The sequence below is a fragment of the Paenibacillus sp. GbtcB18 genome (genome assembly GCF_019091125.1).
In the GTDB taxonomy this organism is placed as follows: Bacteria; Bacillota; Bacilli; order Paenibacillales; family NBRC-103111; genus Paenibacillus_F; species Paenibacillus_F chitinolyticus.
Window position 1 is genome coordinate 172482 of the sequence record NZ_JAGXJX010000001.1, and the last position, 115343, is coordinate 287824.

General features: G+C 53.4%; 125 protein-coding genes, 1 tRNA gene, 1 pseudogene, 1 riboswitch and 1 other annotated feature (2 of these 129 cut by a window edge). Of the genes and pseudogenes, 119 read left to right on the forward strand and 8 right to left on the reverse strand.

Translation table 11 applies throughout. The features are described from left to right. The 11 genes from fur to sigF all read left to right on the forward strand — a co-directional run. Nucleotides 1-473, forward strand: the 3' portion of a protein-coding gene (gene fur / locus KVT34_RS00850; RefSeq protein WP_217556206.1) for a ferric iron uptake transcriptional regulator. 49 nt of this gene lie to the left of the window's left edge; only the last 473 of its 522 coding nucleotides appear in the window; the start codon falls outside the window, past its left edge; the stop codon is at nt 471-473. A 236-nt stretch (nt 474-709) separates the two neighbouring features. Continuing rightward, entirely contained in the window at nt 710-1519 is an 810-nt protein-coding gene (locus KVT34_RS00855; protein ID WP_217556207.1) for an SDR family oxidoreductase, read from the forward strand. Nucleotides 1520-1644: 125 nt separating this feature from the next. Continuing rightward, nucleotides 1645-1881, forward strand: coding sequence for a DUF4227 family protein (locus tag KVT34_RS00860; RefSeq protein WP_217556208.1), 237 nt, complete (start codon nt 1645-1647; stop codon nt 1879-1881). A gap of 82 nt (nt 1882-1963) precedes the next feature. Next, the gene (gene xerD / locus KVT34_RS00865; RefSeq protein ID WP_217556209.1) at nt 1964-2863 is read left to right on the forward strand and encodes a site-specific tyrosine recombinase XerD; all 900 of its coding nucleotides are present in this window, start codon (nt 1964-1966) and stop codon (nt 2861-2863) included. Between the two features lie 260 nt (nt 2864-3123). Then, nucleotides 3124-3945, forward strand: coding sequence for a purine-nucleoside phosphorylase (locus KVT34_RS00870; RefSeq protein WP_217556210.1), 822 nt, complete (start codon nt 3124-3126; stop codon nt 3943-3945). A 169-nt stretch (nt 3946-4114) separates the two neighbouring features. Then, nucleotides 4115-4495, forward strand: coding sequence for a cupredoxin domain-containing protein (locus KVT34_RS00875; protein ID WP_009674411.1), 381 nt, complete (start codon nt 4115-4117; stop codon nt 4493-4495). Nucleotides 4496-4764: 269 nt separating this feature from the next. Continuing rightward, nucleotides 4765-7467 carry a CHASE3 domain-containing protein gene (locus tag KVT34_RS00880; RefSeq protein WP_309244051.1) on the forward strand — a complete coding sequence of 901 codons (2703 nt, stop codon included), beginning with the start codon at nt 4765-4767 and terminating at the stop codon, nt 7465-7467. Between the two features lie 194 nt (nt 7468-7661). Then, the gene (locus KVT34_RS00885) at nt 7662-8837 is read left to right on the forward strand and encodes a D-alanyl-D-alanine carboxypeptidase family protein (RefSeq protein ID WP_217556211.1); all 1176 of its coding nucleotides are present in this window, start codon (nt 7662-7664) and stop codon (nt 8835-8837) included. A 120-nt stretch (nt 8838-8957) separates the two neighbouring features. Next, on the forward strand, nt 8958-9311 hold the full coding sequence (gene spoIIAA, locus KVT34_RS00890) for an anti-sigma F factor antagonist (protein ID WP_042228554.1): 354 nt from the start codon (nt 8958-8960) through the stop codon (nt 9309-9311). After that, nucleotides 9308-9754, forward strand: coding sequence for an anti-sigma F factor (gene spoIIAB, locus KVT34_RS00895; protein ID WP_009674418.1), 447 nt, complete (start codon nt 9308-9310; stop codon nt 9752-9754). The genes spoIIAA and spoIIAB overlap by 4 nt, the downstream gene beginning before the upstream one ends. A 12-nt stretch (nt 9755-9766) precedes the next feature. Continuing rightward, nucleotides 9767-10522, forward strand: coding sequence for an RNA polymerase sporulation sigma factor SigF (gene sigF / locus KVT34_RS00900; protein ID WP_217556212.1), 756 nt, complete (start codon nt 9767-9769; stop codon nt 10520-10522). A 132-nt stretch (nt 10523-10654) separates the two neighbouring features. On the opposite strand, the gene KVT34_RS00905 is transcribed toward sigF, so the two are convergent. Continuing rightward, nucleotides 10655-10864: a DUF378 domain-containing protein gene (locus KVT34_RS00905; RefSeq protein ID WP_217556213.1), complete on the reverse strand. Its 210-nt coding sequence runs from the start codon at nt 10862-10864 to the stop codon at nt 10655-10657. Between the two features lie 199 nt (nt 10865-11063). Here KVT34_RS00905 and KVT34_RS00910 point away from each other — a divergent pair, with 199 nt between their 5' ends. The 5 genes from KVT34_RS00910 to KVT34_RS00930 all read left to right on the forward strand — a co-directional run bounded on the left by KVT34_RS00910 (nt 11064) and on the right by KVT34_RS00930 (nt 16472). Further along, on the forward strand, nt 11064-11702 hold the full coding sequence (locus tag KVT34_RS00910) for a stage V sporulation protein AA (RefSeq protein WP_217556214.1): 639 nt from the start codon (nt 11064-11066) through the stop codon (nt 11700-11702). Next, a complete protein-coding gene (locus tag KVT34_RS00915; protein WP_217556215.1) occupies nt 11699-12124 on the forward strand; it encodes a stage V sporulation protein AB in 426 nt (141 codons plus the stop codon). The genes KVT34_RS00910 and KVT34_RS00915 overlap by 4 nt, the downstream gene beginning before the upstream one ends. 606 nt (nt 12125-12730) lie before the next feature. Continuing rightward, a complete protein-coding gene (locus KVT34_RS00920; RefSeq protein ID WP_483311423.1) occupies nt 12731-14395 on the forward strand; it encodes a spore germination protein in 1665 nt (554 codons plus the stop codon). A 142-nt stretch (nt 14396-14537) separates the two neighbouring features. Further along, nucleotides 14538-15869 (forward strand): diaminopimelate decarboxylase, encoded by a 1332-nt coding sequence (gene lysA, locus KVT34_RS00925; protein ID WP_217557209.1) that lies wholly within the window; start codon nt 14538-14540, stop codon nt 15867-15869. Nucleotides 15870-16040: 171 nt separating this feature from the next. Next, the gene (locus KVT34_RS00930) at nt 16041-16472 is read left to right on the forward strand and encodes a peptidylprolyl isomerase (protein WP_009674443.1); all 432 of its coding nucleotides are present in this window, start codon (nt 16041-16043) and stop codon (nt 16470-16472) included. Nucleotides 16473-16520: 48 nt separating this feature from the next. On the opposite strand, the gene KVT34_RS00935 is transcribed toward KVT34_RS00930, so the two are convergent. Next, a complete protein-coding gene (locus tag KVT34_RS00935; protein WP_217556218.1) occupies nt 16521-16784 on the reverse strand; it encodes a hypothetical protein in 264 nt (87 codons plus the stop codon). A 305-nt stretch (nt 16785-17089) separates the two neighbouring features. After that, a riboswitch (FMN riboswitch) is annotated at nt 17090-17270 on the forward strand. A gap of 601 nt (nt 17271-17871) precedes the next feature. On the opposite strand from KVT34_RS00935, the gene ribD reads away from it, so the two are divergent. The 8 genes and pseudogenes from ribD to ytfJ all read left to right on the forward strand — a co-directional run bounded on the left by ribD (nt 17872) and on the right by ytfJ (nt 24623). After that, nucleotides 17872-19011 (forward strand): bifunctional diaminohydroxyphosphoribosylaminopyrimidine deaminase/5-amino-6-(5-phosphoribosylamino)uracil reductase RibD, encoded by a 1140-nt coding sequence (gene ribD, locus KVT34_RS00940; RefSeq protein ID WP_217556219.1) that lies wholly within the window; start codon nt 17872-17874, stop codon nt 19009-19011. Then, nucleotides 18996-19664: a riboflavin synthase gene (gene ribE, locus KVT34_RS00945; RefSeq protein WP_217556220.1), complete on the forward strand. Its 669-nt coding sequence runs from the start codon at nt 18996-18998 to the stop codon at nt 19662-19664. Before ribD ends, ribE begins: the two co-directional genes overlap by 16 nt. Nucleotides 19665-19703: 39 nt before the next feature. Beyond that, entirely contained in the window at nt 19704-20927 is a 1224-nt protein-coding gene (locus KVT34_RS00950) for a bifunctional 3,4-dihydroxy-2-butanone-4-phosphate synthase/GTP cyclohydrolase II (protein WP_217556221.1), read from the forward strand. Nucleotides 20928-20993: 66 nt separating this feature from the next. Further along, nucleotides 20994-21464 (forward strand): 6,7-dimethyl-8-ribityllumazine synthase, encoded by a 471-nt coding sequence (gene ribH, locus KVT34_RS00955; RefSeq protein WP_009674421.1) that lies wholly within the window; start codon nt 20994-20996, stop codon nt 21462-21464. A 97-nt stretch (nt 21465-21561) separates the two neighbouring features. Next, entirely contained in the window at nt 21562-22344 is a 783-nt protein-coding gene (locus tag KVT34_RS00960; RefSeq protein WP_042228538.1) for a segregation and condensation protein A, read from the forward strand. Next, a pseudogene (gene scpB / locus KVT34_RS00965) lies at nt 22313-22915 on the forward strand (SMC-Scp complex subunit ScpB); the annotation flags it as partial. The gene KVT34_RS00960 and the pseudogene scpB, both read left to right, overlap by 32 nt. A gap of 371 nt (nt 22916-23286) precedes the next feature. Beyond that, nucleotides 23287-24021 carry a DUF2953 domain-containing protein gene (locus KVT34_RS00970; RefSeq protein WP_217556223.1) on the forward strand — a complete coding sequence of 245 codons (735 nt, stop codon included), beginning with the start codon at nt 23287-23289 and terminating at the stop codon, nt 24019-24021. 125 nt (nt 24022-24146) lie between these two features. Beyond that, a complete protein-coding gene (gene ytfJ, locus KVT34_RS00975; protein ID WP_217556224.1) occupies nt 24147-24623 on the forward strand; it encodes a GerW family sporulation protein in 477 nt (158 codons plus the stop codon). Between the two features lie 92 nt (nt 24624-24715). Here the strand turns inward: ytfJ and KVT34_RS00980 are convergent, their stop codons facing one another. Beyond that, on the reverse strand, nt 24716-26023 hold the full coding sequence (locus KVT34_RS00980; RefSeq protein ID WP_217556226.1) for an ArsB/NhaD family transporter: 1308 nt from the start codon (nt 26021-26023) through the stop codon (nt 24716-24718). A 368-nt stretch (nt 26024-26391) separates the two neighbouring features. Between KVT34_RS00980 and KVT34_RS00985 the strand changes: the two genes are divergently transcribed. The 9 genes from KVT34_RS00985 to KVT34_RS01025 all read left to right on the forward strand — a co-directional run bounded on the left by KVT34_RS00985 (nt 26392) and on the right by KVT34_RS01025 (nt 35991). Then, a complete protein-coding gene (locus KVT34_RS00985) occupies nt 26392-27567 on the forward strand; it encodes a D-alanyl-D-alanine carboxypeptidase family protein (protein WP_217556227.1) in 1176 nt (391 codons plus the stop codon). A gap of 27 nt (nt 27568-27594) precedes the next feature. After that, nucleotides 27595-28194: a nucleoside recognition domain-containing protein gene (locus tag KVT34_RS00990; RefSeq protein ID WP_009674409.1), complete on the forward strand. Its 600-nt coding sequence runs from the start codon at nt 27595-27597 to the stop codon at nt 28192-28194. Nucleotides 28195-28201: 7 nt separating this feature from the next. Beyond that, on the forward strand, nt 28202-28738 hold the full coding sequence (locus KVT34_RS00995) for a spore maturation protein (RefSeq protein WP_217556228.1): 537 nt from the start codon (nt 28202-28204) through the stop codon (nt 28736-28738). 304 nt (nt 28739-29042) lie between these two features. Continuing rightward, entirely contained in the window at nt 29043-29789 is a 747-nt protein-coding gene (locus tag KVT34_RS01000; RefSeq protein ID WP_217556229.1) for a pseudouridine synthase, read from the forward strand. A 61-nt stretch (nt 29790-29850) separates the two neighbouring features. Beyond that, on the forward strand, nt 29851-30396 hold the full coding sequence (resA, locus tag KVT34_RS01005; RefSeq protein WP_217556230.1) for a thiol-disulfide oxidoreductase ResA: 546 nt from the start codon (nt 29851-29853) through the stop codon (nt 30394-30396). Between the two features lie 36 nt (nt 30397-30432). Continuing rightward, entirely contained in the window at nt 30433-32100 is a 1668-nt protein-coding gene (gene resB / locus KVT34_RS01010; RefSeq protein ID WP_217556231.1) for a cytochrome c biogenesis protein ResB, read from the forward strand. After that, the gene (gene ccsB, locus KVT34_RS01015) at nt 32097-33353 is read left to right on the forward strand and encodes a c-type cytochrome biogenesis protein CcsB (protein WP_217556232.1); all 1257 of its coding nucleotides are present in this window, start codon (nt 32097-32099) and stop codon (nt 33351-33353) included. Before resB ends, ccsB begins: the two co-directional genes overlap by 4 nt. A 54-nt stretch (nt 33354-33407) precedes the next feature. Continuing rightward, on the forward strand, nt 33408-34121 hold the full coding sequence (locus tag KVT34_RS01020; RefSeq protein WP_016423993.1) for a response regulator transcription factor: 714 nt from the start codon (nt 33408-33410) through the stop codon (nt 34119-34121). Nucleotide 34122: 1 nt separating this feature from the next. After that, nucleotides 34123-35991 (forward strand): ATP-binding protein, encoded by a 1869-nt coding sequence (locus KVT34_RS01025; RefSeq protein ID WP_217556233.1) that lies wholly within the window; start codon nt 34123-34125, stop codon nt 35989-35991. A gap of 292 nt (nt 35992-36283) precedes the next feature. Here the strand turns inward: KVT34_RS01025 and serA are convergent, their stop codons facing one another. After that, on the reverse strand, nt 36284-37867 hold the full coding sequence (gene serA, locus KVT34_RS01030) for a phosphoglycerate dehydrogenase (protein WP_217556235.1): 1584 nt from the start codon (nt 37865-37867) through the stop codon (nt 36284-36286). A 57-nt stretch (nt 37868-37924) separates the two neighbouring features. Then, nucleotides 37925-38161, reverse strand: a binding site (T-box leader). Between the two features lie 215 nt (nt 38162-38376). Between serA and KVT34_RS01035 the strand changes: the two genes are divergently transcribed. The 64 genes from KVT34_RS01035 (at nt 38377) to KVT34_RS01350 (ending at nt 90288) form a co-directional block, all read left to right on the forward strand. Beyond that, nucleotides 38377-38703 (forward strand): rhodanese-like domain-containing protein, encoded by a 327-nt coding sequence (locus KVT34_RS01035; RefSeq protein WP_217556237.1) that lies wholly within the window; start codon nt 38377-38379, stop codon nt 38701-38703. A 254-nt stretch (nt 38704-38957) separates the two neighbouring features. Next, nucleotides 38958-39569, forward strand: coding sequence for a CPBP family intramembrane glutamic endopeptidase (locus tag KVT34_RS01040; protein WP_217556238.1), 612 nt, complete (start codon nt 38958-38960; stop codon nt 39567-39569). Nucleotides 39570-39575: 6 nt separating this feature from the next. Then, nucleotides 39576-39806, forward strand: a complete 231-nt coding sequence (locus KVT34_RS01045) for a hypothetical protein (RefSeq protein WP_217556239.1) — start codon at nt 39576-39578, stop codon at nt 39804-39806. A 227-nt stretch (nt 39807-40033) separates the two neighbouring features. Further along, the gene (locus KVT34_RS01050) at nt 40034-40390 is read left to right on the forward strand and encodes a hypothetical protein (RefSeq protein WP_217556240.1); all 357 of its coding nucleotides are present in this window, start codon (nt 40034-40036) and stop codon (nt 40388-40390) included. 250 nt (nt 40391-40640) lie between these two features. Beyond that, a complete protein-coding gene (locus KVT34_RS01055) occupies nt 40641-41246 on the forward strand; it encodes a genetic competence negative regulator (RefSeq protein WP_009674407.1) in 606 nt (201 codons plus the stop codon). Between the two features lie 188 nt (nt 41247-41434). After that, a complete protein-coding gene (locus tag KVT34_RS01060; protein WP_217556241.1) occupies nt 41435-42685 on the forward strand; it encodes a Glu/Leu/Phe/Val family dehydrogenase in 1251 nt (416 codons plus the stop codon). 42 nt (nt 42686-42727) lie between these two features. After that, complete coding sequence (gene prsW, locus KVT34_RS01065; protein ID WP_042228491.1) at nt 42728-43426, forward strand: glutamic-type intramembrane protease PrsW; 699 nt, start codon at nt 42728-42730, stop codon at nt 43424-43426. A 65-nt stretch (nt 43427-43491) separates the two neighbouring features. After that, nucleotides 43492-43647, forward strand: a complete 156-nt coding sequence (locus KVT34_RS01070; RefSeq protein WP_164977120.1) for a hypothetical protein — start codon at nt 43492-43494, stop codon at nt 43645-43647. A gap of 134 nt (nt 43648-43781) precedes the next feature. Continuing rightward, the gene (ypeB, locus tag KVT34_RS01075) at nt 43782-45167 is read left to right on the forward strand and encodes a germination protein YpeB (protein WP_217556242.1); all 1386 of its coding nucleotides are present in this window, start codon (nt 43782-43784) and stop codon (nt 45165-45167) included. Between the two features lie 129 nt (nt 45168-45296). Continuing rightward, complete coding sequence (locus tag KVT34_RS01080) at nt 45297-45956, forward strand: flagellar brake protein (RefSeq protein WP_042228486.1); 660 nt, start codon at nt 45297-45299, stop codon at nt 45954-45956. Between the two features lie 68 nt (nt 45957-46024). Beyond that, nucleotides 46025-46255 (forward strand): hypothetical protein, encoded by a 231-nt coding sequence (locus KVT34_RS01085; protein ID WP_217556243.1) that lies wholly within the window; start codon nt 46025-46027, stop codon nt 46253-46255. A 129-nt stretch (nt 46256-46384) separates the two neighbouring features. Continuing rightward, nucleotides 46385-47068 carry a (d)CMP kinase gene (gene cmk, locus KVT34_RS01090; protein WP_217556244.1) on the forward strand — a complete coding sequence of 228 codons (684 nt, stop codon included), beginning with the start codon at nt 46385-46387 and terminating at the stop codon, nt 47066-47068. Beyond that, nucleotides 47065-47652 (forward strand): lysophospholipid acyltransferase family protein, encoded by a 588-nt coding sequence (locus tag KVT34_RS01095; protein ID WP_217556245.1) that lies wholly within the window; start codon nt 47065-47067, stop codon nt 47650-47652. The genes cmk and KVT34_RS01095 overlap by 4 nt, the downstream gene beginning before the upstream one ends. A gap of 105 nt (nt 47653-47757) precedes the next feature. Then, nucleotides 47758-49014 carry a 30S ribosomal protein S1 gene (gene rpsA / locus KVT34_RS01100; protein ID WP_217556247.1) on the forward strand — a complete coding sequence of 419 codons (1257 nt, stop codon included), beginning with the start codon at nt 47758-47760 and terminating at the stop codon, nt 49012-49014. A 27-nt stretch (nt 49015-49041) separates the two neighbouring features. Then, nucleotides 49042-50097, forward strand: coding sequence for a type 2 isopentenyl-diphosphate Delta-isomerase (gene fni, locus KVT34_RS01105; protein WP_217556248.1), 1056 nt, complete (start codon nt 49042-49044; stop codon nt 50095-50097). 54 nt (nt 50098-50151) lie between these two features. Continuing rightward, nucleotides 50152-50778 carry a YphA family membrane protein gene (locus KVT34_RS01110; RefSeq protein ID WP_217556249.1) on the forward strand — a complete coding sequence of 209 codons (627 nt, stop codon included), beginning with the start codon at nt 50152-50154 and terminating at the stop codon, nt 50776-50778. Then, nucleotides 50775-51683 (forward strand): YIEGIA family protein, encoded by a 909-nt coding sequence (locus KVT34_RS01115; RefSeq protein WP_217557211.1) that lies wholly within the window; start codon nt 50775-50777, stop codon nt 51681-51683. The genes KVT34_RS01110 and KVT34_RS01115 overlap by 4 nt, the downstream gene beginning before the upstream one ends. Nucleotides 51684-51686: 3 nt before the next feature. Then, complete coding sequence (locus KVT34_RS01120; RefSeq protein WP_217556250.1) at nt 51687-51869, forward strand: capping complex subunit for YIEGIA; 183 nt, start codon at nt 51687-51689, stop codon at nt 51867-51869. A gap of 105 nt (nt 51870-51974) precedes the next feature. Next, nucleotides 51975-53297, forward strand: a complete 1323-nt coding sequence (gene der / locus KVT34_RS01125) for a ribosome biogenesis GTPase Der (protein ID WP_042228471.1) — start codon at nt 51975-51977, stop codon at nt 53295-53297. 12 nt (nt 53298-53309) lie between these two features. Beyond that, on the forward strand, nt 53310-53906 hold the full coding sequence (gene plsY, locus KVT34_RS01130) for a glycerol-3-phosphate 1-O-acyltransferase PlsY (protein ID WP_217556251.1): 597 nt from the start codon (nt 53310-53312) through the stop codon (nt 53904-53906). 35 nt (nt 53907-53941) lie between these two features. Next, entirely contained in the window at nt 53942-54982 is a 1041-nt protein-coding gene (locus tag KVT34_RS01135; protein WP_217556252.1) for an NAD(P)H-dependent glycerol-3-phosphate dehydrogenase, read from the forward strand. An 88-nt stretch (nt 54983-55070) separates the two neighbouring features. Continuing rightward, on the forward strand, nt 55071-55343 hold the full coding sequence (locus KVT34_RS01140) for a stage VI sporulation protein F (RefSeq protein WP_217556253.1): 273 nt from the start codon (nt 55071-55073) through the stop codon (nt 55341-55343). 149 nt (nt 55344-55492) lie between these two features. After that, a complete protein-coding gene (locus KVT34_RS01145; RefSeq protein ID WP_217556254.1) occupies nt 55493-55786 on the forward strand; it encodes a 2Fe-2S iron-sulfur cluster-binding protein in 294 nt (97 codons plus the stop codon). Nucleotides 55787-55796: 10 nt separating this feature from the next. Beyond that, a complete protein-coding gene (locus KVT34_RS01150) occupies nt 55797-56432 on the forward strand; it encodes a nucleotidyltransferase family protein (RefSeq protein WP_217556255.1) in 636 nt (211 codons plus the stop codon). 118 nt (nt 56433-56550) lie between these two features. After that, the gene (locus KVT34_RS01155) at nt 56551-56904 is read left to right on the forward strand and encodes a 2Fe-2S iron-sulfur cluster-binding protein (RefSeq protein WP_217556257.1); all 354 of its coding nucleotides are present in this window, start codon (nt 56551-56553) and stop codon (nt 56902-56904) included. A 45-nt stretch (nt 56905-56949) separates the two neighbouring features. After that, a complete protein-coding gene (locus KVT34_RS01160; protein WP_254634496.1) occupies nt 56950-57705 on the forward strand; it encodes a hypothetical protein in 756 nt (251 codons plus the stop codon). A gap of 290 nt (nt 57706-57995) precedes the next feature. After that, a complete protein-coding gene (gene spoIVA, locus KVT34_RS01165) occupies nt 57996-59474 on the forward strand; it encodes a stage IV sporulation protein A (RefSeq protein WP_009672005.1) in 1479 nt (492 codons plus the stop codon). A gap of 282 nt (nt 59475-59756) precedes the next feature. Further along, nucleotides 59757-60029 carry an HU family DNA-binding protein gene (locus KVT34_RS01170; RefSeq protein ID WP_009671985.1) on the forward strand — a complete coding sequence of 91 codons (273 nt, stop codon included), beginning with the start codon at nt 59757-59759 and terminating at the stop codon, nt 60027-60029. 125 nt (nt 60030-60154) lie between these two features. Then, nucleotides 60155-60231 (forward strand) — tRNA-Pro (locus tag KVT34_RS01175). 173 nt (nt 60232-60404) lie between these two features. Continuing rightward, on the forward strand, nt 60405-61703 hold the full coding sequence (locus KVT34_RS01180; protein ID WP_217556259.1) for a PQQ-dependent sugar dehydrogenase: 1299 nt from the start codon (nt 60405-60407) through the stop codon (nt 61701-61703). 86 nt (nt 61704-61789) lie between these two features. Continuing rightward, nucleotides 61790-62011, forward strand: a complete 222-nt coding sequence (gene mtrB / locus KVT34_RS01185) for a trp RNA-binding attenuation protein MtrB (protein WP_009672001.1) — start codon at nt 61790-61792, stop codon at nt 62009-62011. Nucleotides 62012-62082: 71 nt separating this feature from the next. Then, a complete protein-coding gene (locus tag KVT34_RS01190; protein ID WP_217556260.1) occupies nt 62083-62616 on the forward strand; it encodes a hypothetical protein in 534 nt (177 codons plus the stop codon). Between the two features lie 82 nt (nt 62617-62698). Next, a complete protein-coding gene (locus tag KVT34_RS01195; protein ID WP_217556261.1) occupies nt 62699-63562 on the forward strand; it encodes a heptaprenyl diphosphate synthase component 1 in 864 nt (287 codons plus the stop codon). 14 nt (nt 63563-63576) lie between these two features. Then, nucleotides 63577-64326 carry a demethylmenaquinone methyltransferase gene (locus KVT34_RS01200; RefSeq protein WP_217557213.1) on the forward strand — a complete coding sequence of 250 codons (750 nt, stop codon included), beginning with the start codon at nt 63577-63579 and terminating at the stop codon, nt 64324-64326. Continuing rightward, nucleotides 64307-65191 (forward strand): UbiA-like polyprenyltransferase, encoded by an 885-nt coding sequence (locus KVT34_RS01205; protein WP_217556262.1) that lies wholly within the window; start codon nt 64307-64309, stop codon nt 65189-65191. The genes KVT34_RS01200 and KVT34_RS01205 overlap by 20 nt, the downstream gene beginning before the upstream one ends. Next, complete coding sequence (locus KVT34_RS01210) at nt 65188-65823, forward strand: UbiX family flavin prenyltransferase (RefSeq protein WP_217556264.1); 636 nt, start codon at nt 65188-65190, stop codon at nt 65821-65823. Before KVT34_RS01205 ends, KVT34_RS01210 begins: the two co-directional genes overlap by 4 nt. Then, nucleotides 65783-66646, forward strand: coding sequence for a menaquinone biosynthesis protein (locus KVT34_RS01215; RefSeq protein WP_217556266.1), 864 nt, complete (start codon nt 65783-65785; stop codon nt 66644-66646). Before KVT34_RS01210 ends, KVT34_RS01215 begins: the two co-directional genes overlap by 41 nt. After that, on the forward strand, nt 66643-67617 hold the full coding sequence (locus tag KVT34_RS01220; RefSeq protein ID WP_217556267.1) for a polyprenyl synthetase family protein: 975 nt from the start codon (nt 66643-66645) through the stop codon (nt 67615-67617). The genes KVT34_RS01215 and KVT34_RS01220 overlap by 4 nt, the downstream gene beginning before the upstream one ends. A gap of 124 nt (nt 67618-67741) precedes the next feature. Continuing rightward, the gene (gene ndk, locus KVT34_RS01225) at nt 67742-68185 is read left to right on the forward strand and encodes a nucleoside-diphosphate kinase (protein ID WP_009671982.1); all 444 of its coding nucleotides are present in this window, start codon (nt 67742-67744) and stop codon (nt 68183-68185) included. Nucleotides 68186-68304: 119 nt separating this feature from the next. Beyond that, nucleotides 68305-69084 (forward strand): CheR family methyltransferase, encoded by a 780-nt coding sequence (locus tag KVT34_RS01230; protein WP_042228447.1) that lies wholly within the window; start codon nt 68305-68307, stop codon nt 69082-69084. Between the two features lie 62 nt (nt 69085-69146). After that, nucleotides 69147-69311: a hypothetical protein gene (locus KVT34_RS01235; RefSeq protein ID WP_164977121.1), complete on the forward strand. Its 165-nt coding sequence runs from the start codon at nt 69147-69149 to the stop codon at nt 69309-69311. 195 nt (nt 69312-69506) lie between these two features. Continuing rightward, on the forward strand, nt 69507-70670 hold the full coding sequence (aroC, locus tag KVT34_RS01240; protein WP_217556268.1) for a chorismate synthase: 1164 nt from the start codon (nt 69507-69509) through the stop codon (nt 70668-70670). Nucleotide 70671: 1 nt separating this feature from the next. Next, the gene (gene aroB, locus KVT34_RS01245) at nt 70672-71766 is read left to right on the forward strand and encodes a 3-dehydroquinate synthase (RefSeq protein ID WP_217556269.1); all 1095 of its coding nucleotides are present in this window, start codon (nt 70672-70674) and stop codon (nt 71764-71766) included. Nucleotides 71767-71768: 2 nt separating this feature from the next. Beyond that, the gene (aroH, locus tag KVT34_RS01250) at nt 71769-72146 is read left to right on the forward strand and encodes a chorismate mutase (protein ID WP_009672004.1); all 378 of its coding nucleotides are present in this window, start codon (nt 71769-71771) and stop codon (nt 72144-72146) included. Nucleotides 72147-72497: 351 nt separating this feature from the next. Continuing rightward, a complete protein-coding gene (gene trpE, locus KVT34_RS01255) occupies nt 72498-74042 on the forward strand; it encodes an anthranilate synthase component I (RefSeq protein WP_217556270.1) in 1545 nt (514 codons plus the stop codon). Nucleotides 74043-74165: 123 nt separating this feature from the next. Further along, the gene (gene trpD, locus KVT34_RS01260) at nt 74166-75206 is read left to right on the forward strand and encodes an anthranilate phosphoribosyltransferase (RefSeq protein ID WP_217556271.1); all 1041 of its coding nucleotides are present in this window, start codon (nt 74166-74168) and stop codon (nt 75204-75206) included. Beyond that, nucleotides 75196-75999, forward strand: a complete 804-nt coding sequence (gene trpC, locus KVT34_RS01265; protein ID WP_042228439.1) for an indole-3-glycerol phosphate synthase TrpC — start codon at nt 75196-75198, stop codon at nt 75997-75999. Before trpD ends, trpC begins: the two co-directional genes overlap by 11 nt. Nucleotides 76000-76093: 94 nt before the next feature. After that, nucleotides 76094-76819, forward strand: coding sequence for a phosphoribosylanthranilate isomerase (locus KVT34_RS01270; protein WP_217556272.1), 726 nt, complete (start codon nt 76094-76096; stop codon nt 76817-76819). Further along, a complete protein-coding gene (gene trpB / locus KVT34_RS01275) occupies nt 76819-78027 on the forward strand; it encodes a tryptophan synthase subunit beta (protein ID WP_217556273.1) in 1209 nt (402 codons plus the stop codon). The genes KVT34_RS01270 and trpB overlap by 1 nt, the downstream gene beginning before the upstream one ends. After that, nucleotides 78014-78841 carry a tryptophan synthase subunit alpha gene (gene trpA, locus KVT34_RS01280; protein ID WP_217556274.1) on the forward strand — a complete coding sequence of 276 codons (828 nt, stop codon included), beginning with the start codon at nt 78014-78016 and terminating at the stop codon, nt 78839-78841. Before trpB ends, trpA begins: the two co-directional genes overlap by 14 nt. Nucleotides 78842-78891: 50 nt before the next feature. Further along, a complete protein-coding gene (gene hisC / locus KVT34_RS01285) occupies nt 78892-79992 on the forward strand; it encodes a histidinol-phosphate transaminase (RefSeq protein WP_217556276.1) in 1101 nt (366 codons plus the stop codon). A gap of 25 nt (nt 79993-80017) precedes the next feature. After that, nucleotides 80018-81106: a prephenate dehydrogenase gene (locus KVT34_RS01290; protein ID WP_217556278.1), complete on the forward strand. Its 1089-nt coding sequence runs from the start codon at nt 80018-80020 to the stop codon at nt 81104-81106. Between the two features lie 439 nt (nt 81107-81545). Then, the gene (locus KVT34_RS01295) at nt 81546-82142 is read left to right on the forward strand and encodes an RNA polymerase sigma factor (RefSeq protein WP_217556279.1); all 597 of its coding nucleotides are present in this window, start codon (nt 81546-81548) and stop codon (nt 82140-82142) included. Then, nucleotides 82139-82765 (forward strand): anti-sigma factor family protein, encoded by a 627-nt coding sequence (locus KVT34_RS01300; protein WP_217556280.1) that lies wholly within the window; start codon nt 82139-82141, stop codon nt 82763-82765. Before KVT34_RS01295 ends, KVT34_RS01300 begins: the two co-directional genes overlap by 4 nt. Nucleotides 82766-82814: 49 nt before the next feature. Further along, complete coding sequence (locus tag KVT34_RS01305) at nt 82815-83405, forward strand: histidine phosphatase family protein (protein ID WP_217556281.1); 591 nt, start codon at nt 82815-82817, stop codon at nt 83403-83405. A 173-nt stretch (nt 83406-83578) separates the two neighbouring features. Next, complete coding sequence (locus KVT34_RS01310) at nt 83579-84694, forward strand: hypothetical protein (RefSeq protein ID WP_217556282.1); 1116 nt, start codon at nt 83579-83581, stop codon at nt 84692-84694. A gap of 102 nt (nt 84695-84796) precedes the next feature. Then, nucleotides 84797-85312, forward strand: coding sequence for a gamma carbonic anhydrase family protein (locus KVT34_RS01315; protein WP_042228423.1), 516 nt, complete (start codon nt 84797-84799; stop codon nt 85310-85312). A 54-nt stretch (nt 85313-85366) separates the two neighbouring features. Further along, on the forward strand, nt 85367-85555 hold the full coding sequence (locus KVT34_RS01320) for an IDEAL domain-containing protein (protein WP_042228421.1): 189 nt from the start codon (nt 85367-85369) through the stop codon (nt 85553-85555). Between the two features lie 203 nt (nt 85556-85758). Then, complete coding sequence (locus KVT34_RS01325) at nt 85759-86211, forward strand: DUF2487 family protein (protein ID WP_254634497.1); 453 nt, start codon at nt 85759-85761, stop codon at nt 86209-86211. Nucleotides 86212-86465: 254 nt separating this feature from the next. After that, a complete protein-coding gene (locus KVT34_RS01330) occupies nt 86466-87011 on the forward strand; it encodes a QcrA and Rieske domain-containing protein (RefSeq protein ID WP_217556283.1) in 546 nt (181 codons plus the stop codon). Between the two features lie 18 nt (nt 87012-87029). After that, nucleotides 87030-87701, forward strand: a complete 672-nt coding sequence (gene qcrB / locus KVT34_RS01335; protein ID WP_009675629.1) for a menaquinol-cytochrome c reductase cytochrome b subunit — start codon at nt 87030-87032, stop codon at nt 87699-87701. A gap of 20 nt (nt 87702-87721) precedes the next feature. Further along, on the forward strand, nt 87722-88612 hold the full coding sequence (locus KVT34_RS01340) for a menaquinol-cytochrome c reductase cytochrome b/c subunit (protein ID WP_217556284.1): 891 nt from the start codon (nt 87722-87724) through the stop codon (nt 88610-88612). Nucleotides 88613-88715: 103 nt separating this feature from the next. After that, nucleotides 88716-89375, forward strand: a complete 660-nt coding sequence (locus tag KVT34_RS01345) for a DUF1405 domain-containing protein (protein WP_217556285.1) — start codon at nt 88716-88718, stop codon at nt 89373-89375. A gap of 43 nt (nt 89376-89418) precedes the next feature. Further along, a complete protein-coding gene (locus tag KVT34_RS01350; protein ID WP_217556286.1) occupies nt 89419-90288 on the forward strand; it encodes a sporulation protein YpjB in 870 nt (289 codons plus the stop codon). Here the strand turns inward: KVT34_RS01350 and KVT34_RS01355 are convergent. Together KVT34_RS01355 and KVT34_RS01360 are read right to left on the reverse strand one after the other, a co-directional pair. Then, nucleotides 90285-91163 (reverse strand): YitT family protein, encoded by an 879-nt coding sequence (locus KVT34_RS01355; protein WP_217556287.1) that lies wholly within the window; start codon nt 91161-91163, stop codon nt 90285-90287. The genes KVT34_RS01350 and KVT34_RS01355 overlap by 4 nt on opposite strands. A 171-nt stretch (nt 91164-91334) precedes the next feature. Beyond that, nucleotides 91335-91766 carry a WGxxGxxG-CTERM domain-containing protein gene (locus KVT34_RS01360; protein ID WP_217556288.1) on the reverse strand — a complete coding sequence of 144 codons (432 nt, stop codon included), beginning with the start codon at nt 91764-91766 and terminating at the stop codon, nt 91335-91337. Between the two features lie 174 nt (nt 91767-91940). Between KVT34_RS01360 and KVT34_RS01365 the strand changes: the two genes are divergently transcribed. The 14 genes from KVT34_RS01365 (at nt 91941) to KVT34_RS01435 (ending at nt 105580) form a co-directional block, all read left to right on the forward strand. Next, nucleotides 91941-92279 carry a nucleotide pyrophosphohydrolase gene (locus KVT34_RS01365; RefSeq protein WP_042228410.1) on the forward strand — a complete coding sequence of 113 codons (339 nt, stop codon included), beginning with the start codon at nt 91941-91943 and terminating at the stop codon, nt 92277-92279. A 55-nt stretch (nt 92280-92334) separates the two neighbouring features. Next, nucleotides 92335-92856, forward strand: a complete 522-nt coding sequence (locus KVT34_RS01370; protein WP_217556289.1) for a tetratricopeptide repeat protein — start codon at nt 92335-92337, stop codon at nt 92854-92856. A gap of 33 nt (nt 92857-92889) precedes the next feature. Continuing rightward, the gene (gene dapB / locus KVT34_RS01375) at nt 92890-93696 is read left to right on the forward strand and encodes a 4-hydroxy-tetrahydrodipicolinate reductase (RefSeq protein ID WP_217556290.1); all 807 of its coding nucleotides are present in this window, start codon (nt 92890-92892) and stop codon (nt 93694-93696) included. Nucleotides 93697-93812: 116 nt separating this feature from the next. Beyond that, nucleotides 93813-94235: a methylglyoxal synthase gene (locus KVT34_RS01380; protein ID WP_217556291.1), complete on the forward strand. Its 423-nt coding sequence runs from the start codon at nt 93813-93815 to the stop codon at nt 94233-94235. Next, entirely contained in the window at nt 94235-94951 is a 717-nt protein-coding gene (bshB1, locus tag KVT34_RS01385) for a bacillithiol biosynthesis deacetylase BshB1 (RefSeq protein WP_217556293.1), read from the forward strand. Before KVT34_RS01380 ends, bshB1 begins: the two co-directional genes overlap by 1 nt. A 2-nt stretch (nt 94952-94953) precedes the next feature. Then, nucleotides 94954-96132: an N-acetyl-alpha-D-glucosaminyl L-malate synthase BshA gene (gene bshA / locus KVT34_RS01390; protein ID WP_217556294.1), complete on the forward strand. Its 1179-nt coding sequence runs from the start codon at nt 94954-94956 to the stop codon at nt 96130-96132. 34 nt (nt 96133-96166) lie between these two features. Then, nucleotides 96167-97801, forward strand: coding sequence for a CCA tRNA nucleotidyltransferase (locus KVT34_RS01395; RefSeq protein WP_254634498.1), 1635 nt, complete (start codon nt 96167-96169; stop codon nt 97799-97801). A 3-nt stretch (nt 97802-97804) separates the two neighbouring features. Then, nucleotides 97805-98779 (forward strand): biotin--[acetyl-CoA-carboxylase] ligase, encoded by a 975-nt coding sequence (locus tag KVT34_RS01405; protein ID WP_217556295.1) that lies wholly within the window; start codon nt 97805-97807, stop codon nt 98777-98779. Between the two features lie 298 nt (nt 98780-99077). Continuing rightward, nucleotides 99078-99938, forward strand: coding sequence for a 3-methyl-2-oxobutanoate hydroxymethyltransferase (panB, locus tag KVT34_RS01410; RefSeq protein ID WP_217556296.1), 861 nt, complete (start codon nt 99078-99080; stop codon nt 99936-99938). A 39-nt stretch (nt 99939-99977) separates the two neighbouring features. Next, nucleotides 99978-100859: a pantoate--beta-alanine ligase gene (gene panC, locus KVT34_RS01415; protein ID WP_217556297.1), complete on the forward strand. Its 882-nt coding sequence runs from the start codon at nt 99978-99980 to the stop codon at nt 100857-100859. Nucleotides 100860-100863: 4 nt separating this feature from the next. Beyond that, nucleotides 100864-101247, forward strand: a complete 384-nt coding sequence (gene panD / locus KVT34_RS01420) for an aspartate 1-decarboxylase (protein WP_217556298.1) — start codon at nt 100864-100866, stop codon at nt 101245-101247. Nucleotides 101248-101338: 91 nt separating this feature from the next. Continuing rightward, nucleotides 101339-101977: a tetratricopeptide repeat protein gene (locus tag KVT34_RS01425; RefSeq protein WP_217556299.1), complete on the forward strand. Its 639-nt coding sequence runs from the start codon at nt 101339-101341 to the stop codon at nt 101975-101977. Between the two features lie 92 nt (nt 101978-102069). Continuing rightward, a complete protein-coding gene (dinG, locus tag KVT34_RS01430; protein ID WP_302695062.1) occupies nt 102070-104970 on the forward strand; it encodes an ATP-dependent DNA helicase DinG in 2901 nt (966 codons plus the stop codon). Continuing rightward, nucleotides 104957-105580, forward strand: a complete 624-nt coding sequence (locus tag KVT34_RS01435; RefSeq protein ID WP_009675483.1) for a redox-sensing transcriptional repressor Rex — start codon at nt 104957-104959, stop codon at nt 105578-105580. The genes dinG and KVT34_RS01435 overlap by 14 nt, the downstream gene beginning before the upstream one ends. A gap of 100 nt (nt 105581-105680) precedes the next feature. On the opposite strand, the gene KVT34_RS01440 is transcribed toward KVT34_RS01435, so the two are convergent. Next, nucleotides 105681-106694: an inorganic phosphate transporter gene (locus KVT34_RS01440; protein ID WP_217556302.1), complete on the reverse strand. Its 1014-nt coding sequence runs from the start codon at nt 106692-106694 to the stop codon at nt 105681-105683. Between the two features lie 23 nt (nt 106695-106717). Further along, nucleotides 106718-107347 carry a DUF47 domain-containing protein gene (locus KVT34_RS01445; protein ID WP_009675522.1) on the reverse strand — a complete coding sequence of 210 codons (630 nt, stop codon included), beginning with the start codon at nt 107345-107347 and terminating at the stop codon, nt 106718-106720. Between the two features lie 241 nt (nt 107348-107588). Between KVT34_RS01445 and KVT34_RS01450 the strand changes: the two genes are divergently transcribed. The 8 genes from KVT34_RS01450 to KVT34_RS01485 form a co-directional block, all read left to right on the forward strand. Further along, on the forward strand, nt 107589-108887 hold the full coding sequence (locus KVT34_RS01450) for an amidohydrolase (protein ID WP_217556303.1): 1299 nt from the start codon (nt 107589-107591) through the stop codon (nt 108885-108887). A gap of 28 nt (nt 108888-108915) precedes the next feature. Further along, entirely contained in the window at nt 108916-109419 is a 504-nt protein-coding gene (locus KVT34_RS01455) for a cell wall elongation regulator TseB-like domain-containing protein (RefSeq protein ID WP_217556304.1), read from the forward strand. Between the two features lie 130 nt (nt 109420-109549). After that, on the forward strand, nt 109550-110083 hold the full coding sequence (locus tag KVT34_RS01460; protein ID WP_217556305.1) for a hypothetical protein: 534 nt from the start codon (nt 109550-109552) through the stop codon (nt 110081-110083). Next, nucleotides 110080-111600, forward strand: a complete 1521-nt coding sequence (locus tag KVT34_RS01465) for an AAA family ATPase (protein WP_217556306.1) — start codon at nt 110080-110082, stop codon at nt 111598-111600. Before KVT34_RS01460 ends, KVT34_RS01465 begins: the two co-directional genes overlap by 4 nt. A gap of 210 nt (nt 111601-111810) precedes the next feature. Further along, complete coding sequence (locus tag KVT34_RS01470; protein ID WP_217556307.1) at nt 111811-112800, forward strand: FtsX-like permease family protein; 990 nt, start codon at nt 111811-111813, stop codon at nt 112798-112800. Beyond that, nucleotides 112800-114080 (forward strand): ABC transporter permease, encoded by a 1281-nt coding sequence (locus KVT34_RS01475; RefSeq protein ID WP_217556308.1) that lies wholly within the window; start codon nt 112800-112802, stop codon nt 114078-114080. The genes KVT34_RS01470 and KVT34_RS01475 overlap by 1 nt, the downstream gene beginning before the upstream one ends. Next, nucleotides 114080-114736 carry an ABC transporter ATP-binding protein gene (locus KVT34_RS01480; RefSeq protein WP_217556309.1) on the forward strand — a complete coding sequence of 219 codons (657 nt, stop codon included), beginning with the start codon at nt 114080-114082 and terminating at the stop codon, nt 114734-114736. The genes KVT34_RS01475 and KVT34_RS01480 overlap by 1 nt, the downstream gene beginning before the upstream one ends. A gap of 331 nt (nt 114737-115067) precedes the next feature. Then, nucleotides 115068-115343: the 5' portion of a 3-hydroxyacyl-CoA dehydrogenase family protein gene (locus tag KVT34_RS01485; protein WP_217556310.1), read on the forward strand. 597 nt of this gene lie beyond the right edge of the window; the window shows 276 of its 873 coding nt (coding positions 1-276); it begins with the start codon at nt 115068-115070; its stop codon lies beyond the right edge, outside the window.

A 115343-nucleotide genomic window follows, 5' to 3' on the forward strand; every position in this document is an offset into this window, starting at 1 on the left:
ACAAGCTGACTCCCCAGCGGGAAGCGACGGTTCGAGTGCTGCTCGAGAATGAAGAAGATCACCTTAGCGCCGAGGACGTATTTATGCTCGTCAAGGACAAAGCTCCTGAGATCGGACTTGCTACCGTGTACCGGACGCTCGAATTGCTCAGCGATATGCATGTGCTTGAGAAAATGAATTTTGGAGATGGCGTAGCCCGTTACGATCTTCGCAGCGACAGCACACATCACCATCATCATCATTTGATCTGCGTGCAGTGCGGCGCAGTGGACGAAATTATGGAAGATTGGCTGGGACCGCTGGAAGAACGGCTCGCCCGTGAATATAATTTTAAAGTGCTGGATCACCGACTCGACTTTCAAGGTATCTGCCACAGATGTCTGGAGAAAGGCGCCGATCAGCCGAAAAATAAAGACACTAACCATAAGCATCACCATCACCATACAAGCGCAAAACCTTCTACGCTCGTTTAAACAGACGCGGAAGGTTTTGTCTGCTTGATGCGTCCCGCAAGCCCTTGGAAGCCCGCTGCTCGCTCAGCGGGCTTTTTGGCGCGTCTGCAGCCGTTCACAGCCCTTGTCGCGAAGATGAAAATCGGGCGCGTTCTTTCGTTTCTTCGGGCGGTTCACCGGGTAAGGAGGCAGTGGAACATATCCATCGCCAACATGCCGCTGCCTTGCGGGTGTCGGCTTTTAGAGGAGGACGGTCCATGGAGCAAACCAACACCATACATACGGGGGAATACGGCCTGGCCGGGAAAACGGCGCTTATCACGGGAGCAAGTTCGGGGATAGGCAAAGCGGCGGCGCTGAGACTCGCCAAGCTGGGAGTCAAGGTCTGCCTGGTGGACATCCGCAAAGAGTATGCCGAGGATGTTCAGGAAATTATTATGCGCAAGGGCGGAGAAGCGATCGTCGCCGAAGCGGACATTTCCGACCCGGCACAGGTCAAAGAAGCTTACGCGAAGCTGCAGGAAACATGGGGACGGCTTGATATCGTGCTGGCCAATGCGGGCATTAACGGTAAAATAGCGCCGATCGAAGACCTGGAACCCGAGGAGTGGGACGCAACCCTGCAGACCAACCTGAAGGGGACGTTCTTGACCGTAAAATACGCGGTGCCGCTGCTCAAAGAAAATGGTGGCAGCATCGTGATCACCAGTTCCATCAACGGAACGAGGATTTTTAAAAACTTCGGGTTTACGGCCTACAGCTCTTCCAAAGCGGGGCAGGTAGCTTTCGCGAAAATGGCCGCGCTTGAGTTGGCCCGCTATAAAATCCGCGTCAACGTCATCTGTCCGGGTTCGATCGACACGAACATTGAGGACAGCACGGAACGTACGCCGGAGCTGGAGGCAATCCGGATACCGGTGGAATATCCGGAAACGAGCATGCCGCTGGCGGACCGTCCCGGAACGGCGGATCAGGTGGCGGACCTGCTGGTCTTCCTAGGCTCCGATCTTTCCAACCACGTTACGGGGACGGAAGTTTACATCGACGGCGCGGAATCGCTTCTTTAGCGGCCAGGGAGGGCCCCGACGGGGCGCTCCCTCTTTTTATACCCGAAACCCTTACACACGTTCGGCGGAGCCGCATATCCGGCGTTCCCTTCTCATACGCTTGTTATAAAGGGGGGACGGGTTGTATGATCGTATCCGTACATAAATGGCTGGAGAGGACCAAGTTTCTCATTCTGTTCGTCACGCTGACGTATATTCTGTACAGGGTGTTTGGCCTGTTTTCGGTCTGGGTCGAACCGGTTGACAAGTACCGTCATCCCAGCGGCACGTCGGTAAAAGTGTTCCAGCAGCACGCGATTCAGACCGAAGGCAGCGAGAGTATGGCGACGAGGCTCCGTTTGTTTTATTGGTACGGGGAATAAAGAGGAATTATCGGTTTTGTGACGAATGGTATAAAGACTTAAAACCGGCTAGCTTAGAAATGCCATGAAGGAGCAAGGAAACTTGAGAGAAGATCTGGAAGTATTCATGGACTATCTGGAACATGAGAAAGGCTTGTCCCGGAATACGCTCGAATCGTATGCTCGGGATCTGCAGCAGTATATAGAATTTCTGGAGCAGCAGAACATCCGGACGCTGGGAGAGACGAGCAAGGTGCATGTGGTGAGTTACATCGCCCGTCTCAAGCAGCTCGGCAGGGCTACAGCGACCCAGTCCCGGACGCTTGTTTCGATCCGTTCCTTGTACGGTTACATGATCCGCTGCGGCAGGATGGATTTCGACCCTACGCGCGATATCGAGAATCCGAAGCAGGAGAAGAAGCTGCCCCAGGTGCTCACTATGGACGAAATGGAGCGCCTGCTCGCGGCGCCGCAGACGGACACGAGCAACGGCATCCGGGACAAGGCCATGCTCGAGGTGCTGTATGCGACCGGCATCCGCGTATCGGAGCTGATCAGCCTAGATGTCGGCGACGTCAACACGAGCCTCGGATTTGTCCGCTGCGTCGGAAGCGGGGCCAAGGAGCGGATTATTCCGCTCGGAAGCATGGCCGCCAAAGTGGTCGACGAGTATGTGTCCGCCTCGCGGCCGCAGCTGATGAAGGCGCACAAGCCGGAAACGGCCTTGTTCGTGAATCATCTCGGTACGCGCATGACCCGTCAGGGCTTTTGGAAAATGCTGAAGCGTTACGCCGCGGACGCCGAAGTGGACAAGGACATTACGCCGCATACCTTGAGGCACTCCTTCGCCACGCATCTCCTGGAGAACGGCGCGGATCTGAGATCGGTGCAGGAAATGCTGGGCCATGCCGACCTTTCGACTACACAGGTGTATACGCATGTGACGAAGTCGAAGATGAAGGAAGTTTACGACCGGACGCATCCGAGAGCGAAAATGACGTAAACGGTTACCCGGCCCCTTATGGGGCTCTTCCTTTTTGGCGGAATAGGAAAATCCTTTAATGCGGCAATGCGGCAATGCGTCATTGGGTATTTTTGCATCCCGGGGGCAATAATGAGATAATGTCCATGCTGTTTTTGCCTTACATAAACATTTACGGGGCTTTAAACCCGCATTTGACAACCGGAGGGGGTTGTCCAAATGAACAACCTTATTCGAGGAATTCAAATAATCGGACACAATAAGAGAGGAAGTGTTCTTGCATGAGCACAGAAAAACAACGCGTCAATGAAGCGGCGGCCTATATCGAGAAGAAGCTCGGCTTCCGTCCGACCATCGGTCTTATCCTCGGCTCCGGACTCGGCGTCTTGGCCGATCTTATCGAAGAAGCGGTCGTTATCGACTACAGCGATATCCCGCACTTCCCGGTTTCGACCGTGGAAGGTCATGCGAGCGAGCTTGTGGCCGGCACCATAAAAGGCAGACAAGTCGTCATGATGAAAGGCCGCTTCCATCAATATGAAGGCTACGGCGCGGAAACGGTCGCATTCCCGGTGCGCGTCATGAAAGATCTGGGCGTTCAGACGCTCATCGTAACCAACGCGGCGGGCGGCGTGAACACGTCTTACGAAGTCGGCGATCTGATGGTGATCCAGGATCATATCAACTTCATGTTCCGCAATCCGCTCATCGGTCCTAACGACGACGAGCTCGGAGTTCGCTTCCCGGACATGTCGGAAGCTTACAGCAGAAGACTCGGCAAGCTGGCGCACAGCGTTGCCGAGAAACAGAACTTCTCGCTGCGCGAAGGGGTTTACCTCGGGCTTCTCGGCCCCACTTACGAAACGCCGGCGGAAATCCGCATGATCCGTACGCTCGGAGCGGACGCCGTCGGTATGTCGACCGTGCCGGAAGTGATCGTCGCACGTCATGCCGGCATCGAGGTGCTCGGTTTCTCCTGCATCTCGAACATGGCCGCGGGCATCCTGGACCAGCCGCTATCCCATCAGGAAGTGATGGAGACGACGGAGCGGGTCAAGCCGAAGTTTCTGCAGCTGGTTCTCGGCATTATCGAGGAGCTGTAGGCTTTACGCAAACGGCTTTGCTTCGGACGGATGACGGTCCCAAGCGGCTTACGGATCAAAATATCACGGAATTGTCACAAATTATTCGAAGTTTGCCTCAGGAAGGGATTAGGCAATTTCCGTTATTTTAGGTACAATAATTAGGTAATTACGCGATGGGGGGATCTTCATGTACAAGTGGATCATGTTTGTACTATTTATCGGCGCGAGTGCTATGGGAGTGGGTTTCCTCTTTCAAGATATCAATGCCCGACAAGCGGAAAGAGCCGCGGAAGAAACAGCCGGCGCTTCTCTCAAAATTGCAGCATCCAACTGGAAATTCGATCAAGCGGAGTACAAAATTCCGAAAGGCCAGACCAAAGTTTCTCTTATCCTGAAAGAAGGCGTGCATGCCATCGACATTACGGGTGAAGGCGTGGACGTAAAGCTGGACGGAACGAACAAATCCCAGGAAGTGAACTTCGAGAAGCCGGGCAAATACGAAATTAAATGTATCCTGCCTTGCGGCGAAGGCCACAACGATATGAAGTCGGTGCTGGTAGTGGAATAAGAGCAGTCGGTTTGAAAAAGGGGTCCCTGGAGGGCTCCTTTTTATTTGTTCATGCGGAGGAAAGTTTTACAAAAATCTAGTAAACCCGGTTAGCAAATAACAGCGATCAATAGTATACTAGTTAAATTAAGCTGTTTGTTACGAACTGCAAAAGGCCGGGTAATTCAGGCCTCTACGAAGTCGCGTGCCCCTCAGGAAGCATGCGGCCTTTTTCAGCCGTGCCCTTTTTGTTCGTTAAAGAAAAGTATCCGTAACTAGGGGGAGTAAGAGTGGCGCGAGCACGGCGTTTCAGTATCCGGTGGAAAATTATGTCCGGTTATCTGCTTATCTTGATCTGCCTGGCGGCCTCGATTTTTGCCGTAAACGGACGGATTGTCTCTCTGCAGAAAGAGATCGATTTTGTCACGGAACACGATATTCAGGTTCATGATTTGACGTCGGAGGTAGAAAAGCAGCTTCTCGACATGGAAACGGGGCAGCGGGGGTACGTCATTACCGGGGATGACCGTTACCTGGAGCCCTACGAGAAAGCGCAGGCAAACTGGTTGGCGGATTACGATACGCTTCACGGTCTTGTTGCCGACAATCCTTCTCAGCAGAAACGGCTGGAGGAACTGCGGTCCGTTATCGAGAAATGGATCGCGGAAGCGGGACAGCCTGTCATTGCGTGGAAAAAAGCCGGTAATACTCCGCAAATCCAGCAATATTTTCAAGAGGACCCCGGTAAAAAATATATGGATCGGATTCGTGTCCTGGTCGACACCTTCCGCAGTACGGAAACCAAATTGACCCTAGACCGGGTGGCTAATCTGGACGAGCGGAACAAGGACATGCGCAGCGTCCTGTACCTTATGATGCTCGGCGTGGCCGTCGTAGCCGTTGCGGCTGCGATCCTGATCTCCCGGTCGATTCAGGGGACGATCCGCAAGGTAATCCGTGCCATCGACCATCTGGCTTCGTCGGACGGCGATCTTTCCGAACGGATCGAGGTCAAGTCACGCGATGAAATACGCGACCTCGGAGATGCGACGAACCGTCTGCTCGACAATGTGCAGCGGGAAACCGGGGAGAAAACGCAGGTGGCCGAGTTGACGACCGCTCTGCAGGGTTTTACGGACACGGCGGCTTTGTCCGGCATGTTCGTCCGCAAAGTCGCGGAACTGTTCAACGCCCCGTACGGCGTGGTTTACATGCTCCAAACCGTGGAAGGGGAGTACGGCCTTCACCGGATGGCCGCGTACGCGTCCGATGGCGGAAACGGGGAGCGCTCCCGCATGTTTAAACTGGGCGAAGGCCTCGTCGGACAATGCGCGGAGGAAAACCGGATGCTGGCCGTCGATCACCTGCCGGAAAACTACGTGACGGTCCGTTCCGGACTCGGAGAAGCGGCGCCGCGGCATATTCTGATTGCCCCGGCTTCTTTCAAAGGTTCGGTTACGGCTGTGGTGGAATTTGCCTCCTTCGAACCGTTTACGGCTTCACAGCGCCAAGTATTGAGAGAGCTTCTCACTTCGTTCGGCATCATACTCAACAGTGTGGGAAGCCGCATGGAAGTGGAGCGCCTGCTTCAGGAATCCAGAGTCATGGCGGAAGAACTTCAAGTCCAGTCCGAAGAGCTTCGCACCCAGACGGAAGAAATGCAAGTGACGAACGAAGAACTTGAAGCCCAGTACCGGGTATCGGAACAAAAAACGCTGGAGCTTGAGCAGGCGTCGCTGGAACTTCAAGCCAAGGCGGAGCAGGTCCAGCTGGCTTCCCAATACAAATCGGAATTTCTGGCCAACATGTCCCACGAGCTGCGGACACCGCTGAACAGTATGCTGCTGCTTTCGCAGTTCCTCGCCGAAAATCAGAACAATACGCTGAGCGAAGAGGAACTTCAATATGCGGAGCTGATTCATAAGGCGGGCAACGATTTGCTCGCGCTCATCAACGACGTTCTCGATCTTTCCAAAGTCGAAGCGGGCAAGCTCGAAATTAATTACGCACCGTTCAATTTGACGGAGCTGCCCGACAAAATGGAACATCTTTTCGGCAAAATGCTGGAGGACAAAGACGTTGCGTTCAAACGCAGCCTGGAGCCGGGACTGCCGGAGATCATCCAGACCGACGGACAGCGGCTGGAGCAAATCGTCAAGAATCTGCTGTCGAATGCGGTTAAATTTACGCATTACGGGGAGGTAACCTTGTCTCTGCGACGGGCGAAAGAGGACGAAGAGAACCATCTGCTGCCCGGCCTCGATTGGACGACGGCACTGGCGATATCCGTCCGGGATACGGGGATCGGCATCCCGAAGGACAAGCAGGAACATGTCTTCGAGGCGTTCAGACAGGCTGACGGAGCGACGAGCCGGCAGTATGGAGGCACGGGGCTGGGGCTTTCCATTTCCCGCGACCTGGCCGGCCTGCTGAACGGCTGCATCCATCTGGCGAGCGAGGAAGGAGCGGGAAGCACCTTCACGCTGTATATCTGCTGCCTGGATCGGGCGGATACACCCAGTATGGAAGCGGCGTCCGCACTGGAAGCGGAGGCGTCTGCCCTGCCGGCGCCCGCGAAGCCGAAGCGTGAGGCTTCCGGCCGAACCGGAACCGTTATCGCCGGAAAAACCGTGCTTATCGTGGATGACGATCCCCGCAACGTCACGGCGCTCAGCGCAGCGCTGGAAAGCAGGGGAATGCGAGTGCTGACGGCAGGCGACGGGATCGAATGTCTGGCGCTGATGGACCGTACGCCGGATATCGACGTCGTGCTGATGGACATCATGATGCCGGGGATGGACGGGTATGAGGCGATGACCCGCATTCGGGAACGCGCAGAGTGGGCGGATCTTCCGCTCATTGCCGTCACGGCCAAGGCGATGAAGAACGACCGGGATAAATGTATCGAAGCCGGTGCTTCCGACTATATCTCCAAGCCGGTTGATTTGAATCAGCTGATCTCTCTGCTGAATGTATGGTTGAACGAAAACTGAAAATTCGTTACGGATGAAGAGCGCGGCTGAGGAGCCCGCTCTTTTTTTGTTGAAGTCTTTTGTTTGGATAGGGAATCTCTGGAATATTTTTGCCCGGTTCCGTCAAGACTGCTTAATGAAATTCCCGGTTTACAGACTAGCCACCCAGTTTGTGAATCCTATGTCTAATTGTTGAGCAGGAGGGGTAGAAGACGATGTGGAAGAAAATGAGCTGTGCGGTTCTGGCGCTGAGTCTGCTGCTGTCCGCAGCCGGACCGGCCGTATGGGCCAAGGAGGAGAAGCCTCAGCAGGTTGATCTCGCTCCCAATGCGCAATCGGCCGTTCTAATGGATGCGGATTCTGGCGAAATTATTGTGAACAAAAACATGGAGACCAAGCTTCCGCCGGCCAGTATCACGAAAATTATGACCATGCTTCTTATTATGGAAGCCGTAGACAGCGGAAAAATCAAGATGACGGATAAGGTAAGCACCAGTGAATATGCGGCGTCGATGGGCGGCTCGCAGATCTTCCTGGAGCCCGGCGAAGAGATGAGCGTTGAAGAAATGCTCAAAGGTATCGCGATGGCTTCGGGGAACGACGCGTCCGTAGCGATGGCCGAGAAGCTGGCGGGCTCGGAGGAAAACTTCGTCGCGATGATGAATGAGCGCGCCAAGCAGCTCGGAATGAACAACACCCATTTCTCGAACTGCAACGGACTGCCGACAGAAAATCATTATACCTCCGCGCGCGATATCGCGATTATGTCGCGGGAACTTCTCAAACATACCGGCATCACGAAGTTTACCGGCAGCTACCAGGACCATCTGCGGAAAGATTCCGCGAAACCGTTCTGGCTCGTCAATACAAACAAGCTCGTCCGTTTCTATTCGGGAGCCGACGGCTTGAAGACCGGCTATACGAGCGAAGCGAAGTTCTGCTTGTCGGCAACCGCCGCCCGCGACGGGTTTCGCGTGATTGCCGTCGTGCTCGGAGAACCGAACACGAAGACCCGCAATGCGGAAGTGACGAAGCTGTTCGACTACGCGTTTGCCCAATACAGCAATTTCCCGATCTTCAAAGCCGGAGACGCCCTGGGAGAGCTTAAGATCAGCAAAGGCGACGTCGCTTCGGTGCCTCTGACCGCAACGCGTTCTTACAGCATTTTGATGAAAAAAGGTGAAAGCAAAGAAGGAATCCGCCACGAGCTCCAGCTCAATCAGAATCTGTTGCCGCCGATCGCCAAAGGGCAGCCTATCGGCAAAATCGTGGTGTACAAGAACAACGAAGTGCTGACGGAGTACCCGATCGAGTCTCCCGCCGATGTCAAAAAAGCCGGCTGGTGGACGCTGATGAAGCGGTCGGCGCGCAGTCTGTTCGGCGGAGAATAAAGTCGCATTTTCCCGCTTCCGAAGAGCTTTTGGCGCTTTTCTTCTAGTTTTGTCAGCAGGCAGGAAATGCCAAAGGGATTGTAGAACTTGTGAGTCATGTGGGAAGGAGTGACATGGCACATGAGTTTGCAAATCGAATTTGAGCACAGAAGTAAAGCGCTGGTCGTTCGTCTGAAAGGGGAACTGGATCACCATACGGCCGATGTGGTCAAAACCCGCATGGAAGATGCCATTTTCCGGCAGGATACCAAGCACCTCATTTTGAGTCTGAAGGATCTTTCCTTCATGGACAGCTCGGGTCTGGGCGTCATTCTCGGGCGCTACAAGCAGATTACGGGCAAGGGCGGCCGTATGGTGGTTTGCGACATCTCGCCTGAAGTTTACCGTTTGTTCGAGTTGTCGGGCATGTTCAAGATCATAACGATCGAAGACAACGAGAGATCCGCGATCTCCAGTCTGGAGGTCGCGTTATGAGCGAATCGAATTTCATGAAGCTCCAATTCGCCAGCAAGTCCGAGAATGAAGCTTTCGCGCGTGTCGCCGTCGCTTCGTTCATCTCCCAGCTCGATCCGACCATGAACGAGTTGACGGATATCAAAACCGTCATTTCGGAGGCGGTAACGAACTGCATTATCCACGGCTATGACAATAAACCCGACGGAGTCGTAACGATCGTGACGGAAATTGTGGACGATGAGGTCTATATCACGGTGGAAGATAACGGAGCGGGTATCGAAGATCTGGAAGAAGCCAAGCAGCCGCTGTATACATCCAAGCCGGAGCTGGAAAGGTCCGGAATGGGATTTACCATTATGGAAAACTTTATGGATGAGGTCGACGTGGTTACCGAAGTCGGTACCGGCACCCGCATCCGGATGAAGAAAAGAATTGAATCCAAAAAAGCTTTGGTAAACTAGGGGTTTGATACGATGGATGTCGATTTGAAAGGTTCCTCGCACAGTTTCCTGGATGACAGTGAAGTCAAGCGTTTGATCGCACTCAGCCAATCGGGAGATTCGCTCGCCCGGGAACGGCTGGTTAACTCGAACATCCGGCTCGTCTGGTCCGTCGTTCAGCGTTTTCTGAACCGCGGCTACGAAGCCGAGGATTTGTTTCAAATCGGCTGCATCGGACTGCTCAAATCGGTGGACAAGTTCGATTTGTCCTACGATGTGAAATTTTCGACCTATGCGGTTCCGATGATTATCGGAGAGATCCAGCGGTTTCTCCGTGATGACGGAACGCTGAAAGTCAGCCGATCGCTTAAAGAACTGGCCAGCAAAATCCGCAAGACCAAGGACGAGCTCTCCAAAGGCATGAACCGCCTTCCGACGATCAAGGAGGTCGCGGATGCGCTGGAGATTACGCCGGAGGAAGTCGTCTTCGCCCAGGAGGCGAGCAAGCCGCTCTCCTCGATCCATGAAACGGTTTTTGAGAACGACGGGGACCCCATCACCCTGATGGACCAGATCGCCGACGAAACCCAGGATAAATGGTTCGAGAAGCTGGCTCTTAACGAAGCCATCGGCGCTCTTAACGAACGGGAGCGGCTGATCGTGTATCTCCGCTATTTCCGGGATCAGACTCAGTCGGAGGTCGCTAGCAGGCTCGGTATTTCACAGGTCCAGGTATCCAGGCTGGAGAAAAAAATCTTGCAATCCATAAAAGACCAGATCGCTCAATAGCGTTCTGGTCTTTTTTCTTTTTGCCGGAGGAGACGCGAAAAAAATCCACGAACCGTCCGCCCGCCGGGAGCTGAAACGTTTCGTGGATCTGTCCCGGTTTCCCTCCGGAGAAGGGCCGGAGGAAATGCCTGGTTAGCGTACGGCCGCATCGTCCCGGAAGAAGAACGAAAGGCTGTAGATACCCGCCAATCCGACCAATGTATAAATGATACGGCTGAAAGCGGAAGAGGTGCGGTGCACTTCGCCGCCGAAAATCGCGGATACCAGATCCCACTCGAAGATACCTACGAGGAGCCAGTTCAGCGCGCCTACGATAATCAGGGTAAGAGCAATTCGAGACATGGGTGTTCACCACCTGTTTGAAAGTTAGAAAAGCTTGTTCGTTTCGTTCCTAATGTTCCTCGGCGGGAATTTTTTATTCATGGCGGGAATTTTAAGCGGGGGTATTCATCGCGTACAAAGTTTGGGAACTGTACCTTGGATGATTTTGCCGAATGCGCCGCATACTACTGGCAAAAGGATGTCTTTGGGGGGATGAGGGTTGAATCAAACCGCAGACGCCTGTCTCTATATCCGCTTGCGCCGCAGAATACGGGTACCCGCACGGGAACCGGTCACCTTGGGAAAGGTTGCCCAGATGATCGTCGAGCCCGCTTACGAAAGTACGCTTCGGGGGCTTGTTCTGATCCAACCGAAAGTCAAAGACGGCAACCGTATTCTGATCGATATGCTCAGCATCGTGGCGGCTGTCAAAAACGTGCACCCTAATTTGCAGATTGAACATTTCGGCGAGCCGCATACGCTCGTGGAGATCGACTCCGGTACTCGTAAACCTAATCTATTGTTTCTCGCGGCGGTTTGGGTTCTGCTTTTTATCGGGTCGGGCCTTACGATTATGAATTTTCATGCGGACGTCAGCATGCTGGAGGTGCATCGGCGGGTGTATGAGCTTGTAACCGGCAAAAAGACCGAGCATCCGCTGTTTCTGCAAATTCCGTATTCGCTTGGTATCGGAATCGGCATGGCGGTCTTTTTTAATCATTTTTTCAAGAAAAAATTCAACGAAGAGCCGAGCCCGCTTGAAGTCGAGATGTTTACCTATCAGGAAAATATCGACCGTTATACGATAGCCGAGGAATATCAGTCTTTAAACCGCGAGAAGCGAGATCCGTCCCCATGATCACACTGCTGGGCTGGTCTGCTGCAGTCGTGATAGGATTTGCCGGTGGTATCGCGGTCGGCAGCGGGATGGTGGCTTTCCTGCTGGTGCTGGATATCATACCGCGGCTGCTTCAGGTAAGCCGGGCTCAAAACCGCATTCGCAGCTGCGAGATCGCGGTCATTGCGGGTTCGCTGGTTTTTACCGTGTTGGATTTCTTTAACTGGACGCTGTCCGTTCCTGTCTGGTGGACCGGTGTTTTCGGGTTGTTTGCGGGAGCGTTTATAGGCATGCTGTCCGCGGCCCTGACGGAAATCATCAATGTCCTGCCGGTTCTCGCCAAAAGGGTGGGCATGACGTCCTATATGGTATGGCTGCTAACGGCCATGATCGCAGGCAAGGTTCTGGGCTCCTTGTTCGAATGGTTTATTTATTTAGGCTGAGGAGGAGTAGGCATGAAGAAGTTGATCGGTAAGATGATGGTGAAAGATAAAGACCGCAGGTATGGGGGGACGGGGGGAATTTCCGGTTCCGGCGCCGGCTCCGACGCCGATGACAGATCTAAAGCTCCCCTCCTCCAGATCGATGAGGAAGGCAACGTATTTGCCGCTCCGGAGATGGAGGAGCATGCTCCGTCGGGTACGGAGCTGAACGAAGACGCGGGGGATACCCGGCGTGAGAATCAGCCGCAAAGCCGGGCGAATGCCCCTCAAGAGGCTGCGGAAAAAGAAGCGCCCGGACGGGAAAGGCGGGAACCGGCGCAAGGAGCCGGAAAACCGGACGAATCCCGGCGCGAATCAGGGAACGGGGCTGCCGCCGACGGATTGCGAACCGAAAACCGCGACGACGAATCAGGCGGCGCTGCCCGATCCGGGAAAGGGCCCGAAGCAAGAAAAGGCTTCCGGGCCGAACCGCGATCCCCGCAAGAATTCCGGGAAGAATCCCAGGGCTGTGAAAGCGGAAGCAAGGAGCCGGACCGTTCCGCGGGCTTGACGGAAGAGGATGCTTTCGGGATCAAGAAGCTGTTGCGGGATGGGAACAAGGGTCCTATTCAAGCTTCATTCTCCCGGAAGCGTTCGGCTGCGGATCAAGGCGGCGGAGAACAGCCGGCGAACGCCGAAGGCCATGGTGCCGAGGCAGACGGCAGACGCAGCGAGGATACGGGTCGGCAGAAGCAGGCTTCCGGCGGCAGGGGGGCTAAACAAGGCCAGAAGGGCAAGGGGCCGTCGAATGGCGATGAATCGAAGCCGGTGGACGATCCGATCCCGCTCACGATGCAGGAAATCAAGGATATGCTGGAAGAGCGTTCGGGCCTGGGGACATCGTTTGACCTTGTGCTGCGCGAGATGGTGTTCGGCTCGATCCGGGTCGGCTTTTACTACGTAAACGGACTGGCCAAAGACCAGGTTCTCACGATGGTCCTGGACCGGCTAAGTTACGCGGACCATGCCGCGATGGAGAATAATCCGGCCGAGAGCCTCAAAGAATATCTCATTCCGCACATTCAAGTGTCGCCGTACCAGACGATGAAAGAAGTCATCGGCCAAGTTATGGCCGGGGCTACCGGTGTTTTTATCGAAGGTGAAAAGACGGCGCTCGCCGTCGACGCCAAAAACTTCCCCGTCCGTTCGACAGAAGAGCCTGACCTCGAACGAGTCGTGCGCGGCTCCAGGGACGGATTCGTGGAAACGCTGATGACGAACGTGGCGCTTGTGAGAAGAAGGGTGCGCGATCCGAAGCTGCGGGCCGAAATTATGCAGGTGGGGAAGCGGACCAGCACCGATATCTGCATCGGCTATATCGACGATATCGCGAATCCGAAGCTGGTTGAGGCTATCCGTGACAAAGTCAAGAGCGTGGAACTTGACGGAATTCCGCTGGCCGAGAAGCAGTTGGAGGAAGCGATCGTAGCGAAAGGCTGGAACCCGTATCCGCTGGTTCGCTACACGGAGAGGCCTGACGTGGCTGCCGCCCATCTGCTGGAGGGACATGTTATCTTGATGTCCGATACTTCTCCGAGTGTCATGATCATGCCGTCGACGTTCTTCCATCATCTCCAGCATGCGGAAGAGTACCGGCAGCTTCCGATTATCGGTTCCTATCTGCGCTGGGTCCGTTTTCTGGGGATATTGGCGTCATTGTTTCTTCTGCCGCTTTGGTATCTGATGGTACTGGAACCCGGTCTTAAACCGACCGGCCTCGAGTTTATCGGACCGCAGCATCCGGGCAAAATTCCGGTTCTCATCCAGTTTCTTCTGGCCGAACTCGGGATCGATCTGATGCGGATGGCTTCCGTTCATACGCCGACGCCTTTATCCGTTGCCATGGGGCTGGTCGCGGCTATTCTCATCGGAGACATTGCCGTTAAAACGGGGCTGTTCACGAATGAAATTATATTCTACATTTCAATCGCGACGATCGGCATGTTCGCCACCCCCAGCTACGAGCTGAGTTTAGCCAACCGGATCGTCCGGCTTATCCTGCTGTTTTCGGTGGCGCTCTTCAAAGTTCCGGGTCTGGTCATCGCAACTACAGTATGGCTGATGTTCCTGTCCCTTCAGCGTTCCCACACGGCTCCCTACATGTGGCCTTTCCTTCCGTTCAATGCGATGGGGCTGCTGAACATCTTGTTCCGTCTGCCGATTCTGAAGCACAAAACAAGGCTCAGCATCACGCGTGCCAAAGACGGAACCCGTCAGCCTGCGCCCGAATGACAGCGCGTCCTATCCGGCTTGCCTCCTTCCGTGAAAGTTGTGTTGTCAGCTAAGTGACATTGTGTTACTTTAGTTAATAATGTAATGGAGAAACAAGACGGAAGCAGTCATGGATACGGATAACGAAGAGGGGAAACGGACGATGCATCTTCATGGAACAAGCCGAGTTAATGCTCTAGGCCATTTGGAAGTCGGCGGTGTGGATACCACGGAACTGGCCGCCCGCTATGGAACACCGTTATATGTTGTGGATGAGGCGCTCGTTCGCAGACGCTGCCGCGAGTTTGTCGATGCTTTTCAGGCGTCCGGGTTAAAATTTCAGGTTGCTTACGCAAGCAAAGCGTTCTGTGTCATGGCGATGTGCCGCATCATAGCCGAAGAAGGCCTTTCCTTGGACGTCGTATCCGACGGGGAGCTGTTTACGGCGCTTCAGGCGGGTTTTCCTCCCGAGCGCATTCACTTTCACGGCAACAACAAAACGCCGGCCGAGATCGAAATGGCGCTTGACGCCGGAATCGGCTGTTTCGTAGTCGACAATTTCACGGAGCTCCGCATGCTGGATGCGATTGCGGGCTCGAAAGGCAAACGCGTACCGATTCTGCTGAGAATAACACCGGGCGTCGAAGCCCATACGCACGAATATATTTCCACCGGCCAAATCGATTCGAAGTTCGGATTCGACCTCGGGAACGGGGCCGCTTTCCAAGCGGTCCAGGAATCCGCCGTGGCGAATCATCTGCTTCTGCTCGGCGTTCATTCCCATATCGGATCGCAAATTTTCGAGGTCGAAGGTTTCCGGGTGGCAGCCGAGAAGGTGGCCCAGTTCGCCTCGCAGGTGCGGGATGAGCTGAACGTGGTTTTCTCGGTCATCAATCTGGGCGGCGGCTTCGGAATCCGCTATGTGGAAGGCGACACGCCTCTGCCGATGTCGACCTATGTCGAAGCGATCGCGGAAGCGGTCAAAACCCGCTTCGAGGCCGTTTCTTATCCGATGCCGGAGATCTGGATCGAACCCGGCCGGAGTATCGTCGGCGATGCCGGAACGACTTTGTACACCGTAGGAACGCACAAGGATATTCCCGGCGTTCGCAAATATGTTTCCGTTGACGGGGGCATGACGGATAATCCCCGTCCGGCCCTGTACCAGTCCCAGTACGAAGCGATGCTGGCGAACCGGGCTTCGGAACCGTCTCAGGAGACGGTCTCCATCGCGGGCAAGTGCTGCGAAAGCGGCGATATGCTGATCTGGGACGTGGAGCTTCCTCTCGTGCAGACGGGAGATATACTGGCCGTTGCCAGTACGGGAGCGTACAATTACTCCATGGCCAGCAACTACAACCGGATTCGCCGACCCGCCGTCGTGTTCGTAAAAGACGGAATGGCCGACATGGCGGTCAAACGGGAAACGTACGAAGATCTGGTCCGAAACGATGTCGTGCCGGAACGAATGAAACAAATTCAGCCGGTCCGCTGATTTCAGAGTTTCGGAATGATCTCCCGGAAACGGGTGACAAGCCGGAGGGCTGCCTCCGGCTTGTTTATTTGTACATCCATTCAATATGGAGTACAATGAGAGTGATTGCTTTCACAATCATGTACCCCGCAATCTAAGCAGCAACCGATACATAAAAGGAGAGTGTACCACATGGCAAAACAAGCGAAAATCACAATGGCAGGCGGCGGCGAAGTGCTGATCGACCTCTTTGAAAAGGATGCCCCGAACACGGTGGCAAACTTCGAGAAACTGGCTAATTCCGGTTTCTACAACGGACTTAATTTCCACCGCGTTATCCCGGGCTTCGTAGCTCAAGGCGGCTGCCCTCAAGGCACCGGCACCGGCGGTCCCGGATACACGATCGACTGCGAAATCAACCCGAACAAGCATGAGCGCGGCACCCTTGCAATGGCTCACGCCGGCCGCAATACAGGTGGCAGCCAGTTCTACATTTGCTACCAGCCGCAGCCGCATCTTGACGGTCAGCACACGGTTTTCGGCAAAGTAACCAAAGGCATGGAATACGTGGACGCATTCAAAGGCCGCGACACGATGGAGAAAGTTGAAATCGTCGAAGTTTAATGGCCTCCCCCAAAAAGCCCCTGGACAACCGCTTTAACAAGCGGCTGGTCAGGGGCTTTTCAGGATCAGGGCATCGCGGCGTATTTCCGCGTACGCAACGTCCAGCAGGGAATCTACGCCGGCTTTATCGAGTTCGTCCCAGAGGCGTGCTTTATCCCATTTGCTGGCTGTCAATCCCTCATGGAGTATATGGCCGCGTACAATAACGGGAATCGCGTCAGATTTGCAAGGATAGAGGTTTGCGAGGCCGACAGCCACCTTATTTTTGGCAGCCTCTAGGTCCTTTTGGGAAAAGTCTGGATTCCTATTCATCTATTCGGCGCTTCCCTTTCGTATAAGATGATCGCAGGGTTTTTCCGGCACTTGCTTGAATATCCGTATGGCTGAATATCCGTATGTACCTCCGCTGTCATCTCCGTTTAGGCGGGTCACATATCTTTCCTTTATTTAAGACCCGTTCCGCATTCGTTTCGCATGACATCCAGATGACTGATCCTATCCAGCCTTTCCCCGATTCGACCCTGCTTATACTGTTTTCCGACCGGACTAGTCAATTTGATACTTGCAATTTGGAAATGACAGTGGTACTATTCAGTCAACAATCGAATAAGATTGAATCAATCCTTCGGGGCGGGGTGAAAGTCCCTACCGGCGGTGTTGCCGCAGTACCGGTTATCCGGTCTGCAGCTCAGTCCGTGACCCGGTTTGTCTGTTTTTAAGCGTTCGAACGCAGGACAACCGGCTGACTTGGTGAGAGTCCGAGACCGACAGTTAAAGTCTGGATGGGAGAAGGAGAACGAAACGATTCAGTCTGCATACGCAGCTATACCTGCATTCGCGCAGAAAGGGCTTTTTTAGGTACATACGCGGCCTGATTTGGCCGGCTTATTTGTGCTCTGAAGTTCATTTGCAGAGGCGAGACCGGACGGCGAGCCGTGCCGCCTTAGTTTGTGCATCTTTCACTGCCGTTATTTTCCGATAACGTCCTTTCTGCAAGCAAGATCCGAATGTCCGGTAGCAGCACGTTTCTTTGGCATACCTGCCGGAGAACCCCGTATCCGTCCTCATTGAGGGGCGGAGGTACTTTCCCGTACCCGCAGACTGGCTTCACGCGCGTTCTTGCTATTCCAACCAACCGCCCTTGTCCGAAACGGACAGGGGCTTTTTCAGGTTCAACATTTTGGCCGAAGCGGGAGAGACTAGACACAGGCGACAAGACGGCTGGGGCAGGACGACAGGGTATCATAACCGGACATCATAACGCCAAGAGGTAAGGACGTCAGGACGATTGCGGCATCAAGATGCCGGGACGCTAAGACGCCAAGCCGGCAAGCTTTACGGATGCCTACACCAGAAAAACCTGTCCTGGGCTTCTTCCCTGAAAGAAAGGAGACCGCTCATGCTTCACCCTCTGCAGGACGAAACTTACATGCGCCTGGCGCTGCAAATGGCTCAGGCGGCGCTCGGACAGACGGGCATCAATCCCGTCGTCGGCTGCGTCGTCGTCAAAGACGGCCGCATTGTCGGCATGGGCGCCCATCTGAAGCGGGGCGAGGGCCACGCGGAAGTGCACGCGCTGCAGATGGCCGGCCGCGAAGCCGAAGGCGCCACGGCTTACGTCACGCTGGAGCCGTGCAGCCATTACGGCAAGACGCCCCCGTGCAGCGACCGGCTCATCGAGAGCGGCATCCGCCGGGTCGTCGTCGCATCCGTAGACCCGAACCCGCTTGTGGCGGGATCGGGAATCGCGAGACTGCGGAGCCGGGGCATCGACGTGGAAGCCGGTCTTCTCGCGGACGAGGCGAACGCCTTGAACGAGGCGTTCCGCAAGTTCATCGTGACGCGCCTGCCCTTCGTCACGATGAAATCCGCGAGCACGCTCGACGGCAAGATCGCCGCCAAAACCGGCGACAGCAAGTGGATCACCGGCGCGCCCGCCCGCGAGCTCGTCCACGCGATGCGGCACCGCCACGCCGCGATCATGGTCGGCATCGGCACGGTGCTTGCCGATGATCCCGAGCTGACCACCCGGCTGTCCGTGCCGGCGCTCCATCCGCTGCGAATCGTAGTCGATTCGCAGCTCCGGACGCCGCTGTCCGCGCGGGTGCTACGGCAGCAGGATGAGCGGCCGACGCTCATCCTGACCACCGACGGCGCCGATCCCGCCAAGCGCGAAGCGCTTGAAGCCCTCGGCGCCGAAGTGCTGACGTGCGGCAGCGGCCCGCACGTCGATCTTCCGCTCGCGATGCGGCTGCTGGGCGAGCGGGAGGTGCCCTCCGTCCTCCTGGAAGGCGGAGGACGGCTCAGCGGGGCGATGCTGGAGAACCGCCTGGTGGACAAGGCGGTGCTGTTTTTCGCCCCGAAATGGATCGGCGGCGGGCCGGAGGCGCCGGACAACGCGGCGTTCGCCGGATTCGGCCGCATGAGCGAGGCGATCCGGCTGGCGCGGATGACCGTCGAGACCGTCGGCGAAGACGTCTGTCTCACGGGTTACCCGCAGTACGCCGAAAAGGAGGCTTCATCATGTTTACCGGATTAATCGAAGAAATCGGCGTGATGCGCCGCATACACAAGCAGGGCCAGGCAATGGTCCTGACCCTTGGGGCCCGCCTGGTGCTGGAAGATGTGAAGCTCGGCGACAGTATAGCCGTCAACGGCGTCTGTCTGACCGTCGTCGCCTATGACAAGGAGACCTTTTCCGTCGATGTCATGCCGGAGACGTACCGTAAAACGAACCTGGCCTCGCTTCAGACGGGAGCGCGCGTCAACCTGGAACGGGCGATGCCGGCGAACGGCCGTTTCGGCGGCCATCTCGTGCAGGGCCACGTGGACGGGACCGCCCGGATCCGGGCCAGAACTCCCGAGGAGAATGCGGTCGTCTACCGGCTGGAGCCGGACGACGATGCTGTCCTCCGCTACATGATCGCGGGCGGCTCCATCACGATCGACGGGATCTCGCTTACGCTTATAGACGTGACCGACAGCGCGTTTGCCGTTTCGATCATTCCGCACACCCTGTCCCAAACGATTCTGCAGGACAAACAGCCTGGTGACAGCGTGAATATCGAATGCGACGTGCTTGGGAAATATATAGAAAAGCTGCTCCGCGCAGGCTCGGGCGGGGGGACTCCTTCCCGCGCCGGGCAAGGCGGGCTGACCGAGAAGTTTCTTGCGGAGAACGGATTTTTCTGACGGCAAGCCGGACGATATTTTTTTGAAGGAGGGAACACAATGACAGAGAGAGAAACCTATTCGTTTCATTCGATCGAAGAAGCGGTCAGCGACTTGGCCGCAGGGAAAGTCATCATTGTCGTGGACGACGAGGACCGCGAGAACGAAGGCGATTTTATCGCCCTGGCCGACAAAACGACGCCCGAGGTTATCAATTTCATGATCAAGGAAGGCCGCGGACTCGTCTGCGCTCCGATCACGGAGGAACGGGCGCAGGAACTGGACCTGCCTCCCATGGTATCTCGGAACACCGATTATCACGGAACGGCTTTTACCGTGTCTGTCGATCATGCGGAGACGACGACGGGGATATCCGCCCACGAGCGCTCCCTGACGATCCGGGCGCTCATTGATCCCGAAGCGAAGCCGCTTCATTTCCGCAGACCGGGGCACATATTTCCTCTCATTGCAAAAAAAGGCGGCGTCCTGCGCCGCGCGGGCCATACGGAGGCGGCCGTCGACTTGGCCCGGATGAGCGGTTCGTATCCCGCGGCGGTTATTTGCGAGGTGATCAAGGAAGACGGAACGATGGCGCGGGTTCCCGATCTGATGGAAGTCGCCCGCACTCACGGGCTGAAGATCATTACGATCAAAGACCTTATTTATTACCGCAGCGAAAAGGAAAACCTGGTCAAACGCGAAGTGGAAGCGAAGCTGCCGACGGATTTCGGCACGTTCCAGGCCATCGCGTATACGAACCAGTTGGATCAGAAGGAGCATGTCGCGCTTGTCAAAGGGGAGATAGACGCCTCGGTCCCGACGCTGGTGCGCGTACATTCCGAGTGTTTGACGGGGGATGTGTTCCACTCCCACCGCTGCGATTGCGGTCCCCAGCTTGCTGCCGCTCTGCAGCAGATAAACGACGCGGGAGCGGGCGTGCTGCTCTATATGCGCCAAGAAGGGCGCGGCATCGGTCTGATCAACAAGCTGAAGGCCTACGTCCTGCAGGAAGAAGGCCTCGATACGGTCGAAGCGAACGTGAAGCTGGGTTTCGCTCCCGATCTGCGCGATTACGGAGTAGGGGCCCAGATTCTGAAAGATCTCGGAATCCGCCAGATTCGCCTGCTTACGAACAATCCCCGCAAGATCAAAGGTTTGGAAGGCTATGGACTGGAGGTCGTCGAAAGAGTCGCGATCCAGATGCCGCATAATGAAGATAATGCCAGATATCTGCATACCAAGCAGGAAAAGCTCGGTCATTTGCTCCAATTTGATCCAAACTGATGCTTTTTTCTAAAAATCTCTTTTTATCTGCGTCATCAATTTGTATACTAGAAGGAGTCGGTTATTGTGGTAAAAAATTATGAAGGTCATCTGATTTCCCAAGGACAGAGATACGGTATCGTTGTGGGCCGTTTCAATGAATTTATTACGTCCAAGCTGCTGGGCGGAGCACTCGACGCGCTGAAGCGCCACGGAGTGGAAGATACCGAAGTCGAAGTCGCCTGGGTGCCGGGCGCATTCGAAATTCCTCTGATTGCACAAAAACTGGCGGAAACCGGCAAATACGACGCCGTCATTACGCTGGGAACCGTTATTCGCGGCTCTACGCCTCACTTTGATTATGTTTGCAACGAAGTGGCCAAGGGCGTTTCCGCCATTTCACTAAAAACGGGTGTTCCGGTTATTTTCGGAGTCTTGACGACCGACTCCATCGAACAGGCGGTTGAACGGGCCGGCACGAAAGCGGGCAACAAAGGCTGGGATGCCGCCGTTACCGCGATAGAAATGGCTAATCTTACGAAGCAGCTGCAGGGCTGACCGCGGTTTTTGAACTCGCGCCTCCCTACAGCGCTTGGCAAGCGATTCGGAGCCCCGGCCACTTAGGACGGGGATCTTTTTTTGGGAGAGCAGATTCATGAAAATGCTGTATAAACTTGAAGCGTTCGAAGGGCCGCTCGACCTGCTGCTTCACTTGATCGATAAGTCCGAGGTCGATATTTACAATATCCCGATCAAGGACATTACGGAGCAGTACATGGAATATGTCCAGGCTATGCATGAGCTGGAGCTGGAAGTGACGAGCGAATTTCTGGTCATGGCCGCCACGCTGCTGGCGATTAAGAGCAAAATGCTGCTGCCGAAGCCTCCCGTCCTCGATCTGGACTTCGATTATTATGAAGAGGACGACTTCGATCCTCGGGCCGAACTCGTGCAGAAGCTGATCGAATACCGCAAGTACAAAGCGATTGCCGATCTGCTGCGCGACAAGGAAGTGGAGCGGAGCCTCGTGTTCACGCGCGAGCCCGAGGACTTGACGCCCTACGTACCCCAGGTGCAGGAGAATCCCGTTAAAGGGCTGGACGTCAATGACTTGATGCTGGCCTTTCAGCGGACGCTCCGAAAGATGGTGCACCGCAACCAGGTCACCAAAATCCGGCGGGACGAAATATCCGTTAAGGACCGGATCACGGATCTTGTGGAGCTTCTGCGTAATAAAGGCGGACGGCTCTTGTTCTCGAAGCTTTTCGAAAAGCAGTGCAGCCGCGAGGAAATCGTGGTCACGTTTTTGGCAATATTGGAACTGATGAAGATGAAAAAGATTCAATGCTTTCAGCACCGGCTGTTTGAAGACATCGTCATTCAGGCCAAAGAGGGAGAGTTGACGGATGGACTTTCAACAGATGAAATCGATTATTGAAGGATTGCTTTTCGTGGCGGGAGACGAGGGTCTGGACAAGAAACAGCTCGCCGATATTTTGGAGACGGACGCGCACATCGTCATCGAGCTTATTGAAGAGCTCCAGGAAGATCTGCGCCGCGGAGGCAGGGGAGTTCAGATTACGAGGGTAGCCGGTGCCTATCAGATGACGACGGTTCCGGAACATGCGCCTTATTTCGAACGGCTGGCCTATTCTCCTTCCCGTTCCTCTTTATCGCAGGCCGCGCTTGAAACGTTGTCCATCATCGCTTACAAACAGCCGATCACACGGGTGGAGATCGAGGAAATCCGCGGGGTCAAATCCGAACGTGCCCTTCATACGCTTATGGCGAAGGAGCTCATTGTGGAAACGGGGCGCGCGGAGGCGATCGGACGGCCGATTTTATACGGAACGTCGAAGCCTTTCCTGGAATACTTCGGCCTCAGTTCGATCGACGATCTGCCGGAGTCGCCGGCTTTTGTGGGCGATTTCGATCTTGAGGAAGAGACGAAGCTTCTTTTTGACAAATTGAACGGGGAAGAAACCGACCAGCTTACTTTCGAAGATTTGGGTCGGGAGCTGCTGGAGGGGCTGGATACCAGGAAGGCCGGTTTGTCCGTGGACAACGGGGAGGACTTAACGCTCTTGGAAAATGACGGTGAGAAGCCCGCCTCTAGTCAGGAACCGGACGGCTTTGCGTCATCGGAACCGAACGATTGGGATTTTCCGGAACTGCCGGAACTGCCGGAACTGCCTGAAGGGCTTGTCAAAGGTCCGGACGAACCCGACAAAGAATAAGCAAAAGAGAAGCGTCTTGGCTTGCGGTATGCAAGCGGGGCGCTTTTTTTGATTGGACCGATGCCCGGATCTCTCAAAATATTTGAATGATCTGGATGGAGCGGGTGATACTAGGAAGGTCGGTTTGCCGGAGGAGGGTGCTTGTGTTAATCGGGGGAATAATAACCGCCATTTTGCTTGTTTTGGTCCTGGCGGCCGTCCTGGCCATGCTCAGCTCCGTTCAGCTTACGCTTTACTGGAACCGGGTCGGGGAAAATGACGAAATGTACGTTCAGGTCCGTGCGTTATACGGCTGGATTAAATATCGGTTTAATGTGCCGGCCATGCAGTTCAACAATCTGGTTGACGGACTGAAGCTAAAAATCAATCAAGCCGATCAGAATAAGATGGATATCACTAAAAAAAGCAAAAGCAGGATCGATAAAGCATATATTAAGGCTTTTTACCGAGAAGGAAAAGATCTGCTGCGGCACACGCAGGGGCTAAACGCCTGGTTTAAGCAGACCATGAGCGCCTTTCGCTGCACGGAGCTGAAATGGAGCACGGGAGTCGGGGCCGGCGACGCGGTACAGACCGCTATACTGGCCGGTACCGTATGGACTTTGAAATCGGCGGTTGTCGGGCTGCTGACGAAATATGTGCCGCTGTCCTCCGTTCCGAAACTGGCTGTGAATCCGCAGTATAACCGCACCGCTTTTCAAATCCAATTTGTGTATGTGATTCAGGCTAAAGCGGGGGCACTCGGTCTTTCCGGGTGCAGGCTGATCTACAAGATTTTCAGAACGCCCGGAGGGGTGCGTGCCTGGTTCAAGCTCCTGCGCCAAGCCATTCCCCGAGACAGAACGCGCGCTAAAAGGCCCGAACCGGCCTCGACTTAAAAACGGCAAGGGCATAGGGCGGTTTACATACGAAGATCGTTCCCGGGGTAACCTATCGGATGCAGACCTAACACTCCTTCAAGCATGGATCTTCCGCTTTGAAGGAACCAAAGGAGGAGACTTCATTGACCGATCATCCGATTCAAGGGCTGATGAAAACAGCCATGGAAAACATCAAGCAAATGGTGGATGTGAACACCATTGTCGGCGATCCGGTAGAAACACCGGACGGCAGCGTTATTATGCCGATCAGTAAAGTCGGGTTCGGTTTTGCGGCAGGCGGCAGTGAATTCACGACGGAAACTCTTCCGGAAGTGGGGAGCCGTGGCGGACTTGAGAAAGCGGCCGTGGAAATGCCGTTTGGCGGCGGAAGCGGCGGCGGTGTGTCCATTACCCCGATCGCGTTTCTTGTCGTAGGCAAGCATGGCGTTAAGATTGTGCCGCTCGATAATCAGACTCATCTGATTGAGCGTCTCATCGATTCCGCTCCGCAAATCGTGGACCGTGTGCAGTCTATGTTCAAACAGGGCGGCAGCGCTTCGGGTCTTGGCGGTTCGGGTACTTCGAACATTAATATCGAAGCGGACACCATCAAAATGTAACTTCCTCTCCCGTCATGCGAAAAAGCCCGGAATCGGATAAAACCGATTTCGGGCTTTTTGGCCGTTTTGGCAGGTGTGACGGATTTCCGCTGTCAGGGCAGGAAAATCATGTAGCGGAAATAGAGATACAACTGCGAAATAACCAGCGAAACGAGGGTAACGGGCGCTCCGATTTTAAAAAACTCCCAATAGCTGAATCCTTTGCCTTCTTTAGCGGCAATGCCCGCTACAATGACATTGGCGGAAGCGCCGATCAGAGTCCCGTTGCCTCCAAGACATGCTCCCAGGGCCAGAGACCACCAGAGCGTGTTGATCTCCATGGAATCGGCGGGAAGCTGCATGTTCACGGCCATATCTTTAATAAGAGGAATCATGGTGGCGACGAAAGGGATGTTGTCGATGGTGGCGGACGCTATCCCCGATCCCCACAAAATGAGCGGTGCCGCGAGCTTCACGTCTCCTCCCGTAACGGTCAGCACCTGCTGAGCCAGACTTTTGATGATGCCGACTTCCTGCAAGGCTCCGACCAGGGCAAACAAACCGGCAAAGAAGAAAATAGTGACCCATTCCACGGAATCGAACGCCTCTTCGACCTCTTTTTCCTTTAATCCGAAAAGCATGAGAAGCACGGCGCCCGTGATGGCTACGACGGCCGCTTCCACATGAATGACGGAATGAAGCACGAATCCGATAATGGTCAGCCCGAGAATAATCAGCGATTTTTTCATAAGGACGGGATCTTGTATATAGGCTTTTTCGTCCAGTTTCATCAGTTTTTCTTTGTGCTCGGGACTGGTTTTAAGCTGCTTTCTATAGATGATGCGCAGCATCGCCAGCGTTGCGATGAGGATGAGAACGGTCACCGGCGCAAGATTGCTCAGAAATGCGTTAAACGTAAGATGCGGATTGGCGGACCCGATCATAATGTTGGGCGGATCTCCGATCAGAGTAGCGGTTCCACCGATATTGGAAGCGATGATCTCGGAGATGAGAAAAGGCACCGGGTTAATGTTCAGCATCCGGGTGATTGACAGCGTGACCGGTACGACCAGAAGCACGGTCGTTACGTTATCGAGCATGGCCGAACCGGTTGCGGTCAGAAGGGATAAGAAGATGAGAATGCGCATCGGGTCTCCCTTGGCCAATTTTGCCGCGCGTACGGCTACATACTGGAACACGCCGGTTTTGTTGGTAATGCCGACAAGAATCATCATGCCCACCAATAGAGCGATGGTACCCCATTCGATGTACTCCGTGTACACCTTATGGACGTCTACGATACCCAAGATGACCATGATAGCGGCCCCGAGTAGGGCGACGACGGCGCGGTTTTTCTTCTCCGAAATGATGACGGCGTACGTTGCCAGAAAAACGATAAGTGCGATCCAGACTTGACTCATAGGGTGATCTCTCCTTTTTGTTAGAGGCCTTGTTAGCGGCTTTCAAGCGTTTTCCGCGTCTGCGTGTTCAGGGGCATACAGAGTGCTGCACGGCTGGCCCGCCAAACGGACGCAGAGGAAAAAAACGCAAAAAGGAGCCTGTGGTGACAGGCTCCTCCGGTAATCTCCGTATTCAGTTGCTTGGTGTTCTAGGCCGTTTCTTAAACAATCCTAAAGAAGTATACCGGAGAACAGGGAGTTTGTAAAGAACTGTCCGCGGTCAGACAAGCGGGTCATAAGCGGGCGGGTCAAGCATATACTTGTACAAAGTTCCCTGTAGGGAAGACAAGTCTTGACCCGGGTGCGAGGGGCAATGGGAGGAAGGGCATATGAGCAAGCGGATGTGGGTATCCGGTATGCTGGCGTTTTTGTGCATGCTGAACGTGCTGGGCACAGCGGCCTTGGCGGCGGAACCCCCGACGATAGGAACGAATGCGGAGGCCGCGGCCCTCGTCGACGTGAAATCGGGCAGAGTTCTTTACTCGAAGCGGGGAGACCGGCCGATGAGGATAGCGAGCCTGACTAAAATCATGACGGCGATCGTGGCCATCGAGGAGAGCAAGCTGACGGACATTGTTAAAGTGAGCACCCGCGCCGCCGGAAAGGAAGGCTCGTCCTTGTACCTGAAGGCGGGGCAGGAAATGAGCCTGAAGCATATGCTCTATGGGCTGATGCTCCGCTCCGGCAACGATGCGGCGACGGCCATAGCCGAGCATGTAGGCGGCAGCGTGGAAGGTTTTGCCGTAATGATGAACCGGAAAGCCGAACAGATCGGTCTCGATCACTCGAATTTCACGAACCCGTCGGGACTGGACGAGAGTGCCGAACATTATTCCAGCGCCAACGATTTGGCGAAGCTGGCGGCTTACAGCCTGAAAAATCCGACTTTCCAGGAAATTGTCCAGACGAAAATGATCAAAGTGCCGAACCCGAACGAATCGTGGGAATACACCTGGTTTAACAAAAACAAAATGCTGGGCCTTTTCGACGGGGCCGACGGGGTTAAAACCGGCTATACGAAGCTGGCCAAGCGCTGTCTCGTTTCTTCGGCCACTCGGAACGGCCAGCAGTTGGTCGTCGTGACCTTAAACGACGGCGATGACTGGGCGGACCACACCCGGCTGCTGCGATGGGGGTATGAGCATTACCCGCTGGTTCCTCTGCTGAAAAAAGGCCAGGCGGTGGAAGGGACGCCTTATGTGGCGGAGAGAGAGTTCTCGTACCCGCTGCTCTCCGAGGAGAAAGACCGCGTCACCTCCGAACCGGAGTCGTTTCCGCTGGAATCGCTGGACGCGCGTCTCGGCGAAAAAGGGGCTCTTCGGCTTAAGCTGGATGACCGCCTGATCGGGACCGTGCCCCTGGTGGACCCGGCAAGCCCAAGGCTGAAAGCGGCGGACAAGGCGGCGTTCGGCTTTCAGGCTACCGATGCGGATGTAACCGCATGGAACGCATGGAGTCTCTCGCTTCGCAAAGCCATCCGGGCGATGCTTTCACCCGGCGTGTAAACAAGTACAGGAAAGGAGGAACGCACGATGGTGAATTGGATCTGGTTGTTTTTCATCGTAACCGGCTTTGCGGTTGCCGCAGTCCAGGGCAACGTAGAAGCCGTAACGCAGGCGGCTTTCGACGGCGCCAAAAGCGGCGTGACGGTCTGCTTCGGCCTGATCAGCGTGCTGGTCTTCTGGCTCGGCATGATGAGGATCGCCGAGGATGCCGGCCTGCTGTCCAAGCTGGCGGTCCTGCTTCGTCCGGTCGTCCGCTTCCTGTTTCCCAGCATTCCGAAGGATCATCCTGCGCTGGGGTACATCATGTCCAACATGAGCGCGAACATCCTGGGGCTCGGCAATGCCGCTACTCCGATGGGAATTAAGGCGATGCAGGAGCTGCAGAAGCTGAATCCCCATAAGGATACGGCCAGTCCCGCCATGTGTACGCTCCTGGCGCTGAATACGGCCAGCATCACGCTCATTCCGACGACCTTGATCGCCATCCGGATGAATTACAATTCCATGAATCCGTCGGAAATCGTCGGGACGACTCTGCTGGCTACGATCGTGTCCACGGCGGCCGCGATCATCGTCGACCGATGGTACAGGCGCAGGCTGCCGGCGAACCCCGCAGTGAAAGGGTGAGCCGCTGATGTACGAATGGGTTAACGTGCTCTCGGCGTGGGCGATCCCGGTCATGATCGTCTTCATTCCGCTGTACGCCGCCTACCGGAAAGTGCCCGTGTACGAATCGTTCACCGACGGCGCCAAGGAGGGCTTCGATACGGCGGTTAAAATCATCCCTCATCTCGTCGGCATGATGGTCGCGATCAGCGTGTTCCGGGCATCGGGGGCGCTCGAACTGACCCTCGGCTGGCTGAAGCCGCTGTTCCAGGCTCTCGGCATTCCGCCCGAGGTGCTCCCGCTGGCTGTCCTGCGTCCTATCACGGGCGCGGGATCCCTTGCCTTTACGACCGATCTGATCGCCCAGTTCGGACCGGATTCGCTCGTCGGCCGGATCGCTTCAACGGTCCAGGGCAGCACGGATACGACGCTGTACGTCATAACGGTGTACTTCGGGGCTATCGGCATCCGGAAAGCCGGCTACGCGCTCAAAGTCGGCCTGATCTCCGATGTCGTCGGGTTCATCGCTTCCATCATCATATGTCTGCTCGTGTTCGCAACCTGAAGACCGCCCGGACGGGGCGGCTTCTTCGTTTTCCGGGGAAAACGTTCGGTCCGGCCTTTATTTTGGCAAAAAAATGATTATTTTCCTCCTCTTAAGGGAACGATTAGCAGAAGGACCTTCCAAACTCACGACGCCGGTACTACCGCCCGATGCCGCACTCTTATCCGTCAGCGCCCGTCCATGAAAGAGGGAAGGGAGGCTTCAACCCCGTATTCCCTGAAAAAAACATTTGCGGATTCGCCGGGAGAGAACTTGTGATTTCACGCAAGGATGGTTATCATTAGCTTTGAGGTGAACGTTGAGGATGGAGAGACTGCAGAAAGTGCTGGCCGAGGCGGGTATAGCTTCCCGCAGGAAGAGCGAGGAGCTGATCCTGGCCGGCCGTGTGAGCGTGAATGAAGAAGTCGTCACGCAGCTTGGCGTGAAAGTGAATCCCGCTGAGGATTTGATAATGGTAGACGGACGGGCCATTAAGCAGCAGACGAAAGTGTACGTGATGCTGAACAAGCCCAAAGGCGTGATTACGAGCGCTGCGGACCCGAAGGGCCGCAAAGTCGTAACCGATTACCTGCCGGGGATCAAGGAGCGCGTCTATCCGGTCGGCCGTCTTGATTACGATACGGAAGGTCTGCTGATTTTGACGAACGACGGGGAATTCGCCAATCTGATGATGCATCCGAGGCATCATGTGGCCAAGACGTACCATGCGACCGTCAAGGGTGTCGTGCACGGTTCTGTTCTCGACCGATTGAGAGCCGGTATTGAGCTGGAGGACGGCATGACTGCTCCCGCCGAGGTCGAATACGTCGATGTGCGCCCTGAGCAGAATGAGAGCGTGATTTCCATTACCATTTACGAAGGCCGGAACCGTCAGGTGAGAAGAATGTTCGACGCCGTGTCTTTTCCGGTGGTCAAATTAAGACGGGTACAATACGGCCCTTTACTGCTTGCCGGTCTTCCGAGAGCAAAGTACAGAGTCCTGCGCAATGACGAAATTAACAGCCTGCGCGATGCGGCCTTGCAGTCACATAAAATTCAAAAAGGCCGCTAAGCTTGGCCTTTTTTTTCGTTATAATGAGGATAGTTATGTCTTATTTTTGAGGGTGCTCATTATGAAAAAGAACAAAAAATGGGTTCAAATTATCATTTTAGGCATTGTTCTTATCATCGGTGTATTTACAATCGTCAACAACCTAACATCCGCCGACGATAAAAAATATCCGGTCGAGGGATCCAAAGCGCCGGACTTTACACTTACCGGACTCGATAACAAGTCCTACAAGCTTTCCGACTACAAAGGCAAAGGCGTCCTGATTAATTTCTGGGGAACCTTCTGTCCTCCCTGCAAGAAAGAAATGCCGGCCCTGCAGAAGCAGTACGACATTTGGAAAGACAAGAACGTGGAGTTCTTGGAGGTCAACTTGGACACGAGCCGCGTGACGGTTCAAAATTTCGTGGACCAGTACAATTTGAATCTGCCGATCCTGCTCGATAACGAGGAGAAAGTGCGGAAGCAGTACGGGGTCGTGGAATATCCGACGACGTTCTTCGTCAAACCCGACGGGACGGTCATGAAGATTCACAAAGGCGAGATGGACGAGGCTTTTATCGCTGACACGCTGAAAAAGCTGACAGACGGTACCGGCGGCGGCCAATAAGGTAGCCATTTCAACAGCATAGAGGGGGAATGCGGCGTGTTTCAGAACACGAAGTGCGATTGCGGGCACCAGAACCATGTAGGGACTCTGCTCTGCGAATCGTGCGGCAAGCCGCTGACCGAAGAAGCGTTTTCGAGCGAACCGCTGGAAATGAAATATGATGGGGTCGCGCGTCGATCCCAGCGGGAAAATCCGTCCTGGCTGGACCGGGTCTGGAATTTCTTTTCATCGGTGAAGGTGGCCGTGACGATTATCGTCCTGACCTTGATCGGTTCTTCGCTTGGCACCATATATCCGCAGGAAAGCAATTTTATTCAGGTTAACCCTGCCACCTACTACAAGGATACATACGGAACACTGGGGCATGTATATTATTTGCTGGGCTTATCCCACACGTACGAATCATGGTGGTTTAAGCTGCTGATTCTGATGATCGGGGCCTCGCTGGTCATCTGCAGCCTGGACCGTGTTCTTCCGCTGTACCGGGCTCTTTCCAAGCAGAAGATCCAGAAACACCACAGCTTCCTGCTCCGCCAGAAGGTCGCTTACGACGGGCGCATTCCGGAAGGAGTCAGCGAAGAAGAGTGGACCGAGCAAATGGCCATCCAGCTCCGCAAAAAACATTACCGCGTACATACGGACGGAGCCGCGCTTCTTGCCGAGAAGTACCGGTTCAGCCGCTGGGGACCTTACGTGCTTCATATCGGCCTCATTATTTTTCTGCTGGCCGTACTGATGCGCAGCTTCCCGGGCTGGCAGATGGATGAATATATGGGGCTTCGCGAAGGGGAAATCAAGAAAATTCCCGATACGTCGCTCTATATCAAGAATGAGAAGTTCACCATCGATTTTTACAAGCCGGAAGAAATGACCGAAGAGTTTAAAAAAAGGGACCGGGCCGTTCCGAAAATTTATGAAACCGAAGCCGTGATCTACACTTGTAAAGCGGACTGCGACACTCCCGGCAAAAAACCGGAGCTGCAAGAAGTGCACAGGCAAAAAATTATCGTGAACGAACCGCTCGATTACAAAGGCCTTCTCGCTTTTCAATACGATTACAAGCAAGATCCGCTGCTTATTTCGGTCAAGCCTACGCTGACCAACAAACAGACGGGCGAATCTTACGGAAGCTTCGAGCTTCCGATGAAGGATCCTCAAGATACGTACCAGGCGGGCCCTTACAAGCTGTCGCTGAAGGGATATTTCCCGGAATTCGGCCTGGACGACAAAGGGGAGCCTATTACGAAATCGAATGAAGCGAAAGCGCCTGCATTTATTTTTCAGATTACGGGGCCGGGGCTTTCTCCAAACGGTGAGCCTTACATCTATTTCCCGAGACAAATAGACAAGCAGGAGTTCCGTCAGGACGAAATTAACGGATCAATAGGCGCCAAATTCGACTTATCTGTCGGATCGATGGAAAACGTCACGTTTTCCTCCTTTACCTCTTACCTGAATATACGGACGGACCGTGCGCTTCCCTATATCTGGATCGGGGCCGCGATCGGAATGATCGGCCTCATCATGGGCTTCTACTGGCAGCATCGCCGAGTGTGGCTCCGGATCGACGACGGACGGCTCGTACTCGGCGCACACACGAACAAGAACTGGTTCGGCGTCCGCAAGGAAGTAGCGGCCTCACTAAACAAAACAGGCATTACCGTGGATCAGAAAACGCTTGAAAAAGGAGGAAAAGCTACATGAATTGGTTAAATTTCAGCGGGAACGCGCTGCTGGTTTCATTTGTTATCTACTGTGTGGCTTTTCTGGTGTTTGTACTTTCAATCGCCGGCAAAACATGGAGCAACCGGGATCCCGAAGTTCATGCGCGCAAATGGGGCAGAGCCGCTTACGGCCTGTCCGTTTTGGGCCTTGTATCCCAGCTTCTTTATTTCTTCACCCGCTGGTACGGGGGCGGACACATTCCGACCAGCAACATGTTCGAATTTATGACGATGCTCGGTATGATGATCATGATTGCCTTTATTATCGTATACGCAATCTATCGTACCCCGGTTCTCGGGGTATTTGCTCTGCCGGTCGTCGTGCTCATCATCGCGTATGCGGCCGTCTTCCCGAACGAAGTCCAGCCGCTGATCCCGGCGCTGCAGAGCTACTGGCTTAAAATCCACGTAACGACCGCGGCCGCGGGTGAAGCGTTTTTCGCCGTAGGCTTTGCCGCGGGTTTAATGTACTTGATCCGGACGGTGAACTTTCAGGGTAAAACGGCCTCCGACCGCAAGGAACAAAGAGGGGTGGAATTCACCCTGCTCATTATTTTTATGCTGATCGCTTTTATCGCTTCCGTATTTACGTTCAATGCCGCAGGCTACGAAGCTAAGTTCATCAAGGAACAAATCGTGGCCAAAGACGGCACCCAGCAAAAAGTAAGCCAGACCGTCACTTACGTGCTGCCGCCTATCGTGGCACCATACCAGACGACACTCGAATCCATGGATACCTTCCTCGGCATGGATAAGCCGCTCTTCACGGCGCCTTCCTGGATGAGCGGTGAAAATGCCGGCAGGAAGTTCAATACGGTAATCTGGACAGTTCTGCTCGGCGTCCTTCTGTATGCGCTGCTCAGACTGATCCTGCGCAAGCCGATCGGGCAGGCGATCTCACCTATTATGAAAGGCATGGACCCGGAGGACCTCGACGAGATCGGATACCGTTCCATCGCTATCGGCTATCCGATTTTCACGCTCGGAGCCCTCATCTTCGCGATGATCTGGGCCCATAAAGCGTGGGGGCGGTTCTGGGGCTGGGATCCCAAGGAAGTATGGGCCCTGATCGTCTGGCTCTTCTACGCGGTATTCCTGCATCTTCGCCTTTCCCGCGGCTGGCAGGGCAAACGTTCCGCTTGGCTGGCCGTAATCGGTTTTATCGTGGTTATGTTTACGCTGGTCGGGGTAAACTTGGTCATCGCTGGCCTGCACTCCTATTCGGGTGTATAATTTTAGCAAATCATTTATTACAATCGTTTACGGACGGAAGGGATTGTGAACGTCATGGAACAGAGATTGAATATTCTGGTTGTAGACGATGAAGAACGGATCAGACGTCTGCTTCGGATGTACCTGGAGAAAGAGGGTTACGGCATCGAGGAAGCCGAAGACGGCGAAACGGCCCTGACGCTGGCGACCGAGCGCGATTTCGATCTGATTCTGCTCGATCTGATGCTGCCGGGGATTGACGGGACGGAAGTTTGCGCTCGCTTGCGCCAAGTGAAGTCCACGCCGGTGATCATGCTGACCGCGAAAGGCGAAGAAACGAACCGCGTACACGGGTTCGAAGTCGGTGCCGACGATTACGTCGTGAAGCCGTTCAGTCCGCGCGAGGTGATTTACCGGGTCAAGGCGATCCTGCGGCGTTCGTCCGCAACGGCTTTTCTGTCCAAGGATGCGAATTCGAGCAACAACATCGTATTTCCGCACCTGGTTATCGAGCACGATGCTCACCGTGTAACGGCAGGCGGCCAGGAAGTCGCCCTGACGCCCAAAGAGTATGAACTGCTCCATTATCTGGCCGTATCGCCCGATAAGGTCTTTTCGCGGGAAGAGCTGCTCAAAGATGTCTGGAATTACGAATTTTTCGGGGACTTGCGCACGGTCGATACCCATGTAAAAAGATTGCGCGAAAAGCTCAACAAAGTATCGCCAGAAGCGGCTGCGATGATTACGACGGTCTGGGGCGTAGGCTACAAGCTAGAGGTGCCGAAGTAACGTGTTTAGCCTGCGCAGTGTAGTCGGCAAGCTGTGGCTGACCATTATCGGTCTTGTGGCGGTTATTCTGATCACCCTCGGCGTGTTTCTCGTGCAGTCGCTGGAACAGTATTTTTCCCAGTCCGAGGATCAGGTTCACAATTTGAAACAGCTTGCGGGCGATTATTCGAACGGAGCCGCTCTTCATCTGCGGGACGAAGAGTTTTACAAGATGGCCAATCAGCTCTTGGAACTTCAGGATGCGCGCATGATTGCGCTGGATAAAGATCTGAAAGAATTGAATCCGTCGGTCGAGGGCAAAAACCAGGAGCTGCTCCGGTTCAAAACGGCCGACTTTTTTTCGGACGCGGAGCTGAAAACCGTCTTGAATGGCCAAATGCTGGAAAAGCGGATTCCCTACAACAAGCAGGGTAAAATCAACCAGCGCAACGATTATATCGCCGTGGCCGTGCCGCTCTATCACACGCCGGACGGAGGGGCCAAAGATACGGAAGGTGCTATTGTCCTGTATCAATCCCTGAAATCCCTGGAAGCGACCCAGTGGGACGTATTCCGGCTGTTCGTGATCGTTTCGATTATCGGATTTCTGATGACGACGGTATTCGCGTTCTTCCTGTTCTACCGGATCACGCGTCCGCTGCTTCAGCTCAAAGACGCTGCGGGCAGAATCTCCCGAGGAGAATACGGCACGAAGGTTCCGATTCTCTCTTCCGATGAGATCGGGGAGCTTGCGAAATCGTTCAATGTGATGGGAGAAGAACTCCAGGAGAATGTGAAAGCCCTGCGGCACGAGAAAGAGAATCTTTCGAGTGTTCTGAGGAGCATGACCGACGCGGTCATGACGTTCGATGCCGGCGGCAAAGTCATTGTGACGAACCCGCAGGGGGACAAAATCATCCAGGAGTGGGAAGAACTCTCCTGGAACCCGGACGGGCCGCCCGTCAACGGCGGCGTTCCCGCCGCGCTTCCTCTGCCGCTTGAGCGGCATATTCCCGCTCCGCTGCAGCCCATGTTCCACCAGGTGGTGACGGAGGCGAGGGAGCAGACCGACAAGCTTCACGTCGAGAACGAGGTCTGGTCGGTCGCGATGACGCCGCTGCTTTCGCGCGACGGCGTTCGCGGCGCCGTCGCCGTACTCCGCGACGTGACGGAGGAGTTCCGGCTCGACAAGCTGCGCAAGGACTTCGTCGCGAACGTTTCGCACGAACTGCGCACGCCGTTGTCGATGGTGCAGGGCTACAGCGAGGCGCTGCTTGACGACATCGCCGGCTCTCCCGAGGAGCGCAAGGAGCTCGCTCAGGTGATCTATGACGAGGCGCTGCGGATGGGCCGCCTCGTCCGGGATCTTCTCGATCTGGCCCGGATGGAAGCGGGGCATCTCGAGATGAACCTTAACAGGACCGATATAGGCGGGCTCGTGAAACGGATGCACCGCAAATTTACGGTCCTGGCGAGAGAGAAAGACATCCGCCTGAATTTCGAGCTCCCGCAAGAGGAGCTGGTTTGTACGGCGGATGAGGACCGGCTGGAGCAGGTGCTGACCAACCTGCTCGACAACGCCTTCCGGCACACGCCGGGCGGGAAGACGATTACGATTAAGGCGGAGCCTTACGCGTACAAGTCTTCTCCCGGCTGCAAGCTGGAAGTGACGGACGAAGGCCAGGGGATTCCGGCCGAAGATGTCCCTTACGTGTTCGAGCGCTTCTATAAAGCGGACAAAGCCCGGACACGGGGAGCGACAGGCGGCACGGGCCTCGGACTGGCCATCGTCAAGAACATCGTGGACGCCCATCAGGGGACGATCACGATGCGCAGCAAGCTCGGGCAGGGGACGACGTTTACGATCGTCCTGCCGTGCAAAGCATGTTAAGCCGCGCATAGCCCGTATAATCCCCGCAGCGTCCTTAACGACGAAGAGGGGATGGAAGAGCCGACGAACCGTAAAAGGCTTCGGGCGGTTTCGGCCCGAACTCTGCAAGATCAAGATTACATGCAAAAGGCGGAAAGCCTGCTGAGTCGTTCAGCTGCTTTCCGCCTTTTTTGTTGAAAAAACGAACTAAATCTTGTTGTTCGTGAAACATATTGCAGGCCGGATAAGAAAGGGCCGCCGCCGTAACGGGATGTTACAAGCGCCGGCCCGGTATAAATCGGCTGAGAAGTGCTTAAATGCCCAGTTGACGAACGTTGACGATTTCCGGCTGTTTTTCCAGCTCGGCAATAACTTCTTTAGGAGCGGTTTTATCGATGGTCAGAACCATGATCGCCGATCCGCCGACGACCGTACGGCCTACCTGCATGGTCGCAATGTTCACGTCATTGCTTCCGAGCAGCGTACCTACGCTGCCGATAATGCCGGGTTTGTCGTTATGCGAGATGAGAAGAAGCGAGCCTTCCGGCGCAAAGTCCACCGGGTATTGATCGATGCGGACGATGCGCTCGCCGTAACCGGCCAGCAGCGTACCCGCCAGTGTGCGGTCGCCTTGTTTGGATTTAACGGTAATCGTCACGAGGTTGGTGAACGTTCCGGTTGTGGACGATTGCTGCGTCGTGACATTGATATCACGGGATTTGGCCATATGCATGGCGTTCACGAGATTGATGCCTTCAAGATGCTGCGTGAAAACGCCTTTAACGATATAACGGGTCAACGGATTCGTGTCCACGTCGGCGAGATCGCCGGAGTAACTGACGACGATTTCATTGACAGGTCCTTCGGTCAGCTGACCGGCGATAAGACCGAGCTTTTCCCCGAGGTTGAAGTAAGGCTGCAGTTTGCTCATCACGGTAGCCGGCACAGGCGGCATATTCACGGCATTTTTGAAAGGTTCGTTGCGCAGAATATGAAGGAGCTCTTCCGATACGTCAATGGCTACGTTCTCCTGAGCTTCAACGGTCGATGCGCCCAAGTGCGGCGTGACGATAATGCTCGGGTTGTTCAGGAACGGGTGGCTTGCCTGAGGAGGCTCCTGCTCGAACACGTCAAAAGCGGCTCCGGCAACAGTGCCGTTTTCGATCGCGGCTACGAGGGCGTTCTCGTCAATGATTCCGCCGCGTGCGCAGTTGATGATCCGAACGCCTTTTTTCATGATGGCGAATTGAGCCGGGCCTACGATATGGCGCGTTTCATTCGTCAGCGGCGTATGGACGGTAATAAAGTCGGCGGCGGCCGCGATATCGTTGACCGTTCCGAGCTTAACGCCGATTTTCTCCGCTCTGTCTTCCGTTAGGAACGGATCGTAGCCGATGACTTTCATGCCGAACACTTTGGCGCGCTTGGCGACTTCGCTTCCGATGCGTCCCATTCCGATGATGCCGAGCGTTTTGTTTCGCAGCTCGACGCCGACGAACGATTTGCGGTCCCATTCACCGCTGACCGTCTTTTTGTAGGCTTGCGGAATGGAGCGGGCTACCGACATCATCATCGCGAAAGTATGCTCGCAGGTTGCAATCGTGTTGCCGTCCGGCGCGTTGATCACTACGATGCCGTGCTTGGTTGCCGCTTGGAGGTCGATGTTGTCGACGCCGACACCGGCGCGGCCGATGACTTTGAGTTTAGGCGCGGCTTCCATGATGCGCGGCGTAACCTTAGTCTGGCTGCGCACGAGAAGGGCATCGTATTCGCCGATGATCGCAACAAGCTCGTCTTCGCTTAATCCCGGTTTCTTGTCTACCTCAACATCGCTTGCGTCGTAGAGCATTTGGATCCCCATATCGCTGATCGGATCCGATACAAGTACTTTAAACATGTATATAGCCTCCTCTTGGGAAATAAAAAAACTCCCGAACCTCATACGTAACCCGTATGAAGGGACGAAAGTTATCTTCGCGGTGCCACCCTACTTCACCCGGCGTTCTCACGCAAGGCCTTATTGGTCCCTGTCGGGACCTGAACGATAACGGGTTCTGCCGATTGAGCCTGCGGCTTTCGCTTCGGTTCAATGCTCCGGAGTGCTTAGTAAGCATGCGTCCTGCCGATTCCCACCAACCATCGGCTCTCTGAAAGGCTGTCCATACATACGTGTCTCCGTCAACGCTTTAATGTGGTATATGTCGTTAAGTTTCACTTAATGTAACATGGCCCCGGCAACGTGTCAATAGGGTTACCCGAATATTCATGCCGTTTTAACAAACGAAACGCCAAATAGAGTGATAAATCCGTACTATTCCTCTTGTATTCGGATGTAATATTCGCTATTCTTCAGTTATTACGAAAATTTTCCACATGTAAGCGCATGTAAAAAAAGGAGAAGCCTGCATGAAACATCTTGCGCCCGAAAAATTCCTTGAGCTGCTGGACAAACCGGAGATGGTTAAAAAGATAAAAATCGTGGATGTCCGCGAGCCGTACGAATGGGACTACTACCATCTGGATGAACCGGAACTCATTCCCATGAATACCATTCCGGAGCGGTTGGATGAACTGGCCGGTGACGCCGACCTCTATGTTGTGTGCGCGCATGGTGTGCGCAGCGAGATGGTTTGCGGTTATCTGGAGAGAAACGGCTTCGATCCGGACCAGCTGGTCAATGTCGAAGGCGGCATGGCGGCTTTGGCGATGCTGCGCGGTTTTGCCTACGATTAGGAGTCGAATCGTCATGTCTTAAAGAGGCGTGACGGCCCAGCTGAGTGAAGTGAAGCGCCATCCGTTATGGATAGGCGCTTTTTTATGTTCGGGGCGGAACCTTTTGCGGGACTTATCCGTTCTATTAAGAAGGACAAGATTTCCTCTATGTGAGATTCATGGTATGTTAATAAGGATGAAGATGATGGTATCGTGACTCGGCATCATAGATAAATAATACCGGATAATAGGGGAAGTCCCTGGGAAGGACCATCATGAGAAAATGGAACTGGAAATGGAAAGAGCTGAAAAATATCCGCATTAAGACGGACATCCGGGTCGATGACCTTAATGACCGGATGCTGCTTATTAACTTATATGGAACCCAGGCGATTTTGCTGGTGATCGGCGTTATTATGCTGTTCGTTCAAGGAGCGGATTGGCGGAGTCTTTTCAGCTTTGCGCCGGGCTGGTCCATCGTTCTCTGGGGAGGCGGTATCGCACTGGCAGTGCTGGCCGCGGATCTGATCGTGTCCAAATATGTCCCCGAGGAAGTTACGGACGACGGGGGAGTGAACAAGCGTATCTTCGGCAGGCGTCCGCTTTGGCATATCGCGCTCATCTGCATACTGGTTTCGATATGCGAAGAACTCCTGTTCCGCGCGGGCCTTCAGCATTACCTGGGTCCATACTGGACAAGCATTGTTTTTGCGGCCATTCATATCCGTTATCTCCAGCACTGGCTGATGACGGGTCTTGTTTTTAGCATTTCTTACGGGATCGGCTGGATTTTTATCCATACGGGGTCCTTGTGGACAGCTATTTTCGCCCATTTTATGATTGATTTTATTTCGGGCTGCATCTTACGTTACGGCAAGGAGGAGTAATCCGGCATGGAAGGCAACAAGACACAGGGGATAGAGTACGAACAGCCGATACTCGCAGAAAGCGATTTAGTCCATGAAAATGAAGAAGAAAGCCACTACCTGCCTCCGAGAAGCTCGGTACATCCGTCCGAACGGGCTAAAGTTACACGCTGGTTTTACCGATTGCTTCTGTTTTTGTTCATTCTTCTCGTCATGGGGCTCGGCTGGTGGGGAATCCGATATACATCCGGAGCTTGATAAGTCAAATCCGGTCGCACTCCGGATGCCTGACAGACCTTGAAGAGGCGCGGCGTTTATTAGCCGTCTTGCCTCAAGGTCGGTCGGGCTTTTTGTTGTCTTATCAGGCGGCTGATTGCCTGAAGTCCGACTCCCTCCTATTCCCACTTTGCGGGCGAATGGCCCCCGCCCATCGGACGCAACCTAATTAAGCCTCATACATTCTAAAAAACTTGGAGGGATACGGGATGAATTTAGGCAGTTTCCTTATCGGAAGCGTCGCGGGCGCCGCACTTGCTATGTATGCCGGCAAGCGGATAAGAAACATGCGGTCCGCAATGTTCAGTTCGGAAGGCAGCGGAATCGGCAGCTCATTGAACGATGTAATCGGCCAGACGAAAAATTTCGTTTCGGGTTCCGGCCACAAGGCAAGCTCCAAGCATCAGTCGCATCAGAGCTCCAGTTCTTCTCACGAATCCGGCGGATCTCATTCTTCGGACGGCAAGGAAGCGCTGGAAAACCTGATCGCCAAAGATTCGCAGGTAAAAGCGGCTGTAGACGAAATACTGGTGAAAAACGCCGCGTCTTCCTCGGCCACTCACTGAGTATAAAGCTGCGCTGACCGCTCCGCGGGGAGCGTGAAAGACCGAAAGGCACCTCTTCTGCATTCCGCAGAAAAGGTGCCTTTAAATTTTTGCCGTATAGCTAACATTTTGGCTTTAACATGGTATACTAATACTAGGTGGCACCCATAAGCGTGCTTGTTTCCGCAAGCACACACACCATGGTTTTCAAACCGGCATATTTTGTTTATAACCATTCAAACAGAGGTGTCATGGAAAGGAGGATCCTGTCATGAAAATCGAACGTTTAAGCCCGGACAAAATACGGATTTTCCTTACATTCGATGATTTGACGGAACGGGGCATCCAGAAAGACGACATGTGGAGGGAAATCCCCAAAGTTCACGATCTTTTCAGCGACATGATGGATCAGGCCTATTCCGAATTGGGTTTCGAACCTGCAGGACCTTTGGCTGTAGAAGTTTTTGCGCTCCCTGCCCAAGGAATGGTCGTCATTGTGACCAGGGGCAGCATGGATTTGTCCTTGCAAGCCGATTTGCTGGATGACCATGATGACGAAGAAGTGTACGAGATGGAAGTGACGCTTGAACAAAGCGACATCGTTTCTTACGCCTTCCGCGATTTCGAAGATTTGCTTCGTGCTTCAAAAGTCGTCAATCCGATGCTAACGGATGGTGGAGCGCTTTATACGTATAAAAACAAATGGATCCTTCAGCTCGAACCGACTGAACTGCCGGAAGGCAAGTTCCAGACGCTCATCGCCGTTCTATCCGAGTACGGAGATGCGACCAACGTGACGAAGGCTGTACTCGAAGAGTATGGAAAAGCTGTAATTGAAGCTAATGCGGTCCAGGAACTATGCCGGCATTTCGCATGATTATGCCCTACACTCCAACTACCGGCGTGGACCATTCCCGACCTTGCCCGAATGTGCACGGCTCCGGGTGGCTGCATGCCGGACAAGATATAGGCGGCACCTGCTTCATAAAGCATTCTCCAAAAACAAATGTTTTTGCAGGATGCTTTATTTTCATTGCGTTATAATACATAAACGAGGTGGTCAACATGGCTAACACCGAAAACTTAAACGTACTGGAATCTACTCAAACGATTATTGAAGATGCCCTGAAGAAACTCGGATATTCCGACGAAATGTACGAGCTTCTCAAGGAGCCGCTCCGCGTGCTGACGGTTCGGATTCCGATCCGGATGGACGACGGCAAAGTCAAGGTATTCACAGGCTATCGCGCCCAGCATAACGATGCGGTCGGTCCTACGAAGGGCGGAGTCCGTTTCCATCCCGGCGTGACCGAAGACGAAGTGAAAGCTCTCTCCATCTGGATGAGCTTGAAGTGCGGCATCGTGGATCTTCCTTACGGCGGTGGCAAAGGCGGCATCATCTGCGATCCGCGGAGCATGTCTTTCCGTGAGCTGGAAGTGCTCAGCCGCGGATACGTAAGGGCGATCAGCCAATTGGTTGGTCCGAACAAGGACATTCCGGCGCCGGACGTCATGACGAACTCCCAGATCATGGCCTGGATGCTGGACGAGTACAGCCGCATCCGCGAGTTCGATTCCCCGGGATTCATCACGGGTAAGCCGATTGTGCTGGGGGGTTCTCACGGACGCGAGACGGCGACGGCCAAAGGCGTTACGATCATGATCAACAAAGCGCTGGAGAAGCGCGGCATTCCGCTTCAAGGCGCTCGTGTCATCGTTCAGGGATTCGGCAACGCGGGAAGCTACTTGTCCAAGTTTATGCACGAAGCCGGGGCCAAAGTGGTCGGGATCGCCGATGTGAACGGGGCCTTGTACAATCCGGAAGGGCTCGACATCGAATACCTGCTCGACCGCCGCGATTCCTTTGGAACCGTGACGAACTTATTCCCGAACGTAATGCCTAGCACCGAAATTCTGGAGCAGGATTGTGATATTCTGGTGCCGGCCGCAATCGAGAACCAGATCACGCAAGAGAATGCTCATCGCATTAAAGCGGGTATCGTGGTCGAAGCGGCGAACGGACCGACTACGCTGGAAGCGACCAAAATTTTGACGGAGCGCGGCGTGCTGCTCGTTCCGGACGTCCTGGCTAGTGCCGGCGGTGTTGTTGTGTCCTATTTCGAGTGGGTACAAAATAACCAAGGATATTACTGGACGGAAGAAGAAGTTCATTCCAAACTTCAAGAAGTGATGGAAAAAGGCTTCGAAAATGTCTATACTATTCATAAAACACGCGGAATCGATATGCGTCTGGCGGCCTATATGACCGGCGTACGCAAAATGGCGGAAGCCGCCCGTTTCCGTGGTTGGGTATAAGAAGGACGGAATCGTTCACCGGATCGGAAAGGGGGAAATGGGATGAACGTGTTTTCCGTTCTAATGGCGGCGGTTGCTCCCGGAATCTCCCTTCTTGCTTATTTTTATTTGAAGGACCGTTATGAAACGGAGCCGATCCATCTGGTTGGCAAGCTGTTTTTGTGCGGAGTTTTACTCGTTATTCCGGCCATGGTGCTTCAGAATTCGTTTATGCAGGAGATCGGCGGGGATAATCATTTTACCTTTGCTTTTTTCATCTCCGGCGGGTTGGAAGAGTTCTTGAAATGGTTCGTCGTATACCATTTGATATACCGTCACGATTCTTTCGACGAGCCGTACGACGGGATCGTTTACGCCGTGGCCGTCAGCCTTGGGTTCGCCACATTGGAGAATATTCTCTATGCGTTCGCCAATGGGATCAGCATGTCTTCGCTGCTCATGCGCGCCCTTCTTCCCGTTTCGGGACATGCGCTTTTCGGCGTTATGATGGGCTACTATCTCGGCAAAGCCAAGTTTATGCGTTCCCAGGAGCGCAAGTATTTGCTAGCTTCTCTGTTTCTGCCTATTTTATGGCACGGGGCGTTTGATTACATTTTGCTGGTGGCGGCGAATAACTGGATCTGGTTCATGCTGCCTTTTATGACGCTTCTCTGGATTCGTACGCTCTGGAAAGTGGACCGTGCCAACGATCGTTCTCCGCTTCGCGTCGTCCGCGGTGAAGAGGAGTTTAAAATCGGATAACGGTGACCATACTGGTTGTGAGAACACTTATTTGATGCGCGAGCAAAGGCGCGGAAGGTGAACACATGACCGTGAACCGGGTGAAAGTTACGATCCGCTGCAGACAGTGCGGAGAACGATTTATCCTGAAGGGGCGCCGAGACAAAGGCAAAATCGAAACCGGCTTTAAACGCTGCATCTGCGACAACGAGCACGATTTAGAGGTTGAAACGGAAGATTGAAGAGTAATCCAACCGAATCTAAGTAAGAAGAGCAAGAAAGTCTGCGCATGGCGTGCAGGCTTTTTTTGCTGTATAAACTTCGTTTCGAAGGCAGACAATAACGGCAATATCGCCTAAGAAAGGAGCTTACAAGCATGTACAGAAGAATGAGTATGGTTTTATTTCCAGTCTGCGCTGCGGCATTGGTCGGTACGGGGGTTTGGGGGTATTCTCAGCAAAAACAGAAAAATCAAGTCTCCATTAAGGCGGAGAACCAGTATCAGCGTGCTTTTCACGATTTGTCCTACCATATCGAGAAGCTACATACGGAGCTGGGCAATACGCTGGCGATCAATTCCACCTCGAATGACACCTACCGTAAAGGTCTGGTGAATGTCTGGAGGTTGACCAGCCAGGCGCAGAACGAAGTGAACCAGCTGCCGCTGGGCCTGCTTCCTTTTAACAAAACGGAAGAGTTCCTGGCTAACGTATCGAAGTTCAGTTACCAGACCTCGACGCGGGACTTGACGAAAAAGCCTTTGACGGACGGTGAATTAAAAACGCTGAGCACCCTGTATCAGCATTCCAAGGAGATTACGGGGGATTTGCGAGGAGTCCAGGAGAAGGTTATCGCCAATAACCTTCGTTGGATGGACGTGGACCTGGCGCTCGGAGCCAACAAGGAACCGAACGACAATACGATTATCGACGGTTTCAAAACGGTGGACAAAAAAGTCGGGTCGTACAACGACTTGAAAGAAGGCCCCTTCACCATGTCGACACAGTCGAAATACACGGCCCAAATGCTGGACGGTCCCGAGATCGACGAACAGGAGGTCCGTAAGAAAGCGGCGGCATTCCTTGGAGTAAACAACCCGACCATCTTTCATGTGGTTAAAAACGGCAACGGCGCGGTCGAGTACGAATCGTATACGTGTACCCTGCCCGGTAAGAACGGAACCGATATCACGATGGACTTTACGAAAAAAGGCGGGCATCTGATCTACTTCATGAATCCCCGCGATGTGAAGTCGACCAAACTTCAAGTCGAGCAAACGCGTGCTGCGGCGGCCCAGTTTCTGGAGCGACACGGTTATAAAAATATGACTGCGGTCAGCTTCGACCGTCACTCGAACATCTGCAATATGACGTTCGCCAAGCAGGAAAAGGATACCGTTATTTATCCGGAGAAGCTTGTCGTAAACGTCGCTCTGGACGACGGTCAGATTCTCGGGCTCCAGGGCACGGATTTCGTGTTTGCCAACCGGAATCACAAAAATATCGACCAAGAGCCGAAGCTTTCCAAAGAAGAGGCGCGAAGCCACCTGAGCCCTCAGTTGAAAGTGACCCGTCACACCAAGGCGCTTATCGTCAACGATCTGAATCAGGAAGTGCTTTGCCATGAATTTATCGGGAGTCTGAACGGTCAAACGTACCGGATTTATGTCAACGGTGAAGACGGTACGGAAGAAAAGGTGGAAACGATTCGCAAGGAAGACGCCGAGCAGGCCAAGCAGCAGCCTGTCACGCAGGGAACTTGACGGAATCCTTTCTAATAAGCGGCTCTGGGGAAACCCGTGGCCGCTTTTTTGTGTCTTCCTAAATTGTGGCGGCATGCTATAATCAAGTAGAAACAAGAAGGATTCAACCGAAAAAAGGATGAGGTTACCGTGGCTCAGCTTATGAAAATCAACCAGCTGCTGCATCTTCATGTCAATACGATTGACGAGGAAGAAGCGAAACAAGAATACAAAGCGAGAATTTCGGATGTGCTCCCGGACCGTCTATGGATCGAAACCCCTATGAACGAGCGGACGGGCCGTTTGAAACGGCTGTACACGGGGGACGAAGTAAGCGCCTTTTTTGTGACGGACGGAGGCGTAAAAAATTATTTCCAGACCTCGGTCATCGGCTTCAAGGAAGAAGGAATCCGGCTGGTCGCGCTTGCGATGCCCGATCCGGCCTCGATTACGAAAATCCAGCGCAGGAGCTTTCTGCGGATTCCCGCCGAGCTGGAAATTTCCGTACAGGCCGGCGAAACCGTTCCTATCGTAGCGTTGACGGAAGACGTCGGAGGGGGCGGGGTTTCCTTCACCTGCAAGGACAGCGAATTTCCGGACAACGTCACTCAGGTGAACTGCTGGCTTCTTGTGACTTACAAGAACGGGACCTTGGAGCATCTGCCTTTCAAAGCGGAGGTCGTCCGGGTTAAAACGCTGGAAACGGGACGCAAAATCGTCATGCTGCAGTTCAGCGAAATTACGGACCGCGACCGTCAGAAGCTGATTCAGTACTGCTTCGAGAAACAATTCGATTTCCGCAAAAAGTAGCTTACATAAAATCGGCCCGTTCGGGAAACACTGCATTCCAAACAAGGCTCGTTTGCGGGAGGATATCAGTGAAAATCCGGAGGTCCGGGCAGCAACGCCCATTAACTTATGAACGTTACGAACTGCTGTTCGTTGAATTTTCCGAGCGGGTCGAGAAAATACTCTTAAGATGTCTATATGTTCTGTTGGGCGGTTTGCTGATCAGCCAGCTCCTTCTCCAATTTCCGGCTGTGCGAAAAGAAATGACCCGGGTCGATCCTCTGGAGGGAGTGCCGTACGTACGGCACGAGGAGGAATAGCCGCTTTCCGGCAAATTCAGGAAGGCCGCAGACTTTTGCATCTGTCTTCCGGCTATGGTATAATTTACAGCGTTAGCAGGCTGCGCCTGCTTTTTTGTTCGTAAGGTTTTGTTAGGAGGAGCCTTTGTTTTGACTAAATTTAATATCGCGATAGATGGGCCAGCCGGTGCAGGCAAAAGCACCATAGCCCGCAAGGTCGCAGGCGAGCTTGGTTTTGTCTATGTGGACACGGGAGCGATGTATCGGGCGGTCACCTGGAAGGTGCTGCAGGACGGGGTTAACCCTCTGGACACGGAGGCTGTCGCAAAAACCGCTGCCGGCATGAAGATCGAACTCGTACCGGGACCGGACGGACAGCTGGTGTTTGTAGACGGCCGGGATGTATCTTCCGATATCCGTACCAAACTTGTCACGGACCAGGTTTCACAAATCGCCGCCATTGCGGAAGTGAGGAAGCTTCTGGTAGACAAGCAGAAGCAGATGGCCGCTTCCAAAGGCATCGTGATGGACGGCCGGGATATCGGCACACACGTGCTTCCCGATGCGGAAGTGAAGGTGTTCCTGACCGCGAGCGTGCGCAAGCGCGCCGAAAGAAGATTTCAGGAAGTTCAGGGCACGGCAATGGCCACGACTCTCGAAGAGATGGAAAAGGACATTGCCCGCCGCGATATGCTGGATGAAGGCAGGGAAGTATCTCCCCTTGTACAAGCGGCCGACGCTGTAATGCTGGACAGTACAGATCTGACCATTCCCGAAGTGGTGGAGAGCATCCTGGAGATGTGCCGGATGAGAACAGGCGGTGAAAGAGCATGAGCTTTTACCATTTCGCGCGGGGAGTCTGCAATGTAGTGTATTCCCTGCTGTTCCGAATTCGCGTGATCGGCAAGGACAACATCCCCGAGCACGGTGGCGTGCTGCTCTGTTCCAACCATATCAGCAACCTTGATCCTCCGCTTGTCGGCATCCGCCTCAAACGCAAGGTCCATTTTATGGCGAAGGCGGAGCTGTTTCAAATTCCGGTTTTAGGTCTAATAATTAGTAAAATTGGCGCCTTCCCGGTTAAACGCGGAGGCGTCAGCAAAGAAACGATCAAGGGAACGCTGAACTTGCTTCGGGATGGAAACGTACTTGGCATCTTTCCGGAAGGAAGCCGTAAAAATCCCGGTGTGGGAAAGAAGGGCGCAGCGATGTTTGCCCTGAAATCCGGCGCGGCCGTTGTACCCGCCGCAATCATCGGGGATTACAAGGTATTCGGCAGAATGACGGTCATTTACGGGAAACCGCTTGATTTGACCCCGTTCAGCGAAGCCGGATCGGCCGATCTCGAGCAGGTGACCGAGTACATCATGCAAGAAATTCAGACTTTGATCCGGGAACATCGGAAAGAAGTCGCTTAACTAAAAACGAACCCGGTTGTAAGGAAATCCTGCCGCGCAAGTGCGTCGTGCAGATGCCTATACAAAATTAACCGTCGGTGTGTTTATTTTCGAGGAGGGTATCCCATGTCAGAAGAAATCAAAAACGAAAATCAAACGAACGAAAGCCAAGAAGCTCAAGAAGCGATGAGCCAAGTCGCAGCTGTGAAGAAAGGCGACATCGTCAAAGGCAAAATCATTAAAGTCGAGCAGGATCAAGCAATGGTAGATATCGGTTACAAGTACGACGGCACGATTCCGCTTCGCGAGCTGTCTTCCGTCCAAATCGAGAACGCGGATCAAGCCGTTCAAGAGGGCCAGGAGATTGAGCTTAAAATCGTAACGATTGACGACAACAAAGAGAAGCTGGTTCTTTCCAAGCGCTCTGTTGACAGTGAAAAAGCATGGGAAACCCTGCAGCAGAAACTGGACGAGAAAGTCATCATCGAAGCTGTCGTGGCCGAAGTGGTTAAAGGCGGTCTCGTTGTTGACGTTGGCGTGCGCGGCTTCGTTCCGGCATCCATGGTAGAACGCAGCTTTGTCGAAGATTTCTCCGACTACAAGGGCCGCACTCTGCGCCTGAGAGTGAAAGAAATCGACCGCGAGAAGAACAAAGTGATCCTTTCCCAGAAAGACGTTCTGGATGAAGAATACGAAGCACAGAAGAAAGACATCATCAGCAAAATCGAAGTGGGCAAAGTATACGAAGGTACCGTACAGCGCCTGACTCAATTCGGCGCGTTCGTGGATATCGGCGGCATCGACGGCCTGGTTCACATCTCCGAGATGGCTTGGCACCATGTTGAGCATCCTTCCGAAATCGTCAAAGAAGGCGACAAAGTAAACGTGCAGGTTCTTAAAGTAGATCCGGAGAAAGATAAAGTGAGCCTGAGCCTGAAAGCAACTCAAGAAGGTCCTTGGGAAAAGGCCGAGAAAACTTTCACAACCGGCGAAATCATTACCGGTACGGTAAAACGTCTTGCAGGTTTCGGTGCGTTTGTTGAAATCGCTCCGGGCGTTGAAGGTCTGGTTCATATTTCCCAAATCGCTCACCGTCACATCGCGACTCCGCAGGAAGTTCTGAAAGAAGGCCAAGAAGTTAAGGTAAAAGTCCTTGACGTTAACGCGGCTGAGAAGCGCGTAAGCCTCAGCATCAAGGAAACGGAAGAAGCTCCGGCTCAAACCGCATCTTCCGCGCCTTCCAACTACTCTTCCAGACCGGAAAGATCCTCCAACCACCAGAAAGAACTGGCTGGCAACGAGAATGTTTCCCTGAGCAATCAAGGCCTGTCCATGACGCTCGGCGAGCGCTTCGGCGACAAGCTCTCCAAATTCAAAAAATAATAGACGACTTGAACAGGAGGAAGCGGGATGCGCTCATCGCGCAAAATGGATCACGTGCAGTTTGCGCTCCAGACGGGTCAGTCCGGCAACCAAGGGTTGGCGGATGTCAAGCTGGTGCCTAACTGCCTGCCAGACGCTTCCACCGAGTCTGTCGCTCTCTTTACGACAATCGGCGAACTCAATTTGAGTTCGCCGATTGTCGTAAATGCGATGACCGGCGGAGCACACGAAACCGAAGAAATAAACCGGGAGCTTGCGGTGGCGGCCAGGGAACGGGGACTGGCCATGGCGGTGGGCTCCCAGATGTCCGCGTTGCGGGACCCCATGCAGGAATCAAGCTACCGCATTGTGCGGCAAATGAATCCGGACGGGCTCGTCTTTGCCAATTTGGGAAGTGAAGCGACTGTAGAGCAGGCGTTACGCGCCGTGGACATGCTTCGGGCGGATGCGCTTCAAATCCACCTGAACGTCATGCAGGAGCTGATCATGCCTGAAGGCGACCGCAGCTTTCACGGCATGCTGGAGCGCGTCAGCCGTATTGCGGCGGCTACAGGAGTGCCTCTGATCGTCAAAGAGGTCGGTTTCGGCATCCCGCTTGAAAACGCGAGACTGCTCAAATCGGCAGGCGTACAAATCTTGGATGTCGGCGGTTCCGGCGGCACCAATTTCGCCGCGATAGAGAATGCGCGGCGAAAATTGCCCCTCGATTGGCTGAACGACTGGGGCATGAAAACGAGCGTGACGCTGATCGAAGCTCTGCAAGTCTACGAACGCGGCCGGGTCATGGCGACGGGAGGCATCCGCACCAGCGAAGACATCGTCAAGGTGCTTGTTCTCGGCGCTTCGGCGGCCGGAATGGCCGGAGCCTTGCTTAAAATTTTGCGAAACAAAGGTACGCAAGCTTTAATCGATCACATCGACGAGCTGCATCACGGCATCATTCTCATGATGACGGCTCTGGGAGCGGTACGCATCGAGCAGCTGTGGACACGTCCCGTGATTATCACGGGATCGACCGCGGAATGGTGCAGGGCCCGCCGGATTGATTTAACTGAATATGCCTGTAGAACGGAAGCGGAGTAAAAACGGGATGTTTTGTCATACTAGGAGTAACGAAACGAGCTAGGGTGACAAACTATGAATCCAGGTTATCTTGCTTCCGTACTCCTCGCCATCTCTGTCATATTTCTGCTCAGCGGATGGCGGGAAATTTTTATGAGAAGTATATCCGGACGTGACATACTTCTTTTTTTTATGTTCGCGCTGCCTGCCGCTTTGATGACCTTCTCCATGGAAGGCGCTCAAATCAACGGCACCGTGCCAGTCGCCTTGTGTGCGGCTCTTCTGATCGGTATCCGTAAAAAGAGCCTCTGGGAAGGCGGGCATCTGTTCGCGACCGGTCTGCTTCTCGGTGCCGTTCATTTGCTGATGCTGGAGCTGTACAGCGTAGATCCCGTCATGATTGTGCTGAAACCCGAATGGGATATCGCCGTTGTCCTTGCGGTATTGGTAATGGGAATGCACCGGGGAGCGGCGGAGCAGTATGTCTCGCTGACGGTAGCCATGATTGCGGGAGACCTTTCTTTTGCCTGTATGCACGGCGGCACGATGCCGGTTCATCTCGGTACACCCTCGTTTCTGGACAAATGGTGGCTCTCCTTTTTTACGGCGCGGTTGCTGACCGTCTTCCTTGAATCGGTATATTCGGGATGCAGGACAACCGCCCGGCAATGGATCCAGCGAAAGCGAGGTTGGAGGAAATGATTGCGCATTTGCTGTCGCAAAAAGAAACAGTCGCGGTTTTTGTCGGATTGTTTTTCGGGATCGCGTCGCGTCTCTACTTATTAAGAACGGATTATCGTCAATATCCGACTTATCCCCACGGCAAAATCATTCATGTTTCGCTGGGAGTGATTGCAGCAGGCCTGGGTGCGGTGGCGGTACCCGCGCTGCTCGACAAAAATTACACGGCTGTCACTTTTTTGACCGTTGCGGCCCAGCAGTTCCGCGATGTGCGGAATATGGAGCGTCAAAGCCTGATGCAGGTGGATCAGATGGAGCTTGTCCCGCGGGGCGTTTCGTACATTGAAGGCATTGCGATGGTTTTCGAAGGCCGAAACTATCTTGTGATTTTTACTTCGATGATGGCTTCGCTGTTCACCCTGCTTTTCGCCTGGTATTGGGGGGCGGCTGCCGGGCTGGCTGCAGTCGGAGTAGCGATTTATTTTAAGACGGGAAAAAATATGACCCACATCGCGGATATCCGGATCAGCGAAGTACGGCTGGACGGGCCGAATCTGTATGTCGGCGATATTTACATCATGAACGTCGGGCTGGAGAGCGACCGGGAGCTCATCGCGAGGCAGGGGGTGGGCCTGCTGGCCGTACCGAAAAATCCCGACGCCCGTGTCACATTGGCGAATCTGGGCCAGCGCCAGGCCATTCTGCATGATATCTCCACGGTCCTCGGCGTGTACAGGGACACCGGAGAGCCCGCCCTGATGCCGATGGCCAAGCTTCATCTGGACTCGGGGACGCTCAGTATTTTTGTCCTTCCCCAAGTGAAGGACGCACAAAAGGCGGCCGCCGCACTCAAACGGGTGCCGGTACTGGAAAGCGCCATCCGCATGCCGACGGAGTCGGCGGCCGGTCCCCACAAGGAGGCGTGAAGAGTGGCAACGATCAAAGCGGTTGCGGTTGTGGAAGGCATTAAAGTCGATGGCGGAGCTCCTATTTTTTATGCGAAAGATGAAACGGAACTCCAGCAACTCGCTTTTAACCTGGAGAAAATTCTGGATGTAAATGCTCACGTTTTAAAACCGGGAACCTTCATCCTTGTCGATCACAAGGGATAGCGTCCGTTGAAAACATTAGCCAATCCAGCGCTTTTTTGCTATGATGAAGAATGTGAAATTTCCAATAACGAGAATTTGAGTGACCATCAGTAAGGAGTGAACCGAATGGCAAGACCCATTCTAGCGATTGTGGGGCGTCCGAACGTCGGTAAATCGACGATATTTAACCGGATAATCGGCGATCGGCTGGCCATCGTTGAAGATAAACCGGGCGTGACCCGAGACAGATTGTACGGGATCGGCGAATGGCTGGACCGTGAGTTCAGCGTCATCGACACCGGCGGGATCGAAGTCGAAGGCGAAGACCAGATCATGAAGTCCGTACGCGTCCAGGCCGAGCTCGCGATTGAAGAAGCGGACGTTATTATTTTCATGGTAGATGCCAAAGCGGGCGTTACCTCGGCGGACCAGGAGGTTGCCCAGCTTCTTTTCCGGTCCCGCAAGCCCGTTGTCCTGGCCGTCAACAAGGTGGACAACATTCAGCGGCAGGATGAAATTTATGAATTTTACAGTCTCGGCTTCGGGGACCCGATCGGGATTTCCGGCGCGCACGGGATTGGAATCGGCGATATGCTGGAAGCCGCAGCCGCCCATTTCCCGGATCATGCGGATGAAGAGTACGGCGAGGAAGTCATCAAGGTCGCGCTGATCGGGCGTCCGAACGTCGGCAAGTCATCGCTTGTAAACGCCATCCTCGGAGAAGACCGGGTCATTGTCAGCGACCAGGCCGGTACGACCCGGGATGCGATTGATACGCCTTTCGAGCTTGACGATCAGAAATACGTCATAATCGATACGGCCGGCATGCGCAAACGCGGCAAAGTGTATGAGAATACGGAGAAATACAGCGTAATGCGCGCGATGAAAGCCATTGAGCGCGCAGACGTCGTGCTTGTGGTCATCAACGGCGAAGAAGGGATTATCGAGCAGGACAAACATATTGCCGGCTATGCGCACGAAGCGGGCAAAGCGGCTATATTCGTCGTCAACAAGTGGGACGTGGTGGAGAAGGACGACAAGACCATGCACCAGTTTACGCAGAAAATCCGCGATCACTTCCTGTTTATGACGTACGCGCCGGTTCTGTATGTGTCCGCCCGCACGACCCAGCGTGTCCAGAAACTCCTGCCCATGGTCAACCAGGTGGCGGAGCAGCATACGATGCGCGTTCAGACTCACGTTCTCAACGACGTGGTCTCCGATGCGGTCATGTTTAATCCTCCTCCGACCGACAAGGGCAAGCGTCTGCGTATTAACTATGCCACGCAAGTGTCCGTTAAACCGCCGACCTTTGTTTTCTTCGTGAATGAGCCGGATATGATGCATTTCTCATACGAGCGCTATCTTGAAAACAAAATTCGCGGAGCTTTCGGTTTTGAGGGAACCCCGATCCGTTTGTTCACGCGAAGAAAATCCGACGACGAATAGGGGAGAGTTCGTTTGATCTACATCATTCCCGCAGTAGCAGCTTATTTGCTGGGTTCGCTCAGCTTCAGCTTTATCATTGGGAAATTGGTCAAGGGGATTGATATCCGGTCGCACGGAAGCGGAAATGCCGGAGCCACCAACACGCTGCGCGTGCTTGGCAAAGGCCCGGCTGTCCTGGTACTTGTGCTGGATGTCGTAAAAGCGATCCTGGCTGTCTGGATCGGCAAGTGGATGGCTCCGGATCTGATCTGGGTCCATGTCGCTTGCGGGCTCGCCGTCATTATCGGCCATAACTGGCCGGTATTTTTCGGTTTCCGGGGCGGGAAAGGCGTAGCTACTGCCATCGGTGTAACGGCTACCCTATGCTTTCTACCCGCGATCTTCGCGGGCGTTATCGCCATTGCATCCATTTTTCTCACCCGTTACGTATCGCTGGGTTCCCTGCTGTTTACCGCACTTTTACCATTTTTCGTATGGGGCATGGGAAGACCGGTCGAGATTTTGTGGGGCGTTATCGTAATCGGGGTATTTACTTTTTGGCGGCACCGTACAAATATCAGTAAACTGGTTCAAGGCCGAGAAAATAAGATCGGCTCCAAAAAGGCGTAGCCTGCTCGATGAAACGGCTTAGAAGGGAGACAGCCATGACTAAACACGTATCCGTACTGGTAGCGGGGAGCTGGGGAACGGCTCTTGCCTCCGTACTGGCCGCTAACGATCTGGACGTAACGATTTGGACGAGAAACGCCGGACAGGCGGAAGAGATCAATACCTTACATACCAACAGCCGTTATTTGCAGGACATCGCGCTGTCCCCGCGCATCCGTGCCACTACATCGATTCGCGAAGCGGTTGAAAATAAGGACGCCGTCGTATTTGTGGTACCTTCGGCAGGAATGCGCGAGGTGGCGTCCCAAGTGAGAGAATTTTTGAGCCCGGACACGCTCGTGATTCACGCGACCAAAGGCTTTGAATCGCTCACGCTGAAAAGGATGACCACCGTGCTGGCCGAAGAGCTGCCGCAGTGCGACCCGGGACGCATCGTCGTTCTGTCGGGACCGAGCCATGCGGAAGAAGTGATCCGGGAATGCCCGACGACTGTCGTTGTGGCATCGCCGACGATCGAAGCGGCCGAAGCGGCGCAGGATCTGTTCATTAATTCGTATTTCCGCGTCTACACGAACCCGGACGTAACGGGAGTCGAAGTGGGCGGCGCGCTCAAAAATATCATCGCCCTCGGCGCGGGTCTCTCCGACGGTCTCCGGTTCGGCGACAACGCCAAGGCAGCCCTCTTAACCCGGGGGCTCGCCGAAATCGCACGCCTTGGGGCGGAGATGGGCGCCAACCCGATGACCTTCGCGGGCCTTGCGGGTATCGGCGACCTCGTGGTCACTTGTACGAGTACGCACAGCCGCAACTGGAAGGCGGGCTACCTGCTGGGCCAGGGAGAACCTCTCGACCAGGTTCTCGATAAAATGGGCATGGTCGTCGAGGGCGTCAAAACGACGAAGTCCGCCTATGCGCTTGCCCAGGAGTACGGCGTCACAATGCCCATCACAAGCGAGCTTCACCATGTTCTGTTCGAAGGGAAAGCTCCGCGGGCGGCGGTTGAAGATCTGATGGGCCGCGGCCGTACGCATGAGATCGAAGAGGTCGCCAATCAGACGGATAAATGGATTCTTTAGCCTACACCATTCCTGCCGAGCCTTCATACACTACCATAGATTCAAGTCCAGTTCCTTATAGCGGACACTATGGTTGGGAGGCGGCAGCGTGCCTAGAAATCCGAAAGACATTCTTAATACCGTTAAGAAAAAAACGGGTAAAAGCGTAACCGAGAAAGATATCCAAAAGCTGGCCAGCGGCGTGAAACCGTCGACCGTTCAGGATGAAGCACAGCTGCGGCAGCTGATTAAGCAGGTTTCCCAGCTTGTCGGGATTGATGTGCCGGAAGAAACCGTCAAAGAAATCGTTCATGCGGTTAAAAGCAGCAAACTCGACGGCGGCAACTTGCAGCAGATGATGAATCTCATCATGAAAAGGTAGCGATAAACGCCAGCGGAAGCGCAGGGGGACCGTAGGAAGCCGAAAGGCAGCCCGCGGTCCTTTTACTCGTGATTCACAAAGTTTCGGCCGAAATGCTATAATCAACCTAGGAATGAAGCAGCATCGTTTACACGAAGGGGGAAACAGAGATGATTACACTGCGCACGAGAAAAGGGGACAAGACGGTCGAAAGCGAGACGGGACTTACCGTCCTTGAACTGGCCCTCAAACATAAACTCGAATGGGGACATTCCTGCAAGCGCGGTACATGTGCGCGCTGCCGCTGTTTCATAAAAGAAGGGCGGGAACGGCTCGCACCGCCTACGGAAGCGGAACTAGACCGTTTGGAACCCGAAGAAATCGAGCTGGGCTACCGACTGGGATGTCAGGTCGTGATTCAGGAAACCGGCGATGTTTCCGTTACTCACAAGCCCTACTTCTAGGAGGACCGGCATGAAAAGCGAACGATCGAAGGAGCGGCGGATTGCGCTCGAAATGCGTCCGGATCTTCCGCTGGAGGAACCGTTAGTCCGGGTCATGCGTCAGGCGGCCCGTCTTCTCAACGGCACGGGAACCGGCTGGCTGATCGGCGGGAGCTGCGCTCTGGCGCTGCAGGGCGTGGAGATCGGGGCTCAGCCGCGGGATCTGGACCTGTACGTGGATACGGATCAGGCGGAAGCGGCGGCCCGTGTCCTGGAACCCTATGCCGTCGATGAGCAGAAACTGGACCGTACGGGCATCTACGAATCGCTGCTCAGCCATTACGCCATCGGCGGCATTCAGGTGGAGCTAGTCGGCGGGTTTAAGGTATGTGCGGCGGGATCGCAGTACATAGTCGAAGCGGCCTACTTGAGAGAGAAGCACGCGGAAGTGGGGCAATTGGAAGGCGAGAGTCTGGCGTTAATGCCGCTTGCGCATGAATTGCTCTTCAACATCCTGCGCGAACGTCCCGACCGGTACGAGGCTATCGCAAGGACGATCAACGGCTGTCTATCCCGGCATGAAGCCGCCCTGAGGGACCTGCTTTCCAGAAACAGCTGGGGAGAGCCCGCATTGTCAGTCGTCAAGCGGCTTATTCCCGCATTATAGAAGCACCCGCGGTTTGCGGCAGCGGCGGCTTCCGTCTCCATGACGGAAGCCGGAGCGCAAAGGAAACGAGCCGCGCCCCGGTAATAAGCAAGTGCCTTAGACAGAGGGAGGGACGAGAATGAGCCAGACCAACCCGAAAGTGACATTTATGCCGGACAACCGCAGCGCTTCCGTCCGCTTGAATACTACCCTGCTGGATGCGGCACGGCGGGCCAATGTGCACATCCGCACCCGGTGCAGCGGACAGGCCGCCTGCCTGATGTGCAAAGTACACGCCGGGGACCAGAGCGGCCTGTCCGAGCCGGGGAAGAACGAGCGGCTCAAGCTCGGCAGCCAGCTTCAGGAAGGGCTGCGCCTGTCCTGTCAGGCCCGGATTACGGGCGATGTGACGGTCACCGTCCCCGAAGATCCGCTGAAAGCCGCTGTACGCGCCCAATTGGCCAAGCAGCGGGAAGAGGATGACTGGCCTTAGAGCCGCTCAGCGATCCGGAGAAACGAAACCAAAGGAGAACCGATGATGACTATCGTAAAGGGCGCTCTAGCAGGGCGCCTGACGGTACTGATGGCCGCTTTATTTTCGCTGGCTTTGCTTGGCGGCTGCATGTACCCCAAAGAGATGCGCAAAGAAAACCAGACGAACCCGGGCGAGTTTATTGCCGTAGTGCAGCAGAGTATCGACGAATATCATACCAAGAAAAGCGTCTTTCCCATTAAAAACAGCGATATGGAAACACCGCTTTATGAGAAGTACGTCATTGATTTTCAAAAGCTGAAAAACAGCGGTTATTTGTCCAACCTTCCGGGCAATGCATACGAAAGCGGCGGAGATTTTATTTATGTGCTCGTCGACCCCGACACGAAGGCGAAAGTGAAACTTTTCGATCTGGTAGCCTACCGGACCACGGCTGACATCCAGAAGAAAGTAAACGACTATATCAGCAAAAACAACGGCGCCGTTCCGGGCGGAGAAACCTATTCTCCCGGCTTCAAGTATGTGGATTTCGGCAAAATCGGCATGAAAACGCCTGAAATCAAAAGTGTCTACAACCGTCAGAGCCTGATTAATTTCCTTGTTCATGACTCCGGCAAAGTTGCGATTGATTATGCACCCGATCTGGCTCAAAAGATCAAGGAGAAGCAGCTTCAGTCCGCGCTGAAAGACGGTCAGGACCTTCTTCCCCTTCTGGTGGAAGACTCTTATTTCGTACCTATCATGTCGTTTGAGTACAAATGGGATAGCGCGACAAGCAAGCCTGTTCCCTTCATGAAATAGCCGATCGGATAAGTCTGTAAGGCCGTTTTATCCGCTCTAAACGGGCTTTCGAAACCCTTTTCTTCTTCACGGAGAAAAGGGTTTTTTTCACGTCCGGCGCATATCCGGGTTCCGGGAATCATATATTTTTTCAGAGATTATTGCCAGGCATATTTCGACGACCGGCACATATATTTGTTACAAGTCCAAATGATGTACGAGTTATGTCGCATACGGATGGCAAAGGGAAGGCCGGCTGAAGAACGTATCGTGGCTCTCGCTTCATTTAACAACCTGTAGGAGGGATTCTCTTGGAGAAAGTGGATATCTTTAAGGACATTGCTGAGCGAACGGGAGGAGATATTTACCTGGGGGTCGTTGGAGCGGTCCGTACGGGAAAATCGACCTTCATCAAACGCTTCGTGGAATCAGTTGTACTGCCTAACATCCAGAGTGAAACCGATCGCATCAGAGCCACGGATGAGCTCCCGCAGAGTGCGGCAGGGCGCACGATTATGACGACCGAACCGAAGTTCGTGCCGAATAACGCCGTGCAGATTTCCGTAGCGGAAGGACTGAACGTCAACGTCAGGCTGGTCGATTGCGTCGGCTATGCGGTGGAAGGCGCCAAAGGCTACGAGGACGAGAACGGTCCCCGGATGATTTCGACGCCGTGGTTCGACGAACCGATCCCCTTCCAGGAAGCGGCCGAAATCGGCACGCGCAAAGTCATTCAGGAGCACTCGACGCTGGGGGTTGTCGTGACGACCGACGGAACGATTTCAGATATTCCGCGTTCGTCTTATGTGCTGGCGGAAGAAAGAGTTATAGCGGAGCTGAAGGAAGTCGGCAAGCCGTTCATCGTAGTCATCAATTCGCAAAAACCGAACAGCGAGCCGGCCCAGGAACTGCGCAGCGAACTGCAAAGCAAGTACGACATTCCGGTCGTCACGATGAGCGTAGCGACAGCGGGCGAAGACGAAATGATCGGCGTGCTCCGTGAAGTTCTGTATGAATTCCCGGTGCACGAAGTGAACGTAAACCTGCCGAGCTGGGTGATGGTGCTGCCGGAGAAACACTGGCTGCGCACGCATTTTGAAAATTCCGTCCGCGATACCGTTCAGGACATCCGGCGTCTGCGCGACGTGGAACGGGTTGTCGGACAATTCTCCGAATATGAGTTCATCGACCGGGCGGCTCTTGCCGGAATGAATATGGGGCAGGGTGTGGCCGAGATCGACCTGTACGCACCGGATGAACTGTACGATAAAATTTTGGTCGAAGTGGTCGGCGTCGAGATTCGCGGTAAGGATCACCTGCTTCAACTGATGCAGGAATTCACCCATGCGAAAAGGGAATACGACCAGTTCGCCGAAGCGCTGGAAATGGTCAAAACGACCGGCTACGGCATCGCGCCGCCTACGCTGGCGGAAATGGCTCTGGATGAGCCGGAGCTTATCCGTCAGGGCTCCCGCTTCGGTGTGAGGCTGAAGGCGACGGCCCCTTCGATACATATGATCCGTGTCGATGTGGAGTCGGAGTTCTCCCCGATTATCGGAACGGAGAAGCAGAGCGAGGAGCTGGTCCGTTACCTCATGCAGGATTTCGAGGACAACCCGCTCAAAATTTGGGAGTCCGATATTTTCGGCCGCTCTTTGCACTCCATCGTCCGGGAAGGTATTCAGGGAAAGCTTGCCATGATGCCGGACAATGCCCGCTACAAGCTTCAGGAGACACTCGGACGTATTATCAACGAAGGCTCCGGGGGGCTCATCGCCATTATTTTATAACGAGCTTGACATTTCGTTTTTCTACCGTTTTCGGCGGGGAAATTCTTCAGAGAACTTCACGTTCTCCAAGAATTTCCCTGTTTTTTTGTGCATTTTCCACAAAATCAGTGACTTTGACTTGAAATAAGCTCTAGCGTATATTACTATAAGTTTGTTTCGTTTTCTTCGGTACTCGTTTTTCGTTGATGGGCCTCGGCTTTTGCCCGGTTCATGTATATTTTTTAACGAAACGGTGAAAACAGAAAGTAAAACAGTAGATATTTTGGGAGGGAGGTGAAAGGCATGAATAAATCCGAACTGATTGCTAAAGTATCTGAGACCTCCGAGCTTTCCAAGAAGGATGCGACGAAAGCGGTTGACGCTGTATTCGATGCAATTTCCGAAGCTCTTCAACAGGGCGACAAAGTTCAGCTTGTTGGTTTCGGTAACTTCGAAGTTCGCGAGCGCTCCGCACGTAAAGGACGCAACCCGCAAACAGGCGATGAAATCGAAATCCCTGCAAGCAAAATTCCTGCTTTCAAACCTGGCAAAGCGCTGAGAGACGGCATTCAATAATCGCTTCTCTTACATATGGATTTTGTGTAGACCGTGTGCCTTCGGGCGCGCGGTTTAGTTTTTATCGGCCCTTTTTTTTCGCATTGACAACTTACGATTATCCGGTATAATTAGGGATACGGCGTCGGGGTATGGCGCAGTCTGGTAGCGCGCACCCTTGGGGTGGGTGAGGCCGTGGGTTCAAATCCCGCTACTCCGACCATGAAACCATACATACACCAAATGCTTTCGCTCAGGATCTCATCCTGACGGAAGCATTTTTTAATGCGTCTGGGTGAGCTCCTCCCTTCAGCCCGCGAGGGCGGCGGTCTCTTTTGGAAGCGGCGCCCAATTGTGTTACGATAGAATCAACAAATCCGCAGGAGGGGAACGGAGATGCGGCAGAACGGTCAAACACGTGTTAGAAGCGCCCTGTTTACGGCAGCGGCCGCGGCGGCGATAGCCGTCATGGCCTCGGGGTGTGAAGGGAAGCCCGTTTCTACAGGAGGCACGGGAGCCGGACCTGCCGGAACGGAAGCGCCCGGTCCAGCCACCGCCGGCCAGGCACGGGAGAACGGCTCCGGGAATGCTCCCGTCGTACCCGAGCTTATAGAGCAGAAGGCGGCGGACTACACGCGGGAGATCGTGGCTTCCGGCCTTAATGTGCCGTGGGAACTGGTTTTTGCGGCGGATGGCCGCCTATTTTTCACGGAGCGGCCGGGACAACTGCGGATGATCCGGGACGGCAAGCTGCAGGAGAAGCCGCTTTTGCAGCTGCAGGACCCTTTTATCAGCAGCGGGGAGGGCGGGCTGCTCGGTTTGGCGCTCGATCCGGGCTTCGCCGCCAATTCCTACCTGTACGTTTACCACACGTACGCCGGAGAAGGAGAGACGAAGAACCGGGTGCTCCGGCTGAAACTGCAGGGGGATCAGGCTCATGTCGACCGTGTGCTGCTCGATGGCATACCGGGGGCGGAGAATCACAACGGCGGACGGATCAAATTCGGCCCCGACGGCATGCTTTATGTCACAACGGGGGAGAAATACGACCCGCCCTTGGCTCAGGACAAGAACAGCCTCGGCGGCAAAATCCTCCGGATATCACCGGACGGTTCGATTCCCGAAGACAATCCGTTTCCAGGTTCGCCCGTGTACTCCTGGGGTCACCGCAACGCACAAGGCCTGGCGTGGGACCCCGGAAGCGGCAGCCTGCTAAGCTCCGAACACGGGCAGTCGGCTCATGACGAGCTGAACGTCATCGTCCCGGGGGGAAACTACGGCTGGCCTCTGATCGAAGGGGACGCAACGGGATCGCCGAAGGCGGCCGGAGCGCTTATCCCGCCGCTTCTGCATAGCGGCAAGGACACATGGGCCCCTTCGGGAATGACGTTCATCCGCCAGGGGCCGTGGCAGGGACGACTGGCCGTCGCCGGGCTGAGAGGGACGAAGCTGCTGCTGTTCACGCTTGAACCTGATCGCACGTCAGCTCCCGGAGCAGGGCCTTCCGTACCCGCTTACAAGCTGACCAAGGCGGAAACCGCATTCGCGGGCGCCTTCGGCCGGCTTCGCTCGGTAACGGAAGGCCCTGACGGCTCTTTGTACCTGCTCACGAACAACCGGGACGGACGGGGGCAACCGGCTGGAGACGACGACAAAATCATCCGCTTGAAGCCGAAGCGGTCCGGCGCTGAATAAGGGTTGACAGGCGGCTTCTTTTTAAAGCATGATAAATTGTAAGCCATATACGGATAAGCCGTACGGATAGAAGGGGGTACCGATTTATGGATCAGACACAGGGAGATTATTTTATTATTAAGGCGAAAGAAAACGGCGTACATGTGATCGGCCTGACAAGAGGGCACGACACGCGCTTTCATCATACCGAAAAGCTTGACAAAGGCGAAGTTATGATCGCCCAGTTCACGGAGCACACTTCGGCGGTGAAGGTCCGCGGCAAGGCGCTGATCATGACGAAGTTCGGCAATATCGAAACCGAACAATAATTTGCGTCGGCAGGCATAGCCTGCTTTTTTTCATTGTACAATGGGATATAGACAGGAGGTGCCCTTGTACGATGAACAAAATTGCCCGTCTGCTTACGATAGGCGGCCTGTCGGCGGCAGTTGTGCTAACGATGGCGTTCGTTCCGTTTCTGGACAGAAAGAATGGCGGTCAAGGCTCGGAAGCCTGGAGAACTATTTCCGGTCCCGAATTGACGGAGGCTAATCTGCCCGATTACGTAAACGGACTCCCGCTTCAACTGCGTGTGCGCAAGGTGGAGCTTACGCATTCCATTCTCTCGCTCGATCTGCTGCTGCCGGGAACGGCCGAGAAGAAGGTGGTTTACGGCGATCTGCTGCGGATCGCACAATCGTCTCTGCTCCGGACCTCCAACATTAGCCGGGTGTTCGTCAGGATCGTGGAATACGGCGCAAAACCGGGCGAGAACGGTCCGCAGCTCGTCTTGGCGATGGAAGCGGCACGCACGGAGGCGAAGGGACTGTCCTCCTTGAAGGGAACCGACGGCGAAGAGAAGGTCGCTGCCGAGCTTCAGCGCAGATTTCTTCTGACCTTTACAAAGAAATGGCAGCGGCACTTTCCAGAATAATTGCTTGTGCGCCACTCAAAAGGTTATGCTATAATTACTTAGATACGATCTATGAAACTGGCACACGTACGGAGGCTTTTGTATGAACCCATATCGGATCCCTGAGATCGCTAAACAATATACGGATTATGACATGATCCGCCAGCATACGGATCTGCCTGATTTCCCGAACTTCCGGGCGCAGCTTCTGTATGCTTTTTTGAGCAGGGACTCCCGGCTTAACCCTTCGTCCGAATTGTTTGCGCTCGTCACTTCGCTTGTCCAGATGGGACTCGATACGCATGACGAGGTAACGGTTTCTAATGAGGTGAAAGAGAAGAAAGCCGCCAGGTCCCGTCAGCTGAAAGTGCTGGCCGGCGATTATTTCAGCTCCCGATTTTACCACCTGCTATCGCAAGCCGGTCAAATCGACCTGATCAAACGGTTGTCCACGGCCATCTGCGAGCTGAACCGGCTCAAAACGAATCTGTATGTGACGATGAAGCATCTTAAAGTCACGACAGAGGACTACGTGCGGCAGTCCGTGGATATCAAGTCCCATCTGTTCAAGTCGTTCGGGGGACTGATGGAAGAAGTAAACCGCCGTTCATGGCCGGAAATTCTCGAAGCGTTTACCCGCTGCGAAGTGATTTTCAAGGAAATTTTCCGCTCCGAATCTCTTCAGGATTTTCACGGGAGCTGGGGCTATTGGCACATTATCCAGAACGGCTCCAAAGAAGAGCGGAAGCTGCTCGAAACGCAGGAGCAGGATCCGGCTAAACTCAAAGCGCTGATCCACAAATACAACGTGCCGTCCCAATTGTACAACCTGCTTGGCACCCAGCTTCAACAGCTGGAAGCGAAAGTAAAGCAGCTTGATTCGGACAAGCTCGCAAGTGAACTGTTTCACATTGGCGAGCCATTTTTTCGTTTCATTTCCAAGACCAGATTACTGGAAGAGAGATAAAGGTGGGGAAAGCCGTGCAAGGCAAAACGAAAGAACAATTTGTTCATTCCGTGTTTGAAAGTATCGCGCCCAAATACGATAAAATGAACAGTATCCTAAGTTTCCGCAGGCACAAGGCCTGGCGGAAATTTACGATGGCCAAAATGAACGTCAAGCCGGGATCGACCGCGGTTGATATTTGCTGCGGAACCTGCGACTGGACGATCTCCATGGCGAAGGCAAGCGGCACCGGGAAGATGGTCGGGCTGGATTTCAGCCAGAACATGCTCGATTTCGGCGCGGGCAAGATTCGTGAGGAGGGGCTGGACAACCAGATCCGCCTCGTACACGGCAATGCCATGAGCCTACCTTTTGACGATAACACTTTCGATTATGCCACCATCGGGTTCGCGCTTCGGAACGTGCCGGACGTGGAGCAGGTGCTGCGTGAAATGCAGCGCGTCGTGAAACCGGGCGGGCTCGTCGTTTCTCTGGAGCTGTCCAAGCCTACTTGGCGGCCTTTTAAAGCTTTGTATTATTTTTATTTTCAGAAAGTGCTTCCGCTGCTAGGCAAATTGATTGCCAAGTCTTATGAGCAGTACAGATGGCTGCCGGAATCGCTAATCAGTTTCCCGGACTATAAAGAGCTTGCCGAAATTTTTCGCCGAACGGGGCTTCAGAAAGTCGAAGCATACCCGCTGACCTTCGGAATTGCGGCGCTTCATATAGGCGTCAAAGGGAATTCGAGTCAGGAGAGTAAGACAGATGCGACAACTCATTCATAAAACAAAAATTTTCTTGGAAATGATCAAATTTGAGCATTCCCTTTTTGCCCTTCCTTTTGCCTATATGGGTGCTATTCTCGGAGCCGTTGTGGAAACGGGGCACCTGCCGAGATGGACACAGATCATGTGGGTTACGCTTGCGATGATCGGCGCCCGTACGGCCGCGATGTCCCTGAACCGGGTCATAGACAAAAAGTACGACAAGAAAAACCCGCGGACGGCGAACCGGGCGATCCCGGCGGGGCTGATTTCAGTTGCGGAAGTTACGGTATTTATTATTCTTTCATTCCTTTTGCTTTTCTGGTCAGCTTATCACCTCAACCTGCTTTCCGTTTACCTGCTGCCGGTTGCGGCCTTTTTTCTTGTCTTTTATTCGTACACCAAACGGTTTACGTGGGCGTGCCATTTTGTTCTCGGCATCACCCTGGGTCTTGCCCCGCTCGGCGGATGGGTGGCGATCACCGGAGGAATTACGCCGGCCGCGCTTGTCCTGTTCATTACCGTAGCGATGTGGAGTGCCGGCTTCGACCTGCTCTATGCCTGCCAGGACGTGGAATTTGACCGCGAGGAAGGCCTGCACTCCTATCCGAGCCGCTTCGGCATTCCGGTGGCGCTCATGACGGCGCGCGTTCTCCATACGCTGACCGCCGTGGGTCTGATCTCGCTTTTCTTTATGACGAATCTCAGCTGGTGGTACCTCATCGGCATTATCATCGCGTACATCATTTTGTTTTACGAGCACCGCCTCGTTTCACCGACGGATTTATCTAAGCTGAATACGGCGTTTTTCACCATGAACGGGATACTCAGCATGGTCGTTTTCGCCTTCACGCTGGTGGATATTCTGGTGGAGACGTTCCGATGAAGAAACGCGGCTGGGTCGTCGGCATAACGGGGGCAAGCGGCGCGATTTACGGGGTGACGCTCATTAAGGAACTTCTGAAAAGGGGCGTTCCCGTCCATCTGGTCATTACGGATGCCGGCTGGAGGGTGCTTCACGAAGAACTGGATTGGGTGGCCGCCAAGCGGAAAGAAACGCTGGAAGCTCATTTCGGCGGTTTTCCGGGCACATACACCTATTATCCGCTCCAGGACATCGGGGCCGGCATAGCAAGCGGTTCGTTCCGCACAGAGGGTATGGTGGTCATGCCGTGTTCGATGGGCACTTTAGCCGGAATTTCCCGCGGCGCCTCGGACAACCTCCTGGAGCGGGCTGCCGACGTGATGCTGAAAGAAGGCCGCAAGCTCATTCTGGTTCCCAGGGAAACGCCGCTGCACGCCATTCATCTGGAGAACATGCTGGTCCTTGCCAAAATGGGCGTGAAGCTGATTCCGGCCATGCCGGCCTTCTATCAGCGACCTGAGACATTGGATGACATCGTTGCCTTTCTTGTGGGGAAGGTACTAGACAACATGGATTTGGATCATGAATTGTTCAGAAGATGGGGAGAAGGCAATGACGACAACAGAGAAGAAACTGCGCATCGGGAGAATTGAATTTACGAATGCATGGCCTGTGTTTTACCATTTTCCGGTGCAGAAGCTGGCAAATTCAGTAGAGTTCGTAAGTCAGGTTCCGACAGGTTTAAACCGGGCTCTGGCGGCGGGAGAGATCGATATGAGCGCTATCTCCTCGTTTTCGTATGGAGAAAATTTCCGGGATTACGTCCTGTTTCCCGATTTGTCGGTCAGTGCTTACGGGCATGTGAATTCACTGCTGCTTTTTCATAAAAAACCGCTGGAACAATTGAAAAACGGAAGATTTGCGCTTCCGACGACCTCCGCAACGACGACAAACCTGCTGAAAATCATCATGAACAAAAAATACGGCGGCACTCCGACTTACAGCTATGCTCCGCCCGTACTGGAAGACATGATGAAAGACAATGACGCGGCTCTCTTGATCGGGGATCATGCCATCAAAGCCAACTGGCTTGACAGCGGGTATACCGTAACCGACCTGGGGCAAGAATGGAAGGAATGGACCGGGCATTGGATGTCGTTTGCCGTATGGGCGGTCCGTAAAGATACCATCGAACGGTCGCCCGAACTGGTTAAAAGCATCTTTGACGGTTTCGTGGAAAGCAAACGCAAGTCGCTGGAAGACCTTACGGGCGTCATTAATGAAGCCGTCCTCAAAATCGGGGGTACGGAATCTTATTGGGAACATTATTTCAGAAATCTTTGCTACGAATTCGGTCCCGAGCAGTGGAGCGGCCTGGAGCTGTACTACCGCTATGCTTGGGAGCTTGGTTTTTTACCGGAAGAGGTCTCCATCCAGATCTGGTCCGATAATACGAGGGTGCGGGTGACGGAATGAAAATTCTTAACATATACGTGCGCAAGAAAAAAGACGTGGGCGCGATCGAGCGGGAACTGGAAGTGAACCTGCAGACCGACCACGCGTTATTGACGGAAACGTCCATGCATCTGCTAAAGGCCGGGGGCAAAAGAATCCGGCCTGTTCTTGTCCTATTGGGCGGCGAATTCGGAACCTATGATATTGAACGGTTGAAAATGATAGCCGTTCCCCTGGAGCTTTTCCACTCGGCCTCGCTCGTTCACGACGATGTCATTGACGATGCGGACACCCGGCGCGGCCAGGATACCGTGAAGTCCAAGTGGGATAACCGGATCGCGATGTATACGGGAGATTTTATTTTTGCCAAAGGGCTGGAGATTGCCGCCAGACTGGAAGACCCGCGCGTCCATATGATTCTATCGAAGGCGCTTGTGGAAATGTCCATCGGTGAAATGGAACAGATCCGTTTCTTCTATCATACGGAGCAGACGCTGCGCGATTATCTTCTCCGCATCAAGCGGAAGACGGCTCTTCTTATCGCGATATCCTGCCAGCTCGGAGCTATGGTGGCGGGTGCCGACGAATACGTTTCCAACCGGCTGTATTCTTTCGGCTACAACGTTGGGCTCGCTTTCCAGATCCGGGACGACATCCTTGATTTGTGCGGCACCGAGAAGGAGATCGGCAAACCTCCGGGAAGCGATATCAAACAGGGCAACATTACACTGCCCGTTATTTTCGCTCTGCAGGAGGAGAAGCTCAGAGGCCCGATTCTGAGCGAGATCGAACGCATCCAGAAAGCGGACGGGCAGACGGACGTCAGCCGCGTTCTGGACATGATCCGCGGGAGCGGAGGGATCGAGAAGTCCAGCGCGCTTGCCGACCGCTATATCGCAAAAGCCATTGCGGCTCTGGATACGCTTCCGAACATCCGGGCCAAGCAGGATCTCATCCAGGTCGCCCATTTTATCGGCAACCGCACGCACTAATCCTTTATTTTATCGGTCCGGCGGACTCCGGTTTCACGGTTGTGTGCAATTGTTCATTGTACGTGCTGCTGAAACGGTGGTACAGTAAGAGAGATTACTTTTCTACCAATTGGAGGCAGATTACATGGAAAAAACTTTTCTAATGGTAAAACCGGACGGCGTCCAGCGCGGACTGATCGGAGAGATCGTCAAGAGACTGGAGCAGAAAGGCTTCCAGCTGGTAGCCGCTAAACTGATGCTGATGACAAGAGAGCAGGCGGAAGAGCATTATGCCGAACATAAAGGCAAAGACTTCTTCGAACCGCTTGTAGAGTTTATTACTTCCGGCCCCGTATTTGCCATGGTGTGGCAGGGCGAGCAGGTTATTGCGCTTTCCCGCATTCTGAACGGCAAAACGAACGTACTGGAAGCGGCTCCCGGAACGATCCGCGGCGACTTCGCCTTACATACGAGATTAAACCTGATTCACGGCTCGGATTCACCGGAGAGCGCGGAGCGCGAGATCAACCATTTCTTCAAACCGGAAGAAATTTTGGATTACAAGCGCGACGTATCCCGCTGGCTTTAATCGGATTAGGGAAAAAGATATGGGCATTTTTGCCTATATCTTTTTCTTTTTTGCAGGAGAATTCACCCGGGATAGGGAATATCATCACCTGGACAAATACATCAGAGGTGGGATACAACTTGGAAAACGACGATTTTCCGTTATTTATCCGCAAAATCAAGGACTTCACATCGATAGATCTCGCATTATACAAAGAAGCTCAGATGAAAAGGCGTCTGACGACGCTGCGGATCAAAAAAGGCTATAATACGTTCTCGGCCTATTTCGATGCCATGTCGAAAGACAAAGAACTCTTTTACGAATTTCTGGACCGGATGACGATCAACGTCTCCGAATTTTGGCGCAACCCGAACCGCTGGGAAGTGATGGAACAGAAATTTTTGCCGGAACTGAGAAACGCGAGCCGGAATCTTAAGGTCTGGAGCGCAGCCTGCTCGACCGGCGAGGAGCCGTATACGCTGGCTATGATCTTGTCCCACATGGGCGCTTTGCGTGACGCCTCCATCCTTGCGACGGACATTGACGAAGGAGCGCTGGAAAAGGCGCGCCGGGGCATCTATGTGGAAAGATCGCTCAAGGACGTTCCGCCCCACTACGTGAAAACGTATTTCAAACAGGAGCAGCTCGGTTTCCACGTCTCCGACGAACTCAAGAAAGCGGTGAAATTCCAGAAGCAGAACCTGCTGGAGGACCGTTTCGACAGCGGCTTCGACGTGATTGTCTGCCGCAATGTCATCATTTATTTTACGGAAGAAGCGAAGCATCGGCTGTATCAGAAATTTTCCAAAGCGTTGAAACCGGGAGGCATTCTGTTCGTCGGTTCCACCGAGCAGATTTTTTCTCCGGCCCAGTATGACCTCGAACCCGCGGATACCTTTTTTTACCGGAAAAAGGGGTAGGAATGTATAAGTTTTCCTTTTGAAACCGATACTTGGAGTACTGTCTTTCAAGGAGGACTCAAATGGATAAACGCAAAGTTATTTCCGCCTATCGCCGGGGGTTTATCACCATGCAGGAGTGCGCGCAGATTCTAGGCATAGATTCCGTGCAGATTCTCGGGATGATGAACGATCCGAAGATGGCCGGTCCGTCCGGTCCTTGGCAGAAGCAATCGGCCGGCGGCTGACGATCGGAAGCTCAGGTCTAATGGAAACCGGATAAAACACGCTTTGATGCCGCCTGGCACGCAGGGCGTGTTTTTTGTGCGTGCGGTTGTCAAACGCATAGGGGTATACTATAATGATAGAAAAACTTAGGCACTTGAAAGCGCTAAAGTGTTTGTCGGTACCGTAGTTGTACGGATTAGAAGGGAGCAAGAGTAGTGAGATACTTAACGGCGGGGGAAACGCATGGTCCGCAGCTGACTGCGATCATTGAAGGATTTCCGAGTAATGTAACGATTGATTTTGAAGCGATGAACTTCCAATTACATAGAAGGCAGAAAGGCCACGGACGCGGACGCCGGATGCAGATCGAGAAAGATACCGCAAGCATTGTCGGCGGTGTGCGTCACGGCAGAACGACAGGTGCGCCGATTGCCCTGGTCGTCGAGAATAACGACTGGAAGCACTGGACTTCCATTATGAACATAGAGGAGCAGCCGGATACGGACGAGGGAAAACGCCGTGTTAACCGGCCGCGTCCGGGTCACGCGGATCTCAACGGCGGTCTGAAATACAACCAGCGCGACCTCCGCAACATCCTGGAACGCTCCAGCGCCAGGGAAACGACGATGCGCGTAGCTTGCGGCGCCGTGGCCAGACAACTGCTTGAAGCGTTCGGCATCAAGCTGGCGAGCCATGTCGTCCGCATCGGCGAAGTGGAGGCGAAATCTCCGCAGCTTCCGATCGACGAGCTCATCGCGATTACGGAAGCGTCTCCCGTAAGAGTGACGGATCCCGAAGCGGAAGCGGCGATGATCGCGGCTATTGACGCGGCTAAGGCCGACGGAGATACGCTTGGCGGCATCGTGGAAGTTATCGTGGAAGGCGCGCCGGTCGGTCTGGGCAGTCACGTGCAGTGGGACCGTAAGCTTGACGGCCGCATCGCTCAGGCGGTTCTGTCCATCCAGGCGTTCAAAGGCTGCGAAATCGGAATCGGATTCGAAGCGGCCAAACTGCGCGGCTCCAGCGTGCACGACGAGATTCAATATGATCCCGAGAAAGGCTTCCGCCGGGCGAGCAACCGCGCAGGCGGTTTCGAAGGCGGAATGACGACGGGCGAGCCGATTGTCGTCAGAGGCGTCATGAAGCCGATCTCGACTCTATACAAACCGCTTCAGAGCGTGGATATCGATACGAAAGAAGCATTCACGGCTCAAGTGGAACGCTCCGATACCTGTGCCGTGCCGGCTGCCGGCGTCATCATGGAGAATGTGGTGGCTTGGGAAGTCGCGCAGGCATTTATGGAGAAATTCGGCGGAGATTCTCTAGAAGAGATTCGCCGCAATTATGAGAATTACTTGAAGCAAGTGGAGAGCTACTAAGATGATGGAGCTGAAAGTTGATCTCGGCGAGCGCTCGTATCCGATCTACTTGGGAGAAGGGCTGCTGAAGGACTGTGCCGCGTATTTCGACAAACATGCCATCAGCAAACGCGCCCCGCTGCTGATCGTTACGGATGAGTCGGTTGCGCGCCATCATCTTCAGCCCGTCATGGACAGCCTGACAGCCGGCGGGTACAAGGCGTCTTCTTTTATCGTGCCGCCGGGCGAGAGCTCGAAATCGTTGCAGATGCTGGAGAAGATCGTTACAGCCGCTCTTGAAGCGGGGCTGGACCGCAAGTCCGCCATTGTCGCGCTGGGCGGAGGCGTCGTGGGAGACCTCGCCGGCTTCGCTGCCGCAAGTTTTATGCGCGGCATCGCCTTTGTACAAATGCCCACCACCATTCTGGCTCATGACAGCAGTGTCGGGGGCAAGGTTGCGGTCAATCATCCATTGGCGAAAAATATCATCGGCGCTTTTCACCAGCCGGAGATGGTGCTGTACGACGTAACCACATTACAAACCCTGCCGCAGCGGGACATTTCGGCGGGATTGTCGGAAATGATCAAGCACGGTCTGATTTGGGACGCCGATTTTGTGAAGTGGCTGGAAAACAACCGAGAAAAGCTGCTGTCCCTGGACCCGGAAGCTCTGCAGTACGGGCTTTACCAGGGCTGCAAGGTCAAGTCTCTGGTTGTGTCGCAGGATGAGCGTGAGAACGGCCTCCGGGCGATTTTGAACCTCGGCCACACGATCGGCCATGCTCTAGAAGCGGTCGCGGGCTATAACGAGCTCTTGCACGGCGAAGCCATCTCCATCGGGATGGTCGGTTCGGCGCGGCTTGCCATGAAGCTCGGATACTCCGAGGACATCTACACGGTGACCAAGCGCATCCTGCAGAGCTTCGGGCTGCCGGTCCGTCTGCCGGAGCAGTACGACACGGCCCGGATTATGAGCGCATTGATGCACGACAAGAAATTCAAGGAAGGCACCATGACGTTCATTATACCTACGGCTGTCGGGCAGGTGGAAATCCGAAACGACGTCCGCCGGGAATGGGTGGAAGAAGTCGTGGAACAACTTAAGCGGGAGGCATAATCATGTTCGTTAGAGGAATCCGCGGCGCAACAACCGTGGAAAGCAACGAAGAAGGACAAATTCTGGCGGCTACGCTGGAGCTTTTGGAAAAGATTGTCCGTGAGAACGATGTGAAACCCGATGAAATTTCCTCGGTTTTTATTACGGTCACCAAAGAACTGACTGCGACGTTCCCAGCGAGAGCCATCCGCCAGATGCCGGGCTGGGACCTCGTACCGCTTATGTGCTCCATCGAAATCGATGTAGACAACAGTCTTCCGAAATGTATCCGGCTTATGGTGTTGGCCAATACGACGAAACGGCAGGATGAAATGCGGCACGTTTATTTAAAAGGCGCGCAGGTTCTGCGTCCGGATATTGTGAAATTGACAAATCCCTAATGCGGGTAGTATAGTCATTATAGATGAGTAGAGCTTAGATGAGATCAGTTGAGAAGAGTAGAGTTGAGCATAAACAGCGCATAACTATCGTTAGCATTTCGCATGAGTTGCGAAAGGACGATCATAACCGTTCCGTCCCTTTGACAGCAAAGGGAGCTTCTGTAGTTTTTTTCTGCAGACCGGGGAACTGTGGTCTTACAGCCGGTTCTTTTAGCGAACCTTTATGGCTTTAGACGGTGCGCCTTGAATTCTTGCACTCTTACCAATCAAATGAACTCAACCAAACCTCTACGGATGCGTAGAGGTTTTTTTATTTTTTCAAATGCTGCCCGTAGAAAGGGGAAAACAAGAATGAATACCGAGCTTCAAGAAGTGATCCGCCTGGGAAAAGAATACAATCTGATACCGATTGTACGCTGCCTGCTGGCGGATACGGAGACACCCATCCGAGTATTTCAGCATGTTGCCGAAGAGAAACGCGCGTTCCTGCTTGAAAGCGTAGAGGGCGGCATTAAGTGGGCCCGGTATTCGTTCATCGGTACAGACCCGTTTCTCATTATAAGGGCACGCGACGGGAAGACTCATCTGGAGACGCAGGGAAGAACGGTCACGACGGAAGAAAAACCTCTCGAAGCTTTGAAAAGCCAGCTTGCGTTATTCCGGAGCCCTTCGATTGAGGGACTGCCTAGATTCACGGGCGGAGCGGTCGGGTTTTTCGGATACGATCTTCTCCAGTATTATGAGAACCTTCCCAAACACCGCGTCGACGATATTGGGATGGATGATATCCAGTTCATGTTTTGCGACCAAGTCATTGCCTTCGATCACTTCAAACAGCAGATGAACGTGATCGCGAACGTGCACATTCCTGACGGAGCCGGCGAGGAAACGATCGCGGAGGCTTACCGGCAAACTTGTCAGAAGCTGGACGCGACGATACAAAAGCTCAAAAAACCGCTCCCTTCGACCATGATGACCCATAGCGAAGTGGAAACGACTGGAGATCTGAGCGGTTTTCGTTCCAATCTGAGTAAAGAACAGTATGTATCGAATGTGAAAGCGGCCCAGGAATATATTAAGGCCGGTGATATCTTTCAGGTGGTGCTGTCCCAGCGTTTCGAAACGGATACGGAAGTTTCTCCGCTGCAGGTTTACCGGGTGCTTCGGACTTTGAATCCCTCTCCGTACATGTATTACTTGAAAATGGACGATGAAATCATCGTGGGAACCTCTCCCGAAATGCTGGTCCGCGTGGAGGACGAGAGAGTGGATACAAGAGCCATTGCGGGTACACGACCGAGAGGCAAAACGCCCGAACACGATCTGGAGCTTGAGCAAGATTTGCTCGCAGACCAGAAGGAACGTGCGGAGCATCTGATGCTGGTGGATCTCGTGCGCAACGATGTGGGCAGGGTTGCCGAGTACGGTACGGTGTCCTGCGACAGCTTTATGCAGATCGAGCGCTACTCGCATGTGATGCACATCGTGTCGAACGTATCGGGCACGATGAACAAAGAGAAGGACTTCTTCGATGCCTTCCTGTCCTGTCTGCCGGCGGGTACGGTGTCCGGGGCGCCGAAGCTGAGAGCGATGGAGATCATTGCCGAATTTGAAAATGAAAAAAGAGGCACCTATTCGGGCGCTATCGGCTACCTTGGCTTCTCGGGGAATATGGATTCGGCCATTACGATCCGGACCATCGTTTTCAAAAACGGCAAAGCTTACATCCAGGCCGGGGCGGGCGTTGTTTTCGATTCCGATCCGGAGAAAGAATACGAGGAGACGGTGAACAAGGCGCGGGGGATGATGACAGCGATCCGTAGCGCTGAAGCGATGTTCAGACGTGAGGCGGATAATCCGAACCTCGACTACTATGTGCACGTCCCGGCCCTTTAGGCGGGAAGGTTAGGCGGCCTGGAAGGACCGGAACCGGGAGACGGAACGAACGGCAGATAGATGGCAGATGAACAGCGAACTAACGGCAGGTTAAAATCCATTTCGAAGAAGGAGGACGGTCAGATGGCGGCGAATGGTACCATTCAGCGGGCGATTTCGACACTCATTGGAGGCGGGAACTTATCCCGCGATGAAGCGAGGGAGGTCATGCTGTCGGTTATGGACGGGGAAGCGACTCCCGCCCAAATCGGCAGTGTGATGACCGCGATGCGGATTAAGGGAGAAACAATCGAAGAGGTGACGGGTTTTGCCGAAGCGATGAGGCTTAAAGCGACCTCGGTGCAGACCATCCAGGATAATCTGCTGGATACTTGCGGAACCGGAGGGGACGGGGCAGGAACGTTCAACATCTCAACCGCCTCCGCTATCGTGGCGGCAGCCGGGGGCATCCGGGTAGCCAAGCACGGCAACCGTGCGATGTCCAGCAGCAGCGGCAGCGCGGATGTGCTGGAAGCGCTCGGAGTAAACATCGAGCTCGACGGTAACCAGGCGGCGCAGTGCCTTGATCAGATCGGCATCTGCTTCATGTACGCCCAGCGGTATCACCAGTCGATGAAGCACGCTGCGGGACCCCGCCGTGAGCTGGGCGTCCGGACGGTGTTTAACCTGCTGGGCCCGCTGACCAACCCGGCCGGCGCCGACCGTCAGGTACTCGGAGTGTTCGAGCGCGCTAAGACTGAACTGGTCGCCGAAGTGCTGGGAGCGCTCGGCCTTAAACGGGCGGTCGTGGTTTCCAGCTACGACGGTTTGGACGAAATCAGCATTTCCGCGCCTACCCAGGTGACGGAATTGAAAAACGGTACGGTGAACACCTACACCGTTACACCGGACGATCTCGGCCTGCAAACTTACTCCCTGCAAGACATCCAGGGAGGGAATGCGGCGGAAAATGCGGAAATCATCCGCACGATTTTCACCGGCGCCGCAGGCGCGCACCGTGAAATCGTGCTTGCCAATGCGGGCGCCTGCTTCTACGTGACCGGAATTGCCGGCACGCTTCAAGAAGGCGTCAAGGTGGCGGCCGATGTCATTGACAGCGGTAAAGCTATGGATAAATTACAGCAATTAGCCCACTATACAGGAGATCTGAGCTATGTTTCTTGAAAAAATCGTAACAACCAAACGCAGAGAAGTTGAAGAACTTCGCGGACAGGTAAGCTCCTCCGAGCTGGAGCGCCGTATTTCCGGCCTGCAGGCATGCAGGGGATTCGAACGTGCCTTGCGGGACGGAAGAAACCGGCCGACGGGACTCATTGCAGAAGTGAAGAAGGCTTCTCCTTCCAAAGGACTCATCCGCGCCGATTTCGATCCCGTCCGGTTAGCATCAGCCTATGCCGAGGCCGGGGCGGACTGCATTTCGGTGCTGACGGACAAAGATTATTTCCAAGGCGCCAACGACTACTTAAGCGCCGTCCGAGAAGCCGTAAACGTGCCGCTGCTCCGCAAAGATTTTACCATCGACCCGCTGCAGGTTCTGGAAGCGAGAGTCATCGGCGCGGATGCCGTTCTGCTGATTGCGGCCATTCTCAAGCCTTCCGAGCTGAAGGAACTCAAGCAGCTCGCGCAGGATGTCGGGCTCGACGTTCTCGTGGAAGTTCACGACCGCCGGGAGCTGGAAACGGTTCTGGAGCAGGACGCGACGCTAGTCGGCATTAACAACCGGAATCTGAAAACGTTCGTGACCGATATCAAGACGACGGAAGAACTGGCGGCGATCGTGCCGAACGACCGGATTCTAGTCAGCGAAAGCGGGATTTCTTCCCGGGACGATCTGGAGTTCGTCCGTAAAGCCGGCGCACAGGCCGTGCTGATCGGGGAGCATTTTATGAGACAGCCGGATGTCGGCCAAGCCGTCCATGACTTGATGGGCGAACGCAGTATGACCCGGAATTTTTAATGCAAAGGAATAAGCCATAGAAGAAGTTTTCTTCGTAAGAGAGTGGAAGTAATGGCGGCAAAATAGGCTTTTTGACTGCCGGGGAGTGAAGAAAATGGGATCGGTTTCAAAAAGACCGGACGTAAAAATTTGTGGACTTCAAAGCGTTGAAGTGTTAAAATCAATCGTACATTTCCCGATTAGCCAGATCGGGTTTGTTTTTGCACCCAGCAGAAGACGAATCACGCCAGAGCAAGCTTCCGAGATGATTTCGTTTCTGCATGAACGTGCTCAGCAGGGTCACCGTGTTCCCAAGACCGTCGGGGTGTTTGTCAATCCCACCCGGGATGAGCTTGCGGATGTTTTGTCCGTCGCCAAACTGGATATTATCCAGTTTCACGGGGAAGAGGCGCCTGAAACGTGCAGAAGCATCAAAGAACAATTTGGTGTGGAGCTTTGGAAAGTATCCTCGATTAAAAACGAAGAGCCTCCTGTCAACGAGAGCTCTTTTTCGGATATAAAAGACGGGGCGAACGGCTGGATGCAGCGGTTGGACCCTTATCGCGATGCAGTGGATGCCGTATTGATCGATACGTTCGATCCGGTTTACGGCGGAGGGTCGGGGCGTACATTCTCGTGGGATTGTATACCCGAAGCCCGTAAATGGGCCTTGTCCGCGGGCATGCCCTTGATTGTAGCGGGAGGGTTAAATCCCGACAATGTCGGCGGCCTCATTGAACAATATGAAATCGACGGAGTCGACGTTTCGAGCGGAGTCGAGACGGACGGCGTCAAAGATATCGCCAAGATTGCAGCTTTTGTGGAAAGGGTGACAGGATAATGGCAGCAGCAGTACCAGATGAACATGGAAGATTCGGACGTTTCGGGGGGAAATATGTACCTGAAACACTAATGAACGCACTGATCGAACTGGAAGAAGCTTACCGTAAATATTCACAGGATCCCGAATTTGTGAAAGAGGTTGAAACGCTGCTGCACGATTATTCCGGCAGACCGACACGGCTTTATCACGCGCAACGGCTGAGCGAGAAGCTTGGCGGCGCTAAAATTTATTTGAAGCGCGAAGATCTGAACCACACGGGCGCGCACAAAATCAACAACACGATCGGCCAGGCGCTTCTGGCCAAGCGGATGGGCAAGAAGAAAGTGATCGCCGAAACCGGAGCGGGACAGCACGGCGTCGCCACGGCCACCGTTGCGGCCCTGCTCGGCTTGGAATGCAAGGTGTTCATGGGCGAAGAAGATATGAAGCGCCAGCAGTTGAACGTATTCCGCATGCGTCTGCTCGGAACGGAAGTCGTTCCGGTCATGTCCGGTACCCGTACGCTCAAGGATGCGTGCAACGAGACGCTCCGCTACTGGGTCAGCAACGTGCACGATACGTATTACATCCTCGGATCCGTAACCGGTCCGCATCCGTATCCGATGATCGTCCGCGATTTCCAGCGTGTGATCGGCGACGAGACGCGCTCGCAGATTCTGGAGCTCGAAGGACGGCTGCCCGATGCGGTCATCGCCTGTGTAGGCGGGGGCAGCAACGCGATGGGGATGTTCTACCCGTTCGTCGGCGATGAAGGGGTGCGCTTGATCGCGACGGAAGCGGCCGGACGCGGCGTGGATACCGAGGAGCATGCGGCAACGATGACGAAAGGAAGCCCGGGTGTTTTCCAAGGCTCTCTCAGCTATGTGCTTCAGGACGAATTCGGCCAGGTGATTCCGGCCCATTCCATTTCGGCCGGCCTTGATTATCCCGGCGTCGGACCCGAGCACGCTTACCTGAAAGACTTGAAGCGGGCCGAGTACTTGCCGATCACTGACGCCGAGGCGCTCGACGCTCTGCAGCTTCTCTGTAAGACGGAAGGTATTATTCCGGCATTGGAAAGCGCGCATGCGGTCGCGCAGGCGATAAAAACGGCTCCGACTATGTCCCCGGACGAGCTTCTTGTCATTTGTTTGTCGGGCCGCGGAGATAAAGACGTGGAAGCTATCATGGGCTATCTCGGAGGTGCAGATCATGAATCGCATTGATCGTAAATTCGCGGAGCTGAGATCCGCCGGCAAGAACGCACTCATTCCTTTTATTACGGTAGGGGATCCTACGGCGGACATTACCCTGGATATCATCCATGAACTGGAGAAGTCCGGCGCGGACCTATTGGAACTCGGCGTCCCGTACTCCGATCCGCTCGCGGACGGCCCCGTTATTCAGGAGTCCTCCGGACGCGCCCTGAAAAGCGGGATTACCGTGCTGAAGGTCATCGAAATCGCCAAGCAGGCGCGCAGCGAAGGCTCCGAGCTGCCCATGATCTTGTTTACTTACTACAATCCGCTGCTTCGCATCGGGCTGGAGCGCGTTTTTGAACTCATGAAAGAAAGTGATATCAGCGGTGTGATCATTCCGGATCTGCCGATGGAAGAAGACGCGGAAGCCAGGCGGCTCGCGGAGCGCAACGGGATTCATCTGATTCCGCTGATTGCTCCGACCTCCAACGAGCGTGTGCAGAAAATCGTCAGCCGGGCTTCGGGCTTTATCTACTGCGTGTCCTCCATGGGAGTGACGGGTGTGCGCTCCGAGTTTCATGCGGGTGTAGACGATTTCCTGGCTTCGGTAAAAGCGGCCACGGATTTGCCGATCGCGATCGGCTTCGGAATTTCGAACCGCGAACAGGTCGAGCGCTTCGAGAAAACGTGCGACGCGGTCGTTGTGGGCAGCGCTATCGTCCGCCGGATCGGCGAGCAGGAACAGCGTCTCCAAGACGAAAGTACGAAACAAGATGCGCTGAAGCAAATCGGTGAATTTGTCAGAGACTTGAAAGGCGCGTCTTATCAAACGCAAAGTTAACGAGGTAAGCACGAAGAAGGCAGACAGAGAGATTGGCAGAGGTGATGGATATGCGTCCCAAACAACAGGTAACGAAACTGCCGGTGTACCAGCCGGGCAAACCGATTGACGAAGTGAAAAGGGAGCTTGGCTTGAAGCACGTAATCAAGCTGGCTTCCAACGAAAATCCGTTCGGATTTTCGCCTAAAGCCAAAGAAGCGATTCTGGCTGACCTGGACAACTTGACCTTGTATCCGGACGGAGCCGGAGCGGAGGTGATGCGGGCCGTTGCCGATCATTATGGCGTTAACGCGGACCAGCTTATTTTCGGAGCCGGATCGGACGATGTGATCCTTATGATCGCGAGGGCTTATCTCGTACCCGGAGACGAGACGATCATGGCGACCCACACGTTTCCTCAATACAAACATAACGCGGAGATCGAAGGCGCGGTTTCGGTTGAGGTTCCTTTAAAAGACGGCAAGCACGATCTGGACGAAATGCTCCGCCGCGTCAATGAACGGACGAAAATCGTCTGGATCTGCAACCCGAACAACCCGACCGGAACGATAGTGACCCGGCAGGAGCTGGAAGCTTTTATGAACAAGGTTCCTTCTGATGTCATGGTGGCTCTCGACGAGGCTTATTACGAATATACGACCGATGAGGCCTACCCGGATAGTCTGGAGCTGCTAAGCAGATATCCCAATATCGTAATCCTCCGCACGTTCTCGAAAATTTACGGGCTTGCTTCCCTGCGGATCGGTTACGGAATCGGACATCCGGATGTGATTCGTACGATCAATCAGGTACGGGAGCCGTTTAATACGACCCGCTTGGCTCAAGCGGCTGCGGCTGCGGCTATCCGGGACCAGGGTTTTGTGGAACAGTGCCGCAGGCTCAACCGGGAAGGGATTGAGTATCTCCTGGGTGAGTTCCGAAGACTCGGCCTTTTCTCGTATCCGGCCCACGGTAATTTTATTCTGGTGGATATCGGCCGTCCTTCCGGTCCGGTGTTTGACGAGCTTCTTCGTCACGGTATCATCGTCCGCAGCGGGGAAAAGCTCGATTTCCCGACCATGCTGAGAGTAACGGTGGGCAGCAGAGAGCAGAACGAAGCGTTCGTTCGTGCTCTTGAGCTTGTGCTTCACGGGGCTGTCCAAGAATCATAATACGTATAGGAAAAGGTTATCAAACATGACGACAATCTCAATTTTCGGCGTCGGGCTCATTGGCGGCTCGCTCGCTTTATGCTTCAAAGGCAAACCGGACGTTACAGTCATTGGCCACTCCAATAACCCGACGTCGGTGGAAAATATGGTGAAAAGACGCATCGTGGACGAAGGAACGACTTCGATGCAGGCGGCGGCCGAAGCCGCCGATATCATTTTTCTGTGTGTGCCCGTAGGGGCGCTGGAAACGTATCTCGAACGGTTAAAGCAGTTCTCCTTAAAAAAGGGCTGCCTTATAACGGATGTGGGTAGCACCAAGCTGTCCGTCGTACAGTGTGCGGAGAAACTGCGCTTTAAGGACGCTTATTTTATCGGCGGTCATCCTATGGCCGGTTCGGAGCGTTCCGGCATGGAAGCCGCCTCGTCGCATTTGTTCGAGAATGCATTCTACGTTCTGACACCGGGCACGGACACGCCGGTTGCTGAAGTCGAGCGTTTGGCCAAACTTCTTGCGTATACGCAAGCCCAGATAATCCGAGTGGACGCACGCGAACACGACGATATCGTGGGAGCCATCTCACACCTGCCGCACATGATTGCAGTCGCGCTCGTTAACCAGATCCGCACGTACAACGAATCCAATGAGCTCTACAAAAACCTGGCGGCCGGAGGTTTCCGCGATATTACGCGCATCGCTTCCAGCGATCCCTTTATATGGCGGGATATCCTCATCAACAACCGCAACGTTCTGCTGAAACTTCTGGACGACTGGGATCGGCAGATCTCGGTGTTCCGCGAGCTTCTCGAGAAAGAAGACGCCGAGGGCATCGAGAAGCAGTTTGAGGTAGCCGGGACATTCCGCAAGCAGGTGCCGGACCGCCGGAAAGGAATGCTTACGCCGCTGTACGATATTTACGCGGATATTCCGGACCATCCGGGAATGATCGGGCAGATCGCAACGCTGCTCGGCAAGCATCGGCTCAACCTGAGCAACCTGCAGATCATCGAGAGCCGTCTCGACGTGCCGGGCGTACTCCGTCTGTCTTTCCGGGACCAGGAAACCGCGGACAGAGCATCGGCCCTGCTCAGCGAACAATTTTCCATCCACGTTTAGGTCGGTTTCTTATGCGAAACAATGAAGTCTCTTTCCCACTATGCATAGATGCTTTATGCAGGCCTATGCGGGAGAGAGGCTTTTTTTAATGGAAGCAGCGGCCTTCAAAAACTTTTTCGTAAACGTTTTCAAAAAAGCATTGACTTTTTGTAAACGGATTCATATAATAAAAGTACAGTATGGTTTCTCTCCACTCCTATCCGATAATCGCACATTGTGCAGCCGCCTCGTAGAGGTGGTTTTTTTTTTGCCTTTTTTCAGTATCGCTGCGGACCGGAGAAAATTTTACAGCTCTATGCAATATTTGTTATAGTGATATCATGTTGTGCTTCGATTGGAAGTTAGCCCGCAGACCGCGCAACTTTTTGGTTCCCGCCCGGTATAAGCATGTAAACGGAAGCGGGGAACCCGAACGTACTGTGCAGGAGGGGTGCACGTAATGACGGATACCCAGTTGATTCGTGAGGTTAAGGATGGAAATATAGGGAAATACAACGAGCTGATGCACCGTTATGAGCGCAAAATTTTCGTTTTTATTTATCATATGCTCAAAAGCGCCCAACTGGAGCTGATGGCTGAGGATTTGTGCAACGAAACTTTTTACAAAGCTTACCGGAGCCTGAGTTCGTTCCGTGAAGCGGAAGCTTCCTTCTCTACCTGGTTGTATACGATCGCACGGAACACCGTGCTGAGTGAAATGCGCAAACACAAAATCGTTAAAATATCGTTGGACAATTGCGGACATACCCCTCAAACTTCGTTTGAATCGCTTCCCGAACAGACCGTCATCCGGAAGGAGAAAGTCTCCATGGTCCGGCTTGCGATCAATAGTCTGCCGGAGAAGCAGAGATCGGCTCTGATCCTCAGGGAATACGATCAACTGGATTACCAGGAGATCGCATCCATTTTGGGACAAACCGTCAGTTCGGTCAAATCGCTGTTGTTTCGGGCCAGAGCCAGTGTAAAGCTGCAGATGGAGCCCTACTACCACACCGATAATTGGCTGGAAGAATGCGAGGGGATGACGCGGAGATGAAATGTGAGGATGTTCAGGAATGGCTGCTTGAATGCATAGAAGGCACGGCCAGCGAGCTGAGGCGCCAGGCCGTCCGGGTACATTCGGACAGCTGCAAGCGATGCTCGGAACAGTTCCTCGCGTGGCAGGAGTGCCGGGACCTGATCCGTTTATCGCTGCGTACCGATACGCCTATCCCGCGAGTATCCATCGCGGATTCGGTCATGCAGCGGATCGGCGCTTACGAGCCGTGGCGTTATCCCGCAGAGGTAGGGGCCGCGGCAAGCTCCGGTCGCGGCGGTAAATTTCGCGGCGCGGGCCGTTTGGCGGCTTCCTTCTGCCTGCTGCTTTTCGTAGGCGTACTGCTGTGCCTCTCACTGAACTCGTCTCCCGCTTTTCTGGGGAAAGGGTTAAGCTTGACGTATGAGCATGCCTATGCCGGATCGCCGGGAATGGAAGGGACCTCGTCGATGAACGGCCGCACGATGAAGCAGGCCGTTGCGGGTTTGAATGTTTCGGCGGTTATGCCGAATAGTAACACGTTTGTTTTACCTCCTTATGTTCATCATCTCATCGCGTTATCGCTGATCGGGTTGTTTGTGAGCTTCTTGTTTCATGCCTGGATCGAACGCGGCAAACGATAAAAGAAAACTTAGTCAAGTACCCGCCAGCTCTTACGGAGCTGGTTTGTTTATGGAGGAGATTATATTGACCACAATCGGGTTAATCCGGCACGGCAGTACCGAGTGGAACCTTTTAGGAAAAATACAGGGAGCACTCGACACGGAGCTTACCGAAGAGGGAAGAGAGCAGGCAAGGCGGCTGGGTGCACGGCTGCGTGGAGAAGCGTGGGACGGCATCATCAGCAGTGATTTGAAACGCGCGAAGGAAAGCGCGCAGCTGATCAGCGAACGATCGGGCATCCCGATAGCCGGAACGGACAGCAGGCTGAGGGAGAAAGGCTTCGGCCAGGTGGAGGGCACGACGCTCCAGGAACGGCTCGACCGCTGGGGACCCGACTGGCTGCAGCTCGAGCTTGGGGGGGAGACGGACGAACAAGTCCGCAGCCGCTGGCTTTCGTTCTATGCGGATTTAAGCGTGAAATACCCCCGCAGCCGGATGCTGATCGTCAGCCATGGAGCGTTTATTGGACGAGCGTTGGAGACGATGAGACTGGAGCGTCGGGACGACCCGCTTACGAACGCGTCTTTGACGATTGTCCGCCAAGGCACGGACGTGTGGGAATGCACGCTGTATAATTGTACGAAGCATTTAATCGTGTGAGCGACGGAAACAGGAAAAGCATGTCTGCCGGAAGGCGGATGTGCTTTTTTTTGCGTGAAAAGGTTTAATTCAGGGATTTATTCCCATACTGAGTAGTACCAACAAGTATACGGCTAACTAGAAGGATTGCGTTCATGAAAGACGGACAGGAGTCGTGAAAGGAGGTGGCGGACTTGAATCTGGCCGATATGCTCAGTTACGCGGATATTCACGATTTAAACCGGATAGCGGATACCTATGCCTGCGAGTGCAATATGCATTCCAAAAACGAGCTGATCCAGTCTATATTGACTACGGTCAGCCGCAGGGACATTTTCGAAGAGCGGGTAGACGCGCTGACGATGGAAGATCTCCGGTTTTTAAACACCCTGTTGTTTGAAGAGCGGGGGCTGTTCAGTCTGGAAGAGCTCGTTGCCCGCGTGCAGCAGGCTAAGTTTTTGAAGGAAGAGAAGGAAAATTCCAACCCGCGCGACACGATCTCGAAATTCAAAAAGCACGGCTGGCTGTTTCACGGCTATTCCCAGCAGACCAAGTATCTTTTTCAAGTGCCAAATGATTTGAAGCGGCGTTTCGGCGATGTGCTGACCCGCAATTACAAAAGCCGCCTTATCTATACGAACGATCCTGCCGTCTATCGTGAGGAACATACCCTGATGGCTGACGATGTGCTTCAGCTAATGCAGTTTATCAGGGACCATGAAGTGCTGCTGACTCATGAAGACGTCATGTACAAGCGGCAGCTCTCCCAGATACTGGGCGGCATGGCGGTCAAGGAAGAGCTTGTGGGCAAGACGGCATGGAGATTCGGCTACGGACGCAAATTCAAGGAATATCCGAACCGGTTCTCGCTGATCTACGACTACTGCTTCTTCCAGGAGCTTCTCCAGGAACGGGGCGGGCTGCTGCATCTGACGGAGAAAGGCGAGGAAATGACGGACGCCGGGATAAAGCCGGGCCAGGACGAACTGTACCGCTTCTGGCTCCGGCTCTACAAAGGCCCTGTTTACAACCTCCAGTCGATCGTCCAATGGACGGCCCGGCTGGCGGGCACTTGGGTGACGACCGCGTCGCTTGCGGAAGTGCTGTGTCCGTTAATCCGGCCGTTTTACTACGATACGCCGGAGTCGATTTTCGAACAGCGGATTATCGCCATGATGATGCATCTGGGATTGCTTGCCGTCGGGGAAGAAGAGCATGCAGGAGCCGTGGTCCGCATCACCCCTCTGGGCGGCAAAACGATTGCCGGCAACACGATTGCCGAGGAAGACAAAATCGAATTAAAAGAATAGCGCCCCGTCAACTCCGGCTGTCCTTAGCGGGCTCCCGGCACGTTGACGCCCTCTCCTTCCGGCATTTATGATGAGAAAAAATCCAGAGGAGTGAGTGGCGCTATGCTGCATCCTTTTAAAGGCTTATTTCCCGCTATCGCGTCTTCGGTCTACATCGCCCCGGGCGTACAGATTATCGGAGATGTTTCTGTCGGTGAAGATTCCACCATCTGGTTCAATGCCGTCCTGAGAGGAGATTTGGCTCCGATCCGGATCGGGAACCGGTGCAATATTCAAGACGGATGCATCGGTCATGTTAACACGGACCAGCCGCTGATCGTAGAAGACGACGTTTCCGTCGGTCATGGTGCCCTTATACACGGCTGCCGTATAGGCAGGGGCACATTAATCGGAATGGGGGCGATCGTACTAAACGGCGCCGAGATCGGTGAATATGCTTTAGTAGGGGCAGGTTCTCTCGTTACTGAAGGTACGATTCTTCCGGCTTATACGCTGTCGCTGGGAACTCCGGCAAAAGTTGTGCGGGAATTAACACCTCAGGATCTCGAACGGATGAAACGCACCACGGATAACTATGTAGGCAAGGGAAGAGAGTACCGGATGGAACCAGGGAAGTAATACAATCCTATCGCTGCTCTGCATTGTGCGGACGATACCTGGAGGTAGATCCCTATGGGAAGAATGAATGTTTCAAATGAAGCGCTGCTGGGTCTGATCGCTGAATTGGTAATGGACGACGCCATGCGGAAGTATAAAGAAAATCATCTCTATCAACAGATTGACAGCGCTCTAGCCGAGGGTGATGAAGCTACATTTCTAGCGCTTACCGCCGAACTCAAATCCATCCAATCCCCCAGTTAGGCTGCCCGTGTTGTCACAAAACTTGTTAAAAACAGGACTGCCGCAACCGGGCATGTCCCGCCATTACCCTCTCTTTCTTGCGGACCATCCAGGCGGATGCGTTCTGGCGGAAGGAGGGGGTTTTTTGATTTTCACGGGATAAAAAGGTACCCGCCGTTTGTCCCGATATGGTAAAGTAGCTCTATTGACCGGAAGGGGAGAGAATGATGAAGTTTAGCGAAATTACGGAAAAAGACTGGACGGATCTGCAGCCGTATTTGGACACCTGTCTGCTTCCCGTTACGGGGCTAGGCGGCGGGGAGACGCCCTGGGAAGCGGGAGACGCCCTGGAAAGCCTCAGGGACGTATTGGACGTGCTTGAGATACCTTATAAAGGAAGAGTCGTCACGTACCCGGCCCTCCACTACTGTACCTCGGAAGATAGGGATCGTGAATACGTGGAAAGGACCTGCGGGCAGTTAAGAAAGGCCGGTTTCGCTTATGTCGTCGTGGTGACCGCGCATCCGGAGATCGGGGCTTGGCAGCTGCAGAATGCGGATCTGATCGTGTACGTTTCCCCCGAGGCGGTTCGGAATCCCGGACAGGAAGCGAAGAAAGCGATAGGGGAACGGATCGAGCAGCTCTGGTTTTCAAAAAAATCTGAAGAGATTCGTTAGAATTCGAAAATTTGGTAAAGATAAAAAGGATGGCGTGTTTCCCGGGGGAAATTGTGACAATTTTGTTAAATTCGCAACACAACCCGAGAAGGCACTCCCAAGACCTTGCGGCTACATCCTTGACGCCCCAAAGGTCGTAGGATATTATTAGTAATGTCCTAGTCTATGAAGTGTAAGATAATGTCGAACGACACGTGATATAGGTTCGATTTGTCATGCGACAAATTGAATGGCTTAGGGGGGTAGCACGCGAAATGAGTGAACGCAACAATTCGAATGAGCACCATGGCAAGAAGCCAGTAGTACGGCGTCAAATGTCCCGCCGCCAGTTTCTTTCGTACACGCTCGGCGGTACCACCGCTTTCATGGCGGCCGGTATGGTAGCTCCAATGCTGAGATTCGCGGTGGATCCGGTGCTTCAGCCGAAGAAGGCTTCGGATTGGGTCAAAGTAGTTGAAGAAGCCAAAATTACGAATGAGCCCACATCATTCACGTTCCAGGTTCATCAGGTGGACGGCTGGTACGAGAGCGATGTGGAACTGACCGCATGGATCACCAAGGGTCAAGACGGCAAAATCTTCGCCTTGAACCCGACATGTAAGCACTTGGGTTGTACGGTTAACTGGAACAACAATCCCGAGTACAAAAACCAGTATTTTTGCCCATGCCACGGCGCGCATTACACCGCTGACGGCAAAAACCTTGCGGTAGCTCCAGCTCCGCTGGACGAATACGACGTAAAAATCGATAAAGGATTCGTCTATCTGGGACAGCTGCACGCTAACACAAGGGCGAAATAAGGAGGGCGTAACGATCAGATGTTTAAAAATATGTACAACTGGATCGACGAACGTCTAGATATCACGCCGATCTGGAGGGACGTAGCCGATCACGAGGTTCCCGAACACGTCAATCCGGCTCACCATTTTTCCGCTTTCGTTTATTGTTTCGGCGGTCTGACGTTCTTTGTCACTGTAATTCAAATCTTGTCCGGTATGTTCTTGACGATGTATTATACACCGGACATTATCAACGCTTATGCAAGCGTTGACTATTTGCAGCACCAGGTAGCATTCGGCGTTATCGTGCGCGGTATGCACCACTGGGGAGCATCCCTTGTTATCGTTATGATGCTGTTACATACGCTCCGCGTTTTCTTCACGGGTTCGTATAAAGCGCCTCGTGAAATGAACTGGGTCGTCGGCATGCTGATCTTCTTTGTTATGCTTGGTCTTGGTTTCACCGGTTACCTGCTTCCTTGGGATAACAAAGCCTACTATGCTACTCAAGTAGGGATCAAGATCGCGGCATCGATCCCATTCTTGGGCCAATATGTTCAAACGTTCCTGCAGGGTGGAGATATTGTAGGTGCGCAGACGCTGACGAGATTCTTCGCACTTCACGTGTTCTTCCTACCTGCAGCTCTCCTCGCATTACTGGCCGGACACTTCTTGATGATTCGCAGGCAGGGGATTTCCGGACCGCTATAAAATGAAAGGAGGGTACTTAAGTGGCTCACGGACAAAAAGATGGCGAGAAAGTCGTCTATGTAGGCGATTCTCGTGTTAAGAAAACAGTAAAAAACACCGTACCTCCGGATTATTCGTCTTATCCCGGAAAATCCGAAGCGTTCATTCCGAACTTTCTATTGAAAGAATGGATGGTTGCCGTTGTATTTCTGGTCGGTGTATTGTGTCTGGTTATTTCAGAACCGGCGCCGCTCGGCTACCCGGCTGATCCTAAGAACACATCCTTTATTCCGATTCCGGACTGGTACTTCCTGTTTATGTACCAACTGCTGAAATATCCGTATACATCGGATCAGTACGTTGTTTTCGGTACGTTGATCGTACCCGGACTGATGTTCGGCGGACTTCTTCTGGCACCGTTCCTGGATACGGGGAAAGAGCGCCGGTTCTACAGACGCCCGATCGCTTCTTCTCTGGCGCTTCTGACGTTAATCGCTTCCGCATACTTGACGTATACCTCCTGGCACCATTACCAGTTGGAATTGAAAGCGACTAACACGATTCCGGAGCACATCAAGCGTGAAGAAGAAATGAAAGAGAAGAAAGCAGCCGGAGGCGCCGCTTCCGGCGGTGGCGGACAGCAGCAGAAAGCGGCAGGCATCGTGGCGGCAGACGATCCGGCAATGGAGATTTATAAGAAAGCGACTTGCGTATCTTGTCATGTCGCCGACCTGAAAGGGATGCCGAACAACGGAATCCCGCCACTTCGCGGTGTGGGTGATAAGCATGATAAGGAACAGATCATGAACATCATCAAGAACGGCCAGGGGGCTATGCAGCCTCAGTATAAAGACAATATCGCCAAAGGGTTAACCGATGCCGATTTGGACAAACTGGCTGACTGGCTTGCTAAACAAAAGAAAGCCCAATAAGCATGTCTAAGAACCTGACCGTACGCAGACGGTCAGGTTTTTTTGTAAAACGAAAAATGTACGCAAGAGATCCGTTAGCCGGATTTTCGAGGGGAGCAGAACGATGAGAAATAACGCCACCCTGCATCAGGCGCTTACTCTCTTGAGAAGCCGGCCTATGCTATGGCTGCTGTTTTGGATTAATGCTTTGGGGACCGTATACGGCTACTACTGGTATAAATATCAGTTAATGGATACGTATGATTTCGAGCCTGCCTGGTACCTGCCCTTTGTTCCGGATAGCCCTACGGCAAGCCTGTTTTTTACGCTAACCCTGCTGTATTTGTTAAGAGATGAGCGGACGGCCGGAGTCGGTTTGGGGAAAAGGTCACTGCTGCGGGGATTTATTGAAGCGTTCGGGCTGGTGACTTCCTTTAAATACGGTATCTGGGCCGTAGCCATGATCTGGTCCGGCTATGCGCTGGGAGACCCGGTCGCCTGGCAGGATTGGATGCTTACTCTTTCTCATTTGGGTATGGCGATTGAGGTGCTTTTATTCGCATCGGTGATGACTTACTCGGTTGCCGCCGTGCTGCTGGTGGCTGTCTGGGCGTTTGCGAACGATTGGATGGACTACACGAAGGGGATCTTTCCCAGACTTTCTGAGGTTCTCATGCCGCATCTGGATACGATCCAGTGGTTTACCATCGGATTAAGCGCAGCGGGCATTCTTGCGGCTCTTGCTTATCTGCCTTATCAAAAACACCGGCTCCGCAAGGTCTAAATGTGGACATCCCTCCATATGATGTGGTAGGAGGGATGTCCACATGTTGTTTAGTTCTTGCAGGCGGATTATCGGATTGCTCGGAGCATGGGCAATCTTCGCTTCGGCGGCGGTTGGTTGTGCGCCGGCCCCGAGAGAAGCAGTTCCCGCGGCATCGATGACTCCGGTTCAAATGAAGACGGCTGAATCCTTGAATGAAGCCGCTGAGCAGCTGTACAAGCTGTCGGAACAGGGGAAAACGACGGAAGCCAGAATCGAACTCGAACGGCTCGGAGAACTTGCGACTAAGCTGACGTATGACGGTTCGATTACGATAGAAGGTTTGCATGCACTGACGGAAACGATTACGGGGGCGAAGAAAACCTATGCCTCTGTTTCCTTTTCCCTGGATGAAGGGCGCTTTGCCGCCGCCAAAATTAGACTGGCCGCCGACGCGCTCACTCACCGGGGGCAGCCCATGTGGCTGCAGTACTACAAGTTGATCAAAGATGACTTGAGACGGATCGAGACGAATGTAGCGGCCCGGAAAAAGCTTGAGGCTCTGCTGGACTATAACAAGCTGTACCGGCATATGTCGACCATTCGACCGGCGCTGTTGATCAGCCGTGCTCCTGCGGAAGTGGAGAAGCTGGATTCCTTGCTCGTGTTTATGAGAAAGGGATTGGCCGCTCCAACACTCGACAAAACCAATTTGCTTCAAGCTTCGGGAGAGTTCGGCAAGACAATCGATGGGATATTCGGCCGCTCCGACCGTGAAGCTTTCCTGCCGCTGCCCGACACGCAGGAGCCCGTATTCTGGTCGCTTGGCGTCGGCGCGTTCATTATCGGCGTCCTGATGTTTGCCGGCTGGCGGATGTTCCGGTTAAAGCCCGGCTACGATACCGTCCGGAATAAAAACAGAGAAGGCTTCTAGTCAACCTTGAAGCCTTCTCCCAATACTTCGTGCACTTCATTGATAATAATGAATGCGGTGGGGTCAATGGATTTGACCAGTTCCTTGAGCCTTCGCATTTCCTGCCGATACACCACGCAGTAGACCACTTCTTTCTCTTGACGGGAGAAAGCCCCTTTGGCCGGAAAAAGAGTAACGCCCCGGTCCAATTCCTTTTGAATCGCCTGAGACACGTTTTCCGCTTCATTGGTAATAATCGTAAAGGCTTTGGCGGAATGCGAGCCTTCCGTGATGTAATCAATCATCTTGGAGCCGATAAACACGCTGACCAGTGAGTAGAGTACTTTTTCCTTCGGTATGTAGAGTAAAGATGTGCCGATAACGATGAGGTCGATCAGCAGAATAACCTGCCCGACACTCCAGCCTTTCCACTTGTTTCCCAGTTGGGCAAGAATATCCGATCCCCCGGTCGTACCTCCGAAACGGAATACGATTCCGAGTCCCAAACCTATCGTAAATCCCGCATATAAGGCGGCAAGCAAATAATCCTGCTTGGTGGCAAAAGGGATGATCCATCCTTTTCCGATCATGATTTCCATCACCCATAAGAAAAACGAAGACGAAAGAGAGCCGAAGATCGTGTAGACCATAGCTTTAGAGCCGAAATGCCTCCACCCCAAGTAAAAGAGCGGCACATTCAGAACGAGCGTCGTCGCGGAAGGCGGAAGCAGAAAAATATAGTGCAGAAGCAGCGATATGCCTGTGAGCCCGCCTTCCATCAGCTCATTGGGAATAACAAAATAATGGACTCCGAACGAAAAAATGGCGGTTCCGAACGCGATCGGCAAGAACTGCTTCAAATACGGCATTATCTTATCTTTTAATGCCATTGCCATTGTTTTCTCCTCCTTCCCTGACTTGCCACTAATCACCAATCCTATTGTAATGAAATTCGGGTCCGTTGTCATCCGGGCGCCGGAGGCGACTTGATTGTTTCTGCCGGATTATATGGAAAAACAGGCCGGGTTCCTTCCTTGGCCTGTTTTTTTGCATGGGAAGAGAGGACGCTAATAAAATTCCTTTTTGCGGTATTTACCGATAAATCCGGCTAAACCGAGCACACCGATGAATCCCAGCCAGTCCCAGGTCGGATCGTCTCTCCTCGCGGAATCGGATACTTTGGAATCGAACGGTATCAGGTTGACGTTGTATTTTTTTGACGGAGGATAGTCTCCCGGCTTGGGAACGGGGTTTACTTGAGGCTGGGGCAGACTTGTGCCTACGCCGCCGTTTGAATACTGCGACGGATCATACGTTCCGGTGGAGCCGCTAATGCCTGATTTAATCGGCTGAGTTCCGTAAGATGAGGGCTTTTGATCCGGGTAACCGAGCGTTCCGGGTTCTCCTTTTATGCCGCGGTCAGCGGATTGTGCGATGCAGGTACCGCAAACGGTCAAAAACATCATAATGCAGAGTGAAAAACTGTATACCCGTTTCATCTGATTCCCGCCTTCCTGGTTGGCTTCGTTTGCTGCTTGTCTTTGGTTTTCCCTCCCCCCTAAATGTCATACAAGGAAAGTGTTGTCCGCAAATCGAAAATTGCAATAAAAACGAGTCTATAATAAGATGTTGATAAGATTGAAGTTAGGCTGGAAGGAAAGAGAGGCCGTATTATGCCGGAACGTTCAATGAAAGATCTACAGCAGGAAGTGGATACATACATATCGCAATTCAAAGAGGGATATTTCAGTCCTCTTGCCATGCTGGCCAGAATGTCCGAGGAAGTCGGGGAATTGGCCAGGGAAGTCAATCATCAGTTCGGAGAGAAACCCAAAAAGGCTTCCGAAGAAGAAAACTCGATAGAGCTGGAACTCGGCGACATCTTATTTATTACCATCTGCTTCGCCAATTCTCTTGGCATTGATTTAACGGAAGCGCACGATAAAGTGATGAAGAAATTCAACACGCGTGATGCGGACAGGTGGACGAAAATACACACCGATTCCGACTAACCCTCATATGCTGTACCATCCCCGGCTCTGTTGCGGGCGGAAGGAGGATGGACAGATGGATGGGGAACAGGAAATTCAGAAGGCTTACGAGGCTATTCTGAACAATGATTTCGAAGATGCCATTTCATGGTTCGAAAAGGCGGTATTGTCGGAGCCAGACAACGCTTCCTACCATTATAAGCTATCGATTACGTTTGCCAGGAGCGGAAAACTCGGAAAAGCGATCGATCATGCGGTTGCCGCTTATGGGTTGGAACCTGAAAGCGAAGCTTATCAGTATCATCTGACTACGCTGAAAGCCAAATCTCTGATTGCGGAAGCGGACAAGTGTCTGGATCAAAGCCGGGAAAGAGAACAGCTTCAAACCGCGATTGCTTTGTTGAAGCAGGCGGCTGCTTTGGATCCGCTGAGTGCTGAAGCCTGCTTGAAGCTTGCCGCCGCGTACGCGGGGGTAGACGACTATGATCTGGCCGTACACGCGGCCAAAGAGGCCATTCGCCTCGAACCGCTGAATAAGGCAGCAGCAGGACTGCTGGAGGAGTACCGCAGGAAACTGCGCCAGTATTTGAAACCTTAAACACTGCACAAGATAAGAAAGGCGGTATATGTGATGACTCAGGAAGTAATTAAAGTAGCGGTTGCCGGAGCAAGCGGACGAATGGGCCGTGAAGTGGTAAAAATGGTACTCGGAGATTCCTCCTTGAAGCTGGTGGCTGCCGTTGACCGGTCCTCCGGTCCGGTAGACGCCGCATCTTTGGCGGGTCTTCCGGATTGCGGCGTTAAAATGTCCAACGATCTGGAGCTGGCTTTAGTTGAAAGCAAAGCGGACGTTCTGGTAGATTTTACCGGGCCTCAGAGCGCTGTCGCCAATACGGCGCTGGCTATTCGTCATGGTGTCAGACCGGTAATCGGAACGACGGGTTTTACAACCGAAGATATCGAAGAGTTGGACAAACAATGCAAGGATAAAAAAATCGGCGGACTGATCGCCCCCAATTTCTCCATCGGCGCTATTCTGATGATGAAATTCGCTTCACAGGCGGCCAAATATTTCCCTCACCTGGAAATCATCGAATATCACGGGGACCAGAAGCTTGATGCACCATCGGGTACTTCCGTGAAAACAGCGGAACTTATCTCCCAGAACCGGGAAGAGTTCCGGCAAGGAAACCCCAAAGAAGAGGAGCAGCTTGAAGGAGCGCGCGGAGCTTATTATAACGGCTTCCGTATCCACAGCGTCCGGCTTCCGGGTGTTTTTGCCCAGCAAGAAGTTATTATGGGGGCGTACGGCGAGTCGCTCAAAATCCGGCATGATTCCTATGAGCGCGCGGCTTATATGCCAGGCGTGAATACGGCTGTGCATAAAGTGATGACCTATGAAGGCATGATCTACGGGTTCGAACATTTTATCGACTGATTGTTCCTTCATTCCTTCCAGCGGATTTCCTAATGACTCCTGTTCATTTTTCATACTTCTCTACGAACCATACATATCAGCAGGCCCCCTGAAGGCAGGGAAGGGAGAGTTTACAAGTGAGCTTAAATATTGCCTTAATCGCCCACGACCGCAAAAAAGACGAGATGGTCAATTTCGTAACCGCCTATGAGAAGGTGTTCGACGGGAACAATCTTTTCGCAACCGGAACCACGGGCCAAAGAATTATGGAAAATACAAGTCTGACGATCCACCGGTTTATGTCAGGCCCCCTTGGCGGAGATCAGCAGATCGGTGCGATGGTAGCTAAAAACGAGATGGACCTGATTATTTTCCTGCGGGATCCTTTGATGGCTCAGCCTCACGAACCTGATATCATCGCCCTGCTCCGTTTATCCGACGTTATGGGGATCCCAGTCGCAACGAATATCGCGACCGCGGAGCTTCTTGTTCGCGCTTTGGACAGGGGGGATTTCGCCTGGCGGGAGCTTGTCCACAAGTATAAGCCGGGTGAAGCATAATGGAGACGGTGGATATCCTCGTATTCGGAGCGCATGCGGATGATGCGGAGATCGGAATGGCCGGTACGATTCTGAAGCACACAAGAGCGGGGTATACGGTTGGCTTGTGCGATCTGACCCGGTCGGAAATGTCATCGAACGGAACGCCCGAAAACCGGCTGGAGGAAGCGAACAAAGCGGCGGAAGCGATGGGAATCGTGCTCCGCTCCAATCTCGGACTTCCCGATCGGGGCTTATCGGCCGGCTCCAAGGATCAAATTGACGCGATTACAGAGGAAATCCGGCTGAGAAAGCCGAAAATCGTCTTTGCCCCGTATTGGGAAGACCGCCATCCCGATCATATCGCATGCTCTTATCTGGTGCAGGAAGCGGTTTTCAATGCGAAACTCAGACGGTATTTGCCTGAAACGAAAGCTTTTCAAGTCGAGAGCCTATTCTTTTATTTTATTAACGATACTATTGATCCGGACATCGTAGTGGATGTTTCGGACGCCTATCCCGGCAAGAAAGAAGTGCTGCAGGCTTACCGTTCCCAATTCACGCCTCCGCAGGTCGGGGAAGACATCGTGCTGACCCCCCTGAACCGAAATTACGTGGAACGCGTGGAAGCAAGAGACGCGCTGCTCGGACAGAAACGGATGATGGCTTATGCGGAAGGATTTATGTCCAAGCTGCCGGTTGAACTTCAATACTTTCTACCCAAGAAAGGAACCTGAGCATGAACGATAAGCTCAAAATCGGAATCACGTGCTACCCTACCCTGGGAGGTTCCGGAGTGGTTGCGACGGAGCTCGGCAAGCTGCTCGCCGAAAAGGGCCACGAGGTCCACTTTATAACGCACAGCATGCCTTTCAGGCTGGGTAAATTTCACCGGAATATTTATTATCATGAGGTTGAGGTCAGCGATTATTACGTATTCCGCTACCCTCCTTACGATTTGTCCCTCGCAAGCAAGCTTGCGCAGGTCGCGCAGATGCAGAAGCTGGATCTGCTGCATGTGCATTATGCGATCCCCCACGCCGTTTGCGCGCTGCTGGCCAAGCAGATGGTGGGACCGGATTTAAAGGTCGTTACGACCCTTCACGGGACGGATATTACGGTGCTTGCCCAAGATCAGTCCATCAGCGACCTGATCCGGTACGCCATTAACGAAAGCGATGCGGTTACGGCCGTTTCCAACGATCTGATCGCGGAAACGAGAGAAACGCTCGATATTTCCCGTGACATTGATCTGACCTACAACTTCGTGGACAAACGGGTGTATTACCCGCGGGACGTGAAGTCGCTTCGCAAAGAATTCGCCCGGGACGACGAGAAAATTTTGCTGCACATTTCGAATTTCCGGCCGGTCAAAAGGGTCACGGACGTGGTCGATATTTTCAAGCGCGTCAGTGAAAAAATCCCGAGTCGTCTTCTATTTGTAGGAGAAGGTCCGGAGCTGTCCAAAGTGATTTCGTACGTGAAAGAACTGGGCCTTAGCGACCGGGTCAACTTTTGCGGCAAACAGGATGATGTCGCGCAGCTTATCTCTCTGGGGGACGTTATGCTGCTCCCTTCGGAAAAAGAAAGCTTCGGACTTGTCGCCCTGGAAGCGATGGCATGCGGAGTGCCGACTGTCGGTTCGATAGCGGGCGGAATTCCCGAGCTGGTGACGCACGGCGAGACCGGCTTTCTTGCGGAAATCGGCGACACGGAGAAGATGGCGGACTACGCGGTGGAACTGCTCAGCGATCCGCAGCAGTACGAAAAAATGTCGGCGGCATGTCTGAACCGTGCTCGCACGACTTTCTGCAATGACTGGATTACGATGCAGTACGAGGAAATCTACTACCGGGTTCTGGGAAGGGAACTGCCTCCGTCGCACCGGGTGGATAAACAAGCTTGCGCGGAAAGGTAAGCGCGTTCCGGTAACGGAAGGAAGAGTACATACGATGGAAGAGAACAACCGGACCATGATCGAAGAAGGGCGCCGTGTGCTTGAGAGACTGCAGTCCCGCCAGCATGAAGCTTATTTTGTCGGCGGGTTTGTCAGGGATTTCGTTCTGGAAAGGCCCGTCAAGGACGTGGACATCGCGACTTCGGCCAAACCCGAACAGGTGATGGAAGCCTTCTCCAAGACGGTGCCTACGGGACTTCAGCACGGTACGGTAACCGTTCTGACGGGGGCGTACAGTTTTGAAGTCACTACCTTCCGGAAGGAAACGGAATACGAGGGGTTCCGCAGACCTGCGGAAGTCGAATATATTACGGATTTGGAAGAAGATTTAAAAAGACGCGACTTTACCATGAACGCGATGGCCATGGATGCCGAAGGGAACCTGATCGATCCGTTCGGCGGCCGCAGCGATATGGATAGAGGCGTTCTGCGATGCGTGGGCGAGGCGGCCGAACGTTTCGGGGAGGATGCCTTGCGGATGCTGCGGTGCATCCGTTTCGCAGCCGAATACGGCCTCGACATCGAAGAGGCCACGTGGCAGGCTCTGCTGCGGCAGGCCCCTCTACTGCGGCACATCGCGATGGAGCGCGTACGCGCGGAACTCCAGCGCATGGTAGGCGGCGCGGACCCGGCCCGCGCCGCGGGGCTGCTCCTTGCGAGCGGTCTTTGGCGGCACGCCAAGACGCCGCTCGCGCTGCCCTTCGCCGCATGGGGACATCCCCATGCACAGGCGGTTATCGCCCATCTGTCCTCTATCCCTGCGGAAGAGGACAGATGGGCGGTTCTGCTGCTGCTGATCGGTTCGCAGCAGCTTGAAGCCGTCAGAGCGGAGCTGCGCGCGCTGACGTTCCCCGGCGAGGACATCGCGCGTCTGACGCGCATCCTCGCCGTGCATGCGCATCTTCAGCGCGGTGACGCTGAAGATGCGGCGTTGAGGCCGCGGCCGGAGGCGCAGGCGTCCGCGGAAGAGCGTGCAGCCGCACGGTTCAAGCTTGCCGTGCTTGCTCACGGCAAGGAGGCTGCGCGGGGCTGGCTGCGCGCGGCCGGTCTGCTGCGCACCGCGTGGCGGCAGCGGCAGGCCGGCGCGGGAGCAGCTTCACCCGCGGGCACCGGGCGTCCCGGACAAGATGGGACGCTGCCCGGGAATTCGGCGCAGTCCGGCTTGGCAGTGACTCAAGGTGAGTCAGACTGCCTGGAAGCATCCCGCGCGGGAGCCGAGCTCCCGGAGCAAGACGCTTCGCCGTCCGTGAAGCACGGGCAGCCTAGTCAGGCGGTGCCGCGCCTTGCATCCGCCCGGTGCGAAGCTTCCGGAGACCTCCCCACGGACGCAGAAATGCATATGGCTGCCGGTGAAGCGTGTCTGGAAGAGCTTTTTCGCTTCATGACGGAGGAAGCTGACGTTTACCTGGAAAACGGTGAACCCTGGATACGCATGATGCCGGTCTATAGTGTCAAAGATCTCGCCGTCGGCGGAAGCGACCTGATGGCGCAAAGCGGAAAGAAAGCGGGACCCTGGATAGGCGAAACGCTGAATAGGCTTTTGGAGCGGGTTGCCTTAGGGCAGCTGGAAAACACCCTAGAAATTTTAATGACGGAAGCTTCCCGTCCTACAGAAATGCGAGATGAATGACTCATGACGGTACGCGAGCGAATTGTAGACTTGTTCCGGAGCAATCCGGGCGTATATTTGTCCGGCGAGCAAATCAGCCGGGAGCTGGGCTGCAGCCGGACAGCCGTCTGGAAGCATATCGAAAGCCTCCGGCAGGACGGGTTTCAGTTCGAAGCCGTCACACGTAAAGGCTACCGTCTGACAGAAGAGCCTGACAAGCTCCGGAAAGCTCACATAGAAGAGGCCTTGCAGACACGCTTCATGGGCCGGCACATCGAAATCCGCGAAGCGGTAGAATCCACTATGAACGAAGCGCACAAGCTCGTCGCGGAAGGGGCCGAGGAAGGGACGCTGATCTTTGCCGAAGAGCAGACCTCCGGACGCGGCCGGATGGGCAGGCACTGGCATTCGCCGAAAGGGAAGGGCATCTGGATGAGCCTGATCTTGAAGCCGCGTGTGCCGGTTTACTTCGTTCCCCAGCTTACGCTGCTTACCGCGGTAGCTCTTTGCCGGGCAATCCGTAAGGAATGCGGCATCGATATCGGCATCAAATGGCCCAATGATCTTCTCGTGAAGGGCCGCAAGGTAAGCGGGATTCTGCTTGAAATGAGCGGGGAAGACGAGCGGCTGAAGTACGTCATAATCGGCGTCGGCATCACGGCCAATCTGACCGAAGCCGACTTCCCGGAAGACCTGAAACCGGTCGCCACTTCACTTGCCCTGGAATCGGGAGCGCCGGTTCGGCGGGAGGCGATGATTGCGGCTTTTCTGAATGAGCTGGAGCAGCTGTACGACCTGTATCTGGAAAACGGATTCGCTCCGATCCGGATCATGTGGGAAGCGATGAGCGTCTCGCTGAATTGTCCCATCCGGGTCAAAACGAGCCAGGAAACGGTGGAAGGGCGGGCGGATTCACTTGATGACAGCGGAGCGCTGACCGTGATCGCGGACGACGGCCGCAAGATTAAAATTTACAGCGGCGATGTCGAATTACGCTAAACCGTCTGTTCAAAAGACCGGGTTTTTGATATACTGTCACCGTAAGGCGGTATCTTCGGAACTGCACTTATACGGTTAACGCTTTAGACAATTGCATAAAGTACGTTTGTGTGTTTTCTGATTCTGCTCTGAGCCTGAAGGACCGAGACAGAAGGATCATACGATTCACGATTCTTTGACTATGCGCCCTTTCAGTCTGTTTGCTGAAGGGGTTTTTTGATGCTTAGAACCCGGTCGAGGCTTGGACGGAAGCACGGTTTTATTTTTTCCACATTAAAAAAGAAAGCGTGGGATTGACATGGCGCAAGAGCGCAAACCGATGACGACTGTCAAGCTGCAAAAAATGAAAGCGAGCAAGGAACCGATTTCGATGGTGACGGCCTACGATTACCTGACGGCCAAACTGGCTGACGAAGCGGGAGTAGACATGATTCTGGTAGGAGATTCCTTGGGAAATGTCATTCAGGGACATGAATCCACTCTGCCGGTCACGCTGGATGAAATGATTTATCATGCCAAAACGGTGACACGTGCCGTGAAATCGGCTTTTGTCGTGACGGATATGCCGTTTATGACGTACCACGGAAGCCTGGATACGACGCTTCAGAACGCGGGAAGGATTATGCGCGAGGGTCTGTCCAAAGGCGTGAAGATGGAAGGCGGCGCGGAAATCGCCCATGCGGTTAAAGCATTGACCCAGGCGGGTGTTCCTGTCGTCGGCCATCTCGGATTGACGCCCCAGTCGGTTCACGTGCTGGGGGGTTACCGCGTGCAGGGCAAAAATTCCGAACAGGCCCGCAAACTGATGGAAGACGCCAAAGCACTGGAAGAAGCAGGCGCAATCGCGATCGTACTGGAATTGGTAACGGAAGAACTGGCGGAATGGATCACAAGCAAGCTGTCCATCCCGACGATCGGGATCGGTGCGGGAGCTTCCTGTGACGGCCAGGTTCTCGTTTTTCACGATATGTTAGGCTACGAGCCGGACGCGCCGGCCAAAAAATTCGTTAAAGCTTACGCGCAGGTCGGCCTGGCCATCCGCGAAGGGATCGGGCAGTATGTGGCCGAAGTGAAGGGCCGCAAATTCCCGGCCGAGCAGCACGGCTTTAAAGGAGACAACGAAGTTCTCCAGTATTTGTACGGAACGGCCGTTAAATAAACGGTTATCCTAGCTTTAGTCCCGAAGGAGAGAGAGACGTTGGAAGTTATTCAAAGCGTAGCCTTGCTGCGCAGCACGTTGCAGCAGAAAAAATCCGGGATCGGGGCGTCCCTTAAAGCCCCGGTTGGTTTCGTGCCCACGATGGGCTATCTTCACGAAGGGCATTTGAGTCTGATCAAAGCGGCCCGCGAAGTGAGTGAAATCGTCGTGCTCAGCATTTTCGTCAACCCGCTTCAGTTCGGTCCTACCGAAGATCTGGACCGTTATCCGCGGGATACCGAGCGTGACCTGAAGCTGGCGGAAGAAGCCGGCGTGGACATCGTTTTTCTACCCCAGGTTGAAGAAATGTATCCGGGACCGGTCAAAACGACCGTTTCGGTATCGGGCATCACTTCGGTGCTCTGCGGCGCTTCACGACCCGTGCATTTCGACGGGGTGACTACGGTCGTTGCCAAGCTGCTCAATATCGTTCAGCCCGATAAAGCTTTCTTTGGGCTTAAGGACGCGCAGCAGGTTGCCGTCGTTTCTCAGATGGTGCAGGACCTGAACATGAACGTGGACATTGTCGCCTGCCCCATTTTGCGCGAAGAAGACGGCCTGGCCATGAGCTCCCGGAACGTATTCCTGAGCAAGGACGAACGCGAACAGGCACTGGTTCTGAGCCGCTCATTGAAAGCTGCGGAAGCCTGGGTGCGGGAGCACGCTTCATTCCGGGCCGAAGACCTCCGCGGCGCCGTAAAAGCCGTCATCGAAGAAGCTCCTCTCGCCGATATCGATTACGTGGAGGTTTTGACGTACCCGCAGCTGGAGCAGCTGGAAGCGGTGGAACCCGGCGTACCCGTGCGGCTCATCGTCGCACTGGCGGTCAAATTCGGCGCCACGCGGCTTATCGACAACACTATTTTAACCCTGGGGAAGTGATCGCATGTTCAGAACTATGATGAAGGCCAAAATTCACCGTGCGACGGTGACCGAGGCGAATCTTAATTATATCGGAAGCATTACGATCGACGAGGATCTGCTGAATCAGGTCGATATGCTGCCCAACGAGAAGGTTCAGATCGTTAACAACAACAATGGGGCCCGCCTGGAAACGTACATTATACCGGGTCCGCGCGGAACGGGAGTTATCTGCCTTAACGGTGCCGCGGCGCGGCTCGTGCAGACAGGCGACACCGTTATCATCATTTCTTACGCGATGATGACGGAAGAAGAGGCGCGGCGCCACAAGCCGACCGTTGCCATCATGGGAGAAAACAATAAAGTCGCCCAACTGCTAAAAGAGGAAATGCATGCAACCGTACTGTAACGTCTGGCACCCTTAAAGAACTTGTATGAAAAGCCCTTCGGCAACGCAGAATGAGTGTACGACAGCAAAGCCGAAGGGTGGGGGATGCACAGTGTTCAAACATTTGTTCGCCACGATGAATGAAGTGTTGGATGAAATTTTGCTTCAGTTGCCGAATGCAAAAGGTGCGTTAAAAGCGGAACTTGAAGAAGAGCTTGGGGCCCTGAAGGCCATTAGTGACGATTGTATCGAGCACTGGCTCCTCTTTGAGGAGAAGCTTGGAAAAACCCTGTCCGTCGGAAACGCGTCCGTCACGTCCTCATTAGCCTCAGCCGCCGATTCGAATCAGCTGCAGAACTTGCCGCAGCCTGCCGAAGAGGCTCAGCCACATTCGGCCGAAGGAAAGGATGCGGTGGAGTTTATCCGCGGACAGGGGTTTTATATGCTGCTTATGTATGAGCAGGCAACCCGGGAATTCGAGGCTCTGCTCACGCGCGAACCGGACTTTTTACTTGCGAGGGCTTATCTCGCCATGGGATATCTGCGCCAGGGAGATAACGAGGAAGCCGCCCGACACTTTACCCTTCTTCTGGCACTCACCGAAAATAAACAGATGAAAGCCATCTCTTATAATGCGATGGGCTGCATTCAATTTCAGAACCGGAACCTGGAACAGGCGCTTGAGTATTTCAAAAAAGCCTACCATGCCGATCCGGACTGCTTGGAGCTTTTTTCCGCATCGAACGAATAAAAAGAAATAAGAACGAATGATCTCCTTATTTGCGGAATTGACAAACTAACTTCCCCTCTGGACCTCTAAATGTGGTATGCTTAGGATAGAAGCTGGAGAAAGGAAGAAGGCTTGAACTTATGAAATTTGCGGTTTTGGATTTTGAAACGACTGGAACGGGCCCGGCTGACGATATTATTCAAGTCGGTCTCGTTATTATAGATGATATGGAAGTAACCGACAGGTATACTTCCCTGGTAAATCCGGGGATCAGTATACCTTCTTCGATTACGGAGCTTACGGGCATTACCGACGAGATGGTGGAGCATGCCCCTAAGGTCGACGATATTATGGCGGAGATGTATCCGCTGCTTTTTGACTGTGTTCTCGTGGCCCATCATGCTTCGTTCGATCTCGGTTTTTTACAGCGGGCCCTGCGCAAAACGGGTTACCCCGATTTTACCGGGCGTGTGTTGGATACGATAGACATGCTGAGAATTGTGTTTCCTTCTCTTCCGACTTACCAGCTCGGCATGGTGGCTTCGGCCTTCGGCATCGAACACGAGCGGCCCCATCAGGCCGACAGCGATGCGGACGTTACGGCGGAAATCTGGACGATGAGTCTGGACAGGCTTCTGTCCCTGCCCCTATTGACGGTCCAGCGGCTGGCTCAAATCATGCCGGCCGAGACGAGCGATCTCGGCTGGTTTATGTCTGAAATCGCCCGTTTCAAGGAACAGCAGACTCCCTTGGACCAGTCGATTCACCAGTATTACCGCCAATTCGCGCTGAATGTGCAGGACTGGGGGGACGAAGATCCGGTACGCGACGAGAACGATGTGCTGGAATTGAGCAACTCTTTTGAAGACGTTTACGATCAGGTCAAAGAAGCTTTGAAAGCGAAGTTCGAGCATTTCGAAAGCCGCGAAGCCCAGGAAATCATGATTCATGAAATCGAGGAAGCCTTTCAGAACGACCGGCACCTCATGATCGAAGCCGGCACAGGCACGGGCAAATCGCTCGGATATTTGATCCCGTCTCTCTATTACGGGATTAAGAATGACGAGAAGGTGGTCGTCAGCACGCATACGATCAACCTGCAAGAGCAGCTGCGTGAACGGGATATTCCGCTACTTCACGACATTTTCCCGGTAAATTTCAAAGCGTCGGTTCTCAAAGGCCGCAGCCACTACTTGTGCCTCCGCAAGTTCGAGAACCGCATCTCCATGCAGGAGTTCGATACGGGCAAGGAGGATGCCATTACGGCCGCCCAGATGGTCGTCTGGCTGAGCCAGACGCAGACCGGCGACGAGGAGGAACTGCATTTCGGGAACAAGGGGGCCGCTTTCTGGCATACCGTATCCAGCGATGCGGAGTCGTGTCAGAACCGGCACTGTCCGTGGTTCAAAAAATGCTTTTATCACCGTGCGCGCCATGACGCCAACAATTCGGACGTCGTCATTACGAACCACTCGCTGCTGTTTACCGATATGAAGGCCGAGAACCGGGTGCTGCCGGCTTATAAGCATCTCGTTCTGGACGAGGCCCATCATTTCGAAGAAGTGGCTAGCAAGCATCTGGGCAAGGAGCTTCACTACCTGGGGCTCACGAATCAGCTTCTCTGGCTGTTTAAGGACAGCCGGAACGGACAGCTGCCGGCGCTTCGCACGAAGCTTCAGCGGTATGACGACGATTACCGGGCGGCTACCTGGATGAACGGAATCGACAACCTTTTCCCGAAAACTTTGCTCATCAAGGAAGCTTGGGACTTACTCTGTGAAAAGTTTTACGAGCTGCTCCAGACGAATTCCGAGCCGGGCCAAATCGACCCCGGTTCCCTGGTGGTGCGTCTGAAAAAAGAATCGCTTCCTTCGAACTGGAGCGATTTCACGGATCTCGAGGAGATTTTGGAACAGCACATCCAAGAAGTGTATAAATCCGTGGATTCGCTCGTGCAGGATTTGAAAGAAGTGCAGGAAGAATACGACGTCCAGAGCTTCGTAACCGATCTCGGCGGCGTGGCGAAGGAACTGCAGGCAGCGAAGGAGACGCTCCGCTTCTTTATGAAGATGGCGGACGATAACTTCGTTTACTGGGTAGAAGCGGGGACGTACAACAAAAGCCGTTCGATCAACCTGATCTCCGTGCCGATGGACGTAAGTCCGCTTATCCGCGAACATTTCTTTGACAACAAAGAGAGCGTTATTCTCACATCGGCCACCCTCTCGGTCAATAAATCGTTCCAGTATTCGGCGGATCAGCTGGGGCTGAAACTGCCGGCCGAAGCAGAGGAGAATCCGAAGCTGAAAACCGTCCAGCTCCCGTCTCCGTTCCAGTACCGGCAGCAGGCTCTTGTCTGCATACCGCGGGACTTCCCGATGATCCGGGGCCGCAGCGGCGAAGAGGAGTTCCTCAAAGCGCTGACGGAGTCGCTTACGGATGTGGCCGTGGCTACGCGGGGGAGGATGCTCGTGCTGTTCACTTCGAACCGGATGCTGAAGCTTGCCCACGCGGTTCTGAAGGAGAATCTCCGCCCGCACGGCATCCATGTGCTCGGCCAAGGGGTGGACACCGGCAACCGCAGCAAGCTGACTCGGCTCTTCCAAGAGCATAAAGCGTGCGTGCTGCTCGGCACGAGTTCATTCTGGGAAGGGGTGGACATTCCCGGAGAAGCCTTGACTTGTCTGGCCATCGTACGGCTGCCTTTCCAGCCGCCGAACCATCCGCTGGTTGAAGCGAAGAGCGAAAACCTGAAAAAACGGAATCAGAACCCGTTCATGAAGCTGTCGGTGCCTCAGGCCGTCATCCGATTCAAGCAGGGCTTCGGCCGACTTGTACGCAGGGCTTCGGACAAAGGGATTGTGCTGATTTACGATACGCGTGTCATTGAGACGCAGTACGGGAAGCACTTTCTTTACTCCCTGCCGGGACCGAAGATTGAGCATATGCCTGTAGAGCGCATCGTACCGAGAATTCAGGAATGGATGGGAGAGAATTCGCTTGAAGTCACTTAAAATATCCGAGGCGGTCGTCAAACGGCTGCCGATCTATCTGCGTTTTCTTAATGAACTATCAAAGAAAAACGTATTAACGGTTTCGTCCCAGGATCTGGGGCAGAAACTGAATCTGAACCCGGCCCAAATCCGCAAAGATTTGGCTTACTTCGGTGAATTCGGTAAGAAGGGGATCGGTTACGATGTGACCTATCTTATCGAGAAGATCCGGCAGATTCTGAAGCTTGACCGCCAAATACCGGTTGCCCTCGTGGGAGCCGGTAACCTGGGGCGGGCGCTGTGCAACTATAACATCTACTTGCGCGATCAGATGAAAATAACGGCGATTTTCGATTCGTCGCCGGACAAGATCGGCCAGGTCATCAATAACATGAGCGTTCTGCCCATGGAGCATCTGGCCGATGTTATCCGGGATTCCAGCATTCGAATCGGCATCATAACCGTTCCGGCGCCGGAAGCGCAGAATGTCGCCAACCAATTCGTAAAGGCGGGGATCGAAGCGATTCTGAACTTCGCTCCGTCTATTCTGAAAGTACCCGAGGAAATCCGCGTGCATCATGCGGACTTTACGGCAGAGCTCCAGAGCCTGGCCTATTACCTTCCGGAATGAGCAAGTGAGGGTTTTGGTCTTGAAAACCAGAAAAACCGCTATATGGGCCGTTTGGGCCGTATGGCGGTTTTTTAATGGAACTCGCTATTTGATTTACATGTTATACGAAGAACTTAAACAACACGGTGTACAGCACGTAAGACAGAATGATGCTGATCGGAATCGTAATGATCCAGGTAACGATCATGCGCGTTACGGTACCCCATTTCACCTCATGAAACCGGAGTACGGAACCCGAACCGATGATCGCGGAGGAAATCACGTGAGTCGTCGAAAGCGGCATCCCCATGTGCGTGGAGGTCTGAATCACGATGGAGGAAGTCAAATCCGAAGCGAATCCGTTGATCGGCTCGATTTTGATCAAGTTTTTGGAGATCGTCTTGATGATCTTCCAACCTCCGATCGAGGTACCGAGACCCATTGCGGTCGCAGCGGCGATTTTCACCCACAACGGCACATCCATGGTTGTCTGGGCTCCGGCAGCGACGAGTCCGAATACGATAATGCCCATCGCTTTCTGAGCGTCGTTCCCCCCGTGGGAGAAGGACAGCAGCCAGGCGGACAGGATCTGGAAGAACTTGAAAACACGGTTCAGCTTCGAACGGGATTTGTTGCCCGTCAGGATGACCAGGTATTTGATGATCGTCATGATGATATAGCCGGCCACAAATGCGACAATCGGCGAAAGTACCAGAATCAGCACGATCTTGCCGAGACCGCCCCATTTGACGTAGTCGGCTCCCGCCCCGGCCAGCACGGCTCCGACAATGGATCCGATGAGGGTATGGGAAGAAGAGGATGGAATGGCAAAATACCAGGTAACCAGGTTCCAGATGATGGCGGAAAGCAAGGCCGCGATGACGATAAATTCGCCGTGGTTGATCTTGGACGGGTCCGCGATTCCGCTGCCGATCGTCTTGGCCACTTCCGAAGAATACAAGGCACCGACGAAGTTCAAACATGCGGCGGATATAATGGCCACTTTCGGGCTCATCGCACGCGTAGAGATCGAAGTCGCTACCGCGTTGGCCGTATCGTGGAAACCGTTGATGAAGTCAAAGGCAAGAGCGAGAAAAACGATCGCAATCAAGGTAATAAGAACTGTTGTCGTCATGAAATCCTCCTAAACTGCTGGGCTTACGAGTAGCGCAGCACGACGCTTTCCAAGATGTTGGCAACGTCTTCACATGCATCGGTGGTCTGTTCGAGACGTTCATAAAGTTCTTTAAGCTTGAAATCTTCGTAAGGATCGCGTTTGGTGATAAAAATTTCACGGATGCCTTCGCGCATCAGGCGGTCGGCTTCGTTTTCAAGCGCATTGATTTCAACCGTATGTTGCGGGATCTGCATGTACTTCTTTTTGGAAAGAAGTTTGAAGGCATCGAGCATATGTTGGCAGCTGGACACGATCACGGCGGAGAATTCCTGCATAACCTTGTCTGTCTGGCTGATGTTGAGATAGTCAAAACGTGCTGCTGTCGCTTCAATGCCGTCCAGTACGTCGTCGAGCTTGGAAGCCAGCTCCATAATATCTTCACGGTCAAGCGGAGTGATAAAGACTTTGTTCAGCTCTTTAAAGATTTCGTGGGTGATCTGATCGCCTTTGCTCTCAATGTCTTTGATCATCTGGAAAAAGTTTTCCGGAATTTTATCTCCCATCATCGCGTTTCTGAACATCTGGGATGCATGGAGTGTGTTTTCTGCCGCCCGTATGAGCAGGTTTAAAAAATCGACGTCTCCTCTTTTACTGCTAAAAAGCGATGCCATTACGGTTCCTCCTAGTGATTCGATTGTAAAGATTCCGTGAAGTTAAGTTTAATGTATGTAGAATTTTGTAGCTTAAACTCACAAACTTAAAAATATCATAACATTTCCCCAGAAAGCAATCACTGGTTGAGCGTTTTTTCAATTGTTTGCTTCGCTTGATTTTAAACAAGTGACGTTGTACATTGAAAAGATAAGAATAACTGCCGATTTCGGCGGATTTATACGGAATGAGGGCTAACGGATGAAAAAAACGATTATCATAAACGGCTTGTTCGTAACCGGGGACGCCGCCGCTCCCGTAATCGAAGGCTGTATGGTTATGGAAGGGAATCAGCTTACATATATAGGAAAGGATGCGCCGCAACCGCTGGAAACTTATGACGAAGTCATTCGCGGGGACCGCAAGCTCTACATGCCGGGCCTCGTTAATACGCACGGCCATGCGGCGATGACTTTGCTGAGAGGCTACGGAGACGATCTCGCCCTCCAGGTATGGCTGGAGGAGAAGATGTGGCCGATGGAAGGCAAGTTCACGGCGCAGGATGTGCGCTACGGAACGCTTCTGGCCATTCTGGAAATGATCAAAGGCGGCACGACGACATTTGTCGACATGTACGACCATATGAACGAAGTGGCCCAGGCCGTATCAGACTCCGGTATGCGTGCGCGCCTGACCCGCGGTGTCATCGGACTGTGTCCGGCCGACGTTCAGGAAGCCAAGCTCCGTGAAGCGATCGCATTCGCGAAGGACTGGAACGGTGCCGCGAACGGACGCATTACGACGATGATGGCCCCGCACGCTCCTTACACGTGCCCGCCGGATTATATCGAACGGTTTGTCCAGGCCGCCCACGATTTGGACCTGCCTATTCATACCCATATGTCCGAGACGTTAAAAGAAGTGGAAGCCAACGTGGAGCAGTACGGCGCACGACCGGTCGAGCATCTGGAAAAGCTGGGCGTTTTCACGCGCCCGACTCTCGTTGCGCACGGCGTTCACCTGACGGATGAAGAGATCGCCGTTCTTGCCAAATACAACGTCGGGGTTTCGCACAATCCGGGGAGCAACTTGAAGCTTGCCAGCGGTGTTGCCCGCGTTCCCGAGCTGCTCAAAGCCGGCATAAACGTGTCCCTCGGCACAGACGGTGCCGCGAGCAACAATAACCTCGACATGTTCGAGGAAATGCGGCTTGCCGCCCTGATCCATAAAGGCGTATCCGGCGATCCGATCGCAGTGCCGGCCGCAGCCGCTTTAAGCATGGGCACATCGATGGGCGCGCGCTCCATCTGGCTTGACGATATCGGCACGCTCAAGCCGGGCATGAAGGCCGATTTTATCGCGCTGGATATCGACCAGCCTCATTTTCTGCCTCGTACGGATTATGTTTCCCATATCGTCTATTCGGCATCCGCCCATGATGTGGTAGATGTGTGCGTAGACGGCAGTTGGATCGTACGCGGCCGCGAATGCCTGACACTTGACGAAGAGAAGATTAAACGGGAATTCGAATCGTGCTTCGCCCGTTTGACGAGCAGCTAGTCTTCAGCAGGAGAAAGGAGGGAACGGAATGCTTAAAAAAGCCATTTGGATCGGGCTGTTTGTCGTGCTGACTTCGGGGTTCGGCATTAACCGCTTTTACGTGAACGTGCAGGCGAACCACTGGGAAAGGAATTCCGAGGCCGTTCAGGCGGCTTATGAGAAAACGACGATGACCAAGGCTAACCGGGTCGAAGCTTTTCACGGAGCCCGCTCCTATGAAGTCGTGTACGGGGAAGACAAGCTCGGCAACGGGCTGATCGTCTGGGTGCCGCTCAAACAGGACGGAACCGGTCTGGCCATCGACGAGATTCATACGGAAATGACGGCCGAGAACATAACGGAAGAAGCCGTGCGAGCAATCATGGCGAAGAAAAACGCCAAGCTGGATATTCTGCGCATCAATGCGGGCGAATTCAAAGGGAAGTATGTGTGGGAAGTCTTTTATAAAGACGAGCAGGACCGGGCGTTCTATGATTACTACAATTTAAAGACGGGTGCACTCGAAGATACGTTTAAGCTCAGCCTTCAATAGGGTGAGCTTTTCTCTCATTCGTTATTTTGTCAAAGTCTCCATCGTTTTTTTTGCCCATGGGTTACGGACTGTGATATACTATTCGTATAGCATTTGCTAAATACGAATGATATAGAAAGGGGGACGTAAGTTGCGTAAAATACGTCTCTTGCCCGTCCTTTTAAGTGTCGTCATCACTGCTTTTTTCCTTTTTGGCGGCTGGTTCGCTTATCAGACCTACGCCATCGGGAAACCTCTAGGCAATATCGTGAAAGAAACACCGGGGGTTGAGCAATCCCAGGTCACATATAATGATAAAGAAGTTTCGATCCGTCTGTCCCTCAAACCTGATACCAGCTTAAGAGAAGTGTACGGCCGCATTACAAAAGAAGGAGCCTCGACAATCGGTTCCCGTGACGTGAAACTGTCGGTCAATACAAAAGAATCTCCGGATCTCGATAAATGGTGGGCGCAAGCGTTGTTTGACGTCGCCCAAGCGATGGAAACCCGTCACTATGCCGATATACCTGCGGCACTGGAAAAGCACAAAACGGATAAAGACGGCAATCTGGTCGTGAAAACCGAAATGGACGAGCAGAACGTGTACGTTCATCTGCAAAAAGGGGATCAGCACAAATACGTGGTGCTGCCGCGAAATGCCGAAAAAGTTGGGGTGTTTAAATGAGCAAATACGGAAAAGAGATAGCGATTGGCGCTGCTCCGGTACTATTCATTTTTCTGGCCTTTATTAAAGTCAATATTATCCCTTTACTGTTTACAGCCGCCCTTATTACAGCCGTTCTTTATATGATGAAAAGCCGCGGGGGTTCCGGCATCGGAATCGGCGCGGGAGCCGGTACGCGCGGGAAAACCCGGCAGCCTTCCTACCTCAGCTTCGATCAGATCGGCGGGCAGGAACGCGCCAAGAAAGAGCTTGTCGAAGCGCTTGATTTTCTCGTCAAACAGGAAGAAACGAAGAAGCTTGGCATCCGCCCTCTGAAGGGCATCCTGCTGACCGGTCCTCCGGGAACAGGGAAAACGCTGATGGCCAAAGCGGCCGCCCACCATACGAATTCCGTTTACATTGCCGCTTCCGGCAGTGAATTCGTGGAGATGTATGTCGGTGTAGGTGCTTCGCGCATACGCACCCTTTTTCAGGAAGCCAGAACGAAAGCCCAAAAAGAAAACAAACAAAACGCCGTTATTTTTATCGATGAAATCGACGTGATCGGGGGCAAGCGCGACGGCGGACAGCAGCGCGAGTACGACCAGACGCTGAACCAGCTCCTGACGGAAATGGACGGCATTCACACAAATACGACGCCGCGCATTCTGATCATTGCGGCGACCAACCGTAAAGAAATGCTGGACCCGGCACTGCTCCGTCCGGGACGGTTTGACCGACACATCGATGTCGAGCTGCCGGACAAGAAGGGACGCCTGTCCATTCTCAAGATTCATGCCCAGAACAAGCCGCTGGATGAAGCGGCGGATCTGGAGAAAATCGCGGAGCAGACCTTCGGATTTTCCGGTGCGCAGCTTGAGAGCGTGCTGAACGAAGCGGCCATTTACGCCTTGCGCGGCCAGCAGGATTCCGTTATGCAGAAAGATTTGCTTTCGGCTATCGATAAAGTGATGATGGGCGAACAGACGGACCGCGAAGCGACCCAGGAAGAGAAGATCCGGGTTGCCTATCACGAACTCGGCCATGCCATTATCGCAGAGCTGGTGCGTCCAGACTCCGTCGCTCAGGTTTCCCTGCGGCCCCGCGGCAAAGCGCTCGGTTATGTGCGCCACAACCCGCCGCAGGACCAGTACTTGTATTCCAAAGAAGCGATCGAAGAACAGATTATGATCGCGCTAGCCGGCGCCGCTGCGGAAGAGATTATTTACGGCGGCCGCAGCACGGGGTCTAGCAACGACTTCGAGAAGTCCATCGACATGGTCCGCACCATGATTTCTTCGGGCTTGACGTCTCTGGGCATCGTCGACCTGAAAATGGTTCCACAGCAGAAGCTGATGGAAGTGAACAATGCTATCCTCGATGAGCTGATGGCTCGTACAAAAGAGCTTCTGACGAAGCACCGGATCGTATTTGAACAATCGCTGGACATTCTGCTCAAGGAAGAAGTCATTTCCGGGCAGCAGTTCCGTGATCTGCTTGAAGGAAGCAAGAGACATCTGGAACCGGTATTGGCTTAAATCGAATAATCGCATACAAAACGAAAACCAGTCTAGGCTTTTTACAGCCAGGCTGGTTTTTTCTATTTTAGAGGAGTATGCAATAAATTTGAAAATAATTACTAATAGTGTTAAAGTGCATCATATGAGCTTAATTATGGAAAATGATAGGATTGCTTTTTTTAGAATAGGGGTTAGATAAGCGCATTTTCAGTAAAGGATGAGAAGCGATTGCCTAGAACAAATTCATCGTCTGTTTTGTTATTTCTTGTTTTTGTGTGCATTGGTTTTTTTACGAGTATGGCTGTTTCGTATCTGAACAAGTACAAGCTGGTTGAAAAAATTAGTCAAAACTATGTCGGTGACGAAGCCATATTTTTTAGATTTGAACGATTAAGCTCAGTTGATAAAACATCTTTGCAAAATACGTTAAAGCGAGGAGATATCCTTTACAAGAAAATCGATCCCGCAATCAAAGAGATATTGTTTAAGGATAGGATTAGTCCTTTTCCTATGATCGAAGGTCACTCCTTTGATGGCGAAAACAAGCCCGGCAAAAATATTGCGGTCGTGGGTAGGGATATTCATAAGACAATGGGCGAAAAAGAAGCCTATATGTATCACGGAATCTCCTACGAGATCATAGGAGTAACCGGGATAGATAAGCCCAGTAAATTGGACCGCATGGTTTTTTTACAAACGGATAATGCCCAGGCAGACACTAAAGGGATATGGATTCTGGATGGCAATAACAATCTTGAAGATACCTTTCAAAACATTCAGCGCTTTTCGGAACAAAGTGGAGGCAGTGTCAAAAAGGTAGATGTGCCGGGAGAAGGACTTGGGCGTTTTTTTCAGAATGAGCCTATTTTTAAAATGATTGATTCTCTTGTAGTTTTAAGTTTTATAACATGTGCTTCGGCTCTAACTGTCTATTGGGTAGAGCAAAGGAAACAGATGATAGCTATACAAAAATTGTGCGGTTTTTCGACACGATTCATATTTTGGGATTCCTTCAAGCGTTATTTGGCTATTTCCGTATTATCTTATGCAGCGGGCAGCATTATGGGCCTTTTTGTACTCCCGCAATCTTCTTACTCCCCAACAGATTTACTTGCTCAATATGGCAGTACAATTTTGATTGGGATTGCAGTCTGCTTAATACCCTTGACCTTCATGATGAAACGATCGACGGACCGAGCTGTAAGGAGGGTCCAATAATGATAGTCTCAGAAGCAATTAAGAGTCTAAAAAATTGGAAGTTTTTCAGTGTTCTTATCGTAATCCAATTTACAATTTCTTTTATAGTTCTAAATGCCTTATTCACGAACATGACTATTATGAAAAAAAGCGAACAACATTATGCAGCGCAATTGCAAGAGAAACCAAGATATGAATTGACGGATAAGTTGAAAGGAGAAGAGGAAAGATCCTTTCTGGGCAGAGAAGGAGTACTTGAAGATTTTAAAGGCTTTCATCGTGAACTTACTAATCAGAAAGAATTCACTTTTTTGGAACGCATCTTGCAACCTGTTTATGTCGCCAATTTTAGAGGTTCGGAGAAATTTACTAGTGGCTATGAAGAAGGAAGAGAGCCTACCTACCACCAATCCAATGATCTGAACTTTACTTTTGTCAAAGCGGCTGCAGTCAACGAACAGACATGGAAAGAATTCACTTTCCGCATAAGTCAGGGCAGACCTTTTGATAAAAAAGATTTTACTTTGTCAAACCAGGGAATTCTACCTGCTATCTTGGGTTACGAATATCAAGATGTTTATAAATTGGGGGATCGCCTTCAAATTCAGCATTATTTTAAAAATTTTACGATGGAAATAGTAGGATTTTTGGAAAAGAACTCTGCTATGCCTGCAAGAGGACAAGGAGACCTGCTTTATTTAGATCGATATATGGTGTTGCCATCCGTTGTGGTCAGCGAGCCGCCAGTAACGGAAGAAGATTATACTTTTCAAAAAATCAGTAATTTAACTAAATTAAGCGGAACTATACAACTGGAAAACGGATATACGTTAGCAAGCTTTGCTGCCTATTTTGAAGAACTACGGCAGCACTATCAAATGTTTGATTTTGACATCTGGAACTCTTCTCCATGGGAATTAAAAATATTAAAATTTACCGCGGGAGAAAATATAGGACATATGCTGACCATCGGTCTGCTCATGGCGGGCTTTGCCGTGCTGACGCTTTCGGTGATCATGTCCAGCAAGATCAGGCGTAACCGGAGCCAATATGGTGTTCACTTGTTGTGCGGAGGGAGTATGCGGCATATTACGGGGTTTGTGTTATTGGAAAACCTCCTCATTTTTGGGGCTGCTCATCTTTTGGCTTTTCTGATTACACTTATCTTGTTTGGCGACAAGATCGGTTACAGTCCAATTTGGATTGGTTTAAGTCTGGTGTTGCTGCTGACAAGCAGTATTCAGCCCCTGCTTCATTTAAGGCGATTAAACGTGGATACAATGCTAAGGAGGAAGGATTGATGCCGGACATTCAACTTAAAGATGCCTGCAAAACTTACGGAAGCGGAGAGGCAGCCGTCCGGGCGCTTCGCCATTTATCTCTGGAGATTAAACATGGTGAGATGGTGGCTATTATGGGTAGAAGCGGGTCGGGGAAATCGACGCTTTTGAACGTCATGGGAGGACTAACCTCCCTGGATAGCGGCGAGTATCGTTTTAATGGGGAGAATATAAACGGAAAAAAGGAAGCGGAGCTGAGCCGATTTAGACGAAATCATGTCGGTTTTATTGTACAGCATTTTGCGCTTTTACAGGACCGGACCGTTTTTGAGAATGTTATGTTACCTCTAAAGTACAATAAATTGAGCAAAGCTTTTATGACGGAGAAGGTTAACCAGGTGTTAAAGTCGGTTGGTATCTTTGAACTAAGAAACCGTTATCCTTCCGAATGTTCGGGAGGACAATGTCAAAGGACGGCAATTGCCCGGGCAATAGTTAACGATGCAGATGTCATTTTAGCCGATGAGCCAACGGGTTCGTTAGACGAAAAGACGGAAGCATCTATCATGGCATTGTTTCATACTTTGCATCAACAGGGAAAGACGATTGTGATGGTGACCCACGACCGGTCGATCGCCGAACAGTGTCAAAGAATCTTTCATATCGGTGATGAATAAATGTTTCTCAATTATCCGTTCATGTAACATACGTTCATTCTGCACTCTAAAAACACGTCCGCTGTATTCGTTTGCGGGGGTGTTTTTTGGTTTACTTTGACCTTTGAAAATTTCCGGATTTCCACTATTTCTAAACGGGTAAGAAACCGTCTACTGAAGCGTGGTTGTCTGTGTCTTTTTTCACAGCTTGCGAAAGTTGTCGAAATTGCGCAGTTGCTTTTGAAAGTTTTGTGTATACTAATGAAAAAGGCATGAAAACGGTGTATGATGGACTTGAAAAGAGATATAAAAATCGACAACCCTAGATTAACGGACGAAGAGGAGAATAGGGATGCAATATAAAAAGATAGGTGTTATCGGTGGAGGAACGATGGGGCAGGGGATAGCCGAGATGTTGGCGGCCAAAGGCCTTGAAGTTGTCCTGGTGGAGAAAGATAACGAACGAATGGAACATTCTTGGGCCATGATTGAGCTGAGTCTGGATAAACAGCTGGAGAAATGGGCTATTACCGGTGCGGAGAAGAAGCTGGTTCTATCTCGCATTCATAAAACGACGGATCTGAAAGAGCTTCCTTCCTGCCATATGGTGATTGAGACGATTTCGGAA

Bases quoted from the DNA above. Each gene is read 5' to 3' on its own strand.
- KVT34_RS00855 (WP_217556207.1), top strand. From the start codon at position 710: ATGGAGCAAACCAACACCATACATACGGGGGAATACGGCCTGGCCGGG.
- KVT34_RS00860 (WP_217556208.1), top strand. From the start codon at position 1,645: ATGATCGTATCCGTACATAAATGGCTGGAGAGGACCAAGTTTCTCATT.
- KVT34_RS00870 (WP_217556210.1), top strand. From the start codon at position 3,124: ATGAGCACAGAAAAACAACGCGTCAATGAAGCGGCGGCCTATATCGAG.
- KVT34_RS00875 (WP_009674411.1), top strand. From the start codon at position 4,115: ATGTACAAGTGGATCATGTTTGTACTATTTATCGGCGCGAGTGCTATG.
- KVT34_RS00885 (WP_217556211.1), top strand. From the start codon at position 7,662: ATGTGGAAGAAAATGAGCTGTGCGGTTCTGGCGCTGAGTCTGCTGCTG.
- spoIIAA (WP_042228554.1), top strand. From the start codon at position 8,958: ATGAGTTTGCAAATCGAATTTGAGCACAGAAGTAAAGCGCTGGTCGTT.
- spoIIAB (WP_009674418.1), top strand. From the start codon at position 9,308: ATGAGCGAATCGAATTTCATGAAGCTCCAATTCGCCAGCAAGTCCGAG.
- sigF (WP_217556212.1), top strand. From the start codon at position 9,767: ATGGATGTCGATTTGAAAGGTTCCTCGCACAGTTTCCTGGATGACAGT.
- KVT34_RS00905 (WP_217556213.1), bottom strand. From the start codon at position 10,864: ATGTCTCGAATTGCTCTTACCCTGATTATCGTAGGCGCGCTGAACTGG.
- KVT34_RS00915 (WP_217556215.1), top strand. From the start codon at position 11,699: ATGATCACACTGCTGGGCTGGTCTGCTGCAGTCGTGATAGGATTTGCC.
- lysA (WP_217557209.1), top strand. From the start codon at position 14,538: ATGCATCTTCATGGAACAAGCCGAGTTAATGCTCTAGGCCATTTGGAA.
- KVT34_RS00930 (WP_009674443.1), top strand. From the start codon at position 16,041: ATGGCAAAACAAGCGAAAATCACAATGGCAGGCGGCGGCGAAGTGCTG.
- KVT34_RS00935 (WP_217556218.1), bottom strand. From the start codon at position 16,784: ATGAATAGGAATCCAGACTTTTCCCAAAAGGACCTAGAGGCTGCCAAA.
- ribD (WP_217556219.1), top strand. From the start codon at position 17,872: ATGCTTCACCCTCTGCAGGACGAAACTTACATGCGCCTGGCGCTGCAA.
- ribE (WP_217556220.1), top strand. From the start codon at position 18,996: ATGTTTACCGGATTAATCGAAGAAATCGGCGTGATGCGCCGCATACAC.
- KVT34_RS00950 (WP_217556221.1), top strand. From the start codon at position 19,704: ATGACAGAGAGAGAAACCTATTCGTTTCATTCGATCGAAGAAGCGGTC.
- KVT34_RS00960 (WP_042228538.1), top strand. From the start codon at position 21,562: ATGAAAATGCTGTATAAACTTGAAGCGTTCGAAGGGCCGCTCGACCTG.
- KVT34_RS00980 (WP_217556226.1), bottom strand. From the start codon at position 26,023: ATGAGTCAAGTCTGGATCGCACTTATCGTTTTTCTGGCAACGTACGCC.
- KVT34_RS00985 (WP_217556227.1), top strand. From the start codon at position 26,392: ATGAGCAAGCGGATGTGGGTATCCGGTATGCTGGCGTTTTTGTGCATG.
- KVT34_RS00990 (WP_009674409.1), top strand. From the start codon at position 27,595: ATGGTGAATTGGATCTGGTTGTTTTTCATCGTAACCGGCTTTGCGGTT.
- KVT34_RS00995 (WP_217556228.1), top strand. From the start codon at position 28,202: ATGTACGAATGGGTTAACGTGCTCTCGGCGTGGGCGATCCCGGTCATG.
- KVT34_RS01000 (WP_217556229.1), top strand. From the start codon at position 29,043: ATGGAGAGACTGCAGAAAGTGCTGGCCGAGGCGGGTATAGCTTCCCGC.
- resA (WP_217556230.1), top strand. From the start codon at position 29,851: ATGAAAAAGAACAAAAAATGGGTTCAAATTATCATTTTAGGCATTGTT.
- ccsB (WP_217556232.1), top strand. From the start codon at position 32,097: ATGAATTGGTTAAATTTCAGCGGGAACGCGCTGCTGGTTTCATTTGTT.
- KVT34_RS01020 (WP_016423993.1), top strand. From the start codon at position 33,408: ATGGAACAGAGATTGAATATTCTGGTTGTAGACGATGAAGAACGGATC.
- serA (WP_217556235.1), bottom strand. From the start codon at position 37,867: ATGTTTAAAGTACTTGTATCGGATCCGATCAGCGATATGGGGATCCAA.
- KVT34_RS01035 (WP_217556237.1), top strand. From the start codon at position 38,377: ATGAAACATCTTGCGCCCGAAAAATTCCTTGAGCTGCTGGACAAACCG.
- KVT34_RS01040 (WP_217556238.1), top strand. From the start codon at position 38,958: ATGAGAAAATGGAACTGGAAATGGAAAGAGCTGAAAAATATCCGCATT.
- KVT34_RS01045 (WP_217556239.1), top strand. From the start codon at position 39,576: ATGGAAGGCAACAAGACACAGGGGATAGAGTACGAACAGCCGATACTC.
- KVT34_RS01050 (WP_217556240.1), top strand. From the start codon at position 40,034: ATGAATTTAGGCAGTTTCCTTATCGGAAGCGTCGCGGGCGCCGCACTT.
- KVT34_RS01055 (WP_009674407.1), top strand. From the start codon at position 40,641: ATGAAAATCGAACGTTTAAGCCCGGACAAAATACGGATTTTCCTTACA.
- KVT34_RS01060 (WP_217556241.1), top strand. From the start codon at position 41,435: ATGGCTAACACCGAAAACTTAAACGTACTGGAATCTACTCAAACGATT.
- prsW (WP_042228491.1), top strand. From the start codon at position 42,728: ATGAACGTGTTTTCCGTTCTAATGGCGGCGGTTGCTCCCGGAATCTCC.
- KVT34_RS01070 (WP_164977120.1), top strand. From the start codon at position 43,492: ATGACCGTGAACCGGGTGAAAGTTACGATCCGCTGCAGACAGTGCGGA.
- ypeB (WP_217556242.1), top strand. From the start codon at position 43,782: ATGTACAGAAGAATGAGTATGGTTTTATTTCCAGTCTGCGCTGCGGCA.
- KVT34_RS01095 (WP_217556245.1), top strand. From the start codon at position 47,065: ATGAGCTTTTACCATTTCGCGCGGGGAGTCTGCAATGTAGTGTATTCC.
- rpsA (WP_217556247.1), top strand. From the start codon at position 47,758: ATGTCAGAAGAAATCAAAAACGAAAATCAAACGAACGAAAGCCAAGAA.
- fni (WP_217556248.1), top strand. From the start codon at position 49,042: ATGCGCTCATCGCGCAAAATGGATCACGTGCAGTTTGCGCTCCAGACG.
- KVT34_RS01110 (WP_217556249.1), top strand. From the start codon at position 50,152: ATGAATCCAGGTTATCTTGCTTCCGTACTCCTCGCCATCTCTGTCATA.
- KVT34_RS01115 (WP_217557211.1), top strand. From the start codon at position 50,775: ATGATTGCGCATTTGCTGTCGCAAAAAGAAACAGTCGCGGTTTTTGTC.
- der (WP_042228471.1), top strand. From the start codon at position 51,975: ATGGCAAGACCCATTCTAGCGATTGTGGGGCGTCCGAACGTCGGTAAA.
- KVT34_RS01135 (WP_217556252.1), top strand. From the start codon at position 53,942: ATGACTAAACACGTATCCGTACTGGTAGCGGGGAGCTGGGGAACGGCT.
- KVT34_RS01145 (WP_217556254.1), top strand. From the start codon at position 55,493: ATGATTACACTGCGCACGAGAAAAGGGGACAAGACGGTCGAAAGCGAG.
- KVT34_RS01150 (WP_217556255.1), top strand. From the start codon at position 55,797: ATGAAAAGCGAACGATCGAAGGAGCGGCGGATTGCGCTCGAAATGCGT.
- KVT34_RS01155 (WP_217556257.1), top strand. From the start codon at position 56,551: ATGAGCCAGACCAACCCGAAAGTGACATTTATGCCGGACAACCGCAGC.
- KVT34_RS01160 (WP_254634496.1), top strand. From the start codon at position 56,950: ATGACTATCGTAAAGGGCGCTCTAGCAGGGCGCCTGACGGTACTGATG.
- KVT34_RS01170 (WP_009671985.1), top strand. From the start codon at position 59,757: ATGAATAAATCCGAACTGATTGCTAAAGTATCTGAGACCTCCGAGCTT.
- KVT34_RS01180 (WP_217556259.1), top strand. From the start codon at position 60,405: ATGCGGCAGAACGGTCAAACACGTGTTAGAAGCGCCCTGTTTACGGCA.
- mtrB (WP_009672001.1), top strand. From the start codon at position 61,790: ATGGATCAGACACAGGGAGATTATTTTATTATTAAGGCGAAAGAAAAC.
- KVT34_RS01190 (WP_217556260.1), top strand. From the start codon at position 62,083: ATGAACAAAATTGCCCGTCTGCTTACGATAGGCGGCCTGTCGGCGGCA.
- KVT34_RS01195 (WP_217556261.1), top strand. From the start codon at position 62,699: ATGAACCCATATCGGATCCCTGAGATCGCTAAACAATATACGGATTAT.
- KVT34_RS01205 (WP_217556262.1), top strand. From the start codon at position 64,307: ATGCGACAACTCATTCATAAAACAAAAATTTTCTTGGAAATGATCAAA.
- KVT34_RS01210 (WP_217556264.1), top strand. From the start codon at position 65,188: ATGAAGAAACGCGGCTGGGTCGTCGGCATAACGGGGGCAAGCGGCGCG.
- KVT34_RS01215 (WP_217556266.1), top strand. From the start codon at position 65,783: ATGACGACAACAGAGAAGAAACTGCGCATCGGGAGAATTGAATTTACG.
- KVT34_RS01220 (WP_217556267.1), top strand. From the start codon at position 66,643: ATGAAAATTCTTAACATATACGTGCGCAAGAAAAAAGACGTGGGCGCG.
- ndk (WP_009671982.1), top strand. From the start codon at position 67,742: ATGGAAAAAACTTTTCTAATGGTAAAACCGGACGGCGTCCAGCGCGGA.
- KVT34_RS01235 (WP_164977121.1), top strand. From the start codon at position 69,147: ATGGATAAACGCAAAGTTATTTCCGCCTATCGCCGGGGGTTTATCACC.
- aroB (WP_217556269.1), top strand. From the start codon at position 70,672: ATGATGGAGCTGAAAGTTGATCTCGGCGAGCGCTCGTATCCGATCTAC.
- aroH (WP_009672004.1), top strand. From the start codon at position 71,769: ATGTTCGTTAGAGGAATCCGCGGCGCAACAACCGTGGAAAGCAACGAA.
- trpE (WP_217556270.1), top strand. From the start codon at position 72,498: ATGAATACCGAGCTTCAAGAAGTGATCCGCCTGGGAAAAGAATACAAT.
- trpD (WP_217556271.1), top strand. From the start codon at position 74,166: ATGGCGGCGAATGGTACCATTCAGCGGGCGATTTCGACACTCATTGGA.
- trpC (WP_042228439.1), top strand. From the start codon at position 75,196: ATGTTTCTTGAAAAAATCGTAACAACCAAACGCAGAGAAGTTGAAGAA.
- KVT34_RS01270 (WP_217556272.1), top strand. From the start codon at position 76,094: ATGGGATCGGTTTCAAAAAGACCGGACGTAAAAATTTGTGGACTTCAA.
- trpB (WP_217556273.1), top strand. From the start codon at position 76,819: ATGGCAGCAGCAGTACCAGATGAACATGGAAGATTCGGACGTTTCGGG.
- trpA (WP_217556274.1), top strand. From the start codon at position 78,014: ATGAATCGCATTGATCGTAAATTCGCGGAGCTGAGATCCGCCGGCAAG.
- hisC (WP_217556276.1), top strand. From the start codon at position 78,892: ATGCGTCCCAAACAACAGGTAACGAAACTGCCGGTGTACCAGCCGGGC.
- KVT34_RS01290 (WP_217556278.1), top strand. From the start codon at position 80,018: ATGACGACAATCTCAATTTTCGGCGTCGGGCTCATTGGCGGCTCGCTC.
- KVT34_RS01295 (WP_217556279.1), top strand. From the start codon at position 81,546: ATGACGGATACCCAGTTGATTCGTGAGGTTAAGGATGGAAATATAGGG.
- KVT34_RS01300 (WP_217556280.1), top strand. From the start codon at position 82,139: ATGAAATGTGAGGATGTTCAGGAATGGCTGCTTGAATGCATAGAAGGC.
- KVT34_RS01305 (WP_217556281.1), top strand. From the start codon at position 82,815: ATGGAGGAGATTATATTGACCACAATCGGGTTAATCCGGCACGGCAGT.
- KVT34_RS01315 (WP_042228423.1), top strand. From the start codon at position 84,797: ATGCTGCATCCTTTTAAAGGCTTATTTCCCGCTATCGCGTCTTCGGTC.
- KVT34_RS01320 (WP_042228421.1), top strand. From the start codon at position 85,367: ATGGGAAGAATGAATGTTTCAAATGAAGCGCTGCTGGGTCTGATCGCT.
- KVT34_RS01325 (WP_254634497.1), top strand. From the start codon at position 85,759: ATGATGAAGTTTAGCGAAATTACGGAAAAAGACTGGACGGATCTGCAG.
- KVT34_RS01330 (WP_217556283.1), top strand. From the start codon at position 86,466: ATGAGTGAACGCAACAATTCGAATGAGCACCATGGCAAGAAGCCAGTA.
- qcrB (WP_009675629.1), top strand. From the start codon at position 87,030: ATGTTTAAAAATATGTACAACTGGATCGACGAACGTCTAGATATCACG.
- KVT34_RS01345 (WP_217556285.1), top strand. From the start codon at position 88,716: ATGAGAAATAACGCCACCCTGCATCAGGCGCTTACTCTCTTGAGAAGC.
- KVT34_RS01350 (WP_217556286.1), top strand. From the start codon at position 89,419: ATGTTGTTTAGTTCTTGCAGGCGGATTATCGGATTGCTCGGAGCATGG.
- KVT34_RS01355 (WP_217556287.1), bottom strand. From the start codon at position 91,163: ATGGCAATGGCATTAAAAGATAAGATAATGCCGTATTTGAAGCAGTTC.
- KVT34_RS01360 (WP_217556288.1), bottom strand. From the start codon at position 91,766: ATGAAACGGGTATACAGTTTTTCACTCTGCATTATGATGTTTTTGACC.
- KVT34_RS01365 (WP_042228410.1), top strand. From the start codon at position 91,941: ATGCCGGAACGTTCAATGAAAGATCTACAGCAGGAAGTGGATACATAC.
- KVT34_RS01370 (WP_217556289.1), top strand. From the start codon at position 92,335: ATGGATGGGGAACAGGAAATTCAGAAGGCTTACGAGGCTATTCTGAAC.
- dapB (WP_217556290.1), top strand. From the start codon at position 92,890: ATGACTCAGGAAGTAATTAAAGTAGCGGTTGCCGGAGCAAGCGGACGA.
- bshB1 (WP_217556293.1), top strand. From the start codon at position 94,235: ATGGAGACGGTGGATATCCTCGTATTCGGAGCGCATGCGGATGATGCG.
- bshA (WP_217556294.1), top strand. From the start codon at position 94,954: ATGAACGATAAGCTCAAAATCGGAATCACGTGCTACCCTACCCTGGGA.
- KVT34_RS01395 (WP_254634498.1), top strand. From the start codon at position 96,167: ATGGAAGAGAACAACCGGACCATGATCGAAGAAGGGCGCCGTGTGCTT.
- KVT34_RS01405 (WP_217556295.1), top strand. From the start codon at position 97,805: ATGACGGTACGCGAGCGAATTGTAGACTTGTTCCGGAGCAATCCGGGC.
- panB (WP_217556296.1), top strand. From the start codon at position 99,078: ATGGCGCAAGAGCGCAAACCGATGACGACTGTCAAGCTGCAAAAAATG.
- panD (WP_217556298.1), top strand. From the start codon at position 100,864: ATGTTCAGAACTATGATGAAGGCCAAAATTCACCGTGCGACGGTGACC.
- KVT34_RS01440 (WP_217556302.1), bottom strand. From the start codon at position 106,694: ATGACGACAACAGTTCTTATTACCTTGATTGCGATCGTTTTTCTCGCT.
- KVT34_RS01445 (WP_009675522.1), bottom strand. From the start codon at position 107,347: ATGGCATCGCTTTTTAGCAGTAAAAGAGGAGACGTCGATTTTTTAAAC.
- KVT34_RS01450 (WP_217556303.1), top strand. From the start codon at position 107,589: ATGAAAAAAACGATTATCATAAACGGCTTGTTCGTAACCGGGGACGCC.
- KVT34_RS01455 (WP_217556304.1), top strand. From the start codon at position 108,916: ATGCTTAAAAAAGCCATTTGGATCGGGCTGTTTGTCGTGCTGACTTCG.
- KVT34_RS01465 (WP_217556306.1), top strand. From the start codon at position 110,080: ATGAGCAAATACGGAAAAGAGATAGCGATTGGCGCTGCTCCGGTACTA.
- KVT34_RS01475 (WP_217556308.1), top strand. From the start codon at position 112,800: ATGATAGTCTCAGAAGCAATTAAGAGTCTAAAAAATTGGAAGTTTTTC.
- KVT34_RS01480 (WP_217556309.1), top strand. From the start codon at position 114,080: ATGCCGGACATTCAACTTAAAGATGCCTGCAAAACTTACGGAAGCGGA.